Here is a 99,288-nt window from a genome sequence, read left to right on the forward strand (position 1 = left end):
GCTTCGGTCAGCGGGTCGGCATGCTCGATCTGTCGGGCCAGGACGGCGGTGTCGGCATCGGAGGCATCGCGTCCGTGTGCCGCCCGGGCCGCGACACGCGCGGCGAGCGTTGCCGGACTCGCGGTGAAATCGAGCATCGCGACGCGCACGCCGAGTCGCGCGGCGAGGGCGATGAACGCCGTCCGGTTGTGCTGGCGCAGGAACGTCGCGTCGACGATCGCCGTGTAGCCGCTGTCGAGAACCACGCGAGCCTCCGAAAGCAGCCTTGCGTAGATCTCGTCGATCGCGGTGTCCGAATAGGCGCCGGGGGACAGGCGGGTGTCGGTCGATGCGCCGGCCAGGCGCTTGCGCTCGACGTCGCTGGACAACCGGATCGCGCCGAGTTGCGCGGCCAGCGCACGGCTGGCCACTGATTTGCCCGACCCGGAAACCCCGTGACACAGGAGCAACGCCGGCGGCGCATCGCGTCGTGCATCGGCCATCGCCGACGCAACGCGCAGATAGCCGGCGCGCGCCGCTTCGTCGCCGCGCAGCCGGGCGGTCAGCGCGCGCACCAGCGCACGGTAGACGAAGTAGCACGGCAGCACGCCCAGTGCCGCATGGTCGCCCGTGCGTGCCAGCCAGCCGGAAAGGAGGCGGTGGGCGCAATCCGTGCGTCCGTGAGCGGAGAAATCCATCAGCGCGAACGCGAGATCGCTCGCCACGTCGATCCAGCGCAGCGCGTCGTCGAATTCGATGCAGTCGAACATCAGGATCCGGTTCCGCCAGCGCACGATGTTCTCGAGATGCAGGTCGCCGTGACACGCGCGCACGAAACCGCGCGCATGCCGATCGGCGAACAGCGGTGCGACGCGGGTCAGTTCGGCGTCGTACCACGCGCGCAGCGCGGCTTCGTCCGGCACCGCGACGTCGAGCGTGTCGAGCAACGGCCGGCACTGGGCCGCGACGCTCGGCGCACTGCCGGGATGGCCGCGCGGCGCCCGGCGCGGCGCGTGCAGATGATGATGGGCCAGTGTATCGGCGAGGGCATCGGCATCCGCCAGACCGTCGTCGCGCGATGCGCTGCGCACCGACAACATCGCCCGCGCGTCGAACCGGCGCATGCGCACCACGTACTCGCCCGGCGCGGTCTGCTGCCGGCGCCGGCGCCCGCCGGTCGGCACCGGTGCGGCGAACGCGCATCGCCGGCCGTGCGCGACGAGCGGCCAGACACCCAGGTACAACGGGCCGGCGAACGGCCGATTGAGCGTGCACTCCGCGAGCGCGCAGCGGCGCCGCTCTTCAGGCCGCATCAGATCGACGAAGGCGAAGTGCACCGGCTTGATGCGCTTGTACGCATAGCGCCCGGCCAGATAAACGACGGACAGATGGGTTTCGATCCGCTCGATCCGGCCCGCGGGGTGGGGATAGGTGGCGGGTCGGCGCATTGCGCGATCGAATTGCGTCGACTTTCGTCGTGCATTTCCGCGATGCAGCGCGAACGGGACATGCGGCGCTCGGGACATGATGAACGGATCGGTTATACGGGGCGCGCATACGAAAGCGTTGTCGCACCCGGCGGGTTGGATTCGAGACGAGCGTGCACGTTCTCGTCTGCCCGATGTCGCCTGATCCGGCTGGCAGGCCGGGAATGGCCGACTCGACGGATCTTATTGCAACCGACCAAGGCGTTTTCCGAGTTGATGCCAGTCAAGCGCGCCGCGCGAGAGGGCGCTTGATGCAGGTCAACCGCATTCGCCGGGGCGGCAATACAGTCGATTGCAGCGTCGGCGCGAAGCCGCGCGTAACCATGTGCGGCATTCACGGCCTGGCGAGGCATTGACGATGAAACAACGGGCGTTGGCGATGAGCGTGCTCCTCGCGCTGGGCGCATGTGCCGGGGCAGAGCGAACCGAGACCTTCAGGACGATGGAAACGCGCCTGCTTGCGATGCGTCAGGCCGCAACGCTGCAGTGCTCGACGCCGTCCGACTGCGACCGGGCGTGGAGCCGCACGCGGCGCTATGTCCAGGATCATTCGTCGACCCGCATCACGCGACTCGGCACGGACCGGATCGAAACGGCGCAGCCGTATCTGGCCGGAGAAGTCTATCTCTGGGCGTCACGCACGGAATCGGGCGGCGGCGGCTCGGTGATCCGGCTCAAGGCGATGTGCAAGGGCATGTATGACAGCAACGGCGGCCCGGGATGGCAATACGATGTGTGCGCCCGGAAGATCCTCGATATCGAGCAAGGTTTCCGGTCGGACGAGAACCCGCCGAGCTAGCGGCGAATGCCGTCAGTTCTCGGCAATGCGGTGTCTCGTTTCGCGGTCGTCCGGATGCCGGCCAACGGCCGCCGGTTTCTTCTCGTGCCGGCTTCGTAGCGGCCCCGAACCGTTGACCTCCGTCAACGCCTGCTCGCGGCAAGCACCGATGATGGAAGCGAATCCGAACGCCGCCGGCGCGTCGGTTCATCAGCGAGGTTCGCATGTACACGAATATCATGGTTGCCACGGACGGCAGTCCTTCGGCGAATCGGGCGCTCGACGAAGGTCTCAGGATGGCCAGGTTATGCGGCGCCCGCCTGTTTGCCGTGTTCGTCGTCGACAAATCCACGCTGTTCGTCTACGGCGGCCGCATGGAGCCGGAAGCCTTGCTCGACGAAATCCGGCGCCATGGCGCCGCGATCCTGCGAGACGCCGACCGGACGATCTCGCGCGCGGCCGTCAACGGCGAGACGGAAGTCATCGAGACCGAATTCGGCCAGGACGTCGCGGAGCGCCTGCAGCGCTACGTCGTCGATCATGCGATCGATCTGGCCGTGATCGGCACGCACGGTCGGCGCGGTGTCCGGCGGCTGGTGCTCGGCAGCGTCGCCGAACGCTTCCTTCGCGCATCGAGTTGCCCGGTCCTGCTCGTGCGCGGCGAGGATACCTCACCCGCCACGGTCGCGGTGGCCTAGGGCCTGTTCATCATCCGCCCAGGTGATCATCATGCAGATATCGTTTCCTTCCGAACATCCGACGTATTGCGACCTCGATTCCGCGCTGAGCTTTCCGGCGCTCGTCGAAGGGCGCCGCGTGCGCTGCGCGATCACCTCGGCGGCGCTGGAAGATCACTTCCGCGCGGCGTCGCCTCGCGAGCAGGATCTCGTCGACGCCTTCGCGCGCCATCGTCCCGCCATCGAGCGCGCGGCCCGCTCCCTGCTCGAGGAAATCGGCGGACGGCCGATCCTGCTGCACAGCGGCCATTTCCGGTTCTGTACGTGATCGGCCGCCGCCCTTGACGCGCATCAAGCGCGTGCCGGGGCGTGCGGGTACGCTGGATTCCTAAAGATCATTCGTCCCATGCGCGGCATGTGGTGTCGCGCCATCCGATCTTCATTGCGGCCGATGCTGTCGGGACGAAAGCGCCGGTCGTCTGTCACCGTATGAGGAGTACGAACCATGAGCAACATGACGCGTTACGATCCGTTTTCGATCGAACCCGTATCCGACCTGTTCCAGGGGCTGTTCAGGCCGCTGCGCGGCATGGCGCTGGCAGACGAGCCCGATCTTGCGTCGATGAAGATCGACGTCACCGAAAACGACAAGGCGTACACCGTCAACGCGGAACTGCCGGGCGTCGCAAAGGACGACATCGACGTCCAGGTGACGGGGAACACCGTCTCGATCAACGCGAAGATCGAGCGCAAAAGCGAACAGAAGGACGGCGAGCGCGTGATCCGGCGCGAGCGCTACAGCGGTGCGATCAGCCGCTCGTTCTCGCTGTCCGGCGACATCGACGATGCCAACGCGACGGCGACGTATCAGGATGGCGTGCTGTCGCTGACGCTGCCCAAGAAGGCGCCGGTCGGCCAGAAGAAACTCACGATCAGCTGATCGGACGGCGGGCAACGGGCGATGCAGGCACGCATCGCCCATCGGGAGGATCCGGCGCGCGGAGCGATCCGCGCGCCATGTCGTTGGCGCGATCGAATCTGCGCGTCACGCATGCGATGGCGTACTGCCGGGCCGATAGCCGACCGTCTGCGCGAGGATCGGCAGCTCGTCCTCGTTCAGTCGCAACGCGTCGGCGAGCATGCGGTGATTGATCCAGCCGCGCACGACCGTTCCGAGGCCGGCCGCCGCGCAATACAGAGAAACGTTCTGCGCGATGGCGCCCGCCGCGATCGCCGAGAACACGTCGCGCTGCGGCGGCGGCATGTCGAGTATCGCGGCCGTCCGGACGACGTAGACGAGATCCAGCGGCGCGCGGCCGACGAAATCCTGATAGCCCGTGAGGTTGCGCGCATCGACCGCGTGTTTCAGCACGAGCCGGTGCGCGGGCGCATCGTAGCGATAGACGCCGTAGGGCAGCGCGACGTAGATGTCGATTTCATTGAATGCGTGCGCGGACGGCGCCGTCCGGCCGCCGCTCGCCGGGCGGTTGATGCCGTCGGCCGCCCACAGCATCGTGCCGAGCGTCATCGGCGGGAGCGGTGTGGCGGCGAATTCGCGGGAGCTCATTCGGGTCGCGAGCGCCGCCATCAGCGGCACGTCGTTGTCGAGCATCGGGCGCGGCAGGTCGACGATCGCCGGCGACTCGCCCTCGGGCGACGCCGGCTGCATCACGGGCGCCGGCGAATAGGTCAACAGCTGCTGTTCGGTCATTCGAGTCTCCTTGAAGCGTGATTGCGCGTGCCGGGAGCGTCGCGCATCGGCGATTTCACGATAAGACGGCCGGTCCGTCGCGGCTTGACTTCCGTCAAGCGGCGCACCGGCCGGCCACGACGTGCGGCGCGCGGCATCCGTTGACCTGCATCAGCGCCCGGACGCCGCGCGTGTGCAAATCTGGCTATGTGCGGCGGACAGGCACGCCGCGGCTCACAGGAGAGCAGACGATGAAAACCGACAAGCAGTTGAAGCAGGATGTCCAGGACGAACTGGAGTCCGACCCGTCGATCGATTCGACGCGCATCGGCGTCGAGGTGACCGACCGGATCGTGACGCTTTCGGGGCACCCGCCGAGCTACGCGGAGAAACTGGCGATCGAGCGCGCGGCGAACCGCGTGGCCGGTGTCAAGGCGCTCGTCGTGGACATGACCGTGCATCTGCCGGACGACGACGTGCGCACCGACGAAGACATCGCCAAAGCGGTGCGCTCGGTGCTGCACTGGACGGTCGGGCTGCATGACGACGCGGTCAAGGTGCAGGTCGAACGCGGCTGGATCACGTTGTCCGGCAAGGTCGACTGGGCGTACCAGAGTCACCTGGCCGTGCGCGCGATCTCGCAGATGCGCAGCGTGACGGGCGTGACCGACCACATCGCGGTACAGGGGACGGTCGGTGCGGACGACATCGGCGGGAACATCAAGCGCGCGATCATGCGTCACGCGGAGCGCGAGGCGAAGCACATCGCGATCGACGTGCACGACGGCACCGTGCGGCTGTCCGGCAAGGTCGGCTCGTTCTCCGAGCGCAAGGCCGTGCGCGGTGCCGCGTGGTCCGCGCGCGGCGTGCGTGCCGTCGTCGACGACCTGGTGGTCGAGTAAGTCCGGCAGCCGGATGGGCGGTCCAAGGAGACCCAGGAGGGCAGTCGGATGACACTTTCGGGCGAACTTCACGAAGCGGACTGGTCGGTCGCGATCGAGACGATCGCGGCCGAATCCGGCGGCTTCCACTGCCGGATCCACGTTACGCTCAAATCGCCGGACGGCATTTGCGAGCGGACGTTTTCGCACTGCAGGACACATGCAACCGAGCGCGAAGCCGCGATCGACGCGCTGCGCGCCGGGATGACGTGGATCGAGATGAAGAAGTCGAATACCTTCACGGTCTGAACCGGTTGACGGGGCAGACCGGCGAAGGCACCGGTTCCGTCGCGCGATGCGCGGTACGGCAATCGCCGCGCCGATGCGTGCCGCGGTCGTCTACCGCGTCTTGTGCGAGACGCGCCAACGCCGCGCACGCTTTTTCTTGCATGCACGCGCATGTTGTTCCGGCCGCCGAACGTGACGGGCAACCGCGTCGGTCACGGTCGGAAAGAAGCTGGCCGCGCCGAACACGTCGAACAAACCGTAGGCGCGCAGGCGATCCTTCACCGGCCCCTTCATCTCCGCGAAATTCATCGCGATGCCGCGCTCCCCGAGCTCCTCGTGCAGCGCCACGAGCCGATCCGCGGCGCTGACGTCGATGTCGGTGACGGGCTCGGCGGCGACCACGACGCGAGTGACCGGGCCCGCCGCTCGTGCGATCGCGGCGTCCAGATGCTCGCAGAAGATCTCGACGTTCGCATAGAAGAGCGGCGCGTCCCAGCGAAACAGCACGAGCCCCGGTGTTTGCTCGGCTTCAGGATGCCGCGCGACGTCGTGATAGCCGCGCACGCCCGTCAGCCGGCCCAGCACCGCGTCGTACGGATGCCAGGCCCGCCAGACGAACGACAGCAGCGACAGCGCGCTGGCCAGCAGGATGCCGGGTACGACGCCCATGGCGATCACGCCGGCGAAACACAGCATCGAAATCAGGCATTCGCCGCGGCGCATCCGGTATAGCCGCACGACGCCGCGCACGTCGGCGATGCCGAACGCCGCATAGATCACGACAGCGGCCAGTGCCGTGCGCGGGACGAACGTGAGCAGCATCGGCGCGGCAACGAGCAGAATCGCGATGCACGCGGCCGCGACGACATTCGTGACCTGGCTTTGCGCGCCCGCGGCGATCGCGACCGGCGTGCGGGACGCGCTGCTGCTGACCGCGCAGCCCTGCGTCACGCCGGCGAGCAGATTGGCCGCGCCCAGTGCGATCAGTTCCTGGTTGCGGTCCGGCGCGTCGCCCGCCCGTGCGGAAAGCGCGCGCGACAGCATGCTGATGTCGGCGAACGACACCAGCGCCACCGCGATCGCGCCGGATGCGAGTGCGCCCACGTCGGCCAGCGAGACGGCCGGCAGGCGCGGGACAGGCAAGCCGGCCGGCAACGCGCCGACCGTCGCGACGCCGTGCAACGGCGACAGGCGAGCGACGAGCGTGGCCGCCAGCACGGCGATCAATATCGCGGGCCAGCGCGGCGTCACGCGTTTGATCAGGAATATGGACGCCAGCACCGCGACGCCGAGCAGACCGGCCGCGAGGGAAAAACGGCCGTCGACGAAGGCATGCGCGATGCGCATCACGCTGGAAAACACGTCGCTGCCCGACACCGGCATGCCGAACAGTTCGGGCAGCCGACCGACCACGAGCGCGATGGCGATGCCGTTCAGGTAACCGTACTGGATCGGGCGCGACAGCAAATCGGTGACGAAGCCGAGGCCAAGCGCGCCGAGCAGGATGCAGATCGCGCCGGCGGACAGCGCCAGCGCGCCGGAAAGCGCGATCGCGCGCTGCGGATCATGGGCGGCGAGCGGGGCGATGGCGCCCGCGATCAGGGCCGCCAGCGCGGAATCCGGGCCGAGAACGAGGATCCGGCTCGGGCCGAGCAGCGCATAGGCGAGCAATGCCGCGATCGACGCATAGAGGCCCGTGATGGCGGGCAGCCCGGCCGCCTGCGCATAACTCATGCCGACCGGCACCAGGACGGCGGAAAGCGCGAGCCCCGCGTAGAGGTCGCGAGAAAGCCACGCGTGCCGATAGTGCGTGAGCAGCGCGACGCCCGGGAGCATGCGGACGATCCGTCCGGATAGCGGGCGGTTCATCGCGGCTTCATCGCTGAAAGGTCGGGGCGAAAGGGTTGCCGTGCCCCGACAGGCAGGCGCTCATCGGAATGTGGCCACCCCCGCATGGATGCGCGAAACCGCGCAGCGACAGGGGCCGTCGCGCCGGCGACGGCTACCGAGGCTCGACGCCACCACGCCAGGCATCACGCGACCTTGACCGTGGAAAGCTGCAACGCCTGGGCGAAGCGGGCCAGCGTGGCGATCGATCCGGTCACGCTTTCGTACCGCTCGCGCCCGATCTGCCCGTCGAGTATCACCAGCATGCCGGCGTCTCGGGCGAGCGCGACGAGTGCCACCGTGTCGAGCGCGGCGGGGTCGGACGTGTCGGATGTGGCGGCCCGCATCCCCGAATCGGAACGATAGTCGGCGTGTGACATGACGTCTCTCCTGGTTGTTGTGCGATCGGTGTGCCGGTGGGCCGGTATCCGTGATTCCAGTATCGTTGCCGCGCGCCCCCGATTCAATCAGCCGGCCCCGAAGTCGCGGTAGGAATCGCGCCCGCTTCGTCGGCGGATTCCTACACCGTGCGTGGCTTTGCCGGCGCCTTGCAGCGCGCCGGCGCGCGTTCCCGACGCCGCGCGTACCAGCTTCCGATCGCGTGCCAGATCGCCGCGGCCGATTCGCAATACGTGAACAGTTCCAGATCGCGGCGGTCGATCATCCCTTCGTCCGCGAGAAACGCCAGGTCGACCGCGCGGCGCCAGTACGCCTCGCCGACGAGGATGACCGGCAGCGGGGCGATCTTGCGCGTTTGCAGCAGGGTCAGCACCTCGAACAACTCGTCGAACGTGCCGTAGCCGCCGGGGAAGAAGACGGCCGCTTTCGCGCGTTCGAGCAGATGCAGCTTGCGGATCGCGAAATAGTGGAACCGGAAGTGGAGATCCGGCGTGATGTACGGATTCGGCGCCTGTTCGCGCGGCAGCTCGATATTGAAGCCGATGCTCGGGGCGCCGCGCTCGTAGGCGCCGCGGTTGGCGGCTTCCATGATGCCGGGGCCGCCGCCGGTGACGATGGCGAGCCGCGCGGTGCGCGTGCACCGGTCGGCATGGGCGACGATGCGCCCGAACTCGCGCGCGACGCGGTAATACACGCTGTATTCGACGAGCCGGCTGGCGATCGTGACGGCGCGCTGCCGGCTCGGGTCGTACGGACGCTCCGCGAGCAGGCGATTGGCCTCATCCAGCCGCGCGTTGGCGACCGATGGCGCGACGATACGCGTGCTGCCGTAGATCACGACCGCGTGGCCGATCCGCTCGTTCTGCAGGCGCTCCTCGGCTTTCCAGTAATCGAATTGCAGCCGGATGCCGCGCATGCCGGAACCCCGCAGAAGGGCCGCATCGTCGTCGGCCGGGGGGCGGTTCGGGCTTCGGGTGACGCGCCGCGCGCGGCGCGGGATGGCCTTGACGCCGTCCTTGCGGACGATGGCATCGGGCCGCGCGCGCAGCCGTTTGCCGCGCGCCTTCGCGATCGTCGCGACGGGGGCGGGACGGCGGCGTGCGGTGCCTTTTGCCGTGCCGGCGGAAGCGCGTTTGACGGGTGTCGACATCAATGGAAGCGCCGCGCGACGGTCACTGGCTCAACACCCATTCCACGAGCAGATGCGCGTCGTCGCGAGACAGCGGCCCGCCGCGATCGATGGCCGACGGCATCGGCGTGTCGCCCCAGTGCACGCGGCCGCCGACGCGGAGCTTGCGTTCCAGCTCCGCGGCGGCATGCGGATCGCCGCGATAGCGCTCGGCGATCTCGTGAAACGACGGCCCGAGGAACGTCATGTCCGGCGTATGACAGAACATGCAGTGCTGCGCGTTGACGAGTTCGGTCGGCTCGGGCACGGTCGTCTGCGCGGCGGCCGTGCCGGCTGTCAGCGCAATCGCGCAGAGGGCGGCGCAACGCATGATGCTCATGTTCGTTTCCTCGTCGAGATCAGGAGAAGGAGACCACTTCGTCGAGCGGGCGACGCGGCGAATGCGGCGTATGCGGACCGCGCCCGACGCGCAGCAGCAACTGCGGCTCGCCGCGCAGCCCGATCATGTGGCGCAAATGCGCACGCAACCCGGCCGTCTCGATCGGCTGGTTCAGGTACGACGCGGTATAGCCCGCGCGCGTCGCGACGAGCAGGATGCGCTCCAGCGCCTGGCCGGTGGCGAGCCACGCTTCGCGATCGTCGCGCACGGTCGCGATGCACACGATCAACGGCGATGCGCCGACGAGCTGGTGATGCAGCGCGGCCAGCCCGTTGCCGAGATCGAAGGTCCGTACCGCCATCGTCACGACGGGCGCGGCGAAGTCCAGCAAGGTCGGCACGCCGGCCGCGAAGGCGGGCATGCCGTCGACATGCCGGCGCGGATCGATCCAGCTCGCCAGCTCGCGCCGGAAGCGCGGGTCCGAGAACTGCTGGCGGTCGGCCTCGGCGACCAGCTCCGCGACACGTGCGCGATGCGCGATCGAGTCGACGCACGCGACGTCGGCACCTTCCGCGACGCCGGCCGCGATCAGTTCATGCTGGATTTCCTCGGGCACGGCCGTCGATTCGAACGGGGCGCGCGTCGTGACGCGGTCCGGAATCGCATCGAACAGCGCGCCGAGCGACGCATCGGAATAGCCGTCGTCGCAGACCCGGACCGTCGCAAGGAGATCGGGGTCGACTTCGGAAGGAAACGTGCTGATCGTGTGAGCAAGCCCGGCGTGATCGAGCGCGACGCGCAGGTTGAGCAACGCCGCGCCGCAGCTGATGATCAGCTCGCGATCGAACGGATCGACCACGGGCAACGCGCGAACGCGGTCCGCGCACACGGAAATCGTGGCGCCGTTGACCAGGAAGCGCCACGGCTGGGAATTGTGGCTGGACGGAGCCAGCACCGCGTAGCCCAGCAACTCCCTCAACTGCTGGTCGGGATGGGCGCTTGCGGCAAGCGGGGGAACGGATATCATCGATCATCTCCAGGTTGCCGCGCGGGCGGCGTCTCGCCACTTCATCGTGTCAGCAACCGTCCGGCGGCCGTTGACGCACGTCAAGCGCCCGTCATCGGGCCAACCGCGGGCGGTGCCAGGCGACTAGCCTTGGAGGCGAAGCGCGCGACACCCGTCGCGCAGGGAGACGAGCATGCTTGCGATGATGTTTGACGGCACGACACCGCAATTGCGCGAAGCCCGCGTGCCGGATCCGTCGCCCGCGGCGGGCCAGCTGCTGATCGACGTACACGCATGCGGCGTATGCCGGACCGATCTGCACGTCGTCGACGGCGAGCTCGCGCACCCGAAGCTGCCGCTGATTCCAGGGCACGAAATCGTCGGAACGGTGCGCCGGCTGGGCGAAGGCGTGACGGGCTTCGCCGTGGGCGACCGGGTGGGCGTGCCCTGGCTGGGCTCGACGTGCGGGCATTGCGCGTACTGCGCGTCCGGCCGCGAGAATCTGTGCGACAGCCCCGGATTCACCGGCTATACGATCGACGGCGGCTACGCCGAGTGCGCGGTCGCCGATCACCGCTATTGCGTGCATCTGCCGCAACGCTATTCCGATCTGGAAGCCGCGCCGCTCCTGTGCGCCGGCCTGATCGGCTATCGAACCTTGCGCATGGCGGGCGACGCGCGTCGCATCGGCATCTACGGTTTCGGGGCGGCGGCCCATCTCGTCGCGCAGGTCGCGCATGTCGAGGGACGCAAGGTGTTCGCGCTGACGAAGCCCGGCGACACGGCGGCGCAGCAGCTCGCGCTGTCGCTGGGCGCCGCGTGGGCCGGCGGCAGCGACGAAGCACCGCCGGAGCCGCTCGATGCCGCGCTGATTTTCGCGCCGGTGGGCGCGCTGGTGCCGGCCGCGCTGCGCGCGGTCGACAAAGGCGGGATCGTCGTGTGCGGCGGCATTCACATGAGCGACATCCCGGGCTTTCCGTACGCGTGGCTGTGGGGCGAGCGCCGCATCGCGTCGGTGGCCAACCTGACGCGTGCGGACGCGGTCGAATTCATGCGGATCGCCGCCGCGACGCCGCTGCGGGTCGAGGCGGTGCGCTACGCGCTGACCGATGCGAACCGCGCACTCGACGACCTGCGCGGCGGGCGCATATCGGGCGCCGCCGTGCTGGGCATGCGCGGTTGATCCGCTCGACGGCTTCGCGGCGCGCTCAGATCTGCCGCAGGCCGTCCGAATCGACGATCCGGATCTGCTTGCCTTGCGCCGCGACGAGCCCCTTGTGCTGGAACTTCGACAGCATGCGGCTGACCGTTTCGAGCTTCATGCCGAGATATTCGCCGATCTCGTCGCGCGTCATCCGCAGCACGAATTCCGCGGCCGAGTAGCCGCGCGCCTTGAAGCGCGCGGACAGATTCAGCAGGAACGCGGCCACGCGCTGCTCGGCGCTCATCGTGCCGAGCAGCAGCATCTGCGAGGATTCGCGCACGATCTCGCCGCTCATCATCTGATACACGTGATGCTGCATCGGCCGCACTTCGCGGCACATCTGCTCGAGCTGGCCGAACGGGATGATGCAGACCGTGCTGTCCTCGAGCGCGATCGCGTCGCCGTTGTGGTGCCCGGTGTGCACGCCATCGAGCCCGAGCGATTCGCCGACGATCTGGAAGCCGGTGATCTGCTCGTCGCCGTCGCGATGCATCACGATGGTCTTGAACGATCCGGTTCTCACTGCATAAATGCTGTTGAACATGTCGCCCGCGCGAAACAGCGTTTCACCGCGCCGGACGTGACGCGTCGTGCAGATCATCGCGTCGACGCGTGCGAAATCGTCGGGCGAAAGATCGGGCGGCAGGCAGACGGTACGCAATGCACACGTCGAACAGCGGGACGCGGCGCGCTTGGGCTGATCCGTCGGTTCGACGGGATGCAGCGGGATGAACGTGCGCAACGGCATGGTCGTCGAGACTTCGGCACTGCTGTGCATGATCGGCTCCAGTTCGGGGGCAGCTGCGGTTCGCCGTCGGGCGCGGGCGCGCTGACCATTGTACCGGCGGCCTTGGTGTCTGCCGCCTTCCTGTCGGGAAAGCCCCATCGGACGCGCCGGGAGACCGATACACCGGTCTCGTCGATGATGCTGCCTTGGCTCCGGGAGGCGCGTTTGTTCGTTTTTCTTGATGTGCAGTATGGATGTTGCGCAACGTCAAGAAAATCAGCCGGAATTGAAGTTGGAGTAGGTGAGAGGGAAGTCTTGTAGGAGGTTTCCTACAGAGGCGCGGCACCTTGTCGCGAGCGTCGCCGGCTTACGCCTGCCGCCGAGGGCGGGCGCCGCGTCGCCGCGCCCGCCTGGCCGTCGTCAGCGATACTGTCGGGACATCAAGTCCGGGACGCGACGCTGCCCGATGCCGCCGTCAAATCTCGTCCGGGTCCTCGAACAGCTTGTGGCGCATCGCGTAGCGCACGAGTGCCGTGTCGTTCGGCAACTGCATCTTCTCGAGGATCCGCGTCTTGTACGTGCTGACGGTCTTGACGCTGACGCAGAGCGCCTGCGCGATTTCGGAGATCGACTCGCCGGTGGTGACGCGCCGGAAGACGTCGAATTCGCGGTCGGACAGGCGCTGGTGCGGGAGAAGATCGGTCGGCTCGTTCAGACTCTGCGCGAACTGCTCGGCCATGGTCAGGCTGACGTAGACGCCGCCGGCCGCGATCTTGGTCAATGCGGCGACCAGTTCGGCGCTGGCACTTTCCTTGGTCATGTAGCCCGACGCGCCCGCGCGGAATGCGCGCACCGCGTACTGCTGCTCGGCATGCATCGTCAGCACGAGGATATGCAATCCCGGCTTCTCGTCCTTGATCTGCTTGATGAGTTCGACACCGTTGCGGCCGGGCATCGACAGATCGAGCACCAGCAGGTTGGCGTCGGTGTCGCGTATGAGCGCGATCGTCGAGGCGCTGTCCTGCGCTTCCCCGACGACCTCGAAACCGCTCGCGCTCTTCAGGATGTGTCGAAGACCGTCCCTGACGAGTGCGTGATCGTCGGCGATGAGTACCTTGATCATGAAAGCACATCTCCTTGCTGGATGGCGTGAAGCGGCAGCGCCACGGTGATCGTGAATCCCGTGCCCGGCCGGTTGTCGATCGTCACCGTACCTTCGAGCATGTGCGCGCGCTCGCGGATGCCGATCAGGCCGAACGACGGGCGGTCCTGCACATTGCCGGCGTGCTCGGGCGCGCCGTGACCGTTGTCCGCGATGCGCAGCATGCAATATCCGTCTTCCACTTTCAATGCCAGCGTCACGTTCGTCGCATCCGAGTGTCGCGCGACGTTGGTCAGCGCCTCTTGCACGATGCGGAACAGCGTGGTCGCGCCGGTGCCGGTGAACGCGGTGTCGACGGGCGCGATGTCCCGGTCGACCGTGATCCGGTAGCGGCGCGTGAAATCGTTTGCAAGCCATTCGATCGCCGGGACGAGGCCCAGGTCGTCGAGCATCACCGGCCGCAGATCGGCCGCGATGCGCCGGACGGACGCGACGATCGAATCGATCAGGCGATGCATGCCGCCCAGCTGCTCGCGCACGCCGGTGTTGGGGGCGACGACACCACGGAGCCCCAGCTCGACGGCGGAGAGATCCATCTTGAGCGCGGTGAGTTGCTGGCCGAGGTCGTCGTGCAACTCGCGGGCGATGCGCGTCTTCTCTTCCTCGCGCACGTTCTGCAGGTTGGCGGACAGGTCGCGCAGTTCCTCTCGCGACTGCTTGAGGGCGTTTTCCGCGCGCATCCGCTCGGTCACGTCGCGCAGCATGACCGTGTACAGCTTGCCGGTGCCGTCGCGAATTTGCGAGATCGACGCCTCGATCGGAAATTCGGTGCCGTCGCCGCGCAAGCCGAACAGCACGCGTTGCCGCCCCATCTGGCGCTCCGACACGCCCGTCACGCCGAATTGCTCGACGTGTCGCGCATGCGCGGCGCGGAAGCGCTCGGGGATGAAGCGGGACAGCGGCGCGCCGACCGCCTCCATCGCGGAGACGCCGAACACGTGCTCGGCGGCCGGGTTGAAGATCACGATCGTCTGGCTTTCGTCGACGGTGATGATGGCCTCCATCGACGACCGGATGATGCCCATCATCCGCGCCTCGGTGGGCTGGCTGTCGCCGGCGGGCGTATCGGCGAGCCCGCGTTTCGCGACGGCCTGCCGCACGAGTGCGGCCAGCATCAGCGAAAGCACGGTGCCGGCCAGCAGGACGGCCAGCATGACGCCGGACGTGTCGACGCGCGGCGCGCTGTAGCGCAGCGAGAGCGGCGTGCCGCCGAACGTCAGCGAATCGGTGCGCTGGAGCATGTCGCCGGCTGCGGTCGAGTCGCCGGCGCGCAAGCCGCCGGAATACACCGGCGCGGCCGGATTGTCGGCCGTGATTTCCAGGTGCAACCGATCGAGAACGGACGCATCGACGAGGCGGTCCGGATTCAGCGCGGCATAAACGTACCCGGTGGCCGTCGCGTGCCGCGACCCGGACGAAGCAATGTCTTCAGCGTTCGCATAAATCGGCAGGTACAGCGTCAGCTCCGTCCGGGCAATTGCCGCATCGGTGCTGTCCTGGAACGCGTTCGCGGCGAGCGTGACCTTGCCGGTTTCCGCCGCGCGCTGAAGTGCCTGCCGGGTCGCTTGATTGTCCTCCGCCGCGCTCGGCTCGATTCGCCCGAGACTGCGGACCGGTGACTGCAATCCGTCCAGATTGAGACTGGCGAGATAGCGGCGCCACGCAGCCCCGGATTGCGGCGCGGGCAGCGTCGACGCGAAGCCGTGCGCGCCGCGCAATACGGCAGCCGCGCCGAGGAGCGTGCGCCGAAGGTCGGCCGTCGCGAGTGTCGCGGTTTGCTCGAACCTCGCCTGGGCGGCGTGCTGTGCCCCGTTCTGCAGTGCCCGGGACGCCGCAAACGTTGCAGTCAGGCCAAGCGCCAGCGTCAGCAGCGCGGCCATGGCGGCATATCGCGCGGGCCGGATCCGGTGCGACGCCGGCCCGGCCCTGGAGGGGGGCGAATTCGTTGTCATTGCCGTTCATCCTGACGGACTTCGTCGGTGGCTGGCTGGCGGCGGGCCGGACGCGAGGCACGAACAGCGGGGCGGGCCGCAACTGCAATATCGCCCTGATTGTGCGCGGTTTACCGACGTTCGCCAATCGGGACCGACGCGCACGGGCGGCGCCGTGCGTGTTTGACCCGTATCAACGGAAAGGCGCCCGCCGGGATCAGACTGGTTTCACGAACCGATCGAACCGGGACGACGGCAGGGAGGTGCCATGTACCAAAGGATCTTTGCGGCACTCGACGGCAGCCGCGGTGCGCGGCTCGCGCTCGACGAGGCGATTTCGCTCGCCCGCGAGTCGGGCAGCCTGGTCATCGCCATGTGCGTGGTATCGGATGCGCCGCGGCTGGCCGACGTCGACAGCGGCTATATCGACCAGCGCGACCCGGCCGGACTGGACGCGGACAAGGCCGCGATCGCGGTCTCGGACGCGGAAACCGCGTTCCAGCTGTCCGGCGTACGCGGCGTCGCGCAAACGATCGACGCATGCGGAGAGGACATCTCGGACGTGCTCGCGCGAGCCGCCGCCGAATGCGATGCGGACCTGATCGTGATGGGCACGCATGGCCGGCGCGGCGTGCGCCGTGCGTTGCTCGGCAGCGTCGCCGAATCGCTGGTGCGCATCGCGGACCGGCCGGTGCTGGTCGTACGCGAAGGGCCGGGCGCGTGTGCCGGCGTGCTGTGAGGGGGTGACGAGAGGGGGCAGCCGCAAGCGGCTGCCCGTTTTCGCTCGCTCAGTGAGACAGCAGGACCGGCACCGTCATCGTTTCGAGGATCGTGCGGGTGGCGCCGCCGAGCACGCGTTCGTGCATGCGCGCGTGGCTGTACAGGCCCATCACCAGCAGATCCGCGTGCAGGTCGGTCACCCGGTTCAGCAGCGTCGCACCCACGCTCACCGACCGTTGGCGCGGCGTGGTCGAGAACGACGCGCGAATGCCGTGCCGTTCGAGATACGCGGCGACGTCAACGCCCGCCGGCGTCTTGTCCGGATCGGGTTGCCCGCGGCTGACCGTCTCGACGTTGACGAAGCGCGCGCGGGCGAGCAGCGGCAGGGCGTCGGCCATCACGCGGGCGGCTTCGCGACCGCCGTCCCAGCCGATCAGCACGTTCTCGCCGAGCGTTCGCACGTCGCCCGCGTAGGGCACGACGAGCGCCGGGCGCCCGCTGCCCATCACGACGTCCTCGACGAAATGACGTGCGACGTAGGTCAGACGGTCGTCGGGATTTTCCTGGCCGAGCACCAGCAGATCGGCGTGGCGTGCATGCAGGACCGCGGCCTCGGTCGCGTTGCCGGTCGGCGCCTGCCATTCGACGCTGCGCCCGGCGCGCTCGGCGGCGATCAGGAATCTTTCTTCCGCTTCCTTGCGCCGCTGGTCGCACAGGCGTTCGTAGACGGCCAGCTTCAGCGGTTCGTCGGGCCGACGCAACGGCTCGAAGAGGTCCTGGCAAACCACGTAGAGGCCGATCAGATGGGCGTTCCAGCGTCCCGCGAGTTCGAGCGCGAGGTCGACGCGCGTCGCACAGCGCTCGCTGTCGTCGAGATGGACGAGCAGGGTCTTGTAGCTCATGACGGCTCCTTTTCGGTTGATGCCGCGGTGGTCTCGGCGGCCGCCTTCGCGGCGCAGCTCGCCGGAATCATCAGGACCGGGCACGTGGCCTGACGCAGCACGCGCTCGGCCACGCTGCCGAGGAATAGGCGCTGGAAGCCGCGCCGGCCGTGCGTGCCCATCACGATCAGGTCGGCGTTGATCTCGCCAGCGAGACCGACGATGCGCTGGGGGACGTCTTCGCGCGACGGCGCGACATTGGAGATCTGCGGCGTGCCGGACACGCCCCGCGCCTTCATGCGTTTCGCCGCGTCCTCCGTGACGCGCAGCCCTTCCTCGCGGAACGCGTCGATCAGGATCGACGGGTCGTATCCGTACGTGTCGTAGGCCGGCACCAGGAAATCGACGACATAGACGGGCGTCAGCCGTGCACCCGTCTCCGACGCGAGATTCAGCGCGGCGTCGAGTGCGCGGGACGACGTATCGCTGCCGTCGAGCGCAACCAGAATGTTCGAGTACATGACGATTCCCTTGAACGGATGTTGATGCAATCATCATCGGCGCGCGCACGCCGAGTGCGCTGATCTGGATCAACCGTCGCGGTTGCCACGCAGCACGCGCACCGCGGCGCGCGCCGCGACCCACGCTTCGTTGGTCGGCTCGACGACCACCGCGACCGCGCTCGACGCGCACGACACCACATGCGCATGGGCCGCATTCGCGCGCGCGTCGAGCGCGACGCCGAGCCAGCCGAGCGACGCGCAGATCCGCGCGCGCAATTCCGCCGAGTGTTCGCCGATGCCAGCGGTGAAGACGAGCATGTCGAGGCCGCCGAGCAGCGCGGTCAGCGCGCCGGTCTCGCGCACGATGCGATGGACGTACAGTGCCAGCGCGTCGCGGGCCGGCGCGTCGCCGGCCGCTTCGCGCGCGAGCAGCACGCGCGGATCGCCGGATGCCCCCGATACGCCCTTGAGCCCGGACTCGTGATACAGCATGTGTCCCAGTGCGTCGCCGGACAGCTTGTCGACCTCGAGCAGGTGCAGGACGACGCCGGGGTCGAGCGTTCCGCAGCGGGTGCTCATCATCAATCCGTCGAGCGCGGAGAAGCCCATGGTCGTCGCGACGCTGCGGCAGTCGCGCAGCGCGCACAGGCTCGCGCCGCTGCCGAGATGGGCGGCGATCACGCGGCCATGCGCACGCTCGCCGAACGATTCGGCGAGCGCGACGGACAGGTATTCGTATGACAGGCCATGGAACCCGTAGCGGCGCACGCCCTGGTCGAACCACGTGTGCGGCAACGGCAGCAGCTGCTCGACGCGCGGCAGCGTGCGATGAAACGCCGTGTCGAACACGGCGATCTGCGGGACGTCCGGAAACGCGTCGCGCAGCGCGTCGATCGCATCCAGGCTGTGCGGCTGATGTAACGGCGCCAGCGGCGTCAGCGTGCGCAGCGCGTCCAGCACGTCGTCGTCGACGACCACCGGCTCCACGTATCGCGCGCCGCCGTGCACGACGCGGTGCGCGATCGCGCCCAGCGCGACAAGCGGCAACTTCACGCGGATCCATGTCGCGATCTGCGCGAGCACGGCGCGGTAGGGATCGTGGTCCGTGCCGAGCGGCAGCGAAGCGTCCGGCTCGGCGTCGAAACGGATCGACACGCTGTTGCCGGCCGCGACCGCTTCGCCGTCGTGCAACGGCCGCCGCACGGGATCGCCGTGCGGCGGATACGCGAAGATCGAGAACTTGACGCTCGATGAACCGGCATTGACGACGAGCAGTGCGAGCGTACGCATCGGCCGGCTCAGTGCGACATCAGCACGGGCAGCGTCATCGACGCCAGCACCGTGCGCGTGGCGCCGCCCATCACCAGTTCGCGCCAGCGCGGATGGCCGTAGGCGCCCATCACGAGCAGATCGGAACCCGTTTCATACGCGCGCGACAGCAACGTGTCGCCGATCGCCGAGCCGGCGCCGGCGTCGATGTCGAGCACGTTCACGTCGCGTGCATGGCGCGCCAGCATCAGCGCGGCATCGGCGGCCGGAATGCGCGTGGTTGCCGCTTCCGAATCGCCGTCGATCACGGCGGCGACCGTCGTGCGCTTCGCGTGTTCGAGAAAGGGGATCGCGTCGTGCGCGGCGCGGGCCGCTTCCCGGCTGCCGTCCCACGCGACGAACACCCGTTCGCCGATTGACGGGAATTCGCCGGTGTACGGCACGAACAGCACCGGGCGACCGGCGGACAGCACGAGGTTTTCCGGAAACTGGTCGTCGATGAAGGTCTCGGGATCGTTCGGGTCGCTCTGGCCCGCGATCACGAGGTCCGCGAGGCGGGCGGCGCGCGGCACGGCCAGGTTCGCGCGATCGTCGGCACACACCCATGCGGCCTGCACTTTCGCGCGCGCCGTCTCCGCATGGAACAGGCGCTCCAGGGCCGCGAGCCGTTCGTCGCGCTGTTCGCGGTGCTCACGGAAGTAATCGGCGGACCCGGCCATCACGTAGAACGAATGCGGTTCCGGCGTGTAGACCGCGTACAGGCCGGTCAGATGCGCACCGAAGCGCCGGGCGAGACGCAACGCGAATTCGAGCCGCGAATGCGCGCGGGCGCTCGAATCGAGGTGCACGACTATGCTCTTGTAGCTCATCGGAATCGCTCCATCGACGGGGGAACCGCCAGTGCAATCCAGTCTACGGAGCAGGGTTTCCGCGTACTTGACTCAGATCAACGGCCCCCTTGCGCGATGCCCGCACAGTGAAGCGGTCGCGATGCCGATCCCGGGCAGGCGGCATGAGGCGGAATGCCAACCCATTGACCGGATCGAAAGAGGAAAGCCGATGAGTACGTACGCTTTGACGACACCGAACGACGTCTGCCGCGCGGGCTGCGATCTCGCGTTGCGCATGGTCGCGCTGAACCGCGACTGGCAGCACGAATGGCATGCGCTGGCGGGGCGGCGCATCGAGCGCGACCGCGACGCGGTTCGTCACCTGCAGCAGGCGCTTGCGGATACGAAGGAGTGGACGGCCTTCGGCGAGGCGACCCGGCAGGTGATGCGCGACTACGCGATGGCGAGCGTCGCGATCTGGCAGGATGCGACCGAGCTGTGCATGCGTGCGCAATACGAGAGCGCCGGCGCATGGCGCACCTGGGCGCGCGAATACGGCGCAGGCGCGCTGTCGCGTTATCAGACCGACTGGTTGCCCGATCTGGAGCGACTGGCCGTGGTCAACGAAGCCAGCATGCCGTGGGCGGAATGGATGACGGCACTGGAGCACGGGATCGAGGACGCGAGCGAAGGGGCGCCGGTTTCCCCCCGCCGCCTGAATGGCACGACCGGCGCACGGGAGAACGACCATGTGCGCTGACCGCGTCGCGTTCGTCACGGGCGGAATGGGTGGCCTGGGCGCCGCGATCAGCCGGCGCCTGCACGATGCCGGCATGACGGTGGCGGTGTCGCACACGGAAGGCAACGACCACGTCGCGACGTGGCTCACGCACGAACGCGAGGCGGGCAGGACGTTCCACGCGTTCGAGGTCGACGTCGCCGACTACGATTCGTGCCAGCACTGCGCGGCGCGCGTGCTGGCCGAATTCGGGCATGTCGACGTGCTCGTCAACAACGCCGGGATCACGCACGACGCCACCTTCGTGAAGATGACCAAGAGCATGTGGGATGCGGTGCTGCGCACCAACCTCGACGGCATGTTCAACATGACGAAGCCGTTCGTGCCCGGCATGATCGCGGCCGGCTTCGGGCGGATCGTGAACGTCGGCTCGGTGAACGGTACGCGCGGCGCCTACGGGCAGGCGAATTACGCGGCCGCGAAGGCCGGCATCCATGGCTTCACGAAGACGCTGGCGCTCGAACTCGCGCGCCACGGCATCACGGTCAACACGGTTGCGCCCGGCTACCTGGCGACCGCGATGCTCGAGACGGTGCCGAAGGAAGTGCTCGACACGAAGATCCTGCCGCAGATTCCGGTCGGCCGCCTCGGCAATCCCGGCGAAATCGCCGAGCTCGTCGCCTTCCTGTGTTCCGACGCGGGGGCGTTCGCGACCGGCGCGGAATTCGACGTCAACGGCGGCATGCACATGCGATGAAAGCATCCGTCATGCGCTTGCCGATCGAGCACGAAACGATGCGGCCAACGAGTACGAGCGAACCGGCGTCGCGCGCGGCCGAATGCACGCCGGTCCGTACGTCGCCTGCCGAACAATGGAACCGCGCCGCGCATGCGAACGTGGCCGCGATGACCTTCGGGCTGTCGCCCGTGTCGATGGCGCTGGCCGTGCTCGACTGGGGCGCGCATCTGGCCGTGTCGCCGGGAAAATGTTTCGAGCTCGCGACGCAGGCGTGGCTGGCTGCCGCCGCACCGGCCGCCAGCCAGGGCGAGAGCGAGGGCGGGGCCAACGCGGCCGACACGAGCGGCCTGGCCGTGCACGCGGGGCAGGCCGATCCGCGCTTCGCCGCGCCCGCGTGGTCCGGCTGGCCGTTTCGCGCGTATCGCGACAGCTTCCTGTCGATCCAGCGCTGGTGGCGCGACGCGACGCGCGACGTGCCTGGCGTCGAACGGCACCACGAGGAACTGGTCGGATTCATCGCGCGACAGTGGCTCGACGCGTGCTCGCCGGGCAATTTCCTGGCGACCAACCCGGTCGTGCTCGACGCGACGATGCGCAGCGGCGGCGCGAATCTCGCGGCAGGCTTCCGGAACTGGCTGGACGACGCGAACGCGTTGCTCGATCGCACGAGCGGCACGCGCGCCCGCGACACGCACGGCTATCTGCCGGGGCGCGACGTGGCGATCACGCCGGGCCGCGTCGTATGGCGCAACGCGTTGTGCGAGCTGCTGCAATACGACCCGACGACGCCCGCCGTGGCACGCGAGCCGATCCTGATCGTGCCGTCGTGGATCATGAAGTACTACATCCTCGACCTGCAGCCGCACGATTCGCTGATCCGCTTCCTGGTCGATGCCGGCTACACGGTGTTTGCCGTGTCGTGGCGAAATCCGGGCGCGGAGGCGCGCGAGCTCGGGCTCGACGATTATCTGCGCGACGGGTGCATGGCGGCGCTCGACGCCGTCCGGTCGATCTGCGGCGAAGCCGTCCACGCGGTCGGCTACTGCCTCGGCGGCACGCTGCTGGCGATCGGCGCGGCGGCGCTCGCGCGCGACGGGCGGCAGCACGACGCATTGCGGTCCGTCACGTTGCTGGCGGCCCAGACCGATTTCAGCGAACCCGGCGAACTCGGCCTCTTCATCGACGCGAGCGAACTGTCCGCGCTCGACGCGCTGATGTGGCGGCAGGGCTACCTGGACGGCGCGCAGATGTCCGCCGCGTTCCAGCTGCTGAATGCGCGCGACCTGATCTGGTCGCGCATGATGAGCGAATACCTGCTCGGCACGCGCACCAAGCCGAACGACCTGATGTCGTGGAACGAGGACACCACGCGCATGCCGTACCGGATGCATACGGAATACCTGACGCGGCTTTTCCTCGACAACGATCTCGCGGCCGGCCGCTACTGCGTCGACGGGCGACCGGTCGCGCTGTCGGATATCGACGTGCCGACGTTCGTGGTCGGAACCGAACGCGATCACGTGTCGCCCTGGCGTTCCGTCTACAAGCTGCATCTGCTCACGCACCACACGCTGACGTTCGTGCTGACCTCCGGCGGCCACAATGCCGGCATCGTGTCCGAGCCCGGGCATCCGGGGCGCCACTATCGCTGCGCGACGCGCGAGCACGGCGCGCCTTACCGGAGCCGGCACGACTTCGTGAGCGAAACGCCCGCGGTCGACGGATCGTGGTGGACGTGCTGGCGCGACTGGTTGCGCGCGCATTCGTCGGGCGACGTGCCGGCACGCGTGCCGGCCGCCGGTTTCGGCGCGGCACCCGGCACCTACGTGCTCGAGACATGAACATGAACCTGCATCCGGATGTGTCCGTCGGCGCGCGCCTGCCCGGCCTGTTGCCGCGTGCGGACGGCGAACTGCCCGAGCTGATCGCGCGTGCGCGCCATGCGCCGCCGCTGACGATGGCCGTCGTGCATCCGTGCGACGCGGCCAGTCTCGTCGCGCTTGCCGCGCTCGATGCGTCGCCGCTGGGCGCGTCGATCGAGCCGCTGATCGTCGCGCCGCGCGCGAAGGTGTCGCGCGTGGCGGACGAGGCGGGCGTCGATCTGGCGAAATGGACGATCGAGGACGTGCCGCACAGCCACGCGGCGGCGGCCAGGGCGGTGGAGCTCGCGGCGTCGGGCCGCGCCGGCGCGCTGATGAAGGGCAGCCTGCATACCGACGAGCTGATGGGCGCGGTCGTCGCCGCGGAATCGGGCCTGCGCACGGACAAACGCATGTCTCACTGTTTCCTGATCGAGGCGCCCGCCTATCCGCGCCCGTTTCTGCTGACCGACGCGGCCGTCAATATCGCGCCGGATCTCGCGCAGAAGGCGGCCATCACGCAGAACGCGATCGACGTCGCGCATGCGCTGGGCGTTGCGTGCCCGCGCGTGGCCGTGCTGTGCGCGGTCGAGACCGTCAATCCGGCGATGCGTTCGACGCTCGACGCGGCGGCCCTGGCGAAGATGGCCGAGCGCGGGCAGATCACGGGAGCGGTCGTCGACGGCCCGCTCGCGTTCGACAACGCGATATCGCAGCGGGCCGCGCGCGAGAAGGGGATCGATTCGCCGGTCGCCGGCCGTGCCGACATCCTGGTCGTGCCCGATATCGAAGCGGGCAACATGCTCGCAAAGCAGCTCGAATACCTGGGCGGTGCCGCGAACGCGGGCGTCGTCGTGGGCGCGCGCGTGCCGATCGTGCTGACGAGCCGCGCCGACGGCGTCGCCGTCCGCGTCGCCTCCTGTGCGCTCGCGGTGCTGCTGGCGCAGGTCCGGCACGACACCGCCCCGATGCCTGAACAGGCCCCCCTTTCGATGGAGGAATCGCGATGAAAGCACTCGTTTATCACGGCCCCGGGCGCAAGGCGCTCGAACGGCGACCCAAACCGGAATTGCAGTCGCCCACCGACGCGATCGTCCGCGTGACGCGCACGACGATCTGCGGCACCGATCTGCACATCCTCAAGGGCGACGTGCCGACGTGCGAACCGGGCCGCATTCTCGGCCATGAAGGCGTGGGGATCGTCGAGCAGGTCGGCGCCGCGGTCGATTCGCTGAAGCCGGGCGATCACGTGCTGATTTCGTGCATCTCGTCGTGCGGCCGCTGCGAATACTGCCGCCGCGGAATCTATTCGCATTGCACGACGGGCGGCTGGATCCTCGGCAACCGGATCGACGGCACGCAGGCCGAGTTCGTGCGCATCCCGCATGCGCCGACCAGCCTGTACCGGATTCCGGCCGGCGCGGACGAGGACGCGCTCGTGATGCTGTCCGACATCCTGCCGACCGGATTCGAATGCGGCGTGCTGAACGGCAAGGTGCAGCCGGGCTGCTCGGTCGCGATCGTCGGCGCCGGCCCGATCGGGCTGGCCGCGTTGCTGACCGCGCAGTTCTATTCGCCCGCGCGGATCATCATGATCGATCCGGACAGCAACCGGCTGGAGGTCGCGCGGCGCTTCGGCGCGACCGACTGCTTCGACGGTCGCGATCGCGACCCGGTGGCGGAAGTCATGAAGCTGACCGACGGCGTGGGCGTGGATTGCGCGATCGAAGCGGTCGGCATTCCGGCGACGTTCGAGATGTGCACGTCGCTCGTGGCGCCCGGCGGGGTCGTCGCGAACGTCGGCGTGCATGGCGTCAAGGCCGACCTGCACCTCGAGAAGCTGTGGGATCGCAACATCTCGATCACGACGCGGCTCGTCGACACGGTCAGCACGCCGATGCTGCTGAAAACCGTGGGCGCCGGGCGCCTCGATCCGGCGCGCCTGATCACGCACCGGTTCTCGCTCGACGACGTGGAACGCGCGTACGACACGTTCGGGCGCGCCGCGCAAACCAACGCGTTGAAGGTCATCATCGAAGTCGGCTGATCGCCGGGCCGCGCGTGACGGGAATCGGGCGCCGCCGCCTCCCGTCACGCGCGGCGGGCGTTCCGCCCGCGATTCGCCGGCAGTCAGGACGACAGCGCGGCGGGTTCCGGCGTGTCGTTCGATTCAACCTCGTCCAGATCGACGCACTGCTCGTAGGTCGGCACCTCGCACCGCCAGTGCAGGCGCTCGGCGATGCGCCGGCGCATCGCATCCGCGGCAGCGGGTTCGCCGTGCGTGACGAACGTCCGCACTGGCGCGCACTGCATCGTGCCGAGCCACTTCAGAATCTCTTCGTAGTCGCCATGGGCCGACAGCGTCGTGATCATCTCGACCTGAGCGCGCACGCGGACGTACTCGCCGTGAATCTTCACCGTCGGCTCGTGGGCGGCCAGTGCCGCCCCGCGCGTGCCGGCGGCCTGGTAGCCGACCAGCGCGATCGTGTTGCGCGCATCGGGCGCGTAGCGGGTCAGGTGATGCAGCACGCGCCCGCCCGTCGCCATGCCGCTGCCGGCGATGATGACCATCGGGCCGTGATGGTCGGCAATCGCCTTCGACTGGTCCACCGACCGGATCATCGTCGCCGCATGGCCGAGCGCGTTCGCCTCCGAGACGGTCAGGCGGTGCTCGAGGATATGGTGACGATAGATCTCGGTCACGTCGGTTGCCATCGGGCTGTCGAGGAACACCGGGACGCGCGCCATGCGGCCGGACGCCTTCAGCCGCGCGATGTAATGCAGGATTTCCTGCGCGCGGCCGACGGTGAAGCAGGGCATCACGACGACGCCGCCGCGCGCGAAGGTCTTGTCGAACATCGCGGCCAGTTCGGCTTCGGGATCCGACGCCGGATGCAGCCGGTCGCCGTATGTCGATTCCACGACCAGATAGTCCGCATGCGCGGGCGGGCGCGGCGGCTGCATGATCGGGTCGTGATACCGGCCCAGGTCGCCCGAGAACGCGAGCACCTTGTGATCCCAGTGCATCACGACGCTCGCCGCGCCGAGGATGTGCCCGGCCGGCAGCAGGCGGAACGACAGGTTGCCGCCCAGCGACGTGCATTCGTCGAAGGCGACCGGCTTCAGCAGGCGCAGCGCGCGCTGGGCGTCGTCCAGCGTGTAGAGCGGTTGCGCCGGATGATGCTTCGAGTAACCGTGCCGGTTCGCGAAATCGGCTTCCTCCTCCTGCAGCCGCGCGCTGTCGCGCAGCATGATGTCGCAGAGTTCGGCCGTGGCCGCCGTGCAGTACACCGGCCCGCGATAGCCTTCGCGCACCAGCACCGGAAGATAGCCGGTGTGATCGACATGCGCGTGCGTGAGCACGACCGCGTCCAGCGTGTCGGGCGCGAACGGCAGCGCTCGCCAGTTGCGCAGCCGCAGGTTCTTGGTCCCCTGGAACAGGCCGCAATCGACCAGGACGCGCCGGCTGCCGTGCTCGATCAGATACTTCGAGCCGGTCACCGTTTCGGTCGCGCCGAGAAATGTCAGTTTCATGAATTGCCTCATCGGGAGTCGACGGAACAGTAGGTCGATTACATCCCGAACGCGCAAGCGACGGTTGACCGAAATCAGGGATTGCAGGATCGCCGTGCCGGCCGGGCGAGATTCCCGGACGGCGTGCGGTTTGACGACGATCAACCTCGGGCCACGGCGGCGGCGGGATAGTGATTTCGTGCGCGCTTGCGGCGTCGTGATCCCGTTATCCGCGCAGGCCGTGCGCGCCACGCGTAGCGGCATCACGAGTCTTTCGGGATGAACCCATCATGACGTTGATCGCCAATCTGGATGGTGCCGGGCACCTTTACCGGCTGTGCTTCGTCCGCTCGCCCTGGGCGTGGTTTACCTGCTTGCCGCTCGACGAGCAATGCGGCGAGCGCTGGGCGGACGTGCCGTACCAGAATGCCGCGAAACCGCCGTACAGCGATTCGCGCGCGCAATTGCTGCGGGTCGCGTTCGACGCGCCGGGTCTGTTGCCGCCCGAGGCCGGGCGGCACGGGCACGCGTGGAGCGTCCAGCAGATCAACCACGGCGCGGCGCCATGGCTGCGCAGCGAGGATTTCGTCGACGCGCTGACGCTGACCGTGCCGGCCGGGGCGACGCTCGCCACGTTCGTCGAACGGATCGAGGCCGCCGGCGGCACCGTCTACGGGCCGCTCGGCTGGGCGGAATTGCCGCCGTGGCAGCGGCCCGACGTTGCGGCGCAGACGGGCTGAACGGGGCTAAACGGCGCTGAATGCCCGTGCCGCGCGCGTGTCAGCCCGCGTCGCCCCAGCCGCCGCCGAGCGCGACGTAGAACGCGACCGTGTCCTGCAGCCGCTGCGCGACCGTCTGCAGCCATGCAATCCGCGCCTGATGGTATTGCACGTCGGCGACCAGCAACTGGACGTAGCCGGCGATCCCCGCGTCGTAGCCGGCCTGCGTGAGCGTCAGCGCGTCGCGCGCCGCGGCCATCGCGCGCGCCTGCGCATCGAGCGCCGCCGCGTCGTTGGCGAGCGCGCGCAACGTGTCGGCCACCTGCGAGAACGCCGACAGGACGACCTGGCGATAGGTCGCATCGGCTTCGTCGTACGCATCCTGCGCGGCGCGCCGCTGGTTCAGCAGCGTGCCGCCATGAAAGATCGGGGCGGTGAGCCCCGCGCCGACACTCCATGCGCGGCCGGCCGGCGCGAACAGCTTGCCGGCGACGACGCTTTCGAACCCGCCCGACGCGGACAGCGTGAGGTTCGGATAGAGCGCGGCCGTCGCGACGCCGACCTGCGCGCTGGCCACGTGGAGCTGGGCTTCGGCTTGCAGGATGTCGGGGCGGCGGCGCACCAGCGACGACGGCGCCGTGTCGGGCAGGCTGGCGGGCAATTCGATTCCGTCGAGCGACAGGTCCGGCGTGCGCCAGTCGACCGGGTAGCGGCCGGCCAGCAGCGCGAGCAGATCGTCGGCCTGCGCGCGTTTCTGGTCGAGCGCGGGCAGCGTCGCCTCGAACGACGCCCGCTGTGCTTCCAGCGTCAGCACCGCGACGTAGGCCGCCGCGCCGGCCGTCACCTGCGCGCGCGTCAGGCGAATCTGCTCGTCGAGCAGGCCGATCGTTTCGCGGGTCGCCGCGGCTTCGTCGCGATAGGCTGCGCGCGCGACCATCGTATTGACGACGTTCGCGGTCAGCATCAGATAGGCGCCCGCCAGCGCTTGCCGTTGCGCATCGACGTCGGCCGCGAGCGCTTCGACCTGGCGCCGTTCGCCGCCCCACAGGTCGAGCGTGTAGCTGACCGTCGCCGACAGCGTGAACAGGTTGAAGATCGACGCCGGCACCGCCTGGCCGTTGCGCAGCGGCGTGGCGCGCTGGCGCGACGCGCCGGCCTGGGCATCCACCTGCGGAAAGAAGATGCCCTGGCCGGCCCGCAGCGCGTGCTCGCTGCGCCGCAGCGTCGCTTCGGCGAGATCGAGCGTCGGGCTGCCGGTCAGCGCTTCGGCGACGGTCGAGTCGATCGCGCGGCTGCCGAAGCGCGTCCACCAGTCGCGCGTGAGCGCCGCGTCCGCCGACAACGCCTGTGTTCTGCCACCGCCGCGCCAGGAGCCGGACGCCGCGCCCGGATCGTCGGGCGGCACGAAGCGCGCGACGCGCGGCGCGGGCGGCGGGACGAAATTCGGCCCGACCGTGCATCCGGCGAGCAGTCCGGCGACGGCCAGCGCGCCGGTTCGGCGGCGCAGCGCGTGCGCGCAACGGGCGCCGTTATTTGCCTGCGACGTAGACATCGACGATCTGCCCGGGAAACAGCCGCACATTCCTGTTCGGCACGATACGGAAAATGACCGGCAGCACGCGCACGTCGACGCGCTCGGTGCGCTGGTCGGACAGCTCGATCTTCGGCGTGACGTACGGCTGCACGCGCACGAACTGAAGATCGGCCTCGACCGACGTGCCGCGCACGAACATGTGCGCCTTCAACGCATGCAGATCGGGGAGCTGGTGGATCAGGATTTCGTCGATGTAGCAGCGCACCTGCAGCCGGTCGACCGGTGTGCCGAGCACCACGACCGGCGTGCTGCCGCGCGTATAGGTGTCGTACAGCCCCTGCGAGGTCAGGTAGGCCCCCACGGCGGCGTTCATCGCCAGAACGGTGCCGTCGGCCGGCGCGCGCAGCGTGTAGCGGGCGAGCAGGGCGGCCGCCGCGTCGGCCGCGCGCCGCAGCGCGATGGCCTGTGCTTGCTGGTTGCGTATGTCGTAGCTCCATGCGCCGGCCTTGGTCAGACGATACTGCCGCGTCACGACGTCCAGGTTGGCCGCCGCGACGCGCACCGCGTTCGCGGCCGTGTCGAGCGCGTCGCGACTGACGGCTTTCGGATCGATGTCATACGCGTGCCGCTGCTTGTCGTACTGATCCTGCGCGAGCTTCAGGCTCGCCTGTGCGGCCGTGGTCTGCGCGCTGGCCACGTCGAGCACCTCGCGGCGCGGCTGCGCCTTCAGCTCGTCGAGCAGCGCGGCTGCCGCGTCGGCCTGCGCCGCGAGCTGGGCGGCGGTCGCGCGCTGCACCGAGTCGTCGATCGTCAGCAGCGCGTCGCCGGCCTTCACCGGATCGCCGTCGTGCACGAGGATGCGCGTCACGGCGCCGGAGACGTCCGGATAGACGTTCACGTTCGCGCCGGCCGGTTGCTCGCTCTCGACGATGCCGTTCGCGTAGACGCCGCGTGCGTACGGATTGGCGGCCGGCTTGAATACCGGCGGCTGCGGCGGCTCCTGGCGGCTGTAGACCCACGCGGCGACGACGCTTGCCAGGAAGCCGAGCAGGGCCGCCACGAACACGAGCCGGTGTTTCATTGCGCACCTCCGCGCTCGATGCCGTTCAGCTTGCCGTCTTCCATTCGCAGGACGCGATCCGCGTACTCGAAGATCCGCGCGTCGTGCGTGACGATCACGATGCAGCGCGTGTCGTTGAGCACCTCGTGCTTGACGAAGTCGATGATCATGCGGCCCGTGTCGCCGTCGAGCGACGCGGTCGGTTCGTCGAGGATCAGCAGGTCGGGCTGGCTGACGATCGCGCGCGCGATCGCGACGCGCTGCTGTTCGCCGCCGGACAGCTTCACGGGCGGCAATTGCGCGCGGTTCGCGAGGCCGACCACGTCCAGATACGCGTGCGCTTCCTTGATCGCGTCATCCCATGGGCGGCGCCTCAGGATCAGCGGAATCGCGACGTTCTCGGCGGTCGTGAGCCGCGGGAACAGGTGGTAGTCCTGGAACACGAAGCCGATCCGGTTCAGCCGGAAATCGGCGATCGCGTCGTTCGGCTGCGCCCACAGGTCGACGCCGTCGATCGACACCGAACCGCCGTCCGGCCGGAGGATGCCGGAGATCACGCTGAGCAGCGTCGTCTTGCCGCTGCCGGACGGCCCGACGATCAGCAGCATCTCGCCGAAGTTCGCCTGCATCGACACGTCGCGCAATGCCTGCGTGCGCGCGTCGCCTTCGCCGAACCACTTGCTGACGCCGCGCGCGTCGATCGCGATGCCGGCCATCGTCAGCCCCGGAAGATGTCGAACGGCTCGATGCGCAGCACGCGCCGCACACCGAGATAGCTCGAGATCGTCGCGATCACGACCACCATTCCGAACGCGAGCAACAGATTGCCGTACGTAACGAGCGCCGCATAGTCTGGAATCCGTAGTTTCGCGAGGCTGATCAACAGCACGCACAGCCCGACGCCGATGCCGTATCCGGTCAGCGCGGTGAACGTGGCCTGGAACAAAATCATCGCGACCAGCTCGCGGCTTTTCGCGCCGATCGCCTTCAGCGCGCCGAATTTGTCGAGGTTCTCGAGGATGAACGCATAGAACGTCTGCCCTGAAATCGACAGGCCGATGATGAAGCTGATGATCGTCATCAGCATGATGTTGGTGCCGAGCCCCGTCTCGTACTTGTAAAAACGCGAGATCTGCGCGATGAATTCGTCGCGCGTGTACGCGCGATAGCCAAGCGATTGCACGACGGCCTTGATGTGGGCGATGTCCGCATCCGACTTCGGCTCGACGAGGATGTACGAGGTCGTGAAGCGCGGCGACGGAATGTAGCGGATCGCGCGGGCGTAAGTGGTGTAAAGCGTCGGCGTGCCGAACAGGCCGCTCGCGGCGACCTTCGCGATGCCGACGATCACGCCGCGATGATCGTTCAACTCGAAATCGGTGCCGACGGACGGATTCTCGAGCTTCCGAAACTCGGGATCCTGAATCGCGATGAAGCCGTTTTCCGCGTAAATGTCCTCGATGCGGCCCTGCAGCATCGTCGGGCGGCCGAGCAGGCTGGCGTCGTCGAGGCCGACGACCGTCACGGCCTGGTAGGTGCCGGAGCGCAGCTTGACGAGCGCGCCGCCGGAATAGAGCGGCACCGCATACTTGACGCCGTCGATGCTGCGCACGGCGTCGAGCACGTAGTCGGGCATGCCGATGCTGTTCGCGATCGTCTTCACGGCCGGGTCCATCACCCAGACCTTCGCGCCGATATTGATGACCGACGCCGACGACTTGTTCAGGATGCCGGCGAACAGCGACGTCATCTCGATCATCAGCAGCACCGAGAACGTGATGCCGACGGTCAGCGCGGTGAATTTCGCGCTGTCGTTGACGAGCAGCTTGAACGCGAGACGCAGAATGCCGTTCATGATCGCGAAGCCAGCGCGTCCGGTCCGTGCCGCTATTGCCGAGAGGCCGCCGGATCCAGTTGCGCGACGAACGCGACGATGCCTGAAACCAGCGCGATGATCGCGTACGGAACGACCGGCGCGTCGATCAGCATCGCGTGCACGACGCCCAGCAGCGAGGCGAGCGCGACGAACACGCAGAGCGTCGCGAGCGCGCTTCGGTATGGCAGACCCATCATGACGTTCTCCCGGGAAGCGGCCGCCGTGGACGGCGTTGCCGTCGACGTCGCTGCCGCTGGTTGCGCAAGACATGGCGCCATGATCGCGTGCCGCGCTCCGGCACGATTGATCTGTATCAACGGACAAATCCCGGCGTCACGGGCGCGACGCGCTGATCAAGTCATCTGACCAATCGTCTTGCGGAATCGCGTCAGCGACAGCAGGAACAGCACGCAGCCGATCGCGAACAGCGCGGCGAACTGGGCCCACACCGCGTCGAGCCCGGCGCCGCGATACAGGATGCGCTGCGCGAGTTCGACGAAATGGGTGGTCGGCGCGGCCAGCATGATGTCCTGCACGACGGGCGGCATGCTTTCGCGCGGCGTCAGTCCACCCGACAGCAGTTGCAGCGGCAGCAGCACGAGGACGAGCAGCATGCCGAACTGCGGCATGCTGCGCACGAGCGTCGCGAGAAAGATCCCCATCGACGTCGTCGCGAACAGGTGCAACGCCATGCCTGCCACGAACAGCGGCACGGACCCCGGAATCGGCACGTGCAGCGCGCCGCCCACGACGAACGTCAGCGACGCGACGGCCGCCGCCGCGACGACGAGCCCCATCGACCAGACCTTCGCGAGCATGATTTCCGCGGCGGTCACCGGCATGACGAGCAGATGCTCGATCGTGCCGTGCTCGCGCTCGCGAATCAGCGCGGCCCCGGTGAGGATCATCGACAGCATCGTCACGTTGTTGATCAGCTCCATCAGCGCGCCGAACCACACTTCGTCGAGATTCGGGTTGAAGCGCATCCGCATCGCGAGATCGACGGGCGGCAAGGACGTGCCGCGATGACGCCGCACGAAGGCGTCGATCTCGCCCGCCACGATCTGCTGGATGTAACCGCCGCCGGTGAACGCCTGCGTCATGCGGGTCGCGTCGACGTTGAGCTGGACCGTCGCGTGGCGGCCGGCGAGCACGTCGCGCTGGAAGTCGGGCGGAATATCGAGCGAGAACGTGTAGTCGCCGTCGTCCAGCCCGCGATCGGCCGCGCCGGCGTCGACGATCGGCGGCGGCGCGAACTGCGGCGGGAAGAACGCCGCCGCGATGCGCGCCGACAGCGGCGACGCATCCTCGTCGACGATCGCGATCGGCACCTTGTGCAGTGTTTCCGGGCGGGCGGTGGCGGCGACGTAGATCGACGCGCTGAACGTATAGACGATGAGCGCGAGCAGGATCGGGTCGCGAGCGAGGCTCCACAGTTCCTTGACCCCGAGCCGGAAAATGACGAGCAGGCGCGACATGGTCAGCGCTCCTGCTTGCGCAGCAGCACGCCGGTCATGACCAGGATGACCGGCACGGCCGCGAGCATCGGCCAGAACTGCGACGACAGGTCGGCCAGCCCGAGCGCCTTGTTGTAGACGCCGCGGCTGATCGCGAGCATGTAGGTGGCCGGATAGACGGTGCCGACCCATTTCCCGCTGCCCTCGAGCGACGACAGCGGCGTGAGCAGGCCCGAGAACTGCACGACGGGAATCAGCGTGCCGACGATCGTCATGAAGATCGCGGCGATCTGGCTGCGGGTAAACGTCGACGCAAACAGCCCGATGCCGGTGGCCACGACGTTGAATATCAGCACCGCGGCCGCCAGCGTCGCGAAACTGCCCTTGATCCGCACGCCGAACACGACGTCGGCCAGCACGACCATCAGCAGGAAGTTCAGCATCGCCAGCATGACGTATGGCGCCTGCTTGCCGAGCAGGAATTCGGCCCGCGTGACGGGCGTCACGTACAGGTTGACGATCGACCCGAGCTCGCGTTCCCGCACGACGGCGAGCGCCGTCAGCATCGCGGGCAGCATCAGCAGCAGCATCGGCATGATCGCCGGAATCATCGCCGGCAGGCTCTTGACGTCGGGGTTGTAGCGATAGCGGATCGCGATGTCCACGGCCGGGACGAGCGACACGCCGAGCCGGCGCTTCGCCTGGTCGCGCAGCCAGTTTTCGTGCATGCCGGCCACGTAGCCGCGGATCGTCTCCGCGCGCATCGGCATCGCGCCGTCGACCCATGCGCCGATCTCCACGCGCCGGCCGCGCGCCACGTCGCGCGCGAAGCCGGGCGGGATCTCGAGCGCGAGCGACAGCTGGCCGTTGCGCATGCGGCGCTCGATGTCGCGGTCGTCCGCGAGCGGCGCGCGCGGCACGAAGTAGCGGGAACCGGCGAGATTCTGCGCATAGTCCTGGCTCAGGATCGACTGATCGCGATCGAGCACCGCGAACGTCAGGTTGTCGACGTCGAGACTGATGCCGATGCTGATCACGCACATCAGCACGAGCGAGCCGAACAGCGCCAGCGTCGCGCGCAACGGGTCGCGTCGCAGTTCCAGCACCTCGCGCCACAGATAGCTGCCGGCGCGCGCCGGGCTGAACCATGCGGCCGCATGGCCGGCGCCGGCCGCGGCGGGCGGCGCGGCGAGCCAGCCGGCGTCGGACGGCGCATCGGCCGTCGCGCCGTCCGTGCCGTCCGTGCCGCCCGCGTCGTCCGCTTTCTGCGCGTCGGTCAGGTAGCCGATGAACGCGTCCTCGAGCGTGGCCGCACCGCGCAGGCGCACCAGTTCCTCGGGCGCGGCGCTCGCGAGCACGCGGCCCGCATGCATCAGCGAGATGCGGTCGCACCGCGCGGCCTCGTTCATGAAGTGCGTCGAAATGAAGATGGTGACGCGATCGTTGCGCGCGAGCTCGATCATCAGCCGCCAGAAGTCGTCGCGCGCGACCGGGTCCACGCCCGAGGTCGGCTCGTCCAGGATCAGCAGCTCGGGCTTGTGCACCATCGCCACCGCGAGGGACAGCCGCTGCCGCATCCCGAGCGGCAGGCGCTCGGGCAGCGCGTCGAGGGCGTCCGCGAGCCCGAAGCGCGCGACCATTTCGGTCACGCGGGCGGGCACGTCCGGTTCCGGTACGCCGAACAGGCGCGCGTGCAGCACGAGGTTCTGCCGGACGGTCAGTTCGCCGTAGAGCGAAAACCCTTGCGACATGTAGCCGACGCGTCTGCGTGTGTCGATGTCGTTCGCGGCGATCGGCCGGCCGAACAGCGTCGCCGAGCCTTCCGACGCGGGCAGCAGGCCGGTGAGCATCTTCATGGTCGTCGACTTGCCGCAGCCGTTCGAGCCGAGAAAGCCGAAGATTTCGCCGCGGCGGATCTGCAGGCTCACATGGTCGACCGCGACGAAATCGCCGAACCGCATCGTCAGCGCGTTGGCCTCGATCGCGTAGCCGGCCGCCTGGTCGGGCTGAAACGGCGCGATCGCGACCGGCTGGTGCCCGCGCCGGCGAGCCTCCGGCAGCAACGCGATGAACGCGGCTTCCAGCGTGTCGCAGCCGGTGCGTTCGAGCAGCTCGTCGGGGCTGCCGGTTGCCAGCACGCGGCCCGCGTCCATCGCGATCAGGCGGTCGAATCGGCGGGCCTCGTCCATGTACGCGGTGGCGACCAGCACGCTCATCGCCGGGCGCGCGGCGCGAATGCGTCCGATCAGCTCCCAGAACTGCGCGCGCGACAGCGGATCGACGCCGGTCGTCGGTTCGTCCAGGATCAGCAGGTCGGGGTCGTGGATCAGCGCGCAGCACAGGCCGAGCTTCTGCTTCATGCCGCCGGACAGCTTGCCGGCCGGGCGATCCAGGAACGGCTGCAGGCCGGTGCTGCGCGTCAGCGCGTCGATCCGGCGGCGGCGCTCCGCGGCATCGTGGCCGAACAGTCTCGCGAAGAACTGCAGGTTTTCCTCGACCGACAGCGTCGCGTACAGGTTCCGGCCGAGGCCTTGCGGCATGTAGGCGATGCGCCGGCATACGCGCGCGCGATGGCGGCGCGACGACAGGTCGCCGTCGAGCGTCCATACGCGGCCCTGCTGGATCGCGCGCGCGCCGGACACGAGCGCGAGCAGGCTCGACTTGCCGACGCCGTCCGGCCCGATCAGCCCGATCATGCGGCCGGCGGGGATGTCGAGGGTCACGTCGTCGAGCGCGTACTTGTCGCCGTAGCGCAGCGAGACGCCCGACAGCCGGGCGACCATGCGCGGATCGCCCGACACCGGCGAACCGTCGATCGATCCGGCATCGGTTTCGACGGGCGTCGTCGCATTCATTGCGGCACCCTGATCGCGAGGCGATCCGGCCAGCCCGCGTGCGGGTCGGTCTTCAGCCACGCGACGCCCGGCAAGCCGGTCTTCACGAGTTTCAGGTGGCGCTGCAGCAGATCGCGATCGATGCGCGCCTTGACCCGGAACATCAGCTTCTGCCGCTCGGTGGCCGTCTCGACCGTCTTCGGCGTGAACTGCGCGGTGCTCGACACATAGGACACGCGCGCCGGAATCACGTATTCCGGCGCCGCATCGAGCACGATCCGCACGTCGGCGCCGAGCGGGACCCGGCCGACGACCGCTTCGGGCAGGAAGAACGTCATGTAGACGTCGGACAGGTCGACGACGTTGAGCACCTTGCCGCCCGCCGGCAGGACTTCGCCCGACTCGGCAATCCGGTACTGGACGCGCCCGTCGCGCGGCGACGTCAGTTCGCTGTCCGAGATGTCGGCCCGCACGCGCGCCACGGTCGCCTGCGCGGCCGTCACGGCCGAGCGCGCCGCGACGAGCTGGGCCCGCGTTGCGTCGACGGCGGCCTGGGCCGCTTCCACCTGGGCGCGCGCGGCGTTCACGGTCGCGCGCAGGCTGCCGGCGCGCGCGCGATCGTCGTCCAGCTCCTGCATCGACGACGCACCGTCGCGCGACAGCGTTTCGGACCGCGCGAGCCGCCGCGTGGCGGCGTCCAGCTCGCTTTCCCGTTGCACGACGACGGCCGCGGCCGCGGCCTTGTCGCTGCGGCGCTGCGCGACCTGCGCGTCGATGCTCGCCGCTGTGTTCACCGCCTGTTGCTCACGCGCCTGTGCTTCGTCGAGCTGCGCCTGCAGGACGACGACGTCCATGCGTGCGAGCGGCTGGCCGGCCGTCACGAAGTCGCCTTCGTCGACGAGCATGGCGGTCACGCGCCCCGGCAGCTTGGTCGCGACGTCGATTTCGGTCGCCTCGATGCGGCCATTGCCGCTGACGAGCCCCGCATCCGTCTGGCCGTCGCGCCAGCGCGTCCACCCGTAGTACGCGAGGCCGATCGCGAGCACGGCCGCACCGGCACCGATCAGAAGAGGGCGCGGGATGGTTTTCATGGTGTGTTGTCCGAGTCTGTCGAAAGGGGAGCCGTTGCGGCGGCAGTCTTGCCGGTGTCGATCACGCCGCCGCCGAGCGCGCCGTACAGCGCGACGCGGCTCGACAGCAGCGCACGACGCGTCATGACCCATTGCTGTTCGGCGTTCATCAGGTCCCGTTGCGCATCGAGCACTTCGAGGAAGCGGGTGGCCCCGCTGTCGTAGCGCAGCTTCGCGAGGCGTGCCCGCTCCGCCTGCGACGCCAGCGTGGCGCGCTCGATGGCGACCTGGTCGGCGAGCCAGTGGCGCGCCGCGAGCGCATCGGACACGTCGCGGAACGCGCGTTGCAGCGTCTTCTCGTACTGCGCGAGCGCCTCGTCGCGTTGCGCGTGCGAGAGCGCGAGATTCGACCGGTTGCGGCCACCATCGACGAGCGGCAGCGTGACGTTGGGAATCACCGACCACACGCCCGTGCCGGACGACAGCAGGTCATGCAGCGCGGTGCTGCCCGAGCCGATCGCGCTCGTCAATGCGATGCGCGGAAAGAATGCCGCGCGCGCCGCGCCGATGTTCGCGCGGGTCGCCTGCAGTTCGTGCTCCGCCGCGATCACGTCCGGACGCCGGGTCAGCAGCGACGACGGCAGGCCGGGCGCGAGCGACGGCAGCACCGCGCCGTCGTCGAGTGCGAGCGGCGTGGCGGCCAGCGCCGGCGGCGCACCGACGAGCAACGCCAACGCATCGGCCGCCGTCGCGCGGGCCTGCTGCAACTGGACGCCGAGCGACTCCGCCTGCTGCAGCAGGATTTCCGATTGCGTCAGGTCGAGGCGCGAGATCGCACCGGCCGCGTGACGAAGCCGGAAAATCCGCAGCGATTCGCGGCGTGTGTCGATCGTCGCGCGGGTCAGCGCGATGCGTTCGTCGATCTCGCACAGGGTCAGATAGGCATCGGCTACGCCGGTGACGACACTCAACGTCACCGCCTGCCGGGCCGCGTCGCTCGCGAGGTAGCGCTGGAGCGCCGCCGCTTTCAGGTTTCGCACGCGGCCCCAGAAATCGATCTCCCATTGCGTCTCGGCCAGCTGGACTTCGTAAATCTGGCCGATGACGGGCGTCGGAGTGAGGAAGCCGCCCGGCGTGCGAAACCGCGCATAAGCCGCGCCCGCACCGATCGTCGGCCATTGATCCGCGCTGCGGATGCCGTAGACCGCGCGCGCCTGCTCGACGCGTGCCACCGCCGCGCGCAGATCCCGATTGTTGGCGAGCGCCTGCCCGATCAACGCGCGCAGGCGTGCGTCGACGAAGTAGGCCTGCCACTCGGGCACGGGCGCCGCCGGTGTCGAGTCGGCGGAAGGATCCGGAAAGGATGCGGGAATCGGTGCGGCGGGACGCTCGTCCGGCGGCGCAAGCGACAGGCAGCCCGACAGCAGCACCATGCCCGCCGCGAGCGCGACGGCACGCATGCGCCGCACGACGGCAGGATGAAAGCGAACGGGACGCGCGGCAGCACGCATGGGATGCCTCGTCGAATACGGAAATGCGGGAATACGGGATGGCGCCGCCCGCCAGGCGTCGCCGCTTCGGATTCACTTATATCCGACGATTACAGGGTTTCCCCTTGATCTGTGTCACTCGGGCGGGAATGCGTTTCGAGCGGCCCCTCGCTTGACGCGCGTGTCGCGGCGTGCCTCGGCCGGCTTCGTGACGGCGTGCCGGACCGAACCGCGCGGGGCCCGTCACGGCCGGTCGCCCGGCCCGGGATTGAGCAGCACGACGAACGCGAGGATGCTGGAGATCAGCGTGACGATCGAGTACCTGAACACCTCCTCGTCGAACAGCATCCCGTGAACGATGCCGACCAGCGACGCAATCGCGATGAACACGCTGAGCGTCGCGAGCACGATGCGGTACTGCTTGTGAATCATGACGGTCTCCCGGAAAGCGGTGGACGTCGACGGTCGTACGAATGCGAAACGTCCCGGTTGCCGCGGCTTTCACGACGTCTGCCGATTCATGATCGCGTCACGCGTGGTCGCGCGGTTGATCTGCGTCAACGGACAAAATCGGCCGTCGCCGACCCGTCGGCCGCCGCCGTCGGCCCGCCTTTGATTGATCCTCGTCAAGCCGCCGGCGCGGCCGTGCGCGATGCTGAACAGGGTGCCGCACGCATCGCTCGCCAGCTTTGCGGCCGGCACGGGCCGACGGGAGACCGACATGAAGTCCGATGCAGTACTCAAGCAGGATGTCGAGCAGGCGTTGTTCTGGAATCCGGCGATCGATGCGCGCCGGATCGACGTCGAGGTGCGCGACCGGATCGTGACATTGCGCGGCACGGTCGACAGCTGGGCCCAGAAGCTCGAGGCGCAGAAAACGGCGCTGCACGTCGCCGATGCGCGCGCGCTGGTGCTCGAACTGAATGTCGCGCCGCCGGAGAACGCGTGCGCGGACCAGGAACTGGCGATCGCGATCACGTTCGCGCTCGGCTGGCAGGAGGCGTTGCGCGATCACAAGATCGGCGTCGAGGTCGATCACGGCTGCGTGACGCTCGACGGCGAAGTCGATCATGCGTATCAGAGCCGCGCGGCGGAAGCGATGGTGAGCCGGATGATCGGCGTCGTCGGCGTGGCGAACCGCATCCGGGTGCGCGCCGACCATACGGTGCCGGACGTCGGCGCGCGGATCGCCGAGGCGCTTGCGCGCCGCGCGCAGCGCGAAACCGCGGGAATCTCGATCGACGCCACCGACGGCATCGTCACGCTGACGGGCACGGTCGCGTCGCTGGCCGAACGGCGCGCCGCATGCGGCGCGGCGGGGTCGGTGAGGGGCGTCAGGCAGGTCGTCGACCGGCTGACCGTTGCCTGACCGGCTTGCACGTGCTGTCTACTATCAGGAGAAACAGCGATGAACCGTCCGCATACCGGCCCCGGCCGAAACCATCTGCGCCGCGACAAGCGCATGCAGCCGCATACGAAAGACAGTTACCGTGATCCGAAGCGGCCGACGGGCGACCGCATCTGCGAAGGCTGCGGCGCGGTCTGCGAAGCGGGCCGCTGGACCTGGTCCGCGACCGCGCTCGACCGGCGCCAGCTCGAATGCCCGGCCTGCAAGCGCATGCGGGAAAACGTGCCGGCGGGCGAACTGGTGTTGCGCGGCGAGTATCTGCGCGCGCACCGCTCGACGATTCTCGAGCTGCTCGAGCGTCAGGCCGATCTCGAAACCAGCGAGCACGCGCTCGAACGCATCATGGACATCGAGAAATCCGCCGATTCGCTGATCGTTCGAACGACGGGCGTGCATATGGTCCGCCGCCTCGGCGAAGCGTTGCTGCATGCGCACCACGGCGATCTCGCGATCAACTATCGCGACGGCGAGGACGTGCTGCGAGCGCACTGGAAGCGCGACGACGCGTGAGCGGCGGCGGTCCGCCGGGCAGGTTCGATCCCATGAAAAAATCATTCGACTACTCCGGGTTGCTGATCCCGATCGCGTTCGCCGTGCTGGTCGCGGTTCAACTGCTGGCGCGCCAGCCGGCGGCGACGTCGATTTCCTACAGCGATTTTCACCACCTGGTGGACGCACGGCTCGTCGACGATCTCGAGATCGGCCAAACGTCGATCTCGGGCACGCTGCGCATGCCGCAGGCCGGCGCCGCGCTGCCCGCGTCCGACGCGGCCGAGGTGAAGGAGATCGGCCCGCCATGGCGCTTCACGACGAACCGGGTGAGCGACGAAGGCCTGGTCGCCGCGCTGACGGCCGCCGGAATTCGCTACCGCGGCGCGACGGATACGGGCTGGATCGGGACGCTCGCGTCATGGATCTTCCCGTTGATCGGCTTCGTCGTGATCTGGAGTTTCATGATGCGACGGCCGGGCGGGATGCGGGACCTGAGCGGCATGGGCAAAAGCCGCGCCCGCGTGTACATGCAGAAGGAAACCGGCATCACGTTCGACGATATCGCGGGCATCGACGAGGCGAAGGCCGAGTTGCAGCAGATCGTCGCGTTCCTGCGCAACCCCGAACGCTACCAGCGGCTCGGCGGCAAGATCCCGAAGGGCGTGCTGATCGTCGGTGCGCCCGGCACCGGCAAGACGCTGCTGGCCCGTGCGGTCGCCGGCGAGGCCGCGGTGCCGTTCTTCACGATCAGCGGCTCGGCGTTTGTCGAGATGTTCGTCGGCGTCGGCGCGGCGCGCGTGCGCGATCTCTTCGAGCAGGCGCAGCAGAGCGCGCCGTGCATCGTGTTCATCGACGAACTCGATGCGCTCGGCAAGGCGCGCGGCGTCGGCCTGATGTCGGGCAACGACGAGCGCGAGCAGACGCTCAACCAGTTGCTCGTCGAGATGGACGGCTTTCAAGCCAATTCGGGCGTCATCATCATGGCCGCGACCAACCGGCCGGAGATCCTGGATCCCGCGCTGCTGCGCCCCGGGCGTTTCGACCGTCACATCGCGATCGACCGCCCGGACCTGACCGGACGCAAGCAGATCCTGGCCGTGCATACGAAGCGCGTGAAGCTCGCGCCGGAAGTCGATCTGGCCGAGCTGGCGCAGCGCACGCCGGGCTTCGTCGGCGCCGATCTCGCGAACGTCGTCAACGAAGCCGCGTTGCATGCGGCCGAACTGGGCAAACCCGCGATCGGGATGGCCGATTTCGACGAAGCCATCGATCGCGCGATGACCGGCATGGAGCGCAAGAGCCGCGTGATGAACGAACAGGAAAAGCGGACCATCGCGTATCACGAGTCGGGGCATGCGCTCGTCGCGCAAAGCCGCGCGCACTGCGACCCGGTGAAGAAGGTATCGATCATCCCGCGCGGAATCGCGGCGCTCGGTTACACGCAGCAGGTGCCGACCGAGGATCGCTACGTGCTGCGCAGGAGCGAATTGCTCGACCGGCTCGACGTGTTGCTCGGCGGGCGGGTGGCCGAGGAAATCGCGTTCGGCGACGTGTCGACCGGCGCGCAGAACGATCTCGAACGCGCGACCGCGCTGGCGCGCCACATGGTGATGCAGTACGGGATGAGCGAGAAGATCGGCCTCGCGACGCTCGACGACGGCGCACGCCAGGGCGGGGCGCCGGGCGTATGGACGCCGGGCGACGGTCACTGCAGCGAGCACACGGCGCAACTGATCGACGAAGAGGTGCGCGCGCTGCTCGAGGATGCGCATGCGCGGGTCACGGCGACGCTCGGCGCGCACCGCGATGCGCTTGAACGGATCGCGTGCAGCTTGCTGCAACACGAATCGATCGATCACGACATGCTGGTGGCGCTCATCGCGCCGCCGGACGATGCCGGCGACACGCCCCGGCCGGCGGAAGCCGACTCGGAAACGACCACGGGCGTCTCCGCCTGAAGCAACGACGCCTGAAGCAACGACCGGCGCGATCGCGCCGGCCGCCTGCCGCCGGCCATCGCATCGTTCAACAGCCGATGCAGACAGGGCCGTCGCGCCGCGCGCGCGCCGCGTCGTCGGTCACGACCGACGCGAGCCGCGGATCCGGCCGAAAAACCGTGATGCCCTTGAGCCCGTCGCGCCACGCCTGGAAGAACAACGCGTCGACCTCCGCGAGCGAACACTGGCCGGGCATCGTCACGGTCTTCGAGATGCCGGCGTCGACGCACGGCTGCAGCGCCGCGAGCATCGCGACATGATCCGCCGGCGCGATTTCCGCGGCCGTGACGAAATAGCCCGGCAGCTTGACGGTCTCGCCATGCAGCGCGCGGAACAGCCGGTAAGCGTGATTCTCCGCACGGAACGGCCGGACCTGCCCGTCTGCGGTGCGGACCATGCGACGCTGCGTCCAGCCGACGGCCGGCTCGATCCCGTTCGAACAGTTGTCGCAGAACGCGAGGCTCACGCTGCCGGCCGGCGCGAACGACAGCAGATGGCTGTTGCGCAGCCCGTGCCGCGCGATCGCGTGATGCACCTTCAGCGGCAACAGCGTGCGAGACGCGGGGCCGGTCAGATAGGCGGCCGGGTCGTAGGCCGGAAACACGCCGCGCTCGGCGGCAAGCGCGGCCGATGCGGCAAACGCATGCTCGCGCATCGTCAGCACGATCCCGCGTGCGAGCGTGCGTGCTTCCGCGCTGTCGTAGCGCAGCCGCAGCATCGTCAGCGCGTCGGCCAGCCCGGTCACGCCGACCCCGATGCGCCGTGTCCGCCGCGCCTCATATTCGTGCGCGGCGAGCGGCCACGCGGTCAGGTCGAGCACGTTGTCGAGCATGCGGACCTGGATGCGCACCGCGTCGGCGAGCGTCGCGACATCGAAGCGCGGCTTCCCGTCGACGCCGAACGGGTAAAGAACGAATCGCGACAGGTCGATCGGCCCGAGCACGCAGCTGCCGAACGGCGGCAGCGGCTGTTCGCCGCACGGGTTCGTCGCGTCGATTCGCTCGTGCTCGCGCAGCGGATTCGCGTCGCGGATCGTGTCGAGGAACAGCAGGCCGGGTTCGGCGCTGTCGCGCGCGGCATTGACGATCTCGTGCCAGAGCGTGCGGGCCGGCACCGTCGCGTAAAGGTAACGTCCGTCCGGCCGCCGGGGCGTTGCGGCGGAAGCGGAGGCGGGCGGCGCATGATGGACGAGCGCCCACGGCAGGTCGTGCCGGACCGCCTCCATGAACGCGTCCGTGACGCCGACCGACAGGTTGAACGTCGGCCAGCGCGAGCGTCCGCGCTTGGCCGCGACGAATGCGACGAGGTCCGGATGATCGCAGCGCAGCACGCCCATTTGCGCGCCCCGGCGCGGGCCGGTGAACGGCAGCGCCCGGCACATCGCATCGAAGCGGTCGATCGCCGCGCAGGCGCCGCGCCCGGATGACAGGCGCCGTTCGTACGCGTCGGCGGGTGGCACCGGCGAGAAGTCGTAGCCGATTCCACCGCCCATCAGCAGCGTGACCCGTGCGTCGTCGAGCGCCTGCGCGAGCGCCGTGTCGACGGCCTGCACGGAGGTGTCGCCAGGAATCGCGAGCGGATGGACGAAGCAGTTGACCATCGTTCCGCCGTTGTCCGCGCCGGCATTCGCGAGGATGCGGCCCGCGCCGATCGCGCCACGCTGCAGGTTCACGAAGAACGCGCGCTCCACCTGTGCACGGCGCTCGGCCGGCTCGGCGAGCGACAGCGCACGGGCGACGCGATGGAAGACGGCCGCGCGAGACGTTTCGCCGGGTTGCGCATAGCGTTCGGCGAACACGGTGGTGCAAAGCGGCTGCTCATCCATGGCGGGGCTCGGCAACGATGAATGATTCACTGTAAGAGCCTGCCCGAACGTGTCGTTGATCGAGCGCAACCGGGCCCCTTCGCGACATCGCTTGACGGCGGTCAACGCCGCGACCGGCGTCGAACGTAAGGTGGAGCCACCGGCCGGCGCGCGGCGGTTGCCGCGAATCGCCGCGCCGGCGTCCGTCGCGCCGGCCATCGACTGCGAACCACGCACCATGACCGATATCGTTACCGTTACCTTGAATCCGGCCGTCGATGTCTCGACATCCGTCGAGCACATCGTCGATACGCACAAGCTGCGCTGCGCACGGCCGCGGCGCGACCCCGGCGGCGGCGGGATCAACGTCGCCCGAACCATTCACCGCCTCGGCGGCGACTGCGTCGCGCTGTACCTGGCCGGCGGGCCGACCGGCGACGTGCTGACGCTGCTGCTCGAAGCCGAGCGCCTGCCGGCGGTGCGCATCCGCATCGCCGGCGAGACGCGCGAGAACGTCTGCGTGACCGAGACCGCGACCGGGCGCGAATACCGGTTCCTGATGCCGGGGCCGATGGTCGCCGAGGCCGAGTGGCGCGACTGCGCCGCCCGCATCGACGCCATGCAACCGGCGCCGCGCTACCTCGTGCTGAGCGGCAGCCTGCCGCCCGGCGCGCCCGACGACCTGTATGCGACGCTCGCGCGGACCGCCCGGGCACGGGGCAGCCGGGTGGTCGTCGATGCGGCGGGCAGGGCGCTGCAAGCGGCCCTCGAGGCCGGCGTTCATCTCGTGAAGCCCAGTCTCGGCGAACTGAGCGCGCTGGCCGGCGAACCGCTCGACGACACGTCGGCATGCCGGAAGGCCAGCGAACTCGTCGCGCGAGGGCAAGCCGACATCGTCGCGTTGACGCTCGGCGCGCGCGGCGCATGGGTCGTCACGCGCGACGGCGCGCTGCGCCTGCCCGGCAGGCCGGCAGCGGTATGCAGCACGGTCGGCGCCGGCGACAGTTTCGTCGGCGGCATGGTCTGGGCGCTGGCACGCGGCGTGCCGTTCGACGAAGCGTGCCGCTATGCGCTGGCGGCATCGGCCGCGTCGGTCGAGCACCCGGGGACCGCGCTGTGCACGCGCGAGGACGTCGAGCGGATTCATGCGGAACTGGTTGCGCAGGCAAGCTGACGACCACGCGGCGTGACGTGTGCACGATCGCATCGACGCACGATCGATCGTTGATCTGGCTCAGCGGTTTTCGCGCCGCGATCGAGAAAAATGGGGCAGCCATTCCACGAGACCCGCCATGGCCTTTCGCCTGATCGCCTGCCTGCTCCTGTTGTCGTGTATGCTGCCGGCTTCGTCCGCCGACGTCGCGACCGTCGATTCGCCATCGCAGCGTGTGCTGATCCTGGTCTACCACCGGTTTGCCAGCGCGCAACTGGATTCGATGACGGTCCGTACCGAGACGTTCCGCCACCAGTTGCAGGCGATCGAGGCGAACGGCTACCGCATCGTGCCGCTCGCCGACGTCGTGCGCTGGCATGACGGCCAGGCCGATGCCGTGCCGGCGCGCGCGGTCGCGATCACCGTCGACGACGGTCATCGCTCCGTCTACGACGTGCTGCGCCCGTTGCTGGCCGCCCATCCGATGCCGGTCACGCTGTTCATCTATCCGTCGGCCATCTCCAACGCCAGCTATGCGATGACATGGGACCAGTTGCGTACGCTCGGGCAGTCCGGCGGCGTCGACATCGAGTCCCACACGTACTGGCATCCGAATTTCCGCACCGAACGCGCCCGACTCACGCCGGACGACTACCTGCGCTTCGTGTCGTTCCAGTTGCGCCGGTCCCGCGAACGGCTCGAGTCCGAAACCGGCCAGCCGGTCCGGATGCTGGCCTGGCCGTTCGGCGTCCATGATGCGCAGACCGATCAGCTGGCCGCTCGCGAGGGCTACGTGGCGGCCTTCACGCTCGACGCGCGCCCCGTTCGTGTCACCGACCCGGCCATGGCGCTGCCGCGCTATCTGATGACGGACGCCTGCGACACACGATGCATGAATGGATTGTTGAGAACCGCCGGGGGGAAGCCGTGATTGCACGTCTGATCGTCGGTCTGCTCGTGTCGCTCGGCGGATTCGCCGGATTCGCCGCCCGGGCGGCGCCCGTCACGATCACCGTCGTCGATGCGACGAACGGGCACCCGCTTGCCGGCGCGATCGGCCACGCGTCGGGCGTGAACCGGACCGCAGATCGCGACGGCGCGTTTTCACTCGAGATCGACGCGGCGGGGGCACGCCTGAGCGTGCGTGCGCCGGGCTACGCGCGAACCGAAGTCACGCTGGCACCCGCCGGCGGCGCACAGACGATCCGCATGACGCCGGTGCGGCCGAAAGCCGTCTATCTGTCCGCTTACGGCGTCGCGGACCGCACGTTGCGCGAGGCGGCGCTGTCCCTCCAGGACAAGACGGCGATCAACGCGCTCGTCATCGACGTGAAGGGCGACAGCGGCGTGACGCCGTATCGCAGCCTGGCGCGTGAGATCTCCGGCGCCGCGAACAATGTCGCCGGCGCCATCGTTCGTCCGCCCGATCTGCCGGAGCTGTTGCGGACGTTCCACGCGCGCGGTCTTTACCTGATCGCCCGCATCGTCGTGTTCAAGGACGACCCGCTGGCGCGCGCTCATCCCGAGTGGGCCGTGCGCGATGCAGCCGGCGAGATCTGGCAGGACCGCGAGCATCAGCGCTGGATCGACCCGACCTCGCGCGCGGCCTGGCAACACAATTACGACGTCGCCGAAGAGGCGGCCCGCATGGGTTTCGACGAAATCCAGTTCGACTACCTGCGTTTTCCCGACGCCAACGGCCTCCGGTTCGCCGAGGCCAATACCGAGGCGAACCGGGTCGCGGCAATCTCGGGATTCCTGACCGGCGCGCGGGAACGGCTGCGGCCGTACAACCTCTACATGTCGGCCGACATCTTCGGGTACGTCTGCTGGAACACCGACGACACCGCGATCGGACAACGGCTCGACGCGCTCGGGCCGGTCGTCGACTACGTGTCGCCGATGCTGTATCCGTCCGGCTTCACGTGGGGCCTGCCCGGTTGCCGGAAGCCGACCGAGCATCCGGGCGAGATCGTTTCGCGGTCGCTGGCCGAGGCGAAGCGCCGGACCGGAATGGACGGGGTCCGGTTTCGGCCGTGGCTCCAGGCGTTTCGCGACTATGCGTTCGACCACCGGCCGTTCGATGCCGACGAGATCCGCGCACAGGTCGACGCGGCCGAAGCGGCGGGCACGGACGGCTGGATGCTGTGGAACCCGCGCAATCGCTACGATCCTGCCGATTTGCCGCGCTGAGCGGCAGGTGCGGACCGGCGAGAACATGTAGGCGTCCGATCGATCATGCCGTGGAATGACGCGCGTTATCCGCCTTCGATGCGGAATCTGCCGCCGCCGGTTCGCGGCAAGGCGATCGAGATTGCCAACGCGCTGCTGCGTCAGGGGCGCACCGAGGGCAGCGCGATCCGCATCGCGATTGCGCAGGCGAAACGGTGGGGGCGTGCGCATGCCATTATTCGTGGCCGCGGGTGACGGTCAGGTTGACGAATGACCGAACGAAGGCGCCGCCGCAGAAACTAGGCCACCCACCGTGCCGGACATTCGTGCACGGTCATCGCCGGATGCAGTCGCGCGGCCAGAACGCACGCCATCAGCATGATGGCGACCGCGATGCCGTGCACCGGGTTGCGCAGACACGACGCGACCTGCTCGCTCCTCGCCACACCGAACAGGCACCACAGGCAGAAATGCTCGCAGTTGTTCGTGAGCAGCCGGTATTGGCATTCGCCAAGGCGCGATGCCGCGCGGCGCGCTGCTTCCGTTCCATCGTACAGCGTGCGCGCGTGACGAATGACCGCGAGCCCGAAACCGGCACGGAAGCCGTCCAGCGTGACGACCTCGACCGGACCGCCGCTCGCATGGCGCGACCATCCCGCGTAGTGAATCACGTTGCCGTCGCCGATGTAGATCCCGTGATGCAGATAGCCGCGGCGGCGGGTCACGAGGTGGGCACCGACCGGCGGTTCGCCATCCAGCATGGCGTCGTCGGCGTGCGCTGCGGTCGGATCAATCATCGCCAGCTCCTCGATCCTGCGGCGGCGGGGCGGAAGGGCCGTGCGCCGGCCGCGAAACACGTTGCGTCCTGTCACGTCTCCAGTATTGGCAGTGGAGCCGCGCGGAACAATCAGCGTGGCCTGAGCTTGCTGTCCGATGTCGGGCCGCCGTGTCGGAATTTTCCGACGGGCCGTGCAATATCGGCTGACAGCCGCCACGGACGATTGCGCCGCCCGTATCCCGCTTTCCTCGTGTTTTCAGGCGTGCCGTGGGATTCGGGCAGATGGGGCGCGATGACTGTCTCGCGGGGCCCGTCCGGCGTCGTTCGGCTTCGACAGGCGTGCACTTGACTTGAGTCAACGGGAAATCGACGTTCCGCGCGACGCTGACGTCGTCGTCGACGCGAATGCGCGACGTCGCCGCACGCAGCCCGTTCCGCGACCGGACGAGCGGCATCGCAGCCGTGCGGGCTCAATCAGGAGAGTGAAGATGTGGACCGGAACCGTGAAGATGCTGCTGGCAGCCTGCCTGCTGAACATCGGTGCGAACGCGCTGGCTGACCCGTCGACCGAGCCGGTCGTGCACAACGGTGTCACTTACATCACCGGCGGAATCGGCCAGGACGAGATCACGGCATTTCGCGATGTCGCGCCTCGCTACAACCTGCGGATCACGTTCGCATCGAAGCGGGGCCAGTATCTGTCCGATGTCGATGTCACGCTGTCGTCCGGCAAGTCGACGATTCTCGACGCGCACACGAACGGCCCGTTCCTGTTTGCCCGCGTGCCGCCGGGGCGATATACCGTGTCCGCGCACGACAGGGCCATTCAGGAAGTCAGGCACGTCGTCGTGCCGGCGCGCGGCGCGGTCGATGTGCGCTTCTACTGGCACGACCCGGACCGGCACGGCGCGATACGTCTGTGCGCCGATTGCTCCGCATCGCCGCAGTAACGGCCCGCTGGCCGCGCGCTCGTTCAGGACCGGCGTGGCGGGAGAAGCGACGCTGCGTCGGCCGGTCCCGGATCGTCCGCACGTAGCTCGACTTAGCCGATGCGGCCGGCACGAAGAAATGAACGCAGTGAAACAGGCTCGATCGCGACGATCCCGCTGCGCTGCCGCGCTGACCGGCGCGCTGCTGTTCACGCTTGCGTCAGCCGGTGCGCACGCGGAATCCGACACGGCCGCGGCGCAGCAGCAGATCATCGCAATCGACGAGGCGATCGCCGCCGAGATCGCCGACGGCCATCTTGCCGGCGCCGTGGTCGTGACGGGCGACGCGGACGGCGTGCGGGTGCGCGTCGCGCGCGGCCTGCGCGTGACGGGCGAGCACGCCGAGGCGATGACGGCCGATACCGTCTTCGATCTTGCTTCGCTGACCAAGCCGGTGGCGACGGCGGTCGCGATCATGCAGCTCGCGGAGCGCGGCATGCTGCGCCTCGACGCGCCGGCCGCGCGCTACTGGCCCGCGTTCGGCGCGCACGGCAAGGCCGGCATCACGATCCGCCAGTTGCTCGCGCATGTGTCGGGGCTGCCGGCCGGCGTGTCGTCGTCCCGCGCACTGCGCAGCCGCGCCGCCGTGCTGGCCGACATCGTCGCGATGCCCCCCGGCACACCGGCCGGCACGCAGGTGCGCTACAGCGACGTCAACTACGTGGTGCTTGGCGAGATCGTCGAGCGCGTGTCGCACCGGCCGCTCGACGCGTGGTGCGCCGCACATGTGTTCGCGCCGCTCGGGATGGCGAGCACCGCGTTCCGGCCATCGGCGTCGCTGTTCGCGCGCGTGGCGCCCACCACCGTTCGCGATGGCCGTCTGCTGCGCGGGCGCGTCCACGATCCCGTCGCGGCCGCGATGGGCGGCGTCGCCGGCAATGCGGGCCTGTTCGCGAGTGCGGACGATCTGGCGCGCTTCGCGCGCATGCTGCTGAACGGCGGCGCGCTCGGCCCGGTGCGCGTGCTGGCGCGCCGCAGCGTCGCCGCGCTCGAGACGCCGGCCACGCTCGACGCGGAAGGCGACCTGCACACGCCCGGCTGGGCGGTCGGGCCGCCGCTCGTCGCGAACCGCTACCGGCTGCCGCCGCTCGGCGCGCTGCAACACCTCGGCTACACGGGCACGGCACTGTGGATCGATCCGGTAACGCGCCGCTTCGCGATCGTGCTCACCAGCCGGCTGTATCCCGACGAAACCGGCACGGCGATGCCACTGCGCTCGCTCGTGCTCGGCATCGTATCGAGCGAGGCCGCGGCCGTGACGTCGTCGCGGATTGCGACGCGCGTGCCCGCGATGGCGGCGGCCGTCGCGCAAGCCGCCCGGTTGCCGGTATCGCGCGGGCCGGTGCTGGCCGGCATCGACGTGCTCGCGGCGAGCGGCTTCGCGGCCGTCGCGGGCAAGCGCATTGCGCTCGTCACGAACCGCAGCGGCTTCGACCGGTTCGGCCGGCGCACGGTCGACCTGCTCGCGCAGGCACCGGGCGCGCGGCTCGTCGCGCTGTTCGCGCCCGAGCACGGGCTCGGCACCGACATCGACGAGACGTTCGGCGACACGGTCGACGCCGCGACGGGTGTGGTCGTTCACAGCCTCTACGGCGACCGCCGCCGGATCGCGCCCGCGCTGCTCGCCGATGTCGACGTGCTGGTGTTCGACCTGCAGGACGCAGGCGTACGCTTCTTCACGTATCTGGCCACCCTCGGCTACGCGCTCGAGGCCGGCGCCGCCGCACATCGCCCGGTGCTCGTGCTCGACCGCCCGGACCCGCTGGGCGGCGATGTGTCCGGCGGCCCCGTGGCCGATGCCGGGCCGGCCACGTTCACCGGTTATTACCCGTTGCCGCTCCAGCCCGGCATGACGCTCGGCGAACTGGCGCGACTGTTCAACGACCGCCTGCATATCGGCGCGGCGCTGACCGTGGTACCGATGGCGAACTACGTGCGCGCGATGCGCTTCGACGATACCGGGCTCGGCCGGGTGCCGCCATCGCCGAACCTGCGCGACGGCGCCGCGTTGTCGCTGTACCCGGAGACGGGGCTCATCGAGGGCGCGGCGATCAGTGTCGGGCGCGGTACCGCGACACCGTTCGGCGTGGTCGGCGCGCCGTGGATCGACGCGCGCATCCTCGCGGACGATCTTCGCGCGATGCGGCTGGACGCGACGTTCTCGCCGGTTCGCTTCGTGCCCACGGAGGGGCCGTATCGCGGCAGGGTGTGCGAAGGGGTGCGCATCGACCGGCCGCCCGGCGCGGCACGGCCGGGCGAGATCGGGCTGGCACTCGCACTGGCGCTGCACCGGCGTTATCCGGCGAAGTTCCGGATCGATGCGATCCGAGCATCGGTCGGTTCGCGCGAGGTGGCGGACATGCTGGAGGCGGGGCGGTCGATCGACGAGATCGAGCGCGTGGTCGTTGCGCAGGAGGCGGCGTTCGCGCCAGAGAGAGCAGCATTTCTGCTGTACTGAGCGGATGCAAAGCCGTCGGCAAGCGTGACGCCGATACGAGATCAGCCGCGACTTCGCCGACACGGCTCGGTCGATCCGTCTCGACGATTCGATGGGCGATCGCATATCGGATCGACGCGGCATCGCTTCGCAACTCGCGCTGGTCGAGCGCGCGCGTTGCCCAACTGCCGACGGGCGCACGCACGCGCAAAAGCGCGCTATTCGTGCGCCTCCGATCGCGTGGCAGGAGCGGCCGAACGTTCATCGTGCCGTTTGCCGCGGCCTCGCTGCTTCCGTCCCGTGTCTTCGAGCATTCTCGTGACGTTGCTGAAGGCATTGCGCAGCGCGACGTAGACATCCTCGTCGCGCTCCTTGCTGGATACCAGTTGATGTCCGGGAATCGTGACTTCGATCCGGATATTGAACGGTTTCCCCTGATGATCGTGCTTCTCGTCCAGCACGACGTTGATCCGGCAATGCGAGATGTCCTGCCGGAATCGATCGAGTCTGGATGCATGCCGGGCGGCTGCCGCCTCGCGCGCGTCCGAGCGCGGCATGCCTTGAAATACCAGTTCGTAAGGTGGCTTCATTGCTTGATCCGTTGATGGCTGATGAATGCCGGTCGTGCCCCGTCGTGCCGGCGCCCCTGAGACTCCGGTTCAGAACGTGGCGATCTGAAGGACGACATCGAACGCGATGACCAGTGCCGAGCACAGAACGCCGAGCGCCAGGTTCGCGAGCCGATGCTCGACGTCCGGATGCTTGCCTACCCATGCCGTCATGAAGAACAACCCGTCGAGAATCACCTGCAGTGCAAATACGAACAACATCAGCGTGAACTCGTAGCCAGCCTGCGGCAGTTGCGCGAAATTCCAGCCATGCCGGCTTACCCAATAGCCGATCCGGTAGACCTCATAGCCGGCCAGCAGCAGAGGAAACACGTAGGAAACGAAATACGTCGGCACGGTCGCATGCCGGAACTCGGGTAGGAAATGATGTGCGGTCTGCATGATTGCCTCCCAGCCTGAACGCGTGCGTCAGGACGACTGTCGTTCACGTTTCCAGCCTAGGCTTCCCGGGCGCCAGCCGCTTGACACGTATCAACGGCGCCTTTTATGGGCCGCGTCGGCCCGTGGAAACGCGACGATTCCATCGAGAGCATGTCCGGGCCAGGATGTAACGCGGACGACAAGGTTTGACCGGCATTTACGGCTGATCGGCTGGAAGGGCGAAATTCCGATCGGGCCATCGACGCGAATCGCAAACACGATATCGAACGGGAACCGCCCCGGGATCCGGCATCCGGGGCGAGAATGACTGCCCTGCGGCAACTGTGGCACCGGCCGCTCCGTGGCCGACATGAATTCCGCGTATCCCCGCTGGCAAGTCGTACAAGAGCGACCGGCGGCACACTGATGGCTCAGCCGAGTTCGCCGCCCCAGTTTCCCGATTCCGCGACGCCCGGTGATGCGGCCGTGCGTGGGCGATGCGCGATCATGCAATCGGTCGTGAGCAGCAGCGACGCGACCGAGATCGCGTTCTGTAGCGCCGAACGCGCGACCTTGACCGGGTCGACGATTCCGGCAGCAATCATGTCCCCATATGTCGCCGTTGCCGCGTCATAGCCGAACGGTCCGGTCGCGGCATCGACTGCGTGTACGACGGCCTGCGCGTCCGCTCCGGCGTTTTCGGCGATCTGACGCAGCGGGGATGCCAGCGCGTCGTGCACGATTCGCGCGCCGGTGCGCTGCGCGTCGGTCAAGTCCATGCGATTGCCTTCGAGCGCGCGCCGTGCACGCAGCAGTGCGACGCCACCGCCTGGCACAATGCCTTCCTCCATCGCGGCGCGCGTCGCATGCAAGGCGTCCTCGAAGCGATTCTTGCGCTCGCGCAGCGCGGTTTCCGTCGCGGCGCCGACGCGAATCACCGCGACGCCGCCCGCGAGTTTCGTCAACCGGCGCGTCAGTGCGTCGCGCTCGTATCCGGCCGGTGTCGCCGCGATACGCGTACGCAGCGCCTGGACGCGGTCGTCGATGTGCTGGCGTTCACCTCGCCCGGCGATGACGGTCGTCGTCTCGCGCGTGATCTCCACGCGCCGCGCGGCACCGAGATCGTCGAGCGTCGTGCGCTCGAGTGTCCGTCCGGCCTGAACGGAAATGACCGTCGCGCCAGTCAGCGCGGCGAGGTCGGCGAGCTGTTCGGTGCGTGCCTCGCCGAATCCGGGCGAGCGGATCGCGCACGATTTCAGCGTGCCGCGCAGGTGGTTGACGACAAGGGTCGCCAGCGCCTCGCCTTCCACTTCGTTCGCGACGACGAGAAGCGGTTTGCCGGTGCTGCTGAGCGCCTCGAGTACCGGTAGCAATTGTGCGATCGCGCTGATGTTCATGTCGCAGAGCAGGATGCGCGGCTCGTCAAGGACGATGCGATGATTGTCCGAATCGACGAACAGTGGCGACAGATAGCCGCGATCGATCAGCGAGCCGTCCACCGTCTCGAGTTCGTCGTCGAGCTTCGTGCCGTCCTCGATGCTGATCGCGCCGTCCCTGCCCACACGCTCGACGGCCTGTGCGACGAGCGCGCCGATCGTGCTGTCGCCGCTGGCGGAAATCGTCGCGATCTGGCGCATTTCGTCCGCGCTCGCGCACGGTTTCGACACGCGGTGCAGTTCGGCGACCACGTCGCGTCCGGCCGCTTCGATCGCGCGCTTGAGCGCCATCGGATCGTGCCCGGCAGTGACGCACTTGATGCCTTCGGCAACGATGGCCTGTGCCAGGGTGGTGGCAGTGGTCGTGCCGTCGCCGGCGACTTCGCTGGTGCGGGTCGCCACTTCGCGCAACAACCGTGCGCCCATTTCCTCGAACGGGTCGGGCAAGTCCACAGCGCTGGCGACGACGACGCCAGAGTTCGCGACCAGCGGCGCCGTGCCGGCCCGCTCGACGATCACGTTGCGCCCGCCCGGGCCGAGCGTGAGCTTGACTGCCTCGGCCATCGCGTTGACGCCTTTGAGCAGTCGTTGGCGGGCATCCTGATGAAAGACAAGCGATTTTGCGGGCACGATACACCTCCTGTGCGACGAAGCCGGGCACGACGCGCCTCGGGGCCGGCGACCGATACGCATATTCCACCTGCCGGCGCGTCGTGCCGATTGACCTGGGTCAACGAGCGCCACGCGTTTCGCACCGCCATGTGCTCGCCCAAGAGCCTTCGGTGTCCCCATCCTGAGCGTTGATCTCCGTCAATTGCCGCGGTCATCGCCAATCGAGAATAAATGCATTACTGACGAGAAGGAGGCACGACATGAAAGAATCATCCACGAAACTGCCGGTCAATAAGCCGCAGGAGAGTGCGGAGCATGCGCCGATGGGGGCGCCGTACTGGCATCCGATCGAAACGCTGCGCCATGAGATGGACCGTCTCTTCGACGATTTCAATCGCAGCGCGGGCATGCCGTCGGTGCGGCGACCGATTTTCAACCTCCAGCCATTCTGGCACCGCGATCACGAATGGAGCGCCGAACCCGCGGTCGACTTCGCGGAAACCGACAAGTCATACGAAATCACCGCGGAATTGCCCGGGCTGGACGAGAAGGACATCGAGGTCAAGCTCGCGAACGGCGGCTTGTCGATCCGCGGCGAAAAGCAGGAAGAGAAGGAGGAGCAGCACAAGGACTACTACGTCCACGAGCGCCGCTTCGGCTCGTTCGAGCGCTACTTTCGCATGCCCGACGGGGTCGACAGAAACAAGATCGAGGCGTCGTTCCAGAAAGGCGTTCTGACGGTCACGCTGCCGAAGACGCCGGAGGCTCGCAAGGCCGAGAAGAAGATCGAGGTCAAGGCAGGCTGAAACTGGTGCGGGCATCCGCCGACGCATGCCGGCGGATGCCTGTGCATACGCTTTCCGTTTGCTTCTCGATCGTTGGGTCATGTCGTGACACACCGACATTCGGGCGGTCGATGAAGCGCGATCCTGCATTCGCCATGCATGGAGAGCCGATAACCGGGATATTGGCCACGGCGCACTTGAGCCAGTGGTTGCACCGTCGCGTGCAATCCGTCCACACGAGGCCGATTTTCTACGGATCGCCCGCGCGTCATGGCGAATGAATTCAACGGACGCACGCGCCGCCCGACAAGCGTGCATGAGGGAGGTCGTCATGTCAGCCGGCAAGATTCTCGTCGTGTTCTATTCGCGCACCGGCACGACCCGCCGGGCCGCGTCCGCGCTGGCCGAGATGCTCGACGCCGACGTCGAGGAAATCGTCGTCACGCGCGATCGTGCCGGCCCGTTCGGCTATCTGCGTTCGCTCGTCGAAGCAATCAACCAGAAGCCGGCGGAGATCGTCGCGGCGAAGCGCGACCCGTCCGCGTACGATCTCGTGGTGATCGGCTCCCCGGTCTGGGCAGGCTGCGTATCGTCGCCGGTGCGGGCGTATCTCGTCGCGAATCAGCGACGCCTGCCGCGTGTCGCATTCTTTTGCAGCTTCGCGCAACGTGGTGCGGACTCCGCACTCACGCAAATGCGGACGCTGGCACGCAAGTCGCCACTCGCCGAATGTCGCGTGACGCCACGCGAATCCTTGCATGGCGATGCCAGCCCGATTCTCGCGGCATTTGCTGAACAGGCAGCACGCAGGCTGGCGGAAGCGATCGCGACGACTGCGGCGCGTTGAAGCATACTCGGCGCGCGAGCGGGGCAATGGACGGTAGTGCTCTCGGGCACCGCTGCACGAGACCGCGCGCCGTCGTGCAACGGTGTGGCGGACGTTACGACGCCGGCGTCAGGGCACCGGTCGGTGTGCGTCTGCGGCCGCGAGATAGCCGACGATATCGTCGAGCGTAACCAGACGACCGTAGTCGCGCTCCGGGATCTCCACCTTCAGCCGCGCATGAAGGCCCGTCAGAACATTGAGCCAGTCCATCGAATCGAGATCGACCTGACTGCGCAGCGGACGATCCGCACGCAGCGTCGACGGATCGAGTTCCGGCGCGACGGATGCAAGCGTTTCCAGTACGACCGACAGGATGTCTGCATTGTTCATTGATTCAACTCCTCGGGGTGCTGCAGCAATTCGCCCAGTTCAACCAGGAACAGCGCACCGCGATGGCCGTCGGATACGCGGTGGTCTGCCGAGAGGCTGGCGGTCGTCACCGGCATGATCTTCAGCCCGCCGTCTTCGGCCCACGGCCGCTCAATGATTCGCCCGAACCCGACGAGCGCGACCTGGGGAGGATAGATGATGCCGAACACCTCGGCGGCACCTCGATCGCCGAGATTCGTCACGGTAATCGTCGATTCCGACAACTCCGAACTCCGCAGCGAGCCCGCGCGACATCGCTGCGTCAGGTCGAGCAGTTCGCGCATCAGTTGGTTCAGGGGCTTGGCATCCGCATCGAGCAGCGCCGGCGCCACCAGCCCGCCCTGGCGCAGCGAGATCGCCACGCCGAGATGCACGGCGCCGGCGGGCTGGAAGACGCCCTCCCGATGGAACCCGTTCAGCTCCGGAAATCGACGCAGCGTGAGCGCGACCGCCTTGAGCAGGAGCGCTGCCGGAAGCAGCCTGTCGGTCACGGAACGCATCGCGTTCTCGGCCGCGAGCCATGCCAGCGCCTTTCCCAGCGGAATCGTCTCGGACACGTAATAGTGCGGAATCTCGCGCTTCGAACGCTCCATCGCGGCCGCGATCACCCGTCTCATTTCCGGATTGCGCTCGCCGGGCGTGCCGGGCGCGGGCGAACCCGCCGCCGCGATCGTCCGTTCGACGTCGGCCAGCGTCACCGAGCCCGCCGGGCCGGTGCCCGTGACACTGTCGGGATCGACCCGGTGCTGCTGCGCCAGCTTGCGCGCAGCCGGCGAGATCTTGCGGCGAGGTGCCGCGCCGGTGGCCGCGGCGGGTGCCGCCGGTTGGCGCGTATGCCGCGCCGCCGGCGGTGCTTCTCCGGGCTCGAGCAGCGTGGCCATCGGTGTGCCGACGGGGATCCGTTCGCCCGGGTTCACGAACAATTCGTCGACCGTTCCCTCGTGCCAGCTCTCGACATCCACGGCCGCCTTGCTCGTGTCGACGATCGCGACAACCTGGCCTTTCTTGACCACGTCGCCAGGCTTGACCTTCCATTCGAGGAGCGTCCCCTCGTCCATGTCCGCTCCCATGGAAGGCAACGTGAATTCGATCATGCGTCCCCCTTCGGAGTTTGTCAGCAATCACGAAAACAATTGTTTCACCGCGGTGACGATCTTGTCGACTTGGGGTAATGCCGCGTCTTCCATGTGCCGGGCGTAAGGAATCGGCACATCTTCGGCGCACACGCGTGCCGGCGGTGCATCGAGCTCATAGAACGCCTGCTCGACGATGCGCGCGATGATCTCCGCGGCGACGCTGGCGCTGCGCCAGCATTCGTCGACGACGACCACACGCCGGCACTTCGCTACCGACGCGATGATCGTCGCGTCGTCGAGCGGCCGCAACACGCGCAGGTCGATCACTTCGGCGGAGATCCCGCCGCCGGCGAGCGTCTCGGCAGCATCGAGCGCCTTCGGCAGCGAGCCGCCGTACGCGAGGATGGCGACGTCCTTGCCCGCGCGGCGCACTTTCGCGGTGCGAATGTCGACACCGTCGAGGTCCGGCAGGTCTCCTTCCATGTTGTAGAGGCCCGCGTGTTCGAAGATCAGCACCGGGTCCGGATCGGCCAATGCCGGCGCCAGCATGTGGCGCGCATCCTCGATGGTCGCCGGCGCGAGCACCTTGATGCCCGGGATGCCCGCGTACCAGCCTTCGAAACTGTGCGAGTGCTGCGCGGCGACCTGGCGGCCGGCGCCCGTCGCCATTCGGACGACCAGCGGCACCGAGAATTGCCCGCCGGACATGTGGTGGTAGAGCGCTGCGGTATTGACGATCTGGTCGAGCGCAAGCAGGCTGAAGTTCACCGTCATGATCTCGACGATCGGCCGCATGCCGCCCAGCGCAGCGCCGATGCCGGCCCCCGTGAACGCGAGTTCCGACAGTGGCGTGTCGCGGATGCGCTCGGGCCCGAACGCGTCGAGCAACCCGGCCGACACTGCATAGGTGCCGCCGTAGCATCCGACGTCCTCGCCCATCAGGAACACGCGTGAATCGTTCGACAGCGCCTCGCGCAGTGCCTCGCGCAGCGCCTCGCGATAAGTGAGACGGCGGCTCATCGCGGGCCTCCCGCCGTCGTGTAGACGTCCTCTGCGAGCGCTTCGACGGGCTCCCATGCGGCGGCATCGGCAAACGCGACCGCGCGGGCGACTTCGGCTTCGACATCGGCATCGAGCGCGACGAACGCGTCCTCCGTGAGTTTGCCTTCGGCCTTGAGGCGCGCGGTGAACGTGTGGATCGGGCCGCGGGTTTTCCATGCGTCGACCTCTGCCTTCTGCCGGTAGAGTTCGGCGTCGTACATCGAATGCGCGCGGAAACGATACGTCCGCAGTTCCAGGAACATCGGGCCGGCGCCGCTTCGCACATAGGCGACCGCATCCTTCGCCGCGTCGTGTACGGCCACGATATCCATACCGTCGGTCGAACTCGCCTGCATGTCATAGGCGGCAGCTTTCGTGCACAGGTCCGTCTGGGATTCGTGGCGCTCGACGGCAGTGCCCATCGCATACAGGTTGTTTTCGCAGCAGAACAGCACCGGAAGCCGCCAGAGCGCCGCGAGATTCATCGACTCGTGAAATGCCCCTTCGGCAACCGCGCCGTCACCGAAGAAACATGCGGTGACGCGCGTGCTCGACTGCATCTTGTCGGCGAGCGCGAGACCGACCGCCAGCGGCAGACCGCCACCAACGATCGCGTTTCCGCCGAACAGCCGGCTGCTTCGGTCGAACAGGTGCATCGAGCCGCCGCGCCCGCGAGCGCAGCCTTCGCGCTTGCCATACATTTCGGCCATCAGCACGCCCATGTCCATGCCGCGAACCAGCGCATGCGCATGCTCGCGGTAGGTCGCGACGACGTTGTCGTCGGGTGTCAGCGCATGCAGGGCGCCGATGCCGGAGGCTTCCTCGCCGATATACAGATGAAGAAAGCCGCGCATCTTTCCCGCGCCGTAGAGTTCGGCACATTTCTCTTCGAGGCGGCGCACGCGCAACATGTCGCGCAACAGCGCGAGCGCCAGATCCGCTGGATACGGCACGGGCCCTGACGGCGGAGGCGGAGGCGGGTGGTCGACGGGAGTCATGCGCCGCTCTCGAGTGTCGATGTGTCGCCTTCCGCCATCCCCAACTCGCGGGCCTTGAGCAGGCGCCGCATGATCTTGCCGCTGCGAGTGTGCGGAAGCTGGCCGACGAACACGATTTCCTTGGGCGCGACCGCCGCACCCAGGCGCTTTCGCGCGTGGGCGAGCAGCGCCATCCTGAGTGCATCGTCGGGGCATTGGCCCTGGTTCAGCGCCACAAATGCCTTGATCGATTCGCCGACGACCGGGTCAGGCTTGCCGATCACCGCCGCCTCCGCGACCGCCGGATGCGCCATCAACACGCTTTCGACCTCGAACGGCCCGATCAGGTGGCCGGCCGACTTGATGACGTCGTCGGCGCGCCCGACGAACCAGTAGTAGCCATCGGCGTCCCGCCTCGCGAGATCACCGGTCAGATACCAGTCGCCGGCGAAGCATTTGCGATAGCGTGCGTCTTCGTTCAGGTAGCCGCGAAACATGGACGGCCAGCCGCGCCGGAGCGCGAGTTCGCCCTCGATGCCCGGCTCGTCGACGAGTTGCACGCCGCCACCGGCGTCGCGCTGCACGATCGCCGCATCCACGCCCGGCAGTGGCCTTCCCATCGAGCCGGGCTTGATGTCGAACGCGGGTGTATTCGCGATCATGATCCCGCCGGTCTCCGTTTGCCACCAGTTGTCGTGAATCGGTAGCCCCAGCACTGCCTTTCCCCACCAGACGGCTTCCGGGTTCAACGGCTCACCGACGCTGGCGATGAAACGCAGGTGCGGGAACGCGTGCTGCGAAGCGATCCCGGAGCCGGCTCGCATCAGCATGCGCACGGCGGTCGGCGCCGTGTACCACACGGATACGTGCTCGTCCTCGAGGATGCCGTACCAGCGCTCGGCATCGAATTCCTCGCGGTCGACGATGGAGGTCACGCCATGGAGCAGCGGCGCGATGATCCCGTACGAGGTACCCGTGACCCAGCCGGGGTCGGCGGTGCACCAGTAGATGTCGTCCTCGTGCAGGTCCAGCGCATACCGTCCGGTGATCCAGTGCGTGAGCGCCGCCGCATGCACGTGGACGGCGCCTTTCGGCGTGCCGGTGGTGCCGCTCGTGAAGTGCAGCAGCGCCATGTCTTCCGGGGACGTCGGTTCGTAGCGGCATGTGTCCGCCGCACCGGCCATCAGCGATGCGAGGTCGTGGGTGCCGGAAACGTTCGTCGCCGCGCCGGGTGTGTCCGCGACGAGCAGAACGTGCTTCAGCCCCGGCATGCGTTCGCGCCACGGGGCGATCTTGCGTTCGAAGATCGTATCGGTCGTGAGCAGCACCGTTCCCGCGCCGAGATTCACGCGTGTGGCGATCGGCTCCGGCCCGAATGCGGAGAAGAGGGGGGAGACGACCGTGCCGTTCTTGAGTGCGCCGAGCACGCCGACATACATTTCGGGGATGCGTCCGGCGACGATGAACAGGCGGTCGCCCTTGCCGATACCCAGGCCACGCAGCACGTTGCAGAAGCGGTCAGTCAGCGTCGCGAGTTCGGCGTAGCTGATTGCGCGGGATGGCGCATTCCGTGCGAGGAAGCGCAGGGCAATCCTGTCGCGTCCGGGGCCGGCACAATGACGGTCGACTGCCTGCCACCCGATGTTGATGCCGCCGCCCGGTTCGATCGCGAGTTCGCGCGCCGCAGCCGCCCACGAGAAACGGTGCCGTTCGCCGTCGTAGTCGACGAGATTCGGCACGACGCGCAGGTCGGCAGGTGTTTTGGCGATGATCGCGGGGACGTTCATTCGGACACCATCCGGTCGGGTCGGACGTGATTCATTCTGGTCGCCGCACCCGCTTTTCCGTTGACGTGTGTCAACGCGCCGTGGTTGCCGAAGCGGGCCCGCCGCCTCGGTGAGGATGGACAACAGGATCCGGCCCCAAGTTGCCACGGAAGATGCCGACCGAACACGATACTGTTCGAATGGCCATATGGCGACATCCGTGTACGATCTCCCGTCTTTGATATCGGTCAAATTCGCCCGGTGTTTCTGGGTGAAGCATTCATCTTGCAGGCTGGTCGAGCTGGGCGAGCGCGTGCAGCGTCCGCCGCAGACTAGCCGGTGAAGCGCTAGCGCGTGGAAGGAGAAACCTCATGTGGGCACGTGACGTGATGACAACCTCGGTCATTTCCGCGACGCCGGAGATGAGCGTGCAGGAGGTCGCCAAGCTGCTCGCCGAGCACGCGATCAGCGCGGTTCCGGTAACGGATGCAGATGGCAGGCTGATCGGTATCGTCAGCGAAGGCGACCTTGTACGCCGCGTCGAGCTCGGCACCGGTGTCAGGCGTCGCTCCTGGTGGCTGGAGCTTCTTGCATCCAGCACGGAGCTGGCCAGCGAGTACGTAAAGGAGCACGCGCAGAAGGTAGGGGACGTGATGAGTGTCGACGTCGTCACGGTCCACGAGGACACGCCACTGTCGGAAGTTGCAGATCTGCTCGAGCGGTACCGCATCAAGCGCGTGCCGGTCGTCAAGGATGACGAGGTGACGGGACTGGTGAGCCGCGCCGATCTCGTGCGTGCTCTGGCCAGCGATACGCACAACCAACAGTCGCTGGTCCCACCTGCCGACGTGGAGATACGCGAGGCGATACTGAAGGCGATGTCTGGCCAACGCTGGGCGCTATCTCGGGGTCAGGTCATCGTCAAGAACGGACAGGTGCATCTCTGGGGCGTGATCTTCAGCGAGGAGGAGCGCAAAGCAGTGTGCGTCGCCGCCCAGACCGTCCCGGGGGTGAAACAGGTAATCAGTCACCTTGTCTATCCGCTGACGCTTCCGTCGATGTAAAAACAGACGATAAGCCGCGTCGTCGGCAGCATGTCAGCGGAGCACCAGGAAAAGACCGATGACCGCACCGTATTCCCTGAAAATCTTTGCCCATCCGCACGGAAAGCATCACGTCCCCATTGAGTCTTCGCCAGGAATCACGTTCAGCGTTGCTCCGGCTCCCGTGACACGGCGTTCGTTTGCCCCGGCACTTGTATGCCCGGCGCACGAGCGCGGGCAGACGCGATTTTCGTGGGGGCGGTCGTTGACACGGATCAATCGACGAATCAGGTGAATCGCTAACGTGGTCTGCACACTTGATCGTTCGTCTTGAGTGCGCAATGGAGACCGTCCTTTCCATTCAGACAGTCAGCAAGATCTATCCGATGGGAAGCGTCAGCGTCCATGCGCTGAAGGACGTCACGCTCGGATTCGAGGCTGGCGAGTTCGTGGTGCTGCTCGGCATATCGGGGAGTGGCAAATCGACTCTGCTCAATCTGATGGGCGGGCTCGACACACCCACGAGCGGCATCATCGATTACCGCGACCATCGTCTCTCGACCGCGACCGAGCGCGAATTGACCAGGTTCAGGCGTGAGCATGTCGGTTTCGTGTTCCAGTTCTACAACCTCATACCTGGCTTGACTGCTCGCGAGAACGTCGCGCTCGTGACCGATATCGCCGAGCGTCCGCTGGATCCCGATGATGCGTTGCGAATGGTCGGCATCGACTCGCTGGCCGGGCACTTTCCTTCGCAGATGTCGGGCGGCGAGCAGCAACGTGTCGCGATCGCCCGAGCGGTTGCCAAGCGCCCGGACGTCCTGCTGTGCGACGAGCCGACCGGGGCGCTGGATTTTCGCACCGGGCGACTCGTACTGGATGTGCTGCAGCGGGTCAACCGCGAGTTCGGCACGCTCACCATAGTCGTGACCCACAACGTCGTCATCGCGGACATGGCGAGTCGGGTCGTGCGCATGAGCGGCGGCACGGTCGTCGAAGAACATCGCAATGCGCGACGTTCGGATGCTCGGGACCTCACATGGTGAGCACCTTGACACGTCTGTCGTGGCGCGATCTTTGGCGCATGCGGGCCCAGGCGATGGCGGCAGTCCTTGTTGTTGCATGCGGCGTGGCGTCGTTCGTCGCGATGCGCAGCACATACCTGGTCCTGCTGCGGGCACAGCAGGATTACTATGCGTCTCACCGGTTCGCCGACCTTTTCGTGCACCTGAAACGCGCGCCACTCGCGGTCGCGACGCGCATCGCGGCATTGCCCGGGGTTGCCGCAGTCGATGCGCGCGTGGTTGCCGATGTGACGCTCGACGTGCCGGGCCTCGCTGAACCCGCTACCGGCCATGTCGTCTCGGTCCCCGAACGGGGCGGGCCGTCGCTCGATCTGCTGCACGTTCAGCGCGGCCGGTACGTCACGCCAGGTCGTGACGACGAAGTGCTGATCAGCGCGGCGTTCGCCGACGCGAATCACCTGCGCACGGGGCAGCGCGTCGGTGCCGTACTGAACGGACGCTGGAAGCAACTTCAGATCGTCGGCATCGCCATTTCACCGGAATACGTGTACGAGACTGGAGCCGGCTCCATCTTTCCCGACAATCGCCACTACGGTGTGCTCTGGATGGGTACCGAAGCGTTATCGGCCGCCTTCCGCATGGACGGTGCGTTCAACGACCTGGTGCTTTCGGTCGACGGCGGTGCGATCGTGCCACGGGTCGTTGCGCAGGTCGATCGCGAACTGGCCGCCTACGGCGGACTCGGGACGATTACGCGAGAAGATCAGGTTTCGAACCGGTTCATCTCGGACGAGATCGCGCAGAACCGTATCACGGCCACCTACGTTCCGGCCATCTTCTTCTGTGTCACCATGTTTCTGCTTCAGAACGTCCTGAACCGGCTGGTCGATACCCAGCGCACGCAGATCGGTCTGATGAAAGCGTTCGGATACGGAAACGCCCGCGTCGCATTGCATTACCTTCAGTTCGCGTGCCTGATCGCAGCAGCGGGGGCCGCCGTTGGTTATGCCGCCGGTCTGGCGTTGGGCTCGTCGCTGACCGCGCTGTACGCGCGGTACTACCGATTCGCACAACTTGAATACCATGTCGACGCGCATGTCGCGATCCTCGCTGCCATCGTGAGCTTCGCCACCGCGCTGGTCGGGACGGCCGCCGGTGTGGCGAAGGCCGCCGGGCTGATGCCCGTGGAGGCAATGCGAGCGCCGCTGCCGCCCGCATTCGCGGCCGGATGGCTTGAAAGGTTCGGGCTGTATCGTCATCTCGGCGTAACGTGGCGGATGATCGCCCGCAACATCGCGCGGCAACCGCTCAAATCGCTGCTGTCGTGCGTTGCGATGGCATGCGCAAGCGCGATTCTCGTAACGGGCGGCTTCTTTTTCGACGCAATCGATTATCTGTTCGACGTTCAGTTTCAGCGTATCGAACGGCAGGACGTGACCGTCGCATTCGCACAACCTTTGTCCCATCGAGCGATATATGCGCTCCAGAGCCTGCCAGGCGTGCTGCGCGTTGAGCCATTCCGTGACGTTCCCGTCCGGATCTCCGCCGGATATCGATCGCGCCGCTTGTCGCTGAGCGGGATCGCGCCGACAGCGCAGATGCATCGACTGGTCGATGAGCGGAGCCTGCCGTTGCGCGTGCCGCCGGACGGCATCGTGATTTCGTCGCAGCTCGCCGACACCCTCGGCGTGCACGCGGGCGACCGGGTCACCGTGGAGGTGCTGGTAGGCAAGCGCCAGTCGCGGCAGGTCACGCTTGCGGGACGCGTCGGGGAACTGGTCGGCGTTCGAGCCTATATGGACCAGCAGGCACTCGCGCGTCTTCTCGGAGAAGGCGGCAACTGGTCCGGCGCCTGGCTGCAGATCGACGCGCGCGCGGCCGATCGTCTGTACGCCACGCTCAAGCGCATGCCCGCCGTCAACGCGGTGGCCATCCGGCAGTCGGTGATCGACAGCTTTCGCAAGATCATGAATGAAAGCGTCCGGCTTTCGACCTCCATCAATTTCACGTTCGCCTGTGTCATTGCATTCGGTGTCGCGTTCAACGGAATGCGTATCGCCTATTCCGAGCGCCTGCAACAGCTGGCCTCGCTGCGCGTGCTCGGATTCACGCGCACGGAGGTTGCATGGATACTGCTTGGTGAACAGTTCCTCCTCGCCGTGCTTGCGACGCCCGCCGGTCTGTTGCTGGGCTATGGCGTATGCGCGTTCCTGACGGATCGGCTCGCAACGGATCTGTATCGCCTGCCGCTCGTGGTGCGGCCTGCTACATTCGCGCAGGCATTTCTGGTGACCGCGAGCGCTGTGGCGGCGTCGGGTTGGCTGGTGGCACGGAAGATCGGCAGTCTCGACATCGTCGCCGTGCTCAAGGCGAGGGAATCATGACGCGCGCCGGCAAGGGCCAGCTCCTCTTCTTCGCGTCTGGAGCGTTCGCTGTCGCGCTCGCGCTCGTCTATGCGTTTTGGCCGGCACCGACGGCCGTCGATACGGCGAAGGTGACGACGGGCCCGCTCCGGGTCACGATCGACGAGGATGGCGAAATTCGTGCGCATGATCGCTACGTGGTCACGGCGCCGATCACAGGCCGCTTGCTGCGCGTGATGCTGCGCGAGGGAGATCGTGTACAAGCCGGAGACGTGATCGCGGTGCTCGTGCCCGTGCCGATGACCCCCGGTGAAAACGCCGAAGAGCACGCCCGCGTGGAGGCCGCGGAGGCGTCGCTGCGCGAGGCGCAGGCGCGTGTGGAGCATACCCGTGCCGATCTCGCGCAGGCGCGCCGGGAACGCGAGCGAGGCCAGACTCTGGTCGATGCAGGCGCAATCTCGAGGCAAAGCATGGAGCAGTTGCGCGCCATCGAGGCAACAGGCAGGAGCGATCTCGATGCAGCGTCCGCACGCGAGAAGTCCGCAGCCGCCGAAGTTCGGGCCGCCACGGCGAATCTCAAGGCACTTGAGGCCGGGCAGCCCGTCAAGGTTCGCGCGCCGGTCGACGCGGTGTTGCTGCGTGTCGACGAAAAGAGCGAGCGTGTCGTACCAGCGGGCACAGCGCTCATGCTGCTAGCCGATCCTTCACGCTACGAAGTCGTCATCGACGTGCTATCGACCGATGCGGTAAAGATCAGTCCGGGCATGCGCGTTTCCGTGGAAGATTGGGGGGGCACCGTGCCAATCGACGCGACGGTCCGTGTTGTCGAGCCGGGTGCGTTCACGAAGATTTCGGCTCTCGGCGTGGAAGAACAACGGGTGCATGTGGTTGCCGACCTGCGTGCCGTGCCCGGACGTTTGAGCGATGGCTATCGCGTACAGGGCCGGATCGTTATCTGGGAGCGGGCGAACGTGCTGAACGTTCCGGTCGGAGCATTGTTCAGGTGTGGAGAGCAGTGGTGCGCGTTCGAGGTCGAACACGGGCGGGCGATACGGCGGGTCGTTCAGGTTGGACGGCGCAATGCCGAGGCGGCTCAAGTGCTCGACGGCCTCCGGGACGGAAAAACCGTCGTCGTGTATCCACCGACCACACTTGTGGAAAACATGCCGATTCGGATGCGCTAGACGCGGTCTCAAAACGTCGACCCGGCTCAACGCAATGCCCGCCTCTTCGTTGCTTCCGCCGTCGACAGATCAACCCTTTGGTCGGGGCTTTTCGACGATTGGGCAAGCAGTCGGACGTCCCGCAGCCAGGCGCGCGATTCAGTCGCCTGCCGCACCATTCTTTCCTGAAACCACGGGCAGCCGAACGACATCGACATGCCCCGGCAGATCGCCCGCCAGATCGCTCTCGGTGAACGAGAAATACAACACAACGAGACGTCGCATATCCAGGATTCGAAAGATGTGTATCGACCTGAAAACCGGGTCGATCGATTCGTCAAACACCTGGGCTTGTTGCGGCACATGCGCCGTGGTCGAGAGCGTTCCGACTTGATGGCAGGACACCGAGGTTGTGACACCTGCGGCACGCCGGTCACCCCCCGTATGAGGTCCGGAAATAAAGCACGTCACTCCCTTGAGCAGCGGATCGTCGTAGGCGGAAATTCCGATGTGGGTGCCGTAACGCTGCGAATGCGTAGGGATGCGCGCCAATTCTTCGGCGTCGGACATTGAAGCGGCAAGGAGTGAAAAAGCAGCGGCCGCAATATACCCGCTTGCTCGAGGATGGATCATCATGGGAATCGGCAGCGCTACGCTGACTTCGCAATTCGAGGTCGATTGATGACCAGACTAGATTCTGCGTCGGCTGATCGCTTGATTTGAGTCAAGAACGAATGACCGCGCAGCGGGATCCTGATTAAAAGTTCAACGAGATTCCCCCACGGCATTTCCGCGGTCGCTTTATCTGTTGCGTAGCCGGATTTATCGGGAAGATCCCGATTTTCATGATGTTGCAGACCAGTGCACGGGCTGCGCAACGACAGGGCGGCACAGGGCGAGATGACACCGGACGATCTGTCTGACTGGCCCGTTCTCCACCGATGTTTGGCGAAATGGGAATCGTTTTTCGACCGTTCGCAGCGATTCTGACCACCGAACACCATGACCTTAAGAATGCGGTAAGGAACCGGCCCGAACATGAACGCATCGCCCAGGAGAAACACGATGCGGATATCCCGTTCCGTTCGCACGCTTCGTTACCCGTGCCTTGCTGTATCGATGCTGTTTGCCGCCGTTGCGTGCGCGCGCGCCGAAACGCCTGCCCGGCTGCTGGACGGCTATACGACGCAGGCGGGCACGAGCGCCTCGCCGTCGCGGGGACAGCAGTTCTTCACGTCCCGGCATGGACGCGACTGGAGTTGCGCGAGCTGTCATGGAAGCCCGCCGACCGGCCCGGGGCGGCACGTCGTCACCGGCAAGACCATCGAGCCGCTGGCGCCCGCGTTCAATCCCGCGCGGTTCACGGACGAGGCGCGGACCGAAAAATGGTTCCGCCGAAACTGCAAGGACGTCGTCGGGCGTGAATGCTCGGCAGCCGAGAAGGCGGATGTCCTGAGCTGGCTCATGACCTTGAAACCTTGATGACGAACGATCATGACCAACGTTGACACGACAACCTCCCCGCGCAGGATCGTTCCGCCGCGATATGTAGCGGCAAGCGTGCTCACGATGCTGTTGATGTCGCTGCTGCCGCGCGCGGCGCTGGCCGAGGACGAAATGCGGGGCCTCGCGATTCCGTTGCTCCCCAAGTACAAGCAGGAGTGCGCGACCTGCCACGTCGCCTATCCGCCCGGGGCGCTGCCCGCCGAGTCGTGGCGCCGCATTCTGAACGGTCTCGATCACCACTTCGGCACCGATGCGACGCTGGATCCGACGACCATCGGGCAACTGGAAAGCTGGCTGACGGCACACGCGGCAACGGGCGTCGCGGCTCGCCGTCCGCCGGAAGACCGGATTACCCGATCGGCATGGTTCGCCGCCACGCACGACGAGGTTCCCGCGTCCGTGTGGCGCAGCCCCGCAGTGAAGCGGCCGTCGAATTGCGCCGCATGTCATACGCAAGCAGACAAAGGAAATTTCGATGAACGATTCGTCCGCATCCCGGGCTCACGGTGAACCGGCGCACTCGCGTCCCGCACGGATACTGGTGTGGGACGCGCCGCTTCGTGCATTCCACTGGCTGACGGTCGTTGCCTTTGCCGGCGCGTGGCTGACTGCCGAGAGCGAGCGGTGGCGGCTCATGCACGTCGCGTTCGGGTACACGATGCTGGCGCTCGTCGCGTTTCGCGTCGTGTGGGGCGTGGCCGGCACGCGTCATGCGCGGTTCACGTCGTTCGTACGTTCGCCGGCGGCCGTTGTCCGCTACGTGCTGAGCCTTGCGAAAGGCAAGCCGGAACACCATGTCGGCCACAACCCGGCCGGTGCGGTCGCGATCGTCGCCATGCTGGCGATGACGGTCGTCACCGGCGTTACCGGCTGGGCGGCCTACACCGGAAACGGCGAATCGTTCGGCGATCTTCATGAAGGCGCTGCGAACGTGATGCTCGCGCTCGTTGCGGTGCATGTCGCCGCCGTGCTCGTCAGCAGCGTCGCGCATCGGGAGAATCTGGCCGGCGCGATGGTGACCGGTTACAAGCGCGGTGCGGCGACCGACGGCATCCGGCGTGCCTGGTGGGGGATTGCCGTCGTCATGACGGCGGCGGCGATCGGCTGGTGGTGGACGCAATGGCATGCGGCGCCGCAGCCCGTTCAAACGGACCGGCCCGTCGTGACGGACACTGGCCGCCCCGCGAACGGGGCGGGCCGGGACGACGATTGACGACCCGGACGGAGTGCTCGATCGTGCGCATCCTGCTCGTGGAAGACGACGTCCTGCTCGGCGACGGGATCCGCGCCGGATTGCGCCAGCAAGGATTCCAGGTCGACTGGGTGCGCGACGGCGACGCGGCCCAGCGCGAGCTGCGCGCGCATGCGCATGCCGCGGCGGTCCTCGATCTCGGGTTGCCGCTCGTGGATGGCATGGATGTCCTGCAGCGCATTCGTCGCGACGGCATTGCGTTGCCGATCCTGATCCTGACCGCGCGCGATGCCGTGCCCGACCGCATCAAGGCGCTCGACGTGGGCGCCGACGACTACGTGATCAAGCCCGTCGACCTGTACGAGCTCGGCGCGCGTTTGAGAGCGCTGGTCCGGCGCGCCCACGGCCGGCCGACGGAGCGGCTCCAGGCGCAGGACGTCGAGCTGGAGCCCGCGTCGCGCACCGCGCGCCGCGCCGGCGTGGCCGTCGCGCTGTCCACGCGCGAGTTCGACCTGCTGCACATCCTGATGCTGAATGCCGGCCGGGTCCTGTCGCGCGAGCAGATCGAGCAATATCTGTACAGCTGGGGGCAGGAGGTGGAGAGCAATGCCGTCGAGGTGCACATTCATCGCTTGCGTGCGAAGCTCGGCAGCGAGCTGATCCGGACGGTGCGCGGCGTGGGTTACGTGCTGATGCGGGACGCTGCATGAAAGCCGTGCTGCCCGCGCGCTCGCTGCATGGCCGGCTGCTGACGCTCGTGCCGGCCGTGGTCCTCGGTGTCTGGCTATCGACGCTGATGCTGACCTGGCTCGATGCGCGGCGCGAGATCGATCGGCTGCTCGACGGCCACCTCGCGCAGGCGGCGGCACTGCTCGTCGCGCAGCAGGCGCGCGGGACGGATGACGACGACAACGCGATCGACGCGCCGATCCTGCATCCATACGGGCCCCGCGTGGCCTTTCAGGTGTTTCATGAAGGCCGGCTCGGCCTGCATTCCGAAAACGCGCCGTCCAGGCCGATGGTGGCACCCGAGCTGACCGGGCGCGACCGGGCCTCCGGATTCTGGACCGTCGAAATCGACGGGAATGCGTGGCGGGTATTCGTCGTGCACGGCGTACGCGACGATGTTCAGGTGTTCGTGGGCGAACGAATCGATTCACGCCAGTCGATCCTGGGCGCCGTCATGCGCAGCGCGTTCTGGCCGATGGCGGCGGCCTTGCCATTGCTCGTGCTGGCCATCGGCTGGGCGGTTCGCCGCGGCACGGCACCGCTGCGCGATTTCGGGCGAGCGCTGGCGAAGCGGAATCCGCAGGCGCTCGACACGATCCGGCTGGAACGGACGCCGCTCGAGATGCGGCCGATGCTGGATGCGCTGAACGGCCTCTTCGAGCGGATTCGTGCCGTGATGGACGCGGAGCGCCGATTCACGGCCGATGCCGCGCACGAGTTGCGCACGCCGATCGCGGCCGTCAAGGCACAGGCGCAGGTTGCATTGGCCGAGCACGATGACGAGCGACGCCGCCATGCGTTGCGGGGTGTTCTCGAAGGGTGCGATCGCGCGGCACGTCTGGTCGATCAGCTCCTGTTGCTGTCCCGTCTCGATGCGGGCGCACTGGCGGACCGCGCGCCGGTCGACGTGTCTGCCCTGGCGAAAGGCGTGGTCGCGGAGGCCGCGCCACAGTCGATCGGGAAACAGCAGAAGCTGGAACTCGACGCGTCATCGCCATGCATTGTCGGCGGCAACGAAGCCTTGCTCGCGGCGATGGTACGCAATCTGGTCGACAACGCGATCCGCTACAGCCGGCCGCGCGCGCGCATCACCGTTTCGGTCGGCCAACGGGACCAGCGCATCGTGCTGCGTGTCGAAGACAGCGGCCCGGGCATCGGCGACGACGATCTGCGCAGACTGGGCGAACGCTTCTTTCGTCCGGCCGGCACCCGGCCGGGCGGGAGCGGCCTCGGCTGGTCGATCGTGCGGCGAATCGCAGCGGCGCACGAGGCCGACATCCAGGTGGATCGATCGCCCGCGTTTGGCGGACTGCGCGTGGCCATTTCGTGGCCGGCTGCCGATGAAGCCGGTGCGGCCGGGCGCTAGTCGATCATGTACGTCACCGATCAGGCTGCACGAGCCCGATGCGTGGCCGGAGGTCACGGGAGCGATCGATCGCGACCGGAATGGCGCGTTCGTCACCGAACACGCCGAACCGCGCGATTACTGGCCGGCAGCGCCGCTTGCAGGGCCGCCAGGCTGACCGTGCATGTAGCCCGGCCCCATGCCCATTCCCATGCCTTGTCCCCGATGCATGCCCCTCATGGGGGGAGCATCAGGCAGCGTGATGCCGCGCGCCTTCGCACGCTTCTGCATCTCGGCGTGGTGCTGCGCGCGAATTTTCTCGCGCTCGGCATCCGATTTCGCGGCGAGCATGCGGGTGTGGTATTCGTTCCGCTCGGCAGGCGTCATCAGCTGGCTGCCGTACATCATGCCGCGCCACTCGACGGCGGGATCGCTAGCCGGTTGGCGCGGCTGGGCATCGGCCAGACCGGATGCGATCGCGATCGCGGCGCCGATCAGACACGAAACTGTGAACCTGTTTGCTCTGGACATGACGGTCTCCAGGTCGTTTGCATGGGTTCAACCGTACGCAAAACGGGTGGTCGATCCTTTGCCTCAGATCAAGTGCCGCGGCGTGACCGCCAATACCATCGAATACATGCCGCAGACACGCAGCTGTCAGACGTGCAACGCATCATTCCACGTCGCAGTGTCGACGCGTCGGGCGCGTGCGTGCCACGCGGGTCGGCCAGGGTGCCTGCGACTTCCGAACCTGACCAATCCTTCCATTCTGTAACGTGACCTGAATCGTGACGCCAACCAACCCCGACACCGTTTCGGAAACCGTCGCCGCAGCGACGCCCGCGATGGCCGCGGCGGCCACCCGAAGCACCTGGGTGAGCGTCGCGGTCAACCTCGCACTGAGCATCGGCCAGGTGGTGATCGGCATCCTGTCCCGATCGCAGGGCCTCGTGGCGGACGGCATTCATTCGTTGTCCGACCTGATCGCGGATTTCGTCGTGCTGCTGGCCGGCCACCATAGCCGAAAACCTGTCGACGAAACGCATCCATACGGACATCAGCGCTTCGAAACCGGCGCATCGCTGGCACTTGCGGCAATCCTGCTGCTGGTCGGCGGCGGCATGCTCTGGTCCGCCGTCCAGAAACTCGAGCATCCGGAAACGATCGCGCGCGTCCACGTCGCGGCACTATGGGTCGCGCTCGTCGCGCTCGCCGCGAAGGAAAGCCTGTTCCGTTACATGCTTGCCGTGGCAACACGCGTGAAGTCGAGCATGCTGGTGGCCAACGCATGGCATGCACGTTCGGATGCCGCATCGTCTCTCGTGGTCGCTTGCGGCATCGTCGGCAACCTGTTCGGCTATCCGCTGCTCGATCCTGTCGCTGCGCTGATCGTCGGCGGGATGATCGTGAAAATGGGCGCCACGTTCGGCTGGAACGCATTGCATGACTTGATGGACCGCGCCGCGGACGCCGAAGACGTGCAGGCGATCCGCGCGACGCTTCACGCGACGCCCGGTGTGCTGGACGTGCACGACCTGCGCACGCGAAAGACCGGCGACCTGATCCTCGTGGACGTGCATCTCGACATCGACGCCGATCTCACGGTAGCGCAAGGTCACGACATCGCCGTGGACGCGCGTGCTCGCGTGATGAAGCATCACCGCGTCCTGAACGTGATGACGCACGTCGATCCGCGTAAGCGGGAATGCGTCGTTGAAGTCACGTCCGGGATGCGTGGCCGATAGGACGCAACGGTCGGCCAACGCGGCCGTTCAACACGTCGCGCACGCCTGTGTCATTCGGAACCGCGCGGATGATGGCCGCGCCGGAACGTCAACCGACGTTCGTTGAAGAGCGCGCGCCAGTCGAGCTTCGTCAACATGAACACGACGCCGAGCAACACCAGTTGGGTGACGATGAAGTATCCGCCGAGGTAAGTGCCTTCGAGCCCGGATTCCAGGTCCAGCCGGGTCGATGCAAAGCGGCCGAGGTGCGCCCAGATCGCATAGGTGGTTGCGCGGCCGACGAAGAAGGCCGCCGCGATGATCCTCAGCGGCAACCCGGACAGTCCGTACGCGATGAACAGATAGTTCGACGGCAGCGGGCTCAATGCGTAGAAGAAGAACGCACCGGCGGTGAGCGTCCGGTGCTTGCGCAGCCAGCGTGTGGCGACGTCGATATTCTCGCGATCCGATTCCCGCATCCAGCGGGAACGGACGAGCGATCTTGCGAAGGTCGCCAGAATGACGCGGCCAATCGTTGCGGCGCCTGCCGCCACGACGGCAAAGATCAACGGATTGCCGTCGGGCATGTTGAACCCGACCCACGACATCGCCATCCAGGTGGGCGGGGCGAACGCCGGCATGAGATTCAGCAGAAGAATCAGCAGAAAGAGTAAAGCCAGCGTCAGCACGATATCGACTCCAGGGCGTCCGGTGTCACCTTTCAATTTTGCTGAGGAAAGGGGCCGGCGGCTTGACTCACGTCAAGCAAGGCGCCGTGCCGGCATGTCGCGCGAGGCGCGTCGCGCTGACCCATGTCAACGGCCGAGCCGCGACGTTTCCTAGACTGATGCCACGCCGTCTGCAACCGGAACCGGATGCAGTGAACGCCTCCCTGCACGGCAATCGGAACAATCGTCATGTCGCGAATCCCCTGGTCGATCGATCTCGCGTTGCTGGTTCTGGCGGCCGTCACGCTCGCCGGAGGGGGCGTGTGCGCGGCGTTTGGCCTGCCTTCAATCGCGCGGCTCGTCTGGTTGCTCGGCACGCTGCCGGTCCTGCTGGCGTTGACGGTATCGCTCGCCAAGGCCGTGGCGAAACGGCGGGCAGGCATCGATGTGCTCGCGTGGCTGGCCATCGCGCTGGCGATCGCGCTCGACGAGACGCTCACGGCAGCTGTCATCGCATTGATGCTGGCGAGCGGGCGGACGCTGGAGCGATATGCGCAAGACCGCGCGCAACGCGAGATGACCGCGCTGCTCGCCCGCGCCCCTCGGCAGGCCACGCGGTTCGAGAACGGTGAATGGCGTTCCGTTGCCGTGGAAACGCTCGTTCCCGGTGACAGGCTGCTCGTGCGAAGCGGCGAGTTCGTGCCGGTCGACGGCACGTTGACCGATGACGCGGAACTCGACGAATCCATGCTGACGGGCGAGTCGTCCACCCAGCGGCGGCGCGCCGGCGAAAGCGCATGCAGCGGCGTGGTCAACGCCGGCGCGCCGTTCGAAATGGTTGCCCGCACGACGGCAGGCGACAGCACGTTTGCCGGCATCGTCCGCATGGTCGAGCGCGCGCAGCGCGAGCGAAGTCCGTCCGTGCGTCTCGCGGATCGCTACGCGGCATGCTTCGTGCTCGCTTCGCTGCTCGTCGCGGGCATCGCGTGGCTGCTGACCGGCGACGTCGCGCGTGCGCTCGCCGTGCTCGTCGTGGCCACGCCTTGTCCGTTGATCCTCGCCGTGCCGGTCGCCATCGTGTCCGGCATGTCGCGTTGTTCGAAACGCGGCATCCTCGTCAAGGGCGGGGGCGCGCTGGAACGTCTTGCACAAGCGACGATCCTGTTCTTCGACAAGACCGGAACACTGACCGGAGGGCGGGCACGCATCGTCGCGATCGATTGCGGCACGGACGTCGGTACGGACGACGTGCTGCGTTTCGCCGCGTCATTGGCCCAGGCTTCGGGCCACGTCATCTCGGATGCGCTGACGGTCGCCGCGCGGGAACGCGGGATCGACCTGTCGCCGCCGTCCTTCGTGATGGAAACGGCGGGTGAGGGCGTGACGGGCCGGGTCGACAACCGGACCGTCGCGATCGGCCAGTTCGAATACGTCTCCGCCTGCTCGACGGTCGCCCCCTGGAGCGACGCGTTCCTGAAGCGGGTCGGCAACGAGGGCGGGGCTGCCGTGTTCGTCGGCGTCGATGGCGTCATGATCGGCGCGATTCAGATGGCCGACCAGGTGCGGCTGGAAACACCGCGGGCATTGCGGCTGTTGAAACGAGAAGGCGTCGAGCGCCTCGTCATGCTTACCGGCGACCGGCGAGACATCGCCCAGGCCGTCGGTGAGTTGCTGGGTGTGACCGACGTACGCGCCGAGCAGACGCCGACGGACAAGCTCGCCGCGATTCAGGCCGCGCGCAAGGAAGGCGTGACGATCATGGTCGGCGACGGTGTGAACGACGCACCCGCGCTGGCGGCGGCCGACGTCGGTATCGCGATGGGCGCGCGCGGGGCGGCCGCGTCATCCGAAGCGGCCGACGTGGTACTGCTGGTGGACCGGCTCGATCGGCTCGTGGATGCGATACGTATCGCACGACGGTCGCGCCGGATTGCGCTCGAGAGCGTGGTGGCCGGCATGTCGCTGTCGGTCGTCGCCATGGCGGTCGCAGCGGCCGGATTCCTGCAGCCGATCGCCGGTGCGGTGATTCAGGAAGTCATCGACGTCGTCGTCATCGTCAATGCGTTACGCGTGTTGCTGGTTCGCCCGCGGCCGACGGACGCCCGGCTGGCCGATGTCGACGTCGAGCAACTCAGACGCGAGCACACGGCATTGTCACCGTTGCTGGACCAGATCAGGGACCTCGCGGATCGCATGCCGCAACTATCGGGGGTAGCCATCGCCGGCGAGCTTGGTCACATGATCGATTCGCTGGATGAACGGCTGCTGCCCCACGAACGCGCCGACGATCGGGACGTCTACGCGCGTCTCGCCCCGCTTCTCGGCGGCGAGGACCCGCTCGCGGCGATGAGCGGCGCGCACCGGGAGATCTTCAAGATGGTCCGGTCGCTCAGGCAGATGGTCGCGGACCTGCCGCGCGACGGAACGAACGCCATGCAGGTGCAGGCGATACAGCGTTTGCTGTACGGGCTGGAGGCCATCGTACGCCTGCATTGCGCTCAGGAAGAGGAACTGTTCCACGCCGTCGGGGCGGATGCGTGACGACGACACGCATCACGCATGCGGCGCACTGACCAGGAGAACCGGCGTTTTCGCGATGCGCGCAACGCGTCCGGCCACGCTGCCGACGAGCCAGCCCGTGACGCCGCGCCGCCCATGGGTGCCCATGACGATCATGTCCGCGTTCCATTCGATGGCGTCTCGCACGATCACGTGAGGCACGTCTTCGCCAGTGCGGTCCGTTTGAATCAGTTGCGACTGCGAGCGTCCGGCGGGGATGCCGTCGAGCAGGGCCATGGTCTTTTGCAGTACGTGATTGCCTTCGCTGGTCAACGCCTGTTCCAGCGTGTCGACGGGGACGAAATCACCCAGCGATGTGGGGCGATCGAGCACGTGAATCGCCCGAAATTCGGTGTCGGGCCGCGAGAATTTCAACCCCGTTCGCAGTGCGTGGAGCGCAATCGGGCTGCCGTCGACCGCGAACAGCATTCGCCGCGGCAGGTGCTCGGCGACGGACGCGAAGCCTTCCGGAACGATCAGGAGCGGGCAACCGACCAGCTTGCCGAGCGGGCCGGAAACCGTTCCTTCGATCCATCCGAGCAGGCCATGATGCTGACGTGCGCCGACGATCAGGAGTTCGGCCTGCCAGGCTTGCGCGCTGTCGGCCAGCGCATGCACGACATCCCCGCCGTGCGTGGACAGGTCGATGACTTCCGTGTCGATGGCGATGTCGTCGCGCGGAATCGCGCTTTGGGCGCGCGACAGCGCGTCGGATGCGTCTCGCAGCAATTCGTCGCGGGCCGATTCGAGAAATGCCGCGGATCTCGATCCGCGCGGGACGAGCGTTCGCGGATTGTCTGCAACGCTGACGATATGCACCGCAACATTCGATGGAAGGAAAGCTTTGGCATACGCGAGTGCATGCGCGGATGCGGTGGAACCGTCGATGGCGATCAGCACCCGTTGGAGAGTGGATGTCGCTTGGAAAGATGAAGTGCTGGCGCTCATGAATGTCTCCCGGTGTCATCCCGCGATCGTGCATACGCAATTTTTCGCACGTGCGGTCTTCACAGGGTTGACCTTCGTCAAGCGTCTTTCTCCGTGGCGCCGGGGCCGGACGCCATCACATCGATCTACTCGGTCAATCGCGATGGCGATGCGATATGTCTGGCTTATGGCGTCGCCCGGACGCAGGCCGGGTTGTCCGCGAATTCCGCATCCGGTGCGTTCGAGAATGCGAAGTTAACATTGCCTTCAGCTTCAGCGAGCATGCTGTCCTCAAGGCAGAAGAGATGTTCTCGGATGCCGACCCTGTTCACTGGAGGTCGAGATCATGAAATTCGCTATCCGTACCATCATGCTGGCGGCGGCCATCATCCCCGCATTCGCATCGGCAGCGCAATCAGGCAGCGCGCTGACCCGGGCGGAAGTCCGCGCCCAGATCACGCAGGTCGAGCAGGCCGGTTACAACCCGGCCCGAAAGGACATTCATTATCCGCAATCGATCCAGCAGGCCGAGGCACGCATTCAGTCGTCCGAATCGACGCCGCAGGCCGATGCGTCGGGCTATGGGCCCGCATACGGGGCAGGGGCTGACTCGGGAGCAGCGGTCCAGAGTCACGCCGCGACGCCTCGGTTGTACACGCATCATTGACGGCACGCACGCACGCGTCGGGGCTCCGGCGTTCAGTACGACTCGCCGGCAACGGTCGCCGACTCGAGCTCGCGCGTGATGATCTGGGTGCCGCCGACATCGGCGACCGACTTGACCAGACCGACGCCCGGCGCGAGCCAGTCGTCGGCGACCGTGGTGCTGGTCAGCGCCGGATTGGAGAACGTCTCGGTGATGTGATAGTGACACGCGTTTTCGAACACCTTGCCGTTCTTCAGGCTGACCGTTTCGCGCGCGACGTACGCGCGCTGGATCGATACCGCCGTCTGGGCGCCGCCTGACGGAATGACGGGCGTATCGACGTAGTTCGCCGTCTCGCTTCCCGACAACCCGATCGTCTCGACATACGGCGGCGAGTTGACGTCCCGCAACACGAGGGCGCCCGAACTGTAAACCTCGCCGCCGTAATTCGCGCGCGCGCCGTTGCCGACGAGATAATAATGGTTCGTCTGGATCGGCGAGCCGGTCGATGTTTCGGCTTGCTGAGTAAGCGCGACGCCTTCGAACGTTGCCGGCCCGTAGGTGCGTGTATACAGGCCATTGTCGACGGCCGGACTTTGCGACGTCGCCTGCGTGTACATGTGCAGCTTCACGGTATCGCCTTGCTGATAGACCGGATCGCACTCGAGGTTCGAGGTCGTGGTCGCGCCGGACCCGCCGCTCGGCGCGCCCGGCGGCGGCGTCGTGCCGGTCGTGTCGCTCGACGTGCCCTGGGCGACCGGGGCCGGAGAATCGTTGCCGCCACAACCGGCCAACGTCAGACCGATCAATACGGCGATCGGAAACCACACGCATTGCCTGTTCTTCATCTGTGTTCTCTCAGGTCGGTTGAACACCATGCTCATCGAAGGTTTGTATCGTTTCGCCGATCGGTGACGCGTGCGGCTGCGGGAAGGGCGCCATCGCGCGCGCTCCGGTCGATGCGAACACCGGAGTGACGCAGCGCCGGTGTCGCGTCATCGCTCAGTTGACCTGCAACTGACCACCGCGGCCGAGGCCGCCCTTGACGTCCTGCGCCTTGTAGCTGCGCAGCGCGACGACCATCTTGTTCCACGCGTCGATGAACGCGACGACCGTCGCCTTGCCTTCCGGCGTCGTCGAGAAGCCGGCGAGACCGCCGCCCACGCCACCGCCCAGGCCGCCCAGCGCCGCGCCGTAGTTGGTCGCCGTCGAGCTGCCTTCCGATGCCGCGATCTGCACGGCCGAGCGCACGTCGAACAGCGTCAGCGTCACGACCGACGCCTTCGTCTGCAGGTGGCCTGCCACCGCCGCCACCGCACTGTTGCCGATCAGCCCGCCGATCATGCTGCCGATGCCGGCGATCGGCGAATCGTTGATCACGATCTGCGGTTCCATGTAGTAATCGGCCGCGACACGCTGCCCCTTCTGCTGCTTCGAACCCGCACGGTATTCGCCCGAGCTGCGCTGCAGCTGCGTGATGCGCGACAGGCGCGCGTCGCTCTTCTGGTTGCCGATCGACGTGATCACGAAGCAGTTCGACTGCTGGACGGCCAGGCGCAACAGCGGGTCGATGCTCGTCACTTTGGTCGCGCTGCCGAACGGGCCCCACCAGTCGGCGTTGCGGCCGTCGTCGACGGCGATCGTGCCGAGCGGCGATGCGCAGCGCTGCAACTGCGAATCCGCGCCGGCGCTCGCGCCGCCCGCGGCAGCGCCCGTGACGCCGGCGTTCTGGCCGCCGGGCGTCACCATGCCGCCGCAGCCGGCGACGGACGCGCAAAGCGCTGCAACCAGCGCACCTTGAGTGAGACGTTGGGAAAGGATGGTCTTCATGTCGTTGTCGCTCGATAGAGTCGTTGTTCGGCTTATGTGTTCGTGCGAACTTCGATAAGCCCCCCGGCGTGGCGCGCGATGGTGGTCTCCCCGCAGCCGCCCCCGTTGCTTTCGGTCCGGTCAGTAGTACCAGTACGTCTGATGCCAGACGCCGTAGTACGGATAGCCCGAGTACCAGTAGCCGTAATAGACGTCACGCCATTGCGTACGCCATTTCCAGTCTTCCTCGTCTTCCTTCTTCGCCTTGCGGGCGAGCTCGAGCAGCTTTTTCGATTCCTTGTCGCCGCGGCCCGCGGCGATCGACAGCCACTTGTCCGCTTCGCGTGGATCGGAGCCCATCTCCTCGAGGCCGAACAGGTAGAAACTGCCGAGCGCCTTCTGCGCGTTCAGGTCGCCGCGTTCGGCGGCATCGCGCATCCACTTGAGAGCCTGGTAGCTGTCCTGCCGCACGCCATCGCCGCGGAAATAGCGCAGGCCGAGGTCGTAGGCGGCCTTCGGCTGGGTCTTCGCGGCCTGCTTCAGCGAAACGATGCGCGGATCTTCGCGATCGTCGGAATCGTCCCTTTTTTGATAGGAGACCTGATCTTTAGGGCGATCAAAACACCCGGTGTCGTCGCAGATCCGTACCGTGTTGCCGGTGACGGACGGATCATGCGCGCACGCGGCCAACAGCAGCAGCCCCGGTGCCAGTAAACGGCGAACCATTTTTACTTTCCCCACGTTTTATTTGCGCCGCACTGCTTCGCGCGATCTCACCCCCGCGAGCGCGCACCCGGCTTGCGCGCGGCCCGGTGAACACATCTTCACCCACACCAGCGCACCGCCAAGGCTCTCTCAGGTTCTCTTTTCGGCTTGCCACATCACTGCAACGTCTGACGCCGACAAAGGCAGGGCAGGCAGATGCCACCGCCCACGGCCTTTGCTCGATTCCGCCGCCGTGCCGATACCGCGCTATCCGGCGGAAAAGGCTCGGCCCATGTTTCGGCTTTCGGCAGCGGAAAATATCGATCCTTATTTTCTCGGATCAAATGATACATATCGGTCTATCTAATAGTCAAGGCGACTTACACGTCCGGATTTCGGCCCAACGGTGGGGGAGCCGGCCCTTCACACGTCGGGCCGAGCGCCCAGAGGCAGCTGATTCGGCGATGCTAGAATAATCCGTCTACATGGAATGAAACCTAGAGGAGGAGGGCACGGTCGTGAGAGCCAACAAACGCCAGGTGGTGGTAGACAAAGCTACCGAACTGTTCTCCCGGCACGGTTTTCATCCGGTCGGCGTCGACTGGATCATCGACGATTCCGGCGTTGCGCGAATGACGCTCTACCGGCATTTTCCGAGCAAGGACGAACTCATTCGCGAAGTGCTGGTTCAGCGCTACGACCTGATCATCGGCAGCATCGAAGCGCAACTGCGGGACGTTCGCGATCCGGTCGAGCGAGTCAAGACGATCTTCGACTGGTACGAAGCCTGGTTCAATACGCCGGAGTTTGCCGGCTGCCTGTTCGAGCGCGCGTTGGCCGAATTCGGAACCGCGTACGCGCCGATCTCCGACGTCGCGATCCGCTACCGCCGCAAAATGGTCGAATGGATCGCCGAATTGCTCGCGCCGCTCGTGTTGCCCGAAACGGCACAACGGCTGGCCGGCGTCTACATGATGCTGCTGGATGGCGCGACGGTCGACGCGCGGGCGTTCAACGATTCCGCATCCGCCGGGCGCGCATGGCAGGCCGCGAAGGCCCTGCTTGAACAGGCGATGAGCGCCGCGAATCGGCCGGCAACAGACACCGATCGCGCGACGGAGCGTGCATAGCGGGCCAGCCTGATACGCCGCCGCCAGATCGCCTGATCCTCGGGGGCGGCGGCTTTCGTCAAGCCGGGTACCGCCCTCGGGTTGCGCGCGGTTTCAGTCGTTCCCCTGCTCGAGCACGTTCTGCGTGAGCGTGACCGACGGAATCGTCGGCTTGAGCAACGCGCGGCGCGCGCGGCTGCTCAGCCACTTCCAGCCGGCCACGAGCAGCAGTGCGACCAGCGGGATCGAGGCGATCGTCCACGTACCGTTCGGGTAGTCGAATGCCATCAGGACCAGCACACCGAGCAGGAACAGCAGCGTGAGCCACGATGTGACGGGCGCGCCCGGCATCCTGAACGACACGTCTTCCACCTCGCCGCGCCTTACCGCGGCACGAAACTTCATCTGACACACGACGATGAAGCCCCACGTGCTGATGATGCCGAGCGACGCGATGTTCAGCACGATCTCGAATACGCTCGACGGCACGAGATAGTTGAGCAGCACGCCGACCACGTAGATCGCGACCGTCACGAGAATGCCCGCGTACGGCACGGATTGCGCGCTCATTCGCGACAGGAAGGCGGGGGCCGAGCCGCCCATCGACAGCGAACGCAACACGCGCCCGGTCGAATAGAGGCCCGAGTTGAGGCTCGACAGCGCCGCCGTCAGCACCACCAGGTTCATCACCGAACCGATGCCCGGCACGCCGAGCGCGCCGAAGAACGTGACGAACGGGCTCTGGCCCGCCTTGTACGCGCTCCACGGCAGCAGGCAGACCAGCAGAACGACCGACGCGACGTAGAAGATCGCGATTCGCCAGATCACGTTGTTGATCGCGCGCGGCAGCACCTTGCGCGCGTCCTTGCACTCGCCGGCGGCCGTGCCGACCAGTTCGACGCCCGCGAACGCGAACACCACGCCCTGCACCAGCACCAGCGCGGGCATCAGTCCGTGCGGAAAGAACCCGCCGTTGTCGGTGATCAGATGCATGCCCGTGTCATGGCCGGCGACCGGCACGCCCGTGCCGAGGATCAGCGAACCGATCGCGAGAAACAACACGATCGCGGCGACCTTGATCAGCGCGAACCAGAACTCCATCTCGGCGAACCACTTCACGCCGATCAGGTTCATCGTCGCGACGATGCAGAGCGCGACGAGCGCGAAAATCCACTGCGGCACGCCCGCGAACGGCGCCCAGTAATGCATGTAGAGCGCGACGGCGGTGATGTCGACGATGCCGGTCATCGCCCAGTTCAGGAAGTACATCCAGCCTGCGACGAACGATGCCTTCTCGCCGAGGAATTCGCGTGCGTACGACACGAAGCTGCCGCTGCTGGGGCGATGCATCACGAGTTCGCCGAGCGCGCGCAGGATCAGGAACGAGAACGCGCCGCACACCAGATAGACGATCGCGAGCGACGGCCCGGCGGCCTGCAGCCGGGCGCCGGCCCCGAGAAACAGCCCCGTGCCGATTGCCCCGCCGATCGCGATCATCTGCACCTGTCGATTGCCGAGGGTCTTGTGATAGCCGGCTTCGTGCGATTCGAGCCAGCTGCGTTTGTCGGTTTCGCCGGTTGTCGACGGTTCGGGAATCGATGCCATGACTGTATCCTCGCGCGCGGATGTGATTGGAATCATCCCGATCGCGAGACGATCGGGAGCCACCGATACCGGAGGATCGGGGCGCGAAATCAAGCGCACCCGTCCTGATTGCGGTTCGCCGATCGTGGCGAAGGGCACGGTACCTCGCGAACGTATTCAGCCGTAATTCCGGTCACAAACAGAATGCAAATTTCGACTGAACCTGTTCGAATCCGCGCATATGGGCCTCCGTGACGACGCCGCAAGGCGGACACGCCGGCGTCCGAATCCCCCGGGTGTACCAGTCAGGTAATTTGGTGCGTCGGCGCGCACTGCGGGGGCAGGCGCCGCCGCGTGCGCCGATTCGTGCACCGAAATGAGGAATCCGGTTCACCGGAATTTCCGTCTCGTGGCGGTGCGGCAAGCATTTCACGGCGATGGCCCGGTTTTTGCTGGAGATGTCCGGCCGCGCAACGGTTGCGCGCTGCCCGACGACATACCAGACAAGGAAGATTCACCGTGAGCCCGACGACTCGACCGTTCCCCCGACGCACCTGGCTGGCTGCGTTGATCGCAGCCCCCGTGATGGCGCTGTTCGCTGCCGCGCCGGCGCATGCCGATGCGCTCGACACCATCGCGAAAAGCGGCGCGCTGCGCGTCGCGGTGCCTGAAGACTATCCGCCGTTCGGCTCGGTCGGCACGGACATGCAGCCGCAGGGCTACGACATCGACATGGCCGAACTGCTCGCCAAGTCGCTCGGCGTGAAGCTGAAACTGGTGCCCGTGAACAGCGCGAACCGGATTCCGTATCTGACGACCAACAAGGTCGACATGGTGATCTCGTCGCTCGGCAAGACGCCGGAACGCGAGAAGGTCATCGACTTCTCGACCGCGTACGCGCCGTATTTCCAGGGCGTGTTCGGGCCGGCGGACGTGAAGGTGGGCGCGCCCGCCGATCTGACCGGCAAGACGGTCGGCGCCACGCGCGGCGCGCTCGAGGAGATCGCGCTGTCGCAGCTCGCACCGAATGCGACGATCAAGCGCTTCGAGGACAACAACGCGACGATCCAGGCGTTCCTGTCGGGGCAAGTGCAGCTGATCGCCGCCGGCAACATCGTCGCGGCGGCGATTCTCGCGAAGAATCCGCCGCGTCGGCCCGAGGTCAAGTTCGTGATCAAGAATTCGCCGTGCTTCGTCGGCGTCAACAAGAACGAACCGCGCCTGCTCGCGAAGATCGACGACGCAATCGCGCATGCGAAGCAGGACGGCACGCTGGGCGCGATGTCGAAGAAGTGGCTCGGCCAGCCGTTGCCGGCCGGCCTGTGACGGATCGCCGTGTCGCCTGATACATCGCCGCGGCCGGCTCCGCCGGCGCGGCGGGTGTCGTTGTCCGAACCCGAATTCATTCAATCGTCATGAGCTATCAGCTTCAATTCGGCGAGCTCGCCGAATACGCCGGCGTGTTCGCCAGCGGCGCGGCGATCACGCTTGCGCTGACCGCGGTCGCGACCGTGCTCGGCGTGGCGATCGGCGTGCTCGGCGCGGCCGCGTACAGCGCCGACGCGCCCGTGGCCGTGCGGCTGCGCCCGCTGATCGGCGCGTACGTCGAGGCGATCCGCAATACGCCGTTCGTCGTCCAGCTGTTCTTCATCTTCTTCGGATTGCCCGCGCTCGGCGTGCACGTCGACGAATACACGGCCGCGATTCTCGCGATGACGCTCAATCTCGGCGCGTATTCGGTCGAGATCGTGCGCGCGGGCGTCGCCGCCGTCCCGAACGGGCATCTGGAGGCGGCATCCGCGCTCGCGATGTCGCGCGCGCAGATGCTGCGCCACGTCGTGCTGCCGCAGGCGCTCGCCAAGGTGTTTCCCGCGCTCTCGAGCCAGATCGTGATCACGATGCTCGGTTCGGCGGTCGTGTCGCAGATCTCGGTGTCCGATCTGACCTATGCGGCGGGCTACATCCAGTCGCGCAACTTCCGCGCATTCGAGACGTATTTCGTCATCACGCTCGCGTATCTGGCGATGGCGCTGCTGCTGCGTGGCGCGCTCGGCACGATGGGGCGCCGTCTGTTCTCCCGCCGCGTGCGAGGTGCGCGATGACCGATTTCACCTTCGGGCAGATTCTTGCGAACCTGCTGCTGGCCGCGCGCTGGACGATCGTGCTGTCGATCGTGTCGTTCGTGTCCGGCGGCCTCGTCGGCCTCGGGCTGCTCGTGATGCGCGTGTCGAGTTCGACGGCGCTGCGCGGCATCGCCAAACTGTACATCGAAGTGTTTCAGGGCACGCCGTTGCTGATGCAACTATTCATCGTGTTCTTCGGCCTGCCGCTCGTCGGGCTCGACGTGCCGCCCTGGGTCGCGGCCACGGCAGGGCTCACGTTCTTCACCAGCGCGTATCTCGCGGAAATCTGGCGCGGGTGCGTCGAGGCCGTGCCGAAAGGGCAGTGGGAGGCGTCGTCGAGCCTGGCCATGAGCTACGTCGAGCAGTTGCGTCACGTGATCCTCCCGCAGGCCGCCCGCATCGCGATCGCGCCGACGGTCGGCTTCGGCGTGCAGGCCGTGAAGGACACGGCATTGGTATCGATCATCGGCTTCACCGAGCTGACGAAGGTCGGCATCGCGATCTCGAACGCGACGTTCCGCCCGTTCGTCGTGTACGGCCTCGTCGCGCTGATCTATTTCGCGCTTTGTTATCCGCTCACCCGTTATGCGCGCACGTTGCAAAGGAGATGGCATGCCGCTCGTTGAAACCCGTGGTCTCGAAAAGAACTTCGGCACCCATCATGTGCTCAAGGGCATCGATTTTTCCGTCGAGCGCGGGCAGGTCGTATCGATCATCGGCCGCAGCGGGTCTGGCAAGAGCACGCTGCTGCGCACGCTCAACGGGCTCGAGAGCATCGACGCGGGCACGATCACGGTCGATGGCGAACGCGTCGATGCGCGGCACGCGGACCTGCGTGCGCTGCGGCTCAAGGTCGGGATGGTGTTCCAGCAGTACAACCTGTTTCCGCATCTGAGCGCCGGGCAAAACGTGATGCTCGCGCAGTCGGTCGTGAAGAACACGCATCGCCAGCAGGCGCGCGCGATCGCGGAGCTGATGCTCGAACGCGTCGGCCTCGGCGACAAGTTCGACGCGTTCCCGGAGCAGTTGTCGGGTGGCCAGCAGCAGCGCGTCGCGATCGCGCGTGCGCTCGCGATGAAGCCGAGCGTGCTGCTGTGCGACGAAATCACGTCCGCGCTCGATCCCGAGCTCGTCGGCGAGGTGCTGGGCGTCGTCGAGCAACTCGCGCGCGAGGACATGACGCTGATCATGGTCACGCACGAGATGAACTTCGCGCGTGCGGTGAGCGACAGGATCGTCTTCATGCACCAGGGCAGGGTGTGGGAGAGCGGGACGGCCGAAGACATCTTCGAGCGGCCGCAGACGGTGGAGTTGACGCGGTTTCTGGGCAGCGTCCGGAACACGGAAGCCGTGGCGCGCTGATCGGCCATGCCTGCGCGGTGCTGACATCGTCGCCCGGATCGCCGACAATCCGGCGTGTGCGCCGCGCCCGCGCGCGCCGAGCCGCCCGAGAGAGTCCTCCATGTCCGGAATATCCATCAGGTCCGCCAACCTCGACGATGCGCAGGCGATCGCCGATTTTCACGTCAAGGTCTGGCGGCATACCTATCGCGATCTCGCGCCGGCGCACGCGCATGCCGTCCTCGACGAGCAGTATCGCGGCGGAAAATGGCGGGAGAAGCTGGCGACGAACGCGCGCGACCAGCTGGTGCTCGTGGCGCAAACCGATGGCATGATCGTCGGCATCGGAGCGGCCGGCGCGCCGTCGGAGCCGATTTTCGGCGGCCGTGGCGAAATCAAGTTCCTGTATGTCGATCCCGACTTCAAGCGTCGCGGCATCGGCCGCATGCTGCTTGCGCAACTCGCCGCGCATCTGCAAGCGTTGCGGTATCCGGGCGCCGCGTTGAGCGTGGTCAAGGGAAACGCGGCCGCGATCGCGTTTTACGAGGCGTTGAACGGCCGGTTCGCGGGCGAGTACGTCGATGCGGGGCCGATCTGGCGATCGCGGAACATCGTCATGGTGTGGGACGACTTCGCGAGTCTCGTTGCCTGATGTCCAGCGCGCGTCACGCGAGGCGCGCGCGCAGCCACGACGTGAACGCGGTCACGAGCGGCGTTTCGGTCAGCTCGTGACGCGTGACGAGATAGTACGCGTGACGTGACGGCACCGTTTCGCTGAACGGCCGCACGAGCGTGCCGTCGATCAGGTCGTCGCGCACCGACAGGCTGTCGCCGAGCGCGACGCCCTGGCCGTGCACCGCGGCTTCGACGCCGATGTGCGCGTTGCCGATCTCGAGGATGCGGATGCCCGGCAGCCGGTCGGCCTTCGCTTCGGCCAGCCAGCGCATCCACGAGCCCGCGTGCTCGCAGAACAGCGTGCGCCCCGCGAGATCCTGCACCTTGCGGATCGCATCGCGCCCGTTCATCAGCGCGGGGCTCACGACCGGAAACAGCGCCGGATGCTCGAGCAGCTCGACGTGCCGGTTGCGCCAGTTGCCTTCCCCGTAGCGGATGCAGACATCGACATCCGGCGAATGGATTTCGCGCTCGTCGTTCGACGGAATCACCTTCAGATGGATGCCCGGATAGCGCTCGAGAAAATCGCCGATGTGCCGGGCGAGCCAGCGCGACGTCAGCGACAACGGCGTCGACACGACGAGATCGCCGACGGCAGCCGGCGAATCGAGCCTGACGGTGGCGTTCGCGATGATGTCGAACGCGGTGCCGACCGGCTCCAGCAGCGCTTCGCCCTCGGGCGTCAGCTTCACGCGCGCCTTTGATCTGACGAATAGCGCGACGCCGAGCGTGCTTTCGAGAATCCGGATCTGGTGGCTCACCGCGCTCGCGGTCACGTGCAGTTCGTCGGCGGCGGCCGACACGCTGCCGCGCCGGGCGGCGGCCTCGAACGCGCGAAGCGGGTTCAACGGGGGGAGGCGGTTGCGCATCGGCGGGGGTGTCGGCAGCGACGGTGCTGAGAAAAATTTCATTTAAGCGGATTCAATTTCTCGCTACAACAAAAAAAATTGAATGCCTACAGTGGGGGCACTCCAACCGAGACAAGGTCGACCGCAATGAGCCTTACCGAACCGATCGAGCGCCTGTGGGGCGGTCGCTTCCAGTCCGAACCGTCCGACGCGCTGCAGAACCTGTCGCGCTCCGATCCGAGTTTCTACCGACTCGTCCCGTACGACCTGGCAGGCTCCCGCGCGCATGCACGCGAGTTGAACCGCGCCGGCATCGTGAACGACGACGAACTCGCGCAGCTGCTGGCCGCGATGGACGGCATCGCACGCGACTACGCGGCCGGCGCGATCGCGCCGTCGCTCGCCGACGAGGATGTGCACACGTTCCTCGAACGCGTGCTCACGCAGCGGCTGCCGGCGCTCGGCGGCAAGCTGCGCGCCGGGCGCTCGCGCAACGACCAGGCGGCGAACGACCTGCGCCTGTATCTGCGCGACAAGGCGCGCCAGCTCGTGCGCGGCGTGCTCGACCTGCAGGATGCGCTGATCAGCCAGGCCAGCCGGCACATCGACACGGTCACCGCCGGCTTCACCCACCTGCAGCCCGCGCAGCCGATCGTGTTCGGCCATCAGTTGCTCGCGCATGCGCAGTCGCTGTATCGCGATGCCGACCGCCTGGTCGACTGGGACCGCCGCACCGCACGCTCGCCGCTCGGCGCGGCCGCGCTGGCCGGCTCGGCGATCTGCGTGCGGCCCGATCTTTCCGCGCGGGAGCTCGGTTACGACGCGCCGTGCGAGAACTCGATCGACGCGGTGGCCGCGCGCGATCACGTCGCCGAATTCGCGTTCGTCACGAGCATGCTGGCGGTGGATCTGTCTCGCCTGTCGGAAGAAGTGATCCTGTGGACGTCGCGGCAATTCCGCTGGGTGGAACTCGACGACGGCTACGCGACGGGCAGCTCGATCATGCCGCAGAAGAAGAACCCGGACATCGCGGAACTCACGCGCGGCAAGGCGGGGCGCCTGATCGGCAACCTGACGGGCCTGCTCGCGACGCTCAAGTCGCTGCCGCTCGCGTACAACCGCGATCTCGCGGAAGACAAGATCGCCGCGTTCGATTCGATCGACACGCTCGAACTCGTGCTGCCGGCGATGGCGGGGATGATCCGCACGATGCGCGTGAACGTCGACGAGATGCGCCGCCAGGCGCCGCTCGGCTTCACGCTCGCGACCGAGGTCGCCGACTGGCTCGCGCTGTCGGGCGTGCCGTTCAGCGAGGCGCACGAGATCACTGGCGCGCTCGTGCGCGCGTGCGAACGCGACGGCATCGAGCTCGCGGATGCCAGCGCGGAGCAGCTGCAGGCCGTCGATCCGCGCCTCGCGCCGGCAGTGCGCGCGCATCTGACGCTCGATGCGGCCGTCGCCGCGCGCGGCGGCGCCGGCGGCACGTCGCCCGCGCGCGTGCACGAGCAGATCGGCCGCCTGAGCATCGCGATCGAACGCCAGGCCGCGTGGGCGGCCGACTACCGGGGGCCGTCATGCTGAGCGCATCCGATTCGCACCGTCTCGACGGCGCGCCGGCCGCGGCCGTCGCCGCGGACGACACCGCCGCACTCGTGCGCGTGCGCCGGCGCTACTGGGGCCGCTATGTCGCGTCGATCGCGATCATCGCCGCGCTCGCCTATGTGGCGCTCGCGTTCGCGCGCGGGCAGATCGAATGGCGCGTCGTCGGCCAGTTCCTGACCGCGCGGTCGATTCTCACCGGCCTCGGCAACACGATCGTGATGACCGTCCTCGCGATGACGCTCGGCATCGTGCTCGGCGTCGTCACCGCGGTGATGCGGCTGTCGTCGAACCCGGTGCTCGGCGCGATCGCGCAGGGCTACATCTGGCTGTTCCGCGGCACGCCGGTGATTCTCCAGCTGCTGCTGTGGTTCAACCTCGCGCTGGTGTTTCCGACGCTCGGCATTCCCGGAATCGCCGAGTTCCGGACCGTCGACGTGATGACGCCGTTCCTCGCGGCGGTGCTCGGGCTCGGCATCAACCAGGGTGCGTATACGTCGGAAGTCGTGCGCGCGGGGCTGCTGTCGGTCGACACCGGCCAGTACGAGGCCGCGAAATCGATCGGCATGGCGCGCCTGCAGGCGCTGCGCCGGATCATCCTGCCGCAGGCGATGCGCGTGATCGTGCCGCCGATCGGCAACGAGCTGATCGGCATGGTCAAGCTGACGTCGCTCGCGAGCGTCGTGCAGTACGCGGAGATGCTGCACAACGCGCAGAACATTTATTACGCGAATGCGCGCGTGATCGAGCTGCTGATCGTCGCGGGCATCTGGTATCTCGCGGTCGTCACCGTGCTGTCGTTCGCGCAGGCTCGCGTCGAACGGCGCTTCGCACGCGGCGCAGGCCGCGCGGCGGGCCGTAAATGAGCGGCGCGACTCACAATCGTAAGGAGAACGTCATGACGAACGCAGTCGTTCGCGCGGTCGACGTGCGCAAGGCGTACGGCGATTTCCAGGCGCTGCACGGCATCACGCTCGACGTCGCGCAGGGCGAAGTGCTGTGCATCATCGGGCCGTCCGGCTCGGGCAAGAGCACGTTCCTGCGCTGCATCAACCAGCTCGAGACGATCAGCGCGGGCGCGCTGTGGGTCAACGGCGAGCTGGCCGGTTACCGGCGCACGGGCAACCGGCTCCACGAGCTGTCGGAGCGTCAGGTCGCGCGCCAGCGGCTCGCGACGAGCATGGTGTTCCAGCGCTTCAACCTGTTCCCGCACAAGACCGCGCTCGAAAACGTGATCGAGGGGCCCGTGCAGGTGCTCAAGCGCCGCCGCGCGCAAGCGGAAGAGGAGGCCCGCGCGCTGCTCGCGCGCGTCGGCCTTGCGCACAAGTGCGACGCGTTTCCGGTCGAGCTGTCGGGCGGTCAGCAGCAGCGCGTCGCGATCGCGCGGGCGCTCGCGATGCATCCGCAACTGATCCTGTTCGACGAACCGACGTCGGCGCTGGACCCCGAACTCGTCGGCGAAGTGCTGGCCGTGATGCGCGATCTCGCGAAGAGCGGGATGACCATGATCGTCGTCACGCACGAGCTCGGCTTCGCGCGCGAGGTCGCCGATCGCGTCGTATTCATGGACGGCGGCCGGATCGTCGAGAGCGGGCCGCCCGACCAGGTGCTGTCCGCACCGACGCATGCGCGCACCCGCGACTTCATCTCGGCCGTGATTGCCTGAGCGGATCGCGCCGCCAACGAGACGTGCAACGCAGCACCGCGGTACCCCTTACACCACCACGACAAGGCGACACCCCCATGAAAGCATCCGTCCTGACCCGCACGCTGGCCGCTGTCGCATTCGGCGCGCTCGCACTTCACGCTTCCTTCGCGGTCGCGCAGGCCGCGAACGTCAAGCGCACGCTGAACGTCGCGATCGTGCCGAACTATCCGCCGTTCGAATACAAGGACCCGGCGACCGACAAGCTCGCGGGCTTCGACGTCGACCTCGGCGAGGCGCTCGCCGCGAAGATGGGCGCGAAGCTGAACTGGGTCGAGACGAGCTTCGACCAGATGATGAGCGCGGTCGCGACGCAGCGCGTCGACATGATCCTGTCCGGCATGACCGACCTGCCGACGCGCCGCGACGCCGTGACGTTTGTCGACTACATCGAGACGGGGCCGCAGTTCTACGTGCTGAAGACGCGCGCGGGCGAGTTTGCGCAGATGGGCGCGCTGTGCGGCAAGCGCGTCGGGTCGAGCCGGCGCACGTCGTTCCCGGACAACACGACCGCATGGAGCGCGGAGAACTGCGTGAAGGCCGGCAAGCCGGCGATCGTGGTGGTCGGCACCGACGGCTCGTCGGATGCGCGCATGCAGCTGCGCCAGAACCGCATCGACGCGGCCGTGCAGGGCGGCGAGACGCTGCCGTACCAGAACAGCCTCGAGCAGAACGCCTACGCGCCGGTCGGCAAGCCGTTCCTGTCGCAATACACGGGCATCGGCGTCGCGAAGAGCAACACCGCGCTGAGCAGCGCGCTGACGACGGCGCTCAACCAGATGATCGCCGACGGGTCGTATCACAAGCTGCTCGCGAAATGGGGGCTGCAGGAGCACGCGGTGGCGAAGGCGATGGTCAACGGCACGCACTGAGCGCGCGATGACGGCCTTGGCTCCCCGCTGGCCGGACGCGAAGCGCGCGTGCGTCGCGCTCGCGTTCGATCTCGACGGCCCGACCGGCGACGCGATGCTGAACGGGTCGATCTGGCGCAACCCCGCGTATTTCACGCTCGGCAGCTACGGGCCATGGCGTGCGCTCGGCCGGCTGCTCGACGTGCTCGCGTCGTTCGACCTGCCCGCGACGTTCTTCGTGCCCGCGTGGGTTGCGCGGACCTGGCCCGCGCAATGCGCGGCGATCGTCGAGCGCGGGCACGAGATCGGTTATCACGGCTACCGGCACGAAGCGTTCTGGACGCTCGAACCTGAACGGCAGCGCGAGATCATGGCGCAGTCGGCCGAGGTGCTCTACCGCACGCTCGGTGTGCGGCCGGTCGGCTTCCGCACGCCGTCCGGCGACTGGAGCGCGGCGACCGTGAGCGTGCTGCGCGAAGCGGGCGTGCGCTATTCGAGTTCGATGCGCGGCGACGATCGTCCCTATCTGCTGCCCGGCGCCGACGGCGAGCCGTCACTTGTCGAGATTCCCGGCCGCTGGGAGACCGACGATTACGCGTCGCTCGCGTATCACCGCAATCCCGACTATCCGGCCGGGCTCGACCGGATCGCCGGCTACGATGCGACGCTCGACAACTGGACGCGCGAATTCGACGGCATATACCGCGAAGGGCTGTGCCTGACGACGCTGCTGCATCCGAAAGTCTGCGGCAAACCCGGTCGCCTCGCACTGCTCGAAGCGTGGTTCGAACACATGTGCGCGCGGGACGGCGTCTGGTTCGCGCGCTGTCGCGAAGTGGCCGACTGGTGGCTCGCGCAGCACGCGCACAACACGCAACCGACGCAACGGAGCAGCCCGTGACGACACTTCCAGCCTGGCCGGACGGCGCGCGCTGCGCGGTCGCGATCACGGTCGACTTCAACGACATACACGGTATCCAGACACGCGAGCCGCGCATCGTCGGCCGCGAGAAATCGCTGTCTGTGTGGCGTTACGGCGCGATGCGCGGCGTCGACCGGCTGCTCGATACGTTCGATGCGTCCGGTGTGCCCGCGAGCTGGTTCGTCCCGGGCATCGTCGCCGAAACGCATGCCGACGCCGTACGCGAGATCGCCGCTGCCGGCCATGAACTCGGCGTGAGCGGCTATCGCTGCGAAGACTTCGACGCGCTGCCGCTCGCCGCGCAGATCGACGCGTGCCGCACCGGGCGCGCGGCGCTTGCGGACACGATCGGCCGCGACGTGGAAGGTTTTCGCTCGTTCACCGGCAACTGGGCCGACGGCTTCGCGGACTGGCTCGTCGCGGCAGGCTTCACGTGGTCGTCGTCGTGGCGCGGAGACGATCTGCCGTACGTGCATCCGCGCGGCGGCGACCGCACGGACGGCGCGCGCCTCGTCGAGCTGCCGCTGCACTACGAGCTCGAGGACGAGCCGTACTTCGAGTTCAACCTGTCGCCGCCGGTGCCGGCCGGCCAGCCGCGCATCGCGGCGTACCGTGACGTACTCGACAACTGGCGGCGAGACGTCGACGCGTTTCGCCGCTTCGGGCTGTGCTGCGTGCTGCGCCTGCATCCCGAGATCATCGGCACCGCGGGGCGCATCGACTTGCTGCGCGCGTTGCTCGCTCATCTGCGCGACGCGGGTGACGTATGGTTCGCGACCGGGCGCGACATCGCGCGCTGGTGGCGTGCCCGGATGCCCGTCAATCCGCCGGGCCATCCGGTCGACGTGTTCGCGCATTGTCTGGCGGACGAATCGGCGCGATGAAGACGGAGACGCAAACGCGCGCCACGCGGCTCGCGGCGTTCGTCGCGCAGACGGCCGCCGATGCGTTGCCGGACGACGTCGTCGCGAAGGCCAAGCGTCATGTGCTCGATACGTTCGGCGCGGCGCTGGCGGGTACGTTCGCGGCCGAGACGCGCAGTGCGCGGGCGCTGACCGGCACGGTCGAGCGTGGCGGCACGCCGCTGTGGGGTACACGACGGGCCGCGGGCGCGCGCGATGCGGCGTTCGTGAACGGAATCGCCGCGCACGCGCTCGAACTCGACGATTCCGGCGGCTGCGATCATTCGGGCGCGGTCGTGATGCCGGCCGTGCTCGCCGCGCTGTCGTGTGCGCAACGCCCCGTGACCGGCCGGGAATGCGTGGCCGCGATCGTGCTCGGCTACGACGTCGGCAGGCGCGTGCTCGAGGCGGCTGGCGGCTACGCGGCGCACAACGGGGCCGGCTGGCACTCGACGCTCAGTTGCGGCGTGTTCGGCGCGGCGGCGGCAAGCGCACGCGTGCTCGGGCTCGACGCCGCGCGCACGCGCGACGCGCTCGGCCATGCGGCGAGTTTCTCCGGTGGCTTGTGGGGCTTCATCCATGACGGATCGCAGACGAAGCGGCTGCATGCCGGCCGCGCGGCGGAAGGGGGCGTGCTCGCGGCGCTGCTGGCACGCGAAGGCGTGAGCGGCCCGGCCAGCGTGTTCGACGACGTCTGGGGCGGCTTCTTCAACACGTTCGCCGCGCAATCGCATGCGCCCGACGCATTGACCGACGGCCTCGGCGTGCACTGGAAACTGATGCGCTGCTCGATCAAGCCGCACGCGTCGTGCCGCAGCGCGCATGCGGCGGTCGACGCGGCGCTGCAGCTTGCCGAAGGTCGCACGTTCGAGGCCGGCGACATCGAGCGGGTGGTCGTGCGGACGAGCGCATTCGTCGCCCGGATGTGCGGCGGCCGCGACCTGTCGACACTGTCGTCGTCGCAGATGAGCCTGCCGTATGCGGTTGCGGCCGCGCTCGCGTTCGGCGACACGGGGATCGGTGCCTATCGCGACGACAGGCGCACGGATTCGCGCGTCACGGCGCTGCTCGCGCGCATCGCGATCGAGGTCGATCCGGCGCTCGGCGATCTCGACGAGCCGACCGTGATCCTGCATCGCGAGGACGGGCGGCGGGAATCGCGTCACGTGCCGATCGCGCTCGGCGATCCGCGCAATCCGCTGTCCGATGCGGCGCTGCTGGCGAAGTTTCGTGCGCTGGCGGGCATCGCGCTCGCCCCGGCGCAGGCCGATGCGTTGAGCGACGCATGCCTGTCGCTGGAGCGGTTGTCGGACGCGCGGGTGTTGAACGCGTTGCTCGCGGCCGATGAAGGCGATTCACCTAACACGCCGAAATTCCGCCCATAACTCGTCGTTTCCGGAAACGTTCCTTGTCGGTTCCGCACTAATTCACGCGCCGCTCCGGTCGTTATCGAGGCATCGGTCTCGCACGTGCCGCCTTCGATCGGCTGGACACGCATGCGTCGCATGCAACGGTTTCGTGCTCAACGCTTCCCTCATCATGATCAGGAATTTCAGCATTCGCGTCCGGCTGGCGCTGGCGATGGGCTTTCTCGGCGTGCTGCTCGTCATCGGCGGCATCATCGGCGTGATTGGCGTGGCGATAAGCAACGACGATGTGAAGACGCTGTATTCCGACCGGCTCGCATCGTCGGAGGCGCTTGGGCAGGCAAATGTCGCGCTGTCGAGAACCCGTCTATGGCTGTATCGCATCGCGCTCGATCCGGACAGCCCCGACGTGCCGCAGGAAACCGCGACATCCCGTGAACTGCTCGCCGCGTCGAAAAAGGCGTGGGACGCGTATCGCGCGTTGCGGCTCTCCGGCCCCGAAGAAGCGCGCCGCGCGGCCGACGCGAACACGAAGTTCAACGCGCTCGTCGAGAAGGGCCTCGAACCGATGTTCGGCGCCATTGCGGCGCGCGATCCCGCGAAAATCCCCGACGTCTGGCGGCACATACCGCCGTCGCTGTTCATCGACGTCTCCGACGCGATGGACGCGCTCGGCCGAATCCAGATCACGGCCTCGCGGGTGACGTTCGATGCCGCGCAGGCTCGTTTCCACTGGTTCGTCGGCATCGCGATCGCCGGCATCCTGGTCGCGCTCGGCGCAGCCGTACTCACGTGGTGGTCGCTTCAGCGCGCGATCGGTGCGCCGCTTGCGCACGCACTCGATCATTTTAGCGCGATTGCCGGTGGCGACCTGACGACGCGGATCGACGTCGATTCGACCGACGAGATGGGGCAACTGATGACCGGCCTGCGGGCGATGCAAGGCAAGCTGCTGCAAACGATTCGCGTGGTGCGGGAAGGTTCGCACTCCATCGAGACGGCCGCGCACGAGATTACGGCCGGCAACATGGACCTGTCGCAACGGACCGAAGAGCAGGCCGCGTCGCTGGAGGAAACCGCCGCCTCGATGGAGCAACTGACTTCGACGGTGCGCCAGAATGCCGAGAACGCGAAGCAGGCGAATCAGGTGGTGCACGACGCGGCGTTGCTGACCGAAGAGGGCAATCAGGCGGCGCAGGAAGTCGTCAGTACGATGCGCGGTTTGTCGGAAGCGTCGGGCAAGATCGCCGAAATCATCTCCGTCATCGAAGGCATCGCCTTCCAGACCAACATCCTGTCGTTGAATGCGGCCGTTGAAGCTGCGCGAGCGGGCGAGCAGGGACGCGGATTCGCGGTCGTCGCAGGCGAAGTGCGATCGCTCGCGCAACGCAGCGCCACGGCGTCCCGGGAGATCAAGGAACTCATCACGGATTCGCTGAGACGCGTCGAGACCGGTGCGCGACAGGTCGATCGCGCGACCGGGACGATGTCGGAGATCCTGACGTCGGTGCAACGCGTGCACGTGCTGATGGGCGAGATTGCCGCCGCGTCCGACGAGCAGTCCAGAGGCATCGAACAGGTGAATCAGGCGGTGACGCAAATGGATCAGGTGACGCAGCAGAACGCGGCGCTGGTTCAGCAGGCGTCGGCGGCCGCGCTGTCGCTGAGGGAGCAGGCGGGGCAGCTGGAGGCGACCGTCTCGGTCTTTCGGATCGGTGCCACGCAGGCTGTTGCGTAAACCCGGGCGACCGGTTACCGGAGGCAGCCTATAATCGTTACCAGCTTGTCCAGGAAATCGCGGTTACCAGGGTGAGGGGTGTCCAAATGGGACAGTGCCGTCGCATCTATTCGCGCTTCGTGCTCACAAGCTGGATCGCCGGTCTGGCGATTCTGGCCGGCCCAGGCCACGTGCACGCCGAGGACAGTCCGTCGAGCTTGCCGACCGATGTCAAGCAATCTGAAAGAAAGCTCAACGTCTATGCCGTGTATGGCGACGGACGCGCGACCGAGGGTGGCGACATGCATTGGCGCGCCTACGAAGTCGGCTTCGGCGACGTCCTCAATGACTACCTCTCGGTCTACCTCGCGTACGTGAACGAGGGGCATCCCCTGGATCACCACCGTGACGGCTTCGCCGCCCTGGGTTCGTTTCGTTGGCCGCTCGGCAGTCGCGTGGCGCTCGAATTCTCGGCGGGACCGTATTTCAGCATGGACACGACGCATGTCGACAACGAGGTGCGCAACGAAAAGCGATGGGGGGTGCGTGCGTCGGCAGCGGTGCGGTATTACGTCGTTCCCAACCGCTTCTTCCTCAAGGTCCAGTACAACCACGTCCAGATGATTGGCGGATTCAATTCCGACGCGGTGCTCTTCGGCATCGGCTCGGATTTCGGCGGCGATCCCGGCCCCGCGCTTTCGGACGGCAAGACGCAGGTTAGCGTTTGGGCCGGCACGTCGCAGACGAACCGTCCTCAAGTGCCGATCGAGAAAGGGTATATGGTCGAAGTCAAGCGGCCGCTCGGCAACGCGTGGGCCTATTCGGCGAGCTTCGTCTACGAGGGCAATAATGGCGTCGCCGGTCGAAGAGGTGTGGCGGCGCAACTCTGGTACGTCGCGCCGATCAGGAGCAAATGGACGCTTTCGGCAGGCGTAGGTCCGTATCTCTCGCGTGACCGGGACGAAGCCTCGAGCAAGACGAGACTCAATGCCTTGCTCAGCGCGCAGGTGACGTATCAGGTCACGAATGACTGGGCTGCGAGCTTGCGCTTCAATCGTGTCGCAACCGGCAACGACAAGGATCAGGACATGTTCATGGTCGGCGTGGCGCGGAATTTCTAGGCGCTGTGAATGCAGGTTCGCTGTGTTGCGATTTGAGTTGACATAATGCTGATGATCAGCGGTTTGGATGTAGTAGCTTTTTAGATGGAATGGTCGCCTCCCGCCTTAACGGGCCGTCCGGCGCCGCAATCTCGCGTCCAGAGCATGCGACATTGC

97 protein-coding genes (1 of these 97 cut by a window edge) are annotated in these 99,288 nt (G+C 67.3%); 52 read left to right on the forward strand and 45 right to left on the reverse strand.

All coding sequences use genetic code 11. The features are described 5' to 3' along the window. Nucleotides 1–1,505: the 5' portion of a bifunctional aminoglycoside phosphotransferase/ATP-binding protein gene (locus WS46_RS30600; RefSeq protein ID WP_059693056.1), read on the reverse strand. 100 nt of this gene lie to the left of the window's left edge; 1,505 of the gene's 1,605 nt are visible here — the first part of the coding sequence; its start codon is at nt 1,503–1,505; the stop codon falls past the left edge of the window. A gap of 340 nt (nt 1,506–1,845) precedes the next feature. On the opposite strand from WS46_RS30600, the gene WS46_RS30610 reads away from it, so the two are divergent. The 4 genes from WS46_RS30610 (at nt 1,846) to WS46_RS30625 (ending at nt 3,861) form a co-directional block, all read left to right on the forward strand. After that, the gene (locus WS46_RS30610; RefSeq protein WP_257130095.1) at nt 1,846–2,265 is read left to right on the forward strand and encodes a hypothetical protein; all 420 of its coding nucleotides are present in this window, start codon (nt 1,846–1,848) and stop codon (nt 2,263–2,265) included. A gap of 203 nt (nt 2,266–2,468) precedes the next feature. Further along, nucleotides 2,469–2,942: a universal stress protein gene (locus tag WS46_RS30615; protein WP_059536668.1), complete on the forward strand. Its 474-nt coding sequence runs from the start codon at nt 2,469–2,471 to the stop codon at nt 2,940–2,942. Between the two features lie 31 nt (nt 2,943–2,973). After that, nucleotides 2,974–3,249: a DUF1488 domain-containing protein gene (locus tag WS46_RS30620; protein ID WP_059452516.1), complete on the forward strand. Its 276-nt coding sequence runs from the start codon at nt 2,974–2,976 to the stop codon at nt 3,247–3,249. 177 nt (nt 3,250–3,426) lie between these two features. Further along, nucleotides 3,427–3,861, forward strand: a complete 435-nt coding sequence (locus WS46_RS30625) for an Hsp20/alpha crystallin family protein (protein ID WP_059452431.1) — start codon at nt 3,427–3,429, stop codon at nt 3,859–3,861. A gap of 105 nt (nt 3,862–3,966) precedes the next feature. On the opposite strand, the gene WS46_RS30630 is transcribed toward WS46_RS30625, so the two are convergent. Then, a complete protein-coding gene (locus tag WS46_RS30630) occupies nt 3,967–4,632 on the reverse strand; it encodes a nitroreductase family protein (protein ID WP_059693063.1) in 666 nt (221 codons plus the stop codon). Between the two features lie 230 nt (nt 4,633–4,862). On the opposite strand from WS46_RS30630, the gene WS46_RS30635 reads away from it, so the two are divergent. Continuing rightward, nucleotides 4,863–5,513, forward strand: a complete 651-nt coding sequence (locus WS46_RS30635) for a BON domain-containing protein (protein ID WP_059452433.1) — start codon at nt 4,863–4,865, stop codon at nt 5,511–5,513. A 48-nt stretch (nt 5,514–5,561) separates the two neighbouring features. Then, nucleotides 5,562–5,801, forward strand: a complete 240-nt coding sequence (locus WS46_RS30640; protein ID WP_059536661.1) for a hypothetical protein — start codon at nt 5,562–5,564, stop codon at nt 5,799–5,801. Nucleotides 5,802–5,891: 90 nt separating this feature from the next. On the opposite strand, the gene WS46_RS30645 is transcribed toward WS46_RS30640, so the two are convergent. The 5 genes from WS46_RS30645 to WS46_RS30665 all read right to left on the reverse strand — a co-directional run bounded on the left by WS46_RS30645 (nt 5,892) and on the right by WS46_RS30665 (nt 10,601). After that, entirely contained in the window at nt 5,892–7,649 is a 1,758-nt protein-coding gene (locus tag WS46_RS30645) for a SulP family inorganic anion transporter (protein WP_059693065.1), read from the reverse strand. Nucleotides 7,650–7,813: 164 nt separating this feature from the next. Next, nucleotides 7,814–8,047 (reverse strand): hypothetical protein, encoded by a 234-nt coding sequence (locus WS46_RS30650; protein WP_059536654.1) that lies wholly within the window; start codon nt 8,045–8,047, stop codon nt 7,814–7,816. 140 nt (nt 8,048–8,187) lie between these two features. Next, nucleotides 8,188–9,216, reverse strand: coding sequence for an LOG family protein (locus WS46_RS30655; RefSeq protein ID WP_059693068.1), 1,029 nt, complete (start codon nt 9,214–9,216; stop codon nt 8,188–8,190). Nucleotides 9,217–9,238: 22 nt separating this feature from the next. Then, a complete protein-coding gene (locus WS46_RS30660) occupies nt 9,239–9,574 on the reverse strand; it encodes a c-type cytochrome (protein ID WP_059693070.1) in 336 nt (111 codons plus the stop codon). Nucleotides 9,575–9,593: 19 nt separating this feature from the next. Beyond that, on the reverse strand, nt 9,594–10,601 hold the full coding sequence (locus WS46_RS30665) for a nitroreductase family protein (RefSeq protein WP_059693073.1): 1,008 nt from the start codon (nt 10,599–10,601) through the stop codon (nt 9,594–9,596). Nucleotides 10,602–10,773: 172 nt separating this feature from the next. Here WS46_RS30665 and WS46_RS30670 point away from each other — a divergent pair, with 172 nt between their 5' ends. Next, complete coding sequence (locus WS46_RS30670) at nt 10,774–11,763, forward strand: zinc-dependent alcohol dehydrogenase family protein (RefSeq protein ID WP_059693075.1); 990 nt, start codon at nt 10,774–10,776, stop codon at nt 11,761–11,763. A 25-nt stretch (nt 11,764–11,788) separates the two neighbouring features. On the opposite strand, the gene fnr is transcribed toward WS46_RS30670, so the two are convergent. The 3 genes from fnr to WS46_RS30685 form a co-directional block, all read right to left on the reverse strand. Continuing rightward, the gene (fnr, locus tag WS46_RS30675) at nt 11,789–12,562 is read right to left on the reverse strand and encodes a fumarate/nitrate reduction transcriptional regulator Fnr (RefSeq protein ID WP_059693077.1); all 774 of its coding nucleotides are present in this window, start codon (nt 12,560–12,562) and stop codon (nt 11,789–11,791) included. 424 nt (nt 12,563–12,986) lie between these two features. Beyond that, nucleotides 12,987–13,634: a response regulator transcription factor gene (locus WS46_RS30680; protein ID WP_059693079.1), complete on the reverse strand. Its 648-nt coding sequence runs from the start codon at nt 13,632–13,634 to the stop codon at nt 12,987–12,989. After that, nucleotides 13,631–15,625 (reverse strand): PAS domain S-box protein, encoded by a 1,995-nt coding sequence (locus WS46_RS30685; protein WP_059693081.1) that lies wholly within the window; start codon nt 15,623–15,625, stop codon nt 13,631–13,633. The genes WS46_RS30680 and WS46_RS30685 overlap by 4 nt, the downstream gene beginning before the upstream one ends. Nucleotides 15,626–15,872: 247 nt before the next feature. Between WS46_RS30685 and WS46_RS30690 the strand changes: the two genes are divergently transcribed. Next, nucleotides 15,873–16,343, forward strand: coding sequence for a universal stress protein (locus tag WS46_RS30690; RefSeq protein WP_059452444.1), 471 nt, complete (start codon nt 15,873–15,875; stop codon nt 16,341–16,343). A gap of 49 nt (nt 16,344–16,392) precedes the next feature. On the opposite strand, the gene WS46_RS30695 is transcribed toward WS46_RS30690, so the two are convergent. From WS46_RS30695 to WS46_RS30710, 4 genes are all read right to left on the reverse strand, one after another. After that, the gene (locus WS46_RS30695; protein WP_059452445.1) at nt 16,393–17,226 is read right to left on the reverse strand and encodes a universal stress protein; all 834 of its coding nucleotides are present in this window, start codon (nt 17,224–17,226) and stop codon (nt 16,393–16,395) included. Beyond that, the gene (locus WS46_RS30700; protein WP_059452517.1) at nt 17,223–17,726 is read right to left on the reverse strand and encodes a universal stress protein; all 504 of its coding nucleotides are present in this window, start codon (nt 17,724–17,726) and stop codon (nt 17,223–17,225) included. Before WS46_RS30700 ends, WS46_RS30695 begins: the two co-directional genes overlap by 4 nt. Before the next feature lie 69 nt (nt 17,727–17,795). After that, entirely contained in the window at nt 17,796–18,998 is a 1,203-nt protein-coding gene (locus WS46_RS30705; protein ID WP_059693083.1) for an acetate/propionate family kinase, read from the reverse strand. 8 nt (nt 18,999–19,006) lie between these two features. Next, nucleotides 19,007–19,846, reverse strand: coding sequence for a universal stress protein (locus WS46_RS30710; protein ID WP_059452447.1), 840 nt, complete (start codon nt 19,844–19,846; stop codon nt 19,007–19,009). Nucleotides 19,847–20,036: 190 nt separating this feature from the next. Between WS46_RS30710 and WS46_RS30715 the strand changes: the two genes are divergently transcribed. From WS46_RS30715 to WS46_RS30735, 5 genes are read left to right on the forward strand one after another with little or no spacing between them, the layout of a single operon-like run. Continuing rightward, nucleotides 20,037–20,567, forward strand: coding sequence for a hypothetical protein (locus tag WS46_RS30715; RefSeq protein WP_059693085.1), 531 nt, complete (start codon nt 20,037–20,039; stop codon nt 20,565–20,567). Next, nucleotides 20,557–21,303 (forward strand): beta-ketoacyl-ACP reductase, encoded by a 747-nt coding sequence (locus WS46_RS30720; protein WP_059693087.1) that lies wholly within the window; start codon nt 20,557–20,559, stop codon nt 21,301–21,303. Before WS46_RS30715 ends, WS46_RS30720 begins: the two co-directional genes overlap by 11 nt. Beyond that, a complete protein-coding gene (locus WS46_RS30725) occupies nt 21,300–23,126 on the forward strand; it encodes an alpha/beta hydrolase (protein WP_059693089.1) in 1,827 nt (608 codons plus the stop codon). Before WS46_RS30720 ends, WS46_RS30725 begins: the two co-directional genes overlap by 4 nt. Further along, the gene (locus tag WS46_RS30730; protein WP_059536601.1) at nt 23,123–24,154 is read left to right on the forward strand and encodes a bifunctional enoyl-CoA hydratase/phosphate acetyltransferase; all 1,032 of its coding nucleotides are present in this window, start codon (nt 23,123–23,125) and stop codon (nt 24,152–24,154) included. Before WS46_RS30725 ends, WS46_RS30730 begins: the two co-directional genes overlap by 4 nt. Further along, entirely contained in the window at nt 24,151–25,191 is a 1,041-nt protein-coding gene (locus tag WS46_RS30735) for a zinc-dependent alcohol dehydrogenase family protein (RefSeq protein WP_059452452.1), read from the forward strand. The genes WS46_RS30730 and WS46_RS30735 overlap by 4 nt, the downstream gene beginning before the upstream one ends. Nucleotides 25,192–25,274: 83 nt before the next feature. On the opposite strand, the gene WS46_RS30740 is transcribed toward WS46_RS30735, so the two are convergent. Beyond that, complete coding sequence (locus WS46_RS30740; protein WP_059693091.1) at nt 25,275–26,678, reverse strand: MBL fold metallo-hydrolase RNA specificity domain-containing protein; 1,404 nt, start codon at nt 26,676–26,678, stop codon at nt 25,275–25,277. Nucleotides 26,679–26,947: 269 nt separating this feature from the next. Between WS46_RS30740 and WS46_RS30745 the strand changes: the two genes are divergently transcribed. Next, on the forward strand, nt 26,948–27,397 hold the full coding sequence (locus WS46_RS30745) for a hypothetical protein (protein WP_059536589.1): 450 nt from the start codon (nt 26,948–26,950) through the stop codon (nt 27,395–27,397). 40 nt (nt 27,398–27,437) lie between these two features. On the opposite strand, the gene WS46_RS30750 is transcribed toward WS46_RS30745, so the two are convergent. The 10 genes from WS46_RS30750 to WS46_RS30795 form a co-directional block, all read right to left on the reverse strand. Beyond that, the gene (locus WS46_RS30750; RefSeq protein ID WP_059693093.1) at nt 27,438–28,928 is read right to left on the reverse strand and encodes an efflux transporter outer membrane subunit; all 1,491 of its coding nucleotides are present in this window, start codon (nt 28,926–28,928) and stop codon (nt 27,438–27,440) included. Further along, entirely contained in the window at nt 28,906–29,991 is a 1,086-nt protein-coding gene (locus WS46_RS30755; protein WP_059693095.1) for an HlyD family secretion protein, read from the reverse strand. Before WS46_RS30755 ends, WS46_RS30750 begins: the two co-directional genes overlap by 23 nt. Further along, nucleotides 29,988–30,692 carry an ABC transporter ATP-binding protein gene (locus tag WS46_RS30760; protein WP_179949203.1) on the reverse strand — a complete coding sequence of 235 codons (705 nt, stop codon included), beginning with the start codon at nt 30,690–30,692 and terminating at the stop codon, nt 29,988–29,990. The genes WS46_RS30755 and WS46_RS30760 overlap by 4 nt, the downstream gene beginning before the upstream one ends. After that, on the reverse strand, nt 30,689–31,825 hold the full coding sequence (locus WS46_RS30765) for an FtsX-like permease family protein (RefSeq protein ID WP_059452458.1): 1,137 nt from the start codon (nt 31,823–31,825) through the stop codon (nt 30,689–30,691). The genes WS46_RS30760 and WS46_RS30765 overlap by 4 nt, the downstream gene beginning before the upstream one ends. Nucleotides 31,826–31,857: 32 nt before the next feature. Next, nucleotides 31,858–32,043, reverse strand: a complete 186-nt coding sequence (locus tag WS46_RS30770) for a DUF2964 family protein (protein WP_059452459.1) — start codon at nt 32,041–32,043, stop codon at nt 31,858–31,860. 156 nt (nt 32,044–32,199) lie between these two features. After that, on the reverse strand, nt 32,200–33,324 hold the full coding sequence (locus WS46_RS30775; RefSeq protein ID WP_059536576.1) for an ABC transporter permease: 1,125 nt from the start codon (nt 33,322–33,324) through the stop codon (nt 32,200–32,202). A gap of 2 nt (nt 33,325–33,326) precedes the next feature. Continuing rightward, complete coding sequence (gene rbbA, locus WS46_RS30780; protein WP_059693098.1) at nt 33,327–36,158, reverse strand: ribosome-associated ATPase/putative transporter RbbA; 2,832 nt, start codon at nt 36,156–36,158, stop codon at nt 33,327–33,329. Further along, nucleotides 36,155–37,228 carry an HlyD family secretion protein gene (locus WS46_RS30785; protein WP_059693100.1) on the reverse strand — a complete coding sequence of 358 codons (1,074 nt, stop codon included), beginning with the start codon at nt 37,226–37,228 and terminating at the stop codon, nt 36,155–36,157. Before WS46_RS30785 ends, rbbA begins: the two co-directional genes overlap by 4 nt. Next, nucleotides 37,225–38,718 carry an efflux transporter outer membrane subunit gene (locus WS46_RS30790; RefSeq protein ID WP_059693101.1) on the reverse strand — a complete coding sequence of 498 codons (1,494 nt, stop codon included), beginning with the start codon at nt 38,716–38,718 and terminating at the stop codon, nt 37,225–37,227. The genes WS46_RS30785 and WS46_RS30790 overlap by 4 nt, the downstream gene beginning before the upstream one ends. A gap of 222 nt (nt 38,719–38,940) precedes the next feature. Then, nucleotides 38,941–39,129 (reverse strand): DUF2964 family protein, encoded by a 189-nt coding sequence (locus WS46_RS30795; RefSeq protein ID WP_012464867.1) that lies wholly within the window; start codon nt 39,127–39,129, stop codon nt 38,941–38,943. A 289-nt stretch (nt 39,130–39,418) separates the two neighbouring features. Here WS46_RS30795 and WS46_RS30805 point away from each other — a divergent pair, with 289 nt between their 5' ends. Genes WS46_RS30805 through ftsH form a run of 3 tightly spaced genes read left to right on the forward strand, consistent with a single transcriptional unit; the run spans nt 39,419 to nt 42,555 of the window. Next, nucleotides 39,419–40,066, forward strand: coding sequence for a BON domain-containing protein (locus WS46_RS30805; protein ID WP_059537371.1), 648 nt, complete (start codon nt 39,419–39,421; stop codon nt 40,064–40,066). A gap of 39 nt (nt 40,067–40,105) precedes the next feature. Continuing rightward, nucleotides 40,106–40,615 (forward strand): BCAM0308 family protein, encoded by a 510-nt coding sequence (locus tag WS46_RS30810; protein ID WP_059542048.1) that lies wholly within the window; start codon nt 40,106–40,108, stop codon nt 40,613–40,615. 32 nt (nt 40,616–40,647) lie between these two features. Next, complete coding sequence (gene ftsH, locus WS46_RS30815) at nt 40,648–42,555, forward strand: ATP-dependent zinc metalloprotease FtsH (RefSeq protein ID WP_059693103.1); 1,908 nt, start codon at nt 40,648–40,650, stop codon at nt 42,553–42,555. 67 nt (nt 42,556–42,622) lie between these two features. On the opposite strand, the gene WS46_RS30820 is transcribed toward ftsH, so the two are convergent. Further along, nucleotides 42,623–44,419, reverse strand: coding sequence for an adenosylcobalamin-dependent ribonucleoside-diphosphate reductase (locus WS46_RS30820; RefSeq protein WP_059693105.1), 1,797 nt, complete (start codon nt 44,417–44,419; stop codon nt 42,623–42,625). Nucleotides 44,420–44,636: 217 nt separating this feature from the next. On the opposite strand from WS46_RS30820, the gene WS46_RS30825 reads away from it, so the two are divergent. From WS46_RS30825 to WS46_RS30840, 4 genes are all read left to right on the forward strand, one after another. After that, a complete protein-coding gene (locus WS46_RS30825; protein WP_059693198.1) occupies nt 44,637–45,572 on the forward strand; it encodes a 1-phosphofructokinase family hexose kinase in 936 nt (311 codons plus the stop codon). A gap of 118 nt (nt 45,573–45,690) precedes the next feature. Next, the gene (locus WS46_RS30830; RefSeq protein ID WP_059693107.1) at nt 45,691–46,482 is read left to right on the forward strand and encodes a polysaccharide deacetylase family protein; all 792 of its coding nucleotides are present in this window, start codon (nt 45,691–45,693) and stop codon (nt 46,480–46,482) included. Next, a complete protein-coding gene (locus WS46_RS30835; protein WP_059693109.1) occupies nt 46,479–47,744 on the forward strand; it encodes a putative glycoside hydrolase in 1,266 nt (421 codons plus the stop codon). The genes WS46_RS30830 and WS46_RS30835 overlap by 4 nt, the downstream gene beginning before the upstream one ends. A 45-nt stretch (nt 47,745–47,789) precedes the next feature. After that, complete coding sequence (locus WS46_RS30840; protein ID WP_059542041.1) at nt 47,790–47,978, forward strand: hypothetical protein; 189 nt, start codon at nt 47,790–47,792, stop codon at nt 47,976–47,978. Nucleotides 47,979–48,022: 44 nt separating this feature from the next. Here WS46_RS30840 and WS46_RS30845 read toward each other — a convergent pair whose 3' ends face one another. Then, nucleotides 48,023–48,520, reverse strand: a complete 498-nt coding sequence (locus WS46_RS30845; RefSeq protein WP_059693111.1) for a lecithin retinol acyltransferase family protein — start codon at nt 48,518–48,520, stop codon at nt 48,023–48,025. Between the two features lie 469 nt (nt 48,521–48,989). On the opposite strand from WS46_RS30845, the gene WS46_RS30850 reads away from it, so the two are divergent. After that, a complete protein-coding gene (locus WS46_RS30850; RefSeq protein ID WP_059542037.1) occupies nt 48,990–49,451 on the forward strand; it encodes a carboxypeptidase regulatory-like domain-containing protein in 462 nt (153 codons plus the stop codon). Nucleotides 49,452–49,569: 118 nt separating this feature from the next. Further along, a complete protein-coding gene (locus WS46_RS30855; protein ID WP_156443205.1) occupies nt 49,570–51,948 on the forward strand; it encodes an exo-beta-N-acetylmuramidase NamZ domain-containing protein in 2,379 nt (792 codons plus the stop codon). 197 nt (nt 51,949–52,145) lie between these two features. Here the strand turns inward: WS46_RS30855 and WS46_RS30860 are convergent, their stop codons facing one another. The 3 genes from WS46_RS30860 to groL form a co-directional block, all read right to left on the reverse strand. Further along, a complete protein-coding gene (locus tag WS46_RS30860; RefSeq protein ID WP_059693113.1) occupies nt 52,146–52,517 on the reverse strand; it encodes an HPF/RaiA family ribosome-associated protein in 372 nt (123 codons plus the stop codon). Between the two features lie 69 nt (nt 52,518–52,586). Next, nucleotides 52,587–52,937: a hypothetical protein gene (locus tag WS46_RS30865; protein ID WP_059542035.1), complete on the reverse strand. Its 351-nt coding sequence runs from the start codon at nt 52,935–52,937 to the stop codon at nt 52,587–52,589. A gap of 410 nt (nt 52,938–53,347) precedes the next feature. Further along, nucleotides 53,348–54,982, reverse strand: coding sequence for a chaperonin GroEL (gene groL / locus WS46_RS30870; protein WP_059693116.1), 1,635 nt, complete (start codon nt 54,980–54,982; stop codon nt 53,348–53,350). 242 nt (nt 54,983–55,224) lie between these two features. Between groL and WS46_RS30875 the strand changes: the two genes are divergently transcribed. Both WS46_RS30875 and WS46_RS30880 read left to right on the forward strand, forming a co-directional pair. Continuing rightward, a complete protein-coding gene (locus tag WS46_RS30875) occupies nt 55,225–55,770 on the forward strand; it encodes an Hsp20/alpha crystallin family protein (protein WP_059693118.1) in 546 nt (181 codons plus the stop codon). Nucleotides 55,771–56,080: 310 nt separating this feature from the next. Further along, the gene (locus WS46_RS30880) at nt 56,081–56,596 is read left to right on the forward strand and encodes a flavodoxin (RefSeq protein ID WP_059693202.1); all 516 of its coding nucleotides are present in this window, start codon (nt 56,081–56,083) and stop codon (nt 56,594–56,596) included. Between the two features lie 108 nt (nt 56,597–56,704). Here WS46_RS30880 and WS46_RS30885 read toward each other — a convergent pair whose 3' ends face one another. From WS46_RS30885 to acsA, 5 genes are read right to left on the reverse strand one after another with little or no spacing between them, the layout of a single operon-like run. Next, nucleotides 56,705–56,965: an acyl carrier protein gene (locus tag WS46_RS30885; protein WP_059542030.1), complete on the reverse strand. Its 261-nt coding sequence runs from the start codon at nt 56,963–56,965 to the stop codon at nt 56,705–56,707. Beyond that, complete coding sequence (locus WS46_RS30890; protein WP_059693120.1) at nt 56,962–58,098, reverse strand: dihydrolipoamide acetyltransferase family protein; 1,137 nt, start codon at nt 58,096–58,098, stop codon at nt 56,962–56,964. The genes WS46_RS30885 and WS46_RS30890 overlap by 4 nt, the downstream gene beginning before the upstream one ends. 27 nt (nt 58,099–58,125) lie before the next feature. Further along, nucleotides 58,126–59,100: an alpha-ketoacid dehydrogenase subunit beta gene (locus tag WS46_RS30895; protein ID WP_059693122.1), complete on the reverse strand. Its 975-nt coding sequence runs from the start codon at nt 59,098–59,100 to the stop codon at nt 58,126–58,128. Further along, nucleotides 59,097–60,119 (reverse strand): pyruvate dehydrogenase (acetyl-transferring) E1 component subunit alpha, encoded by a 1,023-nt coding sequence (gene pdhA / locus WS46_RS30900; RefSeq protein ID WP_059693124.1) that lies wholly within the window; start codon nt 60,117–60,119, stop codon nt 59,097–59,099. The genes WS46_RS30895 and pdhA overlap by 4 nt, the downstream gene beginning before the upstream one ends. Continuing rightward, nucleotides 60,116–61,885: an acetate--CoA ligase gene (acsA, locus tag WS46_RS30905; protein WP_059693126.1), complete on the reverse strand. Its 1,770-nt coding sequence runs from the start codon at nt 61,883–61,885 to the stop codon at nt 60,116–60,118. Before acsA ends, pdhA begins: the two co-directional genes overlap by 4 nt. Nucleotides 61,886–62,235: 350 nt before the next feature. Between acsA and WS46_RS30910 the strand changes: the two genes are divergently transcribed. From WS46_RS30910 to WS46_RS30925, 4 genes are all read left to right on the forward strand, one after another. Next, nucleotides 62,236–62,928: a CBS domain-containing protein gene (locus WS46_RS30910; protein WP_059693129.1), complete on the forward strand. Its 693-nt coding sequence runs from the start codon at nt 62,236–62,238 to the stop codon at nt 62,926–62,928. A gap of 320 nt (nt 62,929–63,248) precedes the next feature. After that, entirely contained in the window at nt 63,249–63,953 is a 705-nt protein-coding gene (locus tag WS46_RS30915; RefSeq protein ID WP_059693131.1) for an ABC transporter ATP-binding protein, read from the forward strand. Continuing rightward, on the forward strand, nt 63,947–66,316 hold the full coding sequence (locus WS46_RS30920) for an ABC transporter permease (RefSeq protein WP_059693134.1): 2,370 nt from the start codon (nt 63,947–63,949) through the stop codon (nt 66,314–66,316). Before WS46_RS30915 ends, WS46_RS30920 begins: the two co-directional genes overlap by 7 nt. Continuing rightward, nucleotides 66,313–67,479 carry an efflux RND transporter periplasmic adaptor subunit gene (locus WS46_RS30925; RefSeq protein WP_059693135.1) on the forward strand — a complete coding sequence of 389 codons (1,167 nt, stop codon included), beginning with the start codon at nt 66,313–66,315 and terminating at the stop codon, nt 67,477–67,479. The genes WS46_RS30920 and WS46_RS30925 overlap by 4 nt, the downstream gene beginning before the upstream one ends. A gap of 138 nt (nt 67,480–67,617) precedes the next feature. Here WS46_RS30925 and WS46_RS30930 read toward each other — a convergent pair whose 3' ends face one another. Both WS46_RS30930 and WS46_RS35760 read right to left on the reverse strand, forming a co-directional pair. Then, a complete protein-coding gene (locus tag WS46_RS30930) occupies nt 67,618–68,091 on the reverse strand; it encodes a CreA family protein (protein ID WP_059537358.1) in 474 nt (157 codons plus the stop codon). Nucleotides 68,092–68,108: 17 nt separating this feature from the next. Next, a complete protein-coding gene (locus WS46_RS35760) occupies nt 68,109–68,522 on the reverse strand; it encodes a hypothetical protein (protein ID WP_156441479.1) in 414 nt (137 codons plus the stop codon). Nucleotide 68,523: 1 nt separating this feature from the next. Between WS46_RS35760 and WS46_RS30935 the strand changes: the two genes are divergently transcribed. The 5 genes from WS46_RS30935 (at nt 68,524) to WS46_RS30955 (ending at nt 72,251) form a co-directional block, all read left to right on the forward strand. Then, nucleotides 68,524–68,940: a DUF1924 domain-containing protein gene (locus WS46_RS30935; protein ID WP_059536466.1), complete on the forward strand. Its 417-nt coding sequence runs from the start codon at nt 68,524–68,526 to the stop codon at nt 68,938–68,940. Nucleotides 68,941–69,027: 87 nt separating this feature from the next. Further along, a complete protein-coding gene (locus WS46_RS30940) occupies nt 69,028–69,474 on the forward strand; it encodes a diheme cytochrome c (protein ID WP_257127635.1) in 447 nt (148 codons plus the stop codon). Continuing rightward, a complete protein-coding gene (locus tag WS46_RS30945) occupies nt 69,440–70,177 on the forward strand; it encodes a cytochrome b/b6 domain-containing protein (RefSeq protein WP_059536461.1) in 738 nt (245 codons plus the stop codon). The genes WS46_RS30940 and WS46_RS30945 overlap by 35 nt, the downstream gene beginning before the upstream one ends. 23 nt (nt 70,178–70,200) lie before the next feature. Beyond that, nucleotides 70,201–70,866: a response regulator gene (locus tag WS46_RS30950; protein WP_059536458.1), complete on the forward strand. Its 666-nt coding sequence runs from the start codon at nt 70,201–70,203 to the stop codon at nt 70,864–70,866. Then, nucleotides 70,863–72,251 (forward strand): ATP-binding protein, encoded by a 1,389-nt coding sequence (locus WS46_RS30955; protein WP_059693137.1) that lies wholly within the window; start codon nt 70,863–70,865, stop codon nt 72,249–72,251. Before WS46_RS30950 ends, WS46_RS30955 begins: the two co-directional genes overlap by 4 nt. Nucleotides 72,252–72,368: 117 nt before the next feature. On the opposite strand, the gene WS46_RS30960 is transcribed toward WS46_RS30955, so the two are convergent. Then, a complete protein-coding gene (locus tag WS46_RS30960; protein WP_059693140.1) occupies nt 72,369–72,761 on the reverse strand; it encodes a hypothetical protein in 393 nt (130 codons plus the stop codon). 257 nt (nt 72,762–73,018) lie between these two features. Between WS46_RS30960 and WS46_RS30965 the strand changes: the two genes are divergently transcribed. Further along, the gene (locus WS46_RS30965; protein WP_373558373.1) at nt 73,019–73,975 is read left to right on the forward strand and encodes a cation diffusion facilitator family transporter; all 957 of its coding nucleotides are present in this window, start codon (nt 73,019–73,021) and stop codon (nt 73,973–73,975) included. Between the two features lie 50 nt (nt 73,976–74,025). Here the strand turns inward: WS46_RS30965 and WS46_RS30970 are convergent, their stop codons facing one another. Continuing rightward, nucleotides 74,026–74,643, reverse strand: coding sequence for a VTT domain-containing protein (locus WS46_RS30970; protein WP_059536446.1), 618 nt, complete (start codon nt 74,641–74,643; stop codon nt 74,026–74,028). A gap of 228 nt (nt 74,644–74,871) precedes the next feature. Between WS46_RS30970 and WS46_RS30975 the strand changes: the two genes are divergently transcribed. Then, on the forward strand, nt 74,872–77,163 hold the full coding sequence (locus WS46_RS30975; RefSeq protein ID WP_059536441.1) for a heavy metal translocating P-type ATPase: 2,292 nt from the start codon (nt 74,872–74,874) through the stop codon (nt 77,161–77,163). A gap of 12 nt (nt 77,164–77,175) precedes the next feature. On the opposite strand, the gene WS46_RS30980 is transcribed toward WS46_RS30975, so the two are convergent. Next, nucleotides 77,176–78,129 (reverse strand): universal stress protein, encoded by a 954-nt coding sequence (locus WS46_RS30980; RefSeq protein WP_059693142.1) that lies wholly within the window; start codon nt 78,127–78,129, stop codon nt 77,176–77,178. A gap of 325 nt (nt 78,130–78,454) precedes the next feature. Here WS46_RS30980 and WS46_RS30985 point away from each other — a divergent pair, with 325 nt between their 5' ends. Next, nucleotides 78,455–78,775, forward strand: a complete 321-nt coding sequence (locus WS46_RS30985) for a DUF4148 domain-containing protein (RefSeq protein ID WP_059693144.1) — start codon at nt 78,455–78,457, stop codon at nt 78,773–78,775. 32 nt (nt 78,776–78,807) lie between these two features. Here the strand turns inward: WS46_RS30985 and WS46_RS30990 are convergent, their stop codons facing one another. From WS46_RS30990 to WS46_RS31000, 3 genes are all read right to left on the reverse strand, one after another. Further along, the gene (locus tag WS46_RS30990; RefSeq protein ID WP_257130093.1) at nt 78,808–79,602 is read right to left on the reverse strand and encodes a hypothetical protein; all 795 of its coding nucleotides are present in this window, start codon (nt 79,600–79,602) and stop codon (nt 78,808–78,810) included. Nucleotides 79,603–79,756: 154 nt separating this feature from the next. Further along, a complete protein-coding gene (locus WS46_RS30995; RefSeq protein ID WP_059693146.1) occupies nt 79,757–80,584 on the reverse strand; it encodes a hypothetical protein in 828 nt (275 codons plus the stop codon). A gap of 120 nt (nt 80,585–80,704) precedes the next feature. Continuing rightward, nucleotides 80,705–81,289 (reverse strand): tetratricopeptide repeat protein, encoded by a 585-nt coding sequence (locus WS46_RS31000; protein WP_059693148.1) that lies wholly within the window; start codon nt 81,287–81,289, stop codon nt 80,705–80,707. A 497-nt stretch (nt 81,290–81,786) separates the two neighbouring features. Here WS46_RS31000 and WS46_RS31005 point away from each other — a divergent pair, with 497 nt between their 5' ends. Then, a complete protein-coding gene (locus WS46_RS31005) occupies nt 81,787–82,398 on the forward strand; it encodes a TetR/AcrR family transcriptional regulator (protein WP_059536421.1) in 612 nt (203 codons plus the stop codon). A 93-nt stretch (nt 82,399–82,491) separates the two neighbouring features. On the opposite strand, the gene ansP is transcribed toward WS46_RS31005, so the two are convergent. Then, nucleotides 82,492–83,982 (reverse strand): L-asparagine permease, encoded by a 1,491-nt coding sequence (gene ansP, locus WS46_RS31010; RefSeq protein WP_059693150.1) that lies wholly within the window; start codon nt 83,980–83,982, stop codon nt 82,492–82,494. A 498-nt stretch (nt 83,983–84,480) separates the two neighbouring features. Between ansP and WS46_RS31015 the strand changes: the two genes are divergently transcribed. The 5 genes from WS46_RS31015 (at nt 84,481) to WS46_RS31035 (ending at nt 88,077) form a co-directional block, all read left to right on the forward strand. Beyond that, nucleotides 84,481–85,287: a transporter substrate-binding domain-containing protein gene (locus tag WS46_RS31015; protein WP_059536415.1), complete on the forward strand. Its 807-nt coding sequence runs from the start codon at nt 84,481–84,483 to the stop codon at nt 85,285–85,287. Nucleotides 85,288–85,376: 89 nt separating this feature from the next. Next, nucleotides 85,377–86,063: an amino acid ABC transporter permease gene (locus WS46_RS31020; protein WP_059693152.1), complete on the forward strand. Its 687-nt coding sequence runs from the start codon at nt 85,377–85,379 to the stop codon at nt 86,061–86,063. Beyond that, nucleotides 86,060–86,710, forward strand: coding sequence for an amino acid ABC transporter permease (locus tag WS46_RS31025; protein ID WP_059693154.1), 651 nt, complete (start codon nt 86,060–86,062; stop codon nt 86,708–86,710). Before WS46_RS31020 ends, WS46_RS31025 begins: the two co-directional genes overlap by 4 nt. Then, nucleotides 86,697–87,446, forward strand: coding sequence for an amino acid ABC transporter ATP-binding protein (locus WS46_RS31030; RefSeq protein ID WP_059536403.1), 750 nt, complete (start codon nt 86,697–86,699; stop codon nt 87,444–87,446). Before WS46_RS31025 ends, WS46_RS31030 begins: the two co-directional genes overlap by 14 nt. Nucleotides 87,447–87,546: 100 nt before the next feature. After that, nucleotides 87,547–88,077, forward strand: coding sequence for a GNAT family N-acetyltransferase (locus WS46_RS31035; RefSeq protein ID WP_059693156.1), 531 nt, complete (start codon nt 87,547–87,549; stop codon nt 88,075–88,077). Between the two features lie 13 nt (nt 88,078–88,090). On the opposite strand, the gene WS46_RS31040 is transcribed toward WS46_RS31035, so the two are convergent. Continuing rightward, a complete protein-coding gene (locus WS46_RS31040; protein ID WP_059693158.1) occupies nt 88,091–88,969 on the reverse strand; it encodes a LysR substrate-binding domain-containing protein in 879 nt (292 codons plus the stop codon). 126 nt (nt 88,970–89,095) lie between these two features. Between WS46_RS31040 and argH the strand changes: the two genes are divergently transcribed. The 9 genes from argH (at nt 89,096) to WS46_RS31085 (ending at nt 99,132) form a co-directional block, all read left to right on the forward strand. Then, entirely contained in the window at nt 89,096–90,529 is a 1,434-nt protein-coding gene (gene argH, locus WS46_RS31045) for an argininosuccinate lyase (RefSeq protein ID WP_059693160.1), read from the forward strand. Next, nucleotides 90,523–91,413, forward strand: a complete 891-nt coding sequence (locus WS46_RS31050) for an amino acid ABC transporter permease (RefSeq protein WP_059693208.1) — start codon at nt 90,523–90,525, stop codon at nt 91,411–91,413. Before argH ends, WS46_RS31050 begins: the two co-directional genes overlap by 7 nt. 32 nt (nt 91,414–91,445) lie before the next feature. Further along, a complete protein-coding gene (locus tag WS46_RS31055; protein ID WP_059536387.1) occupies nt 91,446–92,213 on the forward strand; it encodes an amino acid ABC transporter ATP-binding protein in 768 nt (255 codons plus the stop codon). Between the two features lie 77 nt (nt 92,214–92,290). Further along, a complete protein-coding gene (locus WS46_RS31060; protein ID WP_059693162.1) occupies nt 92,291–93,124 on the forward strand; it encodes an ABC transporter substrate-binding protein in 834 nt (277 codons plus the stop codon). A gap of 7 nt (nt 93,125–93,131) precedes the next feature. Continuing rightward, nucleotides 93,132–94,004 carry a polysaccharide deacetylase gene (locus WS46_RS31065; protein WP_059693164.1) on the forward strand — a complete coding sequence of 291 codons (873 nt, stop codon included), beginning with the start codon at nt 93,132–93,134 and terminating at the stop codon, nt 94,002–94,004. Beyond that, nucleotides 94,001–94,909, forward strand: a complete 909-nt coding sequence (locus tag WS46_RS31070) for a polysaccharide deacetylase (RefSeq protein WP_059693166.1) — start codon at nt 94,001–94,003, stop codon at nt 94,907–94,909. Before WS46_RS31065 ends, WS46_RS31070 begins: the two co-directional genes overlap by 4 nt. Continuing rightward, a complete protein-coding gene (locus tag WS46_RS31075; RefSeq protein WP_059693167.1) occupies nt 94,906–96,312 on the forward strand; it encodes an MmgE/PrpD family protein in 1,407 nt (468 codons plus the stop codon). Before WS46_RS31070 ends, WS46_RS31075 begins: the two co-directional genes overlap by 4 nt. Nucleotides 96,313–96,466: 154 nt before the next feature. Beyond that, the gene (locus WS46_RS31080; protein ID WP_059536372.1) at nt 96,467–98,032 is read left to right on the forward strand and encodes a methyl-accepting chemotaxis protein; all 1,566 of its coding nucleotides are present in this window, start codon (nt 96,467–96,469) and stop codon (nt 98,030–98,032) included. An 86-nt stretch (nt 98,033–98,118) separates the two neighbouring features. Then, nucleotides 98,119–99,132 carry a hypothetical protein gene (locus WS46_RS31085; RefSeq protein WP_059693170.1) on the forward strand — a complete coding sequence of 338 codons (1,014 nt, stop codon included), beginning with the start codon at nt 98,119–98,121 and terminating at the stop codon, nt 99,130–99,132. Nucleotides 99,133–99,288 lie beyond the last annotated feature (156 nt).

This window comes from Burkholderia sp. RF4-BP95 (assembly GCF_001521985.1).
Taxonomy (GTDB): domain Bacteria; phylum Pseudomonadota; class Gammaproteobacteria; order Burkholderiales; family Burkholderiaceae; genus Burkholderia; species Burkholderia diffusa.

Excerpts from the sequence above, each read along its gene's own strand:
- WS46_RS30710 (WP_059452447.1), bottom strand. The coding sequence starts at position 19,846 with ATGAGCTACAAGAGCATAGTCGTGCACCTCGATTCGAGCGCCCGCGCG.
- WS46_RS30975 (WP_059536441.1), top strand. The coding sequence starts at position 74,872 with ATGTCGCGAATCCCCTGGTCGATCGATCTCGCGTTGCTGGTTCTGGCG.
- WS46_RS30620 (WP_059452516.1), top strand. The coding sequence starts at position 2,974 with ATGCAGATATCGTTTCCTTCCGAACATCCGACGTATTGCGACCTCGAT.
- WS46_RS30840 (WP_059542041.1), top strand. The coding sequence starts at position 47,790 with ATGCCGTGGAATGACGCGCGTTATCCGCCTTCGATGCGGAATCTGCCG.
- WS46_RS30995 (WP_059693146.1), bottom strand. The coding sequence starts at position 80,584 with ATGAAGACCATCCTTTCCCAACGTCTCACTCAAGGTGCGCTGGTTGCA.
- WS46_RS30670 (WP_059693075.1), top strand. The coding sequence starts at position 10,774 with ATGCTTGCGATGATGTTTGACGGCACGACACCGCAATTGCGCGAAGCC.
- WS46_RS30730 (WP_059536601.1), top strand. The coding sequence starts at position 23,123 with ATGAACATGAACCTGCATCCGGATGTGTCCGTCGGCGCGCGCCTGCCC.
- WS46_RS30795 (WP_012464867.1), bottom strand. The coding sequence starts at position 39,129 with ATGATTCACAAGCAGTACCGCATCGTGCTCGCGACGCTCAGCGTGTTC.
- WS46_RS30825 (WP_059693198.1), top strand. The coding sequence starts at position 44,637 with ATGACCGATATCGTTACCGTTACCTTGAATCCGGCCGTCGATGTCTCG.
- WS46_RS31080 (WP_059536372.1), top strand. The coding sequence starts at position 96,467 with ATGATCAGGAATTTCAGCATTCGCGTCCGGCTGGCGCTGGCGATGGGC.
- WS46_RS30860 (WP_059693113.1), bottom strand. The coding sequence starts at position 52,517 with ATGAAGCCACCTTACGAACTGGTATTTCAAGGCATGCCGCGCTCGGAC.
- WS46_RS30700 (WP_059452517.1), bottom strand. The coding sequence starts at position 17,726 with ATGTACTCGAACATTCTGGTTGCGCTCGACGGCAGCGATACGTCGTCC.
- WS46_RS30740 (WP_059693091.1), bottom strand. The coding sequence starts at position 26,678 with ATGAAACTGACATTTCTCGGCGCGACCGAAACGGTGACCGGCTCGAAG.
- WS46_RS30960 (WP_059693140.1), bottom strand. The coding sequence starts at position 72,761 with ATGTCCAGAGCAAACAGGTTCACAGTTTCGTGTCTGATCGGCGCCGCG.
- WS46_RS30785 (WP_059693100.1), bottom strand. The coding sequence starts at position 37,228 with ATGAAAACCATCCCGCGCCCTCTTCTGATCGGTGCCGGTGCGGCCGTG.
- WS46_RS30705 (WP_059693083.1), bottom strand. The coding sequence starts at position 18,998 with ATGCGTACGCTCGCACTGCTCGTCGTCAATGCCGGTTCATCGAGCGTC.
- WS46_RS30775 (WP_059536576.1), bottom strand. The coding sequence starts at position 33,324 with ATGTCGCGCCTGCTCGTCATTTTCCGGCTCGGGGTCAAGGAACTGTGG.
- WS46_RS30810 (WP_059542048.1), top strand. The coding sequence starts at position 40,106 with ATGAACCGTCCGCATACCGGCCCCGGCCGAAACCATCTGCGCCGCGAC.
- WS46_RS30630 (WP_059693063.1), bottom strand. The coding sequence starts at position 4,632 with ATGACCGAACAGCAGCTGTTGACCTATTCGCCGGCGCCCGTGATGCAG.
- WS46_RS31030 (WP_059536403.1), top strand. The coding sequence starts at position 86,697 with ATGCCGCTCGTTGAAACCCGTGGTCTCGAAAAGAACTTCGGCACCCAT.
- WS46_RS30645 (WP_059693065.1), bottom strand. The coding sequence starts at position 7,649 with ATGAACCGCCCGCTATCCGGACGGATCGTCCGCATGCTCCCGGGCGTC.
- WS46_RS30685 (WP_059693081.1), bottom strand. The coding sequence starts at position 15,625 with ATGACAACGAATTCGCCCCCCTCCAGGGCCGGGCCGGCGTCGCACCGG.
- WS46_RS30880 (WP_059693202.1), top strand. The coding sequence starts at position 56,081 with ATGTCAGCCGGCAAGATTCTCGTCGTGTTCTATTCGCGCACCGGCACG.
- WS46_RS30745 (WP_059536589.1), top strand. The coding sequence starts at position 26,948 with ATGACGTTGATCGCCAATCTGGATGGTGCCGGGCACCTTTACCGGCTG.
- WS46_RS30915 (WP_059693131.1), top strand. The coding sequence starts at position 63,249 with ATGGAGACCGTCCTTTCCATTCAGACAGTCAGCAAGATCTATCCGATG.
- WS46_RS30665 (WP_059693073.1), bottom strand. The coding sequence starts at position 10,601 with ATGATATCCGTTCCCCCGCTTGCCGCAAGCGCCCATCCCGACCAGCAG.
- WS46_RS30895 (WP_059693122.1), bottom strand. The coding sequence starts at position 59,100 with ATGAGCCGCCGTCTCACTTATCGCGAGGCGCTGCGCGAGGCACTGCGC.
- pdhA (WP_059693124.1), bottom strand. The coding sequence starts at position 60,119 with ATGACTCCCGTCGACCACCCGCCTCCGCCTCCGCCGTCAGGGCCCGTG.
- WS46_RS30655 (WP_059693068.1), bottom strand. The coding sequence starts at position 9,216 with ATGTCGACACCCGTCAAACGCGCTTCCGCCGGCACGGCAAAAGGCACC.
- WS46_RS31055 (WP_059536387.1), top strand. The coding sequence starts at position 91,446 with ATGACGAACGCAGTCGTTCGCGCGGTCGACGTGCGCAAGGCGTACGGC.
- WS46_RS31065 (WP_059693164.1), top strand. The coding sequence starts at position 93,132 with ATGACGGCCTTGGCTCCCCGCTGGCCGGACGCGAAGCGCGCGTGCGTC.
- WS46_RS30770 (WP_059452459.1), bottom strand. The coding sequence starts at position 32,043 with ATGATGGGTCTGCCATACCGAAGCGCGCTCGCGACGCTCTGCGTGTTC.
- WS46_RS30845 (WP_059693111.1), bottom strand. The coding sequence starts at position 48,520 with ATGATTGATCCGACCGCAGCGCACGCCGACGACGCCATGCTGGATGGC.
- WS46_RS30830 (WP_059693107.1), top strand. The coding sequence starts at position 45,691 with ATGGCCTTTCGCCTGATCGCCTGCCTGCTCCTGTTGTCGTGTATGCTG.
- WS46_RS31025 (WP_059693154.1), top strand. The coding sequence starts at position 86,060 with ATGACCGATTTCACCTTCGGGCAGATTCTTGCGAACCTGCTGCTGGCC.
- WS46_RS30920 (WP_059693134.1), top strand. The coding sequence starts at position 63,947 with ATGGTGAGCACCTTGACACGTCTGTCGTGGCGCGATCTTTGGCGCATG.
- WS46_RS31075 (WP_059693167.1), top strand. The coding sequence starts at position 94,906 with ATGAAGACGGAGACGCAAACGCGCGCCACGCGGCTCGCGGCGTTCGTC.
- WS46_RS30755 (WP_059693095.1), bottom strand. The coding sequence starts at position 29,991 with ATGAAACACCGGCTCGTGTTCGTGGCGGCCCTGCTCGGCTTCCTGGCA.
- fnr (WP_059693077.1), bottom strand. The coding sequence starts at position 12,562 with ATGCACAGCAGTGCCGAAGTCTCGACGACCATGCCGTTGCGCACGTTC.
- WS46_RS30865 (WP_059542035.1), bottom strand. The coding sequence starts at position 52,937 with ATGCAGACCGCACATCATTTCCTACCCGAGTTCCGGCATGCGACCGTG.
- WS46_RS30790 (WP_059693101.1), bottom strand. The coding sequence starts at position 38,718 with ATGCGTGCTGCCGCGCGTCCCGTTCGCTTTCATCCTGCCGTCGTGCGG.
- WS46_RS30650 (WP_059536654.1), bottom strand. The coding sequence starts at position 8,047 with ATGTCACACGCCGACTATCGTTCCGATTCGGGGATGCGGGCCGCCACA.
- WS46_RS30955 (WP_059693137.1), top strand. The coding sequence starts at position 70,863 with ATGAAAGCCGTGCTGCCCGCGCGCTCGCTGCATGGCCGGCTGCTGACG.
- WS46_RS30680 (WP_059693079.1), bottom strand. The coding sequence starts at position 13,634 with ATGATCAAGGTACTCATCGCCGACGATCACGCACTCGTCAGGGACGGT.
- WS46_RS30660 (WP_059693070.1), bottom strand. The coding sequence starts at position 9,574 with ATGAGCATCATGCGTTGCGCCGCCCTCTGCGCGATTGCGCTGACAGCC.
- WS46_RS30690 (WP_059452444.1), top strand. The coding sequence starts at position 15,873 with ATGTACCAAAGGATCTTTGCGGCACTCGACGGCAGCCGCGGTGCGCGG.
- WS46_RS30890 (WP_059693120.1), bottom strand. The coding sequence starts at position 58,098 with ATGATCGAATTCACGTTGCCTTCCATGGGAGCGGACATGGACGAGGGG.
- ansP (WP_059693150.1), bottom strand. The coding sequence starts at position 83,982 with ATGGCATCGATTCCCGAACCGTCGACAACCGGCGAAACCGACAAACGC.
- WS46_RS30910 (WP_059693129.1), top strand. The coding sequence starts at position 62,236 with ATGTGGGCACGTGACGTGATGACAACCTCGGTCATTTCCGCGACGCCG.
- WS46_RS30610 (WP_257130095.1), top strand. The coding sequence starts at position 1,846 with ATGAGCGTGCTCCTCGCGCTGGGCGCATGTGCCGGGGCAGAGCGAACC.
- WS46_RS30635 (WP_059452433.1), top strand. The coding sequence starts at position 4,863 with ATGAAAACCGACAAGCAGTTGAAGCAGGATGTCCAGGACGAACTGGAG.
- WS46_RS30695 (WP_059452445.1), bottom strand. The coding sequence starts at position 17,226 with ATGAGCTACAAGACCCTGCTCGTCCATCTCGACGACAGCGAGCGCTGT.
- WS46_RS31060 (WP_059693162.1), top strand. The coding sequence starts at position 92,291 with ATGAAAGCATCCGTCCTGACCCGCACGCTGGCCGCTGTCGCATTCGGC.
- WS46_RS30720 (WP_059693087.1), top strand. The coding sequence starts at position 20,557 with ATGTGCGCTGACCGCGTCGCGTTCGTCACGGGCGGAATGGGTGGCCTG.
- acsA (WP_059693126.1), bottom strand. The coding sequence starts at position 61,885 with ATGAACGTCCCCGCGATCATCGCCAAAACACCTGCCGACCTGCGCGTC.
- WS46_RS30715 (WP_059693085.1), top strand. The coding sequence starts at position 20,037 with ATGAGTACGTACGCTTTGACGACACCGAACGACGTCTGCCGCGCGGGC.
- WS46_RS30765 (WP_059452458.1), bottom strand. The coding sequence starts at position 31,825 with ATGAACGGCATTCTGCGTCTCGCGTTCAAGCTGCTCGTCAACGACAGC.
- WS46_RS30805 (WP_059537371.1), top strand. The coding sequence starts at position 39,419 with ATGAAGTCCGATGCAGTACTCAAGCAGGATGTCGAGCAGGCGTTGTTC.
- WS46_RS30640 (WP_059536661.1), top strand. The coding sequence starts at position 5,562 with ATGACACTTTCGGGCGAACTTCACGAAGCGGACTGGTCGGTCGCGATC.
- WS46_RS30940 (WP_257127635.1), top strand. The coding sequence starts at position 69,028 with ATGCTGTTGATGTCGCTGCTGCCGCGCGCGGCGCTGGCCGAGGACGAA.
- WS46_RS30935 (WP_059536466.1), top strand. The coding sequence starts at position 68,524 with ATGCGGATATCCCGTTCCGTTCGCACGCTTCGTTACCCGTGCCTTGCT.
- ftsH (WP_059693103.1), top strand. The coding sequence starts at position 40,648 with ATGAAAAAATCATTCGACTACTCCGGGTTGCTGATCCCGATCGCGTTC.
- WS46_RS30875 (WP_059693118.1), top strand. The coding sequence starts at position 55,225 with ATGAAAGAATCATCCACGAAACTGCCGGTCAATAAGCCGCAGGAGAGT.
- WS46_RS30980 (WP_059693142.1), bottom strand. The coding sequence starts at position 78,129 with ATGAGCGCCAGCACTTCATCTTTCCAAGCGACATCCACTCTCCAACGG.
- WS46_RS30930 (WP_059537358.1), bottom strand. The coding sequence starts at position 68,091 with ATGATCCATCCTCGAGCAAGCGGGTATATTGCGGCCGCTGCTTTTTCA.
- WS46_RS31050 (WP_059693208.1), top strand. The coding sequence starts at position 90,523 with ATGCTGAGCGCATCCGATTCGCACCGTCTCGACGGCGCGCCGGCCGCG.
- WS46_RS30855 (WP_156443205.1), top strand. The coding sequence starts at position 49,570 with ATGAACGCAGTGAAACAGGCTCGATCGCGACGATCCCGCTGCGCTGCC.
- WS46_RS30990 (WP_257130093.1), bottom strand. The coding sequence starts at position 79,602 with ATGAAGAACAGGCAATGCGTGTGGTTTCCGATCGCCGTATTGATCGGT.
- WS46_RS30925 (WP_059693135.1), top strand. The coding sequence starts at position 66,313 with ATGACGCGCGCCGGCAAGGGCCAGCTCCTCTTCTTCGCGTCTGGAGCG.
- WS46_RS30735 (WP_059452452.1), top strand. The coding sequence starts at position 24,151 with ATGAAAGCACTCGTTTATCACGGCCCCGGGCGCAAGGCGCTCGAACGG.
- WS46_RS31035 (WP_059693156.1), top strand. The coding sequence starts at position 87,547 with ATGTCCGGAATATCCATCAGGTCCGCCAACCTCGACGATGCGCAGGCG.
- WS46_RS30985 (WP_059693144.1), top strand. The coding sequence starts at position 78,455 with ATGAAATTCGCTATCCGTACCATCATGCTGGCGGCGGCCATCATCCCC.
- WS46_RS30625 (WP_059452431.1), top strand. The coding sequence starts at position 3,427 with ATGAGCAACATGACGCGTTACGATCCGTTTTCGATCGAACCCGTATCC.
- WS46_RS31000 (WP_059693148.1), bottom strand. The coding sequence starts at position 81,289 with ATGGTTCGCCGTTTACTGGCACCGGGGCTGCTGCTGTTGGCCGCGTGC.
- WS46_RS30615 (WP_059536668.1), top strand. The coding sequence starts at position 2,469 with ATGTACACGAATATCATGGTTGCCACGGACGGCAGTCCTTCGGCGAAT.
- WS46_RS30885 (WP_059542030.1), bottom strand. The coding sequence starts at position 56,965 with ATGAACAATGCAGACATCCTGTCGGTCGTACTGGAAACGCTTGCATCC.
- WS46_RS30750 (WP_059693093.1), bottom strand. The coding sequence starts at position 28,928 with ATGTCTACGTCGCAGGCAAATAACGGCGCCCGTTGCGCGCACGCGCTG.
- WS46_RS30725 (WP_059693089.1), top strand. The coding sequence starts at position 21,300 with ATGAAAGCATCCGTCATGCGCTTGCCGATCGAGCACGAAACGATGCGG.
- WS46_RS31040 (WP_059693158.1), bottom strand. The coding sequence starts at position 88,969 with ATGCGCAACCGCCTCCCCCCGTTGAACCCGCTTCGCGCGTTCGAGGCC.
- rbbA (WP_059693098.1), bottom strand. The coding sequence starts at position 36,158 with ATGAATGCGACGACGCCCGTCGAAACCGATGCCGGATCGATCGACGGT.
- WS46_RS31020 (WP_059693152.1), top strand. The coding sequence starts at position 85,377 with ATGAGCTATCAGCTTCAATTCGGCGAGCTCGCCGAATACGCCGGCGTG.
- WS46_RS30850 (WP_059542037.1), top strand. The coding sequence starts at position 48,990 with ATGTGGACCGGAACCGTGAAGATGCTGCTGGCAGCCTGCCTGCTGAAC.
- argH (WP_059693160.1), top strand. The coding sequence starts at position 89,096 with ATGAGCCTTACCGAACCGATCGAGCGCCTGTGGGGCGGTCGCTTCCAG.
- WS46_RS30945 (WP_059536461.1), top strand. The coding sequence starts at position 69,440 with ATGAACGATTCGTCCGCATCCCGGGCTCACGGTGAACCGGCGCACTCG.
- WS46_RS31085 (WP_059693170.1), top strand. The coding sequence starts at position 98,119 with ATGGGACAGTGCCGTCGCATCTATTCGCGCTTCGTGCTCACAAGCTGG.
- WS46_RS30820 (WP_059693105.1), bottom strand. The coding sequence starts at position 44,419 with ATGGATGAGCAGCCGCTTTGCACCACCGTGTTCGCCGAACGCTATGCG.